General features: G+C 56.2%; 102 protein-coding genes, 5 tRNA genes, 3 rRNA genes and 1 riboswitch (2 of these 111 running past the window's edge). Of the genes, 32 read left to right on the top strand and 78 right to left on the bottom strand.

The window, feature by feature from the left end; all coding sequences use genetic code 11:
- On the top strand, positions 1-362 hold the 3' end of the coding sequence (locus AC2TE5_RS01600) for a quinone oxidoreductase (RefSeq protein WP_121932734.1). The gene continues 622 nt to the left of window position 1, outside the view; only the last 362 of its 984 coding nucleotides appear in the window; its start codon lies off the left edge, out of view; its stop codon occupies positions 360-362.
- Positions 363-546: 184 nt separating this feature from the next.
- Here the strand turns inward: AC2TE5_RS01600 and pspG are convergent, their stop codons facing one another.
- Together pspG and dusA are read right to left on the bottom strand one after the other, a co-directional pair.
- Positions 547-789 carry an envelope stress response protein PspG gene (pspG, locus tag AC2TE5_RS01595; protein WP_023310044.1) on the bottom strand — a complete coding sequence of 81 codons (243 nt, stop codon included), beginning with the start codon at positions 787-789 and terminating at the stop codon, positions 547-549.
- Positions 790-925: 136 nt separating this feature from the next.
- Positions 926-1,921 (bottom strand): tRNA dihydrouridine(20/20a) synthase DusA, encoded by a 996-nt coding sequence (gene dusA, locus AC2TE5_RS01590; RefSeq protein WP_484612541.1) that lies wholly within the window; start codon positions 1,919-1,921, stop codon positions 926-928.
- 146 nt (positions 1,922-2,067) lie between these two features.
- On the opposite strand from dusA, the gene AC2TE5_RS01585 reads away from it, so the two are divergent.
- Entirely contained in the window at positions 2,068-2,331 is a 264-nt protein-coding gene (locus tag AC2TE5_RS01585) for a type II toxin-antitoxin system HicA family toxin (protein ID WP_193941028.1), read from the top strand.
- Complete coding sequence (locus AC2TE5_RS01580; RefSeq protein WP_201268153.1) at positions 2,328-2,663, top strand: type II toxin-antitoxin system HicB family antitoxin; 336 nt, start codon at positions 2,328-2,330, stop codon at positions 2,661-2,663. Before AC2TE5_RS01585 ends, AC2TE5_RS01580 begins: the two co-directional genes overlap by 4 nt.
- A gap of 34 nt (positions 2,664-2,697) precedes the next feature.
- Here the strand turns inward: AC2TE5_RS01580 and AC2TE5_RS01575 are convergent, their stop codons facing one another.
- Both AC2TE5_RS01575 and AC2TE5_RS01570 read right to left on the bottom strand, forming a co-directional pair.
- Positions 2,698-4,008: a conjugal transfer protein TraF gene (locus tag AC2TE5_RS01575; RefSeq protein WP_159515328.1), complete on the bottom strand. Its 1,311-nt coding sequence runs from the start codon at positions 4,006-4,008 to the stop codon at positions 2,698-2,700.
- Between the two features lie 172 nt (positions 4,009-4,180).
- Positions 4,181-4,669 (bottom strand): cupin domain-containing protein, encoded by a 489-nt coding sequence (locus tag AC2TE5_RS01570; RefSeq protein WP_193941032.1) that lies wholly within the window; start codon positions 4,667-4,669, stop codon positions 4,181-4,183.
- 115 nt (positions 4,670-4,784) lie between these two features.
- Here AC2TE5_RS01570 and zur point away from each other — a divergent pair, with 115 nt between their 5' ends.
- A complete protein-coding gene (gene zur / locus AC2TE5_RS01565) occupies positions 4,785-5,297 on the top strand; it encodes a zinc uptake transcriptional repressor Zur (protein ID WP_008503369.1) in 513 nt (170 codons plus the stop codon).
- A gap of 47 nt (positions 5,298-5,344) precedes the next feature.
- On the opposite strand, the gene AC2TE5_RS01560 is transcribed toward zur, so the two are convergent.
- The 4 genes from AC2TE5_RS01560 to AC2TE5_RS01545 all read right to left on the bottom strand — a co-directional run bounded on the left by AC2TE5_RS01560 (position 5,345) and on the right by AC2TE5_RS01545 (position 8,161).
- Positions 5,345-5,554, bottom strand: a complete 210-nt coding sequence (locus AC2TE5_RS01560; RefSeq protein WP_024906712.1) for a CsbD family protein — start codon at positions 5,552-5,554, stop codon at positions 5,345-5,347.
- A gap of 120 nt (positions 5,555-5,674) precedes the next feature.
- On the bottom strand, positions 5,675-7,012 hold the full coding sequence (dinF, locus tag AC2TE5_RS01555; protein ID WP_484612540.1) for an MATE family efflux transporter DinF: 1,338 nt from the start codon (positions 7,010-7,012) through the stop codon (positions 5,675-5,677).
- A 63-nt stretch (positions 7,013-7,075) separates the two neighbouring features.
- Positions 7,076-7,684: a transcriptional repressor LexA gene (lexA, locus tag AC2TE5_RS01550; RefSeq protein ID WP_024906710.1), complete on the bottom strand. Its 609-nt coding sequence runs from the start codon at positions 7,682-7,684 to the stop codon at positions 7,076-7,078.
- Between the two features lie 108 nt (positions 7,685-7,792).
- The gene (locus AC2TE5_RS01545) at positions 7,793-8,161 is read right to left on the bottom strand and encodes a diacylglycerol kinase (RefSeq protein ID WP_023334158.1); all 369 of its coding nucleotides are present in this window, start codon (positions 8,159-8,161) and stop codon (positions 7,793-7,795) included.
- 154 nt (positions 8,162-8,315) lie between these two features.
- Between AC2TE5_RS01545 and plsB the strand changes: the two genes are divergently transcribed.
- A complete protein-coding gene (gene plsB / locus AC2TE5_RS01540) occupies positions 8,316-10,736 on the top strand; it encodes a glycerol-3-phosphate 1-O-acyltransferase PlsB (protein ID WP_213329684.1) in 2,421 nt (806 codons plus the stop codon).
- A gap of 118 nt (positions 10,737-10,854) precedes the next feature.
- On the opposite strand, the gene gntU is transcribed toward plsB, so the two are convergent.
- From gntU to AC2TE5_RS01515, 5 genes are all read right to left on the bottom strand, one after another.
- Entirely contained in the window at positions 10,855-12,195 is a 1,341-nt protein-coding gene (gntU, locus tag AC2TE5_RS01535) for a gluconate transporter (RefSeq protein ID WP_023310036.1), read from the bottom strand.
- Positions 12,196-12,198: 3 nt separating this feature from the next.
- A complete protein-coding gene (gene gntK / locus AC2TE5_RS01530) occupies positions 12,199-12,726 on the bottom strand; it encodes a gluconokinase (protein ID WP_008503362.1) in 528 nt (175 codons plus the stop codon).
- Between the two features lie 126 nt (positions 12,727-12,852).
- Entirely contained in the window at positions 12,853-13,848 is a 996-nt protein-coding gene (gntR, locus tag AC2TE5_RS01525; RefSeq protein WP_021242747.1) for a gluconate operon transcriptional repressor GntR, read from the bottom strand.
- A gap of 91 nt (positions 13,849-13,939) precedes the next feature.
- The gene (locus AC2TE5_RS01520; RefSeq protein ID WP_000639796.1) at positions 13,940-14,635 is read right to left on the bottom strand and encodes a pirin family protein; all 696 of its coding nucleotides are present in this window, start codon (positions 14,633-14,635) and stop codon (positions 13,940-13,942) included.
- Between the two features lie 122 nt (positions 14,636-14,757).
- Positions 14,758-15,795 (bottom strand): oxidoreductase, encoded by a 1,038-nt coding sequence (locus AC2TE5_RS01515; protein ID WP_484612539.1) that lies wholly within the window; start codon positions 15,793-15,795, stop codon positions 14,758-14,760.
- Between the two features lie 256 nt (positions 15,796-16,051).
- On the opposite strand from AC2TE5_RS01515, the gene yhhY reads away from it, so the two are divergent.
- Entirely contained in the window at positions 16,052-16,540 is a 489-nt protein-coding gene (yhhY, locus tag AC2TE5_RS01510) for an N-acetyltransferase (RefSeq protein WP_484612538.1), read from the top strand.
- Between the two features lie 88 nt (positions 16,541-16,628).
- Here yhhY and ggt read toward each other — a convergent pair whose 3' ends face one another.
- The gene (gene ggt, locus AC2TE5_RS01505) at positions 16,629-18,374 is read right to left on the bottom strand and encodes a gamma-glutamyltransferase (protein ID WP_484612537.1); all 1,746 of its coding nucleotides are present in this window, start codon (positions 18,372-18,374) and stop codon (positions 16,629-16,631) included.
- A 123-nt stretch (positions 18,375-18,497) separates the two neighbouring features.
- Between ggt and AC2TE5_RS01500 the strand changes: the two genes are divergently transcribed.
- A complete protein-coding gene (locus tag AC2TE5_RS01500; RefSeq protein WP_126787127.1) occupies positions 18,498-18,875 on the top strand; it encodes a DUF2756 family protein in 378 nt (125 codons plus the stop codon).
- On the opposite strand, the gene ugpQ is transcribed toward AC2TE5_RS01500, so the two are convergent.
- From ugpQ to livK, 10 genes are all read right to left on the bottom strand, one after another.
- Positions 18,859-19,605 carry a glycerophosphodiester phosphodiesterase gene (gene ugpQ, locus AC2TE5_RS01495; RefSeq protein WP_213329694.1) on the bottom strand — a complete coding sequence of 249 codons (747 nt, stop codon included), beginning with the start codon at positions 19,603-19,605 and terminating at the stop codon, positions 18,859-18,861. The two genes, AC2TE5_RS01500 and ugpQ, sit on opposite strands and share 17 nt — an antisense overlap.
- A complete protein-coding gene (locus tag AC2TE5_RS01490; protein ID WP_484612536.1) occupies positions 19,602-20,672 on the bottom strand; it encodes a sn-glycerol-3-phosphate import ATP-binding protein UgpC in 1,071 nt (356 codons plus the stop codon). The genes ugpQ and AC2TE5_RS01490 overlap by 4 nt, the downstream gene beginning before the upstream one ends.
- A 1-nt stretch (position 20,673) precedes the next feature.
- Entirely contained in the window at positions 20,674-21,519 is an 846-nt protein-coding gene (gene ugpE / locus AC2TE5_RS01485) for a sn-glycerol-3-phosphate ABC transporter permease UgpE (protein ID WP_013099125.1), read from the bottom strand.
- The gene (gene ugpA / locus AC2TE5_RS01480) at positions 21,516-22,403 is read right to left on the bottom strand and encodes a sn-glycerol-3-phosphate ABC transporter permease UgpA (RefSeq protein ID WP_023310026.1); all 888 of its coding nucleotides are present in this window, start codon (positions 22,401-22,403) and stop codon (positions 21,516-21,518) included. Before ugpA ends, ugpE begins: the two co-directional genes overlap by 4 nt.
- 102 nt (positions 22,404-22,505) lie before the next feature.
- The gene (gene ugpB / locus AC2TE5_RS01475) at positions 22,506-23,822 is read right to left on the bottom strand and encodes a sn-glycerol-3-phosphate ABC transporter substrate-binding protein UgpB (RefSeq protein WP_484612535.1); all 1,317 of its coding nucleotides are present in this window, start codon (positions 23,820-23,822) and stop codon (positions 22,506-22,508) included.
- Between the two features lie 356 nt (positions 23,823-24,178).
- Entirely contained in the window at positions 24,179-24,892 is a 714-nt protein-coding gene (livF, locus tag AC2TE5_RS01470) for a high-affinity branched-chain amino acid ABC transporter ATP-binding protein LivF (RefSeq protein WP_008500102.1), read from the bottom strand.
- A gap of 1 nt (position 24,893) precedes the next feature.
- Positions 24,894-25,661 carry a high-affinity branched-chain amino acid ABC transporter ATP-binding protein LivG gene (livG, locus tag AC2TE5_RS01465; RefSeq protein ID WP_023310024.1) on the bottom strand — a complete coding sequence of 256 codons (768 nt, stop codon included), beginning with the start codon at positions 25,659-25,661 and terminating at the stop codon, positions 24,894-24,896.
- A complete protein-coding gene (gene livM / locus AC2TE5_RS01460) occupies positions 25,658-26,935 on the bottom strand; it encodes a branched chain amino acid ABC transporter permease LivM (protein WP_047345614.1) in 1,278 nt (425 codons plus the stop codon). The genes livG and livM overlap by 4 nt, the downstream gene beginning before the upstream one ends.
- Positions 26,932-27,858, bottom strand: a complete 927-nt coding sequence (gene livH / locus AC2TE5_RS01455; protein ID WP_047646901.1) for a high-affinity branched-chain amino acid ABC transporter permease LivH — start codon at positions 27,856-27,858, stop codon at positions 26,932-26,934. The genes livM and livH overlap by 4 nt, the downstream gene beginning before the upstream one ends.
- A gap of 46 nt (positions 27,859-27,904) precedes the next feature.
- Positions 27,905-29,014, bottom strand: a complete 1,110-nt coding sequence (gene livK / locus AC2TE5_RS01450) for a high-affinity branched-chain amino acid ABC transporter substrate-binding protein LivK (RefSeq protein WP_484612534.1) — start codon at positions 29,012-29,014, stop codon at positions 27,905-27,907.
- Positions 29,015-29,438: 424 nt separating this feature from the next.
- Between livK and panM the strand changes: the two genes are divergently transcribed.
- The gene (gene panM, locus AC2TE5_RS01445) at positions 29,439-29,828 is read left to right on the top strand and encodes an aspartate 1-decarboxylase autocleavage activator PanM (RefSeq protein ID WP_121426223.1); all 390 of its coding nucleotides are present in this window, start codon (positions 29,439-29,441) and stop codon (positions 29,826-29,828) included.
- Positions 29,829-29,937: 109 nt separating this feature from the next.
- On the opposite strand, the gene livJ is transcribed toward panM, so the two are convergent.
- The 6 genes from livJ to ftsY form a co-directional block, all read right to left on the bottom strand.
- A complete protein-coding gene (gene livJ, locus AC2TE5_RS01440; protein WP_072163886.1) occupies positions 29,938-31,038 on the bottom strand; it encodes a branched chain amino acid ABC transporter substrate-binding protein LivJ in 1,101 nt (366 codons plus the stop codon).
- A gap of 197 nt (positions 31,039-31,235) precedes the next feature.
- Positions 31,236-32,501, bottom strand: coding sequence for a 4-aminobutyrate--2-oxoglutarate transaminase (locus AC2TE5_RS01435; protein WP_023334144.1), 1,266 nt, complete (start codon positions 32,499-32,501; stop codon positions 31,236-31,238).
- A 136-nt stretch (positions 32,502-32,637) separates the two neighbouring features.
- Positions 32,638-33,495: an RNA polymerase sigma factor RpoH gene (gene rpoH / locus AC2TE5_RS01430; RefSeq protein ID WP_024906692.1), complete on the bottom strand. Its 858-nt coding sequence runs from the start codon at positions 33,493-33,495 to the stop codon at positions 32,638-32,640.
- A gap of 251 nt (positions 33,496-33,746) precedes the next feature.
- Positions 33,747-34,802 carry a permease-like cell division protein FtsX gene (gene ftsX, locus AC2TE5_RS01425; protein ID WP_029741817.1) on the bottom strand — a complete coding sequence of 352 codons (1,056 nt, stop codon included), beginning with the start codon at positions 34,800-34,802 and terminating at the stop codon, positions 33,747-33,749.
- A complete protein-coding gene (gene ftsE / locus AC2TE5_RS01420) occupies positions 34,789-35,460 on the bottom strand; it encodes a cell division ATP-binding protein FtsE (protein WP_023310016.1) in 672 nt (223 codons plus the stop codon). The genes ftsX and ftsE overlap by 14 nt, the downstream gene beginning before the upstream one ends.
- Positions 35,461-35,462: 2 nt before the next feature.
- On the bottom strand, positions 35,463-36,923 hold the full coding sequence (gene ftsY / locus AC2TE5_RS01415) for a signal recognition particle-docking protein FtsY (RefSeq protein ID WP_213329702.1): 1,461 nt from the start codon (positions 36,921-36,923) through the stop codon (positions 35,463-35,465).
- A gap of 127 nt (positions 36,924-37,050) precedes the next feature.
- Between ftsY and rsmD the strand changes: the two genes are divergently transcribed.
- Both rsmD and AC2TE5_RS01405 read left to right on the top strand, forming a co-directional pair.
- A complete protein-coding gene (gene rsmD / locus AC2TE5_RS01410) occupies positions 37,051-37,653 on the top strand; it encodes a 16S rRNA (guanine(966)-N(2))-methyltransferase (protein WP_213329704.1) in 603 nt (200 codons plus the stop codon).
- The gene (locus AC2TE5_RS01405; protein ID WP_010436509.1) at positions 37,637-37,918 is read left to right on the top strand and encodes a DUF1145 family protein; all 282 of its coding nucleotides are present in this window, start codon (positions 37,637-37,639) and stop codon (positions 37,916-37,918) included. Before rsmD ends, AC2TE5_RS01405 begins: the two co-directional genes overlap by 17 nt.
- Before the next feature lie 60 nt (positions 37,919-37,978).
- Here the strand turns inward: AC2TE5_RS01405 and AC2TE5_RS01400 are convergent, their stop codons facing one another.
- Positions 37,979-38,335 carry a DUF2500 domain-containing protein gene (locus tag AC2TE5_RS01400; RefSeq protein ID WP_484612533.1) on the bottom strand — a complete coding sequence of 119 codons (357 nt, stop codon included), beginning with the start codon at positions 38,333-38,335 and terminating at the stop codon, positions 37,979-37,981.
- Between the two features lie 129 nt (positions 38,336-38,464).
- Here AC2TE5_RS01400 and AC2TE5_RS01395 point away from each other — a divergent pair, with 129 nt between their 5' ends.
- Entirely contained in the window at positions 38,465-39,091 is a 627-nt protein-coding gene (locus tag AC2TE5_RS01395) for a lysoplasmalogenase (RefSeq protein ID WP_484612532.1), read from the top strand.
- A gap of 76 nt (positions 39,092-39,167) precedes the next feature.
- Entirely contained in the window at positions 39,168-41,339 is a 2,172-nt protein-coding gene (gene zntA, locus AC2TE5_RS01390) for a Zn(II)/Cd(II)/Pb(II) translocating P-type ATPase ZntA (protein WP_484612531.1), read from the top strand.
- 88 nt (positions 41,340-41,427) lie between these two features.
- Here zntA and ubiA read toward each other — a convergent pair whose 3' ends face one another.
- The 5 genes from ubiA to malK all read right to left on the bottom strand — a co-directional run bounded on the left by ubiA (position 41,428) and on the right by malK (position 46,592).
- Complete coding sequence (gene ubiA, locus AC2TE5_RS01385) at positions 41,428-42,297, bottom strand: 4-hydroxybenzoate octaprenyltransferase (RefSeq protein ID WP_063145314.1); 870 nt, start codon at positions 42,295-42,297, stop codon at positions 41,428-41,430.
- A 12-nt stretch (positions 42,298-42,309) separates the two neighbouring features.
- Entirely contained in the window at positions 42,310-42,807 is a 498-nt protein-coding gene (gene ubiC, locus AC2TE5_RS01380; RefSeq protein ID WP_023334136.1) for a chorismate lyase, read from the bottom strand.
- 180 nt (positions 42,808-42,987) lie between these two features.
- A complete protein-coding gene (malM, locus tag AC2TE5_RS01375; RefSeq protein ID WP_213329712.1) occupies positions 42,988-43,941 on the bottom strand; it encodes a maltose operon protein MalM in 954 nt (317 codons plus the stop codon).
- A 114-nt stretch (positions 43,942-44,055) separates the two neighbouring features.
- Positions 44,056-45,411: a maltoporin gene (locus tag AC2TE5_RS01370; protein WP_213329714.1), complete on the bottom strand. Its 1,356-nt coding sequence runs from the start codon at positions 45,409-45,411 to the stop codon at positions 44,056-44,058.
- A gap of 71 nt (positions 45,412-45,482) precedes the next feature.
- Positions 45,483-46,592 carry a maltose/maltodextrin ABC transporter ATP-binding protein MalK gene (malK, locus tag AC2TE5_RS01365; RefSeq protein ID WP_193941048.1) on the bottom strand — a complete coding sequence of 370 codons (1,110 nt, stop codon included), beginning with the start codon at positions 46,590-46,592 and terminating at the stop codon, positions 45,483-45,485.
- Positions 46,593-46,962: 370 nt separating this feature from the next.
- Between malK and malE the strand changes: the two genes are divergently transcribed.
- From malE to malG, 3 genes are all read left to right on the top strand, one after another.
- Positions 46,963-48,153, top strand: a complete 1,191-nt coding sequence (malE, locus tag AC2TE5_RS01360) for a maltose/maltodextrin ABC transporter substrate-binding protein MalE (RefSeq protein ID WP_063145318.1) — start codon at positions 46,963-46,965, stop codon at positions 48,151-48,153.
- A 121-nt stretch (positions 48,154-48,274) separates the two neighbouring features.
- Entirely contained in the window at positions 48,275-49,819 is a 1,545-nt protein-coding gene (gene malF / locus AC2TE5_RS01355; RefSeq protein WP_213329716.1) for a maltose ABC transporter permease MalF, read from the top strand.
- Positions 49,820-49,833: 14 nt separating this feature from the next.
- On the top strand, positions 49,834-50,724 hold the full coding sequence (gene malG / locus AC2TE5_RS01350) for a maltose ABC transporter permease MalG (RefSeq protein WP_213329718.1): 891 nt from the start codon (positions 49,834-49,836) through the stop codon (positions 50,722-50,724).
- A gap of 97 nt (positions 50,725-50,821) precedes the next feature.
- On the opposite strand, the gene psiE is transcribed toward malG, so the two are convergent.
- The 6 genes from psiE to pgi form a co-directional block, all read right to left on the bottom strand.
- The gene (gene psiE / locus AC2TE5_RS01345; RefSeq protein ID WP_000202963.1) at positions 50,822-51,232 is read right to left on the bottom strand and encodes a phosphate-starvation-inducible protein PsiE; all 411 of its coding nucleotides are present in this window, start codon (positions 51,230-51,232) and stop codon (positions 50,822-50,824) included.
- 178 nt (positions 51,233-51,410) lie between these two features.
- Positions 51,411-53,507, bottom strand: coding sequence for a YjbH domain-containing protein (locus tag AC2TE5_RS01340; RefSeq protein ID WP_484612530.1), 2,097 nt, complete (start codon positions 53,505-53,507; stop codon positions 51,411-51,413).
- The gene (locus AC2TE5_RS01335; RefSeq protein WP_484612529.1) at positions 53,507-54,244 is read right to left on the bottom strand and encodes a capsule biosynthesis GfcC family protein; all 738 of its coding nucleotides are present in this window, start codon (positions 54,242-54,244) and stop codon (positions 53,507-53,509) included. The genes AC2TE5_RS01340 and AC2TE5_RS01335 overlap by 1 nt, the downstream gene beginning before the upstream one ends.
- On the bottom strand, positions 54,241-54,879 hold the full coding sequence (locus AC2TE5_RS01330) for a YjbF family lipoprotein (RefSeq protein ID WP_407602339.1): 639 nt from the start codon (positions 54,877-54,879) through the stop codon (positions 54,241-54,243). Before AC2TE5_RS01330 ends, AC2TE5_RS01335 begins: the two co-directional genes overlap by 4 nt.
- Positions 54,880-54,942: 63 nt before the next feature.
- Positions 54,943-55,185: an exopolysaccharide production protein YjbE gene (gene yjbE / locus AC2TE5_RS01325; protein ID WP_008503423.1), complete on the bottom strand. Its 243-nt coding sequence runs from the start codon at positions 55,183-55,185 to the stop codon at positions 54,943-54,945.
- Between the two features lie 367 nt (positions 55,186-55,552).
- Complete coding sequence (gene pgi, locus AC2TE5_RS01320; protein WP_121426211.1) at positions 55,553-57,202, bottom strand: glucose-6-phosphate isomerase; 1,650 nt, start codon at positions 57,200-57,202, stop codon at positions 55,553-55,555.
- Between the two features lie 372 nt (positions 57,203-57,574).
- Between pgi and lysC the strand changes: the two genes are divergently transcribed.
- The 3 genes from lysC (at position 57,575) to AC2TE5_RS01305 (ending at position 60,285) form a co-directional block, all read left to right on the top strand.
- The gene (gene lysC, locus AC2TE5_RS01315) at positions 57,575-58,924 is read left to right on the top strand and encodes a lysine-sensitive aspartokinase 3 (RefSeq protein ID WP_023309996.1); all 1,350 of its coding nucleotides are present in this window, start codon (positions 57,575-57,577) and stop codon (positions 58,922-58,924) included.
- A 93-nt stretch (positions 58,925-59,017) separates the two neighbouring features.
- Positions 59,018-59,962, top strand: coding sequence for a ketopantoate/pantoate/pantothenate transporter PanS (gene panS / locus AC2TE5_RS01310; protein WP_121426209.1), 945 nt, complete (start codon positions 59,018-59,020; stop codon positions 59,960-59,962).
- 50 nt (positions 59,963-60,012) lie between these two features.
- On the top strand, positions 60,013-60,285 hold the full coding sequence (locus AC2TE5_RS01305) for a YjbD family protein (protein WP_213329731.1): 273 nt from the start codon (positions 60,013-60,015) through the stop codon (positions 60,283-60,285).
- Here the strand turns inward: AC2TE5_RS01305 and rluF are convergent, their stop codons facing one another.
- The 5 genes from rluF to metH all read right to left on the bottom strand — a co-directional run bounded on the left by rluF (position 60,286) and on the right by metH (position 67,406).
- Positions 60,286-61,158: a 23S rRNA pseudouridine(2604) synthase RluF gene (gene rluF / locus AC2TE5_RS01300; RefSeq protein ID WP_484612528.1), complete on the bottom strand. Its 873-nt coding sequence runs from the start codon at positions 61,156-61,158 to the stop codon at positions 60,286-60,288. It abuts the gene before it with no gap.
- A gap of 54 nt (positions 61,159-61,212) precedes the next feature.
- Positions 61,213-61,530 (bottom strand): CcdB family protein, encoded by a 318-nt coding sequence (locus AC2TE5_RS01295; RefSeq protein WP_484612527.1) that lies wholly within the window; start codon positions 61,528-61,530, stop codon positions 61,213-61,215.
- Entirely contained in the window at positions 61,530-61,823 is a 294-nt protein-coding gene (locus AC2TE5_RS01290; RefSeq protein ID WP_083022000.1) for a type II toxin-antitoxin system CcdA family antitoxin, read from the bottom strand. Before AC2TE5_RS01290 ends, AC2TE5_RS01295 begins: the two co-directional genes overlap by 1 nt.
- A 95-nt stretch (positions 61,824-61,918) precedes the next feature.
- A complete protein-coding gene (locus AC2TE5_RS01285) occupies positions 61,919-63,550 on the bottom strand; it encodes a Na/Pi cotransporter family protein (RefSeq protein WP_063145329.1) in 1,632 nt (543 codons plus the stop codon).
- Positions 63,551-63,722: 172 nt separating this feature from the next.
- A complete protein-coding gene (gene metH / locus AC2TE5_RS01280; RefSeq protein ID WP_484612526.1) occupies positions 63,723-67,406 on the bottom strand; it encodes a methionine synthase in 3,684 nt (1,227 codons plus the stop codon).
- 193 nt (positions 67,407-67,599) lie between these two features.
- Between metH and iclR the strand changes: the two genes are divergently transcribed.
- Entirely contained in the window at positions 67,600-68,427 is an 828-nt protein-coding gene (iclR, locus tag AC2TE5_RS01275; protein ID WP_213329737.1) for a glyoxylate bypass operon transcriptional repressor IclR, read from the top strand.
- Positions 68,428-68,495: 68 nt separating this feature from the next.
- Here the strand turns inward: iclR and aceK are convergent, their stop codons facing one another.
- From aceK to AC2TE5_RS01235, 8 genes are all read right to left on the bottom strand, one after another.
- A complete protein-coding gene (gene aceK, locus AC2TE5_RS01270) occupies positions 68,496-70,235 on the bottom strand; it encodes a bifunctional isocitrate dehydrogenase kinase/phosphatase (RefSeq protein ID WP_484612525.1) in 1,740 nt (579 codons plus the stop codon).
- A gap of 48 nt (positions 70,236-70,283) precedes the next feature.
- Positions 70,284-71,588: an isocitrate lyase gene (gene aceA / locus AC2TE5_RS01265; RefSeq protein ID WP_059347311.1), complete on the bottom strand. Its 1,305-nt coding sequence runs from the start codon at positions 71,586-71,588 to the stop codon at positions 70,284-70,286.
- 31 nt (positions 71,589-71,619) lie between these two features.
- Complete coding sequence (gene aceB / locus AC2TE5_RS01260) at positions 71,620-73,221, bottom strand: malate synthase A (RefSeq protein ID WP_484612524.1); 1,602 nt, start codon at positions 73,219-73,221, stop codon at positions 71,620-71,622.
- Positions 73,222-73,491: 270 nt separating this feature from the next.
- Positions 73,492-74,421, bottom strand: a complete 930-nt coding sequence (metA, locus tag AC2TE5_RS01255) for a homoserine O-acetyltransferase MetA (protein ID WP_024906663.1) — start codon at positions 74,419-74,421, stop codon at positions 73,492-73,494.
- A gap of 222 nt (positions 74,422-74,643) precedes the next feature.
- Positions 74,644-74,759: ribosomal RNA gene (gene rrf, locus AC2TE5_RS01250) — 5S ribosomal RNA — on the bottom strand.
- A gap of 70 nt (positions 74,760-74,829) precedes the next feature.
- Positions 74,830-77,733: ribosomal RNA gene (locus AC2TE5_RS01245) — 23S ribosomal RNA — on the bottom strand.
- A 193-nt stretch (positions 77,734-77,926) separates the two neighbouring features.
- Positions 77,927-78,002, bottom strand: a tRNA-Glu gene (locus AC2TE5_RS01240).
- A gap of 85 nt (positions 78,003-78,087) precedes the next feature.
- Positions 78,088-79,627, bottom strand: a 16S ribosomal RNA gene (locus tag AC2TE5_RS01235).
- Together the 16S, 23S and 5S rRNA genes with 1 tRNA gene alongside form the textbook arrangement of a ribosomal RNA operon.
- A 561-nt stretch (positions 79,628-80,188) precedes the next feature.
- Between AC2TE5_RS01235 and purH the strand changes: the two genes are divergently transcribed.
- Together purH and purD are read left to right on the top strand one after the other, a co-directional pair.
- The gene (purH, locus tag AC2TE5_RS01230; RefSeq protein WP_484612523.1) at positions 80,189-81,778 is read left to right on the top strand and encodes a bifunctional phosphoribosylaminoimidazolecarboxamide formyltransferase/IMP cyclohydrolase; all 1,590 of its coding nucleotides are present in this window, start codon (positions 80,189-80,191) and stop codon (positions 81,776-81,778) included.
- Between the two features lie 15 nt (positions 81,779-81,793).
- Positions 81,794-83,086: a phosphoribosylamine--glycine ligase gene (gene purD, locus AC2TE5_RS01225; RefSeq protein ID WP_484612522.1), complete on the top strand. Its 1,293-nt coding sequence runs from the start codon at positions 81,794-81,796 to the stop codon at positions 83,084-83,086.
- Between the two features lie 49 nt (positions 83,087-83,135).
- Here purD and AC2TE5_RS01220 read toward each other — a convergent pair whose 3' ends face one another.
- The 6 genes from AC2TE5_RS01220 to nudC all read right to left on the bottom strand — a co-directional run bounded on the left by AC2TE5_RS01220 (position 83,136) and on the right by nudC (position 87,488).
- The gene (locus tag AC2TE5_RS01220) at positions 83,136-83,828 is read right to left on the bottom strand and encodes a DUF1481 domain-containing protein (RefSeq protein ID WP_484613303.1); all 693 of its coding nucleotides are present in this window, start codon (positions 83,826-83,828) and stop codon (positions 83,136-83,138) included.
- Positions 83,829-83,839: 11 nt separating this feature from the next.
- Positions 83,840-84,112 carry a nucleoid-associated protein HU-alpha gene (hupA, locus tag AC2TE5_RS01215; RefSeq protein WP_002445246.1) on the bottom strand — a complete coding sequence of 91 codons (273 nt, stop codon included), beginning with the start codon at positions 84,110-84,112 and terminating at the stop codon, positions 83,840-83,842.
- Between the two features lie 186 nt (positions 84,113-84,298).
- The gene (locus tag AC2TE5_RS01210; protein ID WP_484612521.1) at positions 84,299-84,889 is read right to left on the bottom strand and encodes a YjaG family protein; all 591 of its coding nucleotides are present in this window, start codon (positions 84,887-84,889) and stop codon (positions 84,299-84,301) included.
- Between the two features lie 41 nt (positions 84,890-84,930).
- Entirely contained in the window at positions 84,931-85,602 is a 672-nt protein-coding gene (gene nfi, locus AC2TE5_RS01205) for a deoxyribonuclease V (protein ID WP_059446347.1), read from the bottom strand.
- A 9-nt stretch (positions 85,603-85,611) separates the two neighbouring features.
- On the bottom strand, positions 85,612-86,676 hold the full coding sequence (gene hemE, locus AC2TE5_RS01200) for a uroporphyrinogen decarboxylase (RefSeq protein ID WP_029742041.1): 1,065 nt from the start codon (positions 86,674-86,676) through the stop codon (positions 85,612-85,614).
- A 38-nt stretch (positions 86,677-86,714) separates the two neighbouring features.
- Entirely contained in the window at positions 86,715-87,488 is a 774-nt protein-coding gene (gene nudC, locus AC2TE5_RS01195; RefSeq protein WP_484612520.1) for an NAD(+) diphosphatase, read from the bottom strand.
- A 95-nt stretch (positions 87,489-87,583) separates the two neighbouring features.
- Here nudC and AC2TE5_RS01190 point away from each other — a divergent pair, with 95 nt between their 5' ends.
- From AC2TE5_RS01190 to AC2TE5_RS01145, 10 genes are all read left to right on the top strand, one after another.
- A complete protein-coding gene (locus tag AC2TE5_RS01190; RefSeq protein ID WP_023334107.1) occupies positions 87,584-88,081 on the top strand; it encodes an Rsd/AlgQ family anti-sigma factor in 498 nt (165 codons plus the stop codon).
- 54 nt (positions 88,082-88,135) lie between these two features.
- Positions 88,136-88,247, top strand: a riboswitch (TPP riboswitch).
- Positions 88,248-88,325: 78 nt separating this feature from the next.
- Positions 88,326-90,221, top strand: a complete 1,896-nt coding sequence (thiC, locus tag AC2TE5_RS01185; RefSeq protein ID WP_213330790.1) for a phosphomethylpyrimidine synthase ThiC — start codon at positions 88,326-88,328, stop codon at positions 90,219-90,221.
- Positions 90,221-90,862 (top strand): thiamine phosphate synthase, encoded by a 642-nt coding sequence (thiE, locus tag AC2TE5_RS01180; protein WP_213330788.1) that lies wholly within the window; start codon positions 90,221-90,223, stop codon positions 90,860-90,862. The genes thiC and thiE overlap by 1 nt, the downstream gene beginning before the upstream one ends.
- The gene (locus tag AC2TE5_RS01175; RefSeq protein ID WP_484612519.1) at positions 90,849-91,604 is read left to right on the top strand and encodes a HesA/MoeB/ThiF family protein; all 756 of its coding nucleotides are present in this window, start codon (positions 90,849-90,851) and stop codon (positions 91,602-91,604) included. Before thiE ends, AC2TE5_RS01175 begins: the two co-directional genes overlap by 14 nt.
- A complete protein-coding gene (thiS, locus tag AC2TE5_RS01170; protein WP_484612518.1) occupies positions 91,588-91,788 on the top strand; it encodes a sulfur carrier protein ThiS in 201 nt (66 codons plus the stop codon). Before AC2TE5_RS01175 ends, thiS begins: the two co-directional genes overlap by 17 nt.
- A gap of 1 nt (position 91,789) precedes the next feature.
- On the top strand, positions 91,790-92,560 hold the full coding sequence (gene thiG, locus AC2TE5_RS01165; protein WP_148245043.1) for a thiazole synthase: 771 nt from the start codon (positions 91,790-91,792) through the stop codon (positions 92,558-92,560).
- Positions 92,557-93,684: a 2-iminoacetate synthase ThiH gene (gene thiH / locus AC2TE5_RS01160; protein ID WP_213330782.1), complete on the top strand. Its 1,128-nt coding sequence runs from the start codon at positions 92,557-92,559 to the stop codon at positions 93,682-93,684. The genes thiG and thiH overlap by 4 nt, the downstream gene beginning before the upstream one ends.
- 336 nt (positions 93,685-94,020) lie before the next feature.
- Positions 94,021-95,562 (top strand): sensor domain-containing diguanylate cyclase, encoded by a 1,542-nt coding sequence (locus AC2TE5_RS01155; protein ID WP_484612517.1) that lies wholly within the window; start codon positions 94,021-94,023, stop codon positions 95,560-95,562.
- Between the two features lie 181 nt (positions 95,563-95,743).
- The gene (locus AC2TE5_RS01150; RefSeq protein WP_023334100.1) at positions 95,744-96,052 is read left to right on the top strand and encodes a PTS sugar transporter subunit IIB; all 309 of its coding nucleotides are present in this window, start codon (positions 95,744-95,746) and stop codon (positions 96,050-96,052) included.
- Complete coding sequence (locus tag AC2TE5_RS01145) at positions 96,052-96,369, top strand: PTS lactose/cellobiose transporter subunit IIA (protein ID WP_008503455.1); 318 nt, start codon at positions 96,052-96,054, stop codon at positions 96,367-96,369. Before AC2TE5_RS01150 ends, AC2TE5_RS01145 begins: the two co-directional genes overlap by 1 nt.
- 115 nt (positions 96,370-96,484) lie before the next feature.
- On the opposite strand, the gene rpoC is transcribed toward AC2TE5_RS01145, so the two are convergent.
- From rpoC to AC2TE5_RS01080, 13 genes are all read right to left on the bottom strand, one after another.
- Positions 96,485-100,708, bottom strand: a complete 4,224-nt coding sequence (gene rpoC / locus AC2TE5_RS01140; protein WP_063145614.1) for a DNA-directed RNA polymerase subunit beta' — start codon at positions 100,706-100,708, stop codon at positions 96,485-96,487.
- Positions 100,709-100,784: 76 nt separating this feature from the next.
- A complete protein-coding gene (gene rpoB / locus AC2TE5_RS01135) occupies positions 100,785-104,813 on the bottom strand; it encodes a DNA-directed RNA polymerase subunit beta (protein ID WP_023334099.1) in 4,029 nt (1,342 codons plus the stop codon).
- 319 nt (positions 104,814-105,132) lie between these two features.
- Positions 105,133-105,498, bottom strand: a complete 366-nt coding sequence (rplL, locus tag AC2TE5_RS01130; RefSeq protein WP_006176746.1) for a 50S ribosomal protein L7/L12 — start codon at positions 105,496-105,498, stop codon at positions 105,133-105,135.
- A 66-nt stretch (positions 105,499-105,564) separates the two neighbouring features.
- On the bottom strand, positions 105,565-106,062 hold the full coding sequence (gene rplJ, locus AC2TE5_RS01125; RefSeq protein WP_005132895.1) for a 50S ribosomal protein L10: 498 nt from the start codon (positions 106,060-106,062) through the stop codon (positions 105,565-105,567).
- Between the two features lie 291 nt (positions 106,063-106,353).
- Positions 106,354-107,058 (bottom strand): 50S ribosomal protein L1, encoded by a 705-nt coding sequence (rplA, locus tag AC2TE5_RS01120; RefSeq protein ID WP_006176745.1) that lies wholly within the window; start codon positions 107,056-107,058, stop codon positions 106,354-106,356.
- 3 nt (positions 107,059-107,061) lie between these two features.
- On the bottom strand, positions 107,062-107,490 hold the full coding sequence (gene rplK / locus AC2TE5_RS01115; RefSeq protein WP_008503452.1) for a 50S ribosomal protein L11: 429 nt from the start codon (positions 107,488-107,490) through the stop codon (positions 107,062-107,064).
- Between the two features lie 156 nt (positions 107,491-107,646).
- Positions 107,647-108,192: a transcription termination/antitermination protein NusG gene (nusG, locus tag AC2TE5_RS01110; RefSeq protein ID WP_002438628.1), complete on the bottom strand. Its 546-nt coding sequence runs from the start codon at positions 108,190-108,192 to the stop codon at positions 107,647-107,649.
- Position 108,193: 1 nt separating this feature from the next.
- A complete protein-coding gene (secE, locus tag AC2TE5_RS01105; RefSeq protein ID WP_014068449.1) occupies positions 108,194-108,577 on the bottom strand; it encodes a preprotein translocase subunit SecE in 384 nt (127 codons plus the stop codon).
- A 225-nt stretch (positions 108,578-108,802) separates the two neighbouring features.
- Positions 108,803-109,987, bottom strand: coding sequence for an elongation factor Tu (tuf, locus tag AC2TE5_RS01100; RefSeq protein ID WP_023309456.1), 1,185 nt, complete (start codon positions 109,985-109,987; stop codon positions 108,803-108,805).
- Positions 109,988-110,105: 118 nt separating this feature from the next.
- Positions 110,106-110,181, bottom strand: a tRNA-Thr gene (locus AC2TE5_RS01095).
- A gap of 6 nt (positions 110,182-110,187) precedes the next feature.
- Positions 110,188-110,262: transfer RNA gene (locus tag AC2TE5_RS01090), tRNA-Gly, on the bottom strand.
- Between the two features lie 117 nt (positions 110,263-110,379).
- Positions 110,380-110,464: transfer RNA gene (locus AC2TE5_RS01085), tRNA-Tyr, on the bottom strand.
- Between the two features lie 8 nt (positions 110,465-110,472).
- A tRNA-Thr gene (locus tag AC2TE5_RS01080) sits at positions 110,473-110,548 on the bottom strand.
- A 317-nt stretch (positions 110,549-110,865) separates the two neighbouring features.
- On the opposite strand from AC2TE5_RS01080, the gene coaA reads away from it, so the two are divergent.
- The gene (coaA, locus tag AC2TE5_RS01075) at positions 110,866-111,816 is read left to right on the top strand and encodes a type I pantothenate kinase (RefSeq protein ID WP_213330626.1); all 951 of its coding nucleotides are present in this window, start codon (positions 110,866-110,868) and stop codon (positions 111,814-111,816) included.
- 43 nt (positions 111,817-111,859) lie between these two features.
- On the opposite strand, the gene dppF is transcribed toward coaA, so the two are convergent.
- The 4 genes in view from dppF to dppB are tightly spaced (at most 10 nt apart) and all read right to left on the bottom strand, a layout consistent with a single transcriptional unit that may run on beyond the window.
- Complete coding sequence (dppF, locus tag AC2TE5_RS01070) at positions 111,860-112,873, bottom strand: dipeptide ABC transporter ATP-binding subunit DppF (RefSeq protein ID WP_048980121.1); 1,014 nt, start codon at positions 112,871-112,873, stop codon at positions 111,860-111,862.
- Positions 112,870-113,853: a dipeptide ABC transporter ATP-binding protein gene (gene dppD / locus AC2TE5_RS01065; protein ID WP_008502772.1), complete on the bottom strand. Its 984-nt coding sequence runs from the start codon at positions 113,851-113,853 to the stop codon at positions 112,870-112,872. The genes dppF and dppD overlap by 4 nt, the downstream gene beginning before the upstream one ends.
- A 10-nt stretch (positions 113,854-113,863) precedes the next feature.
- Positions 113,864-114,766, bottom strand: a complete 903-nt coding sequence (gene dppC, locus AC2TE5_RS01060; protein ID WP_213330624.1) for a dipeptide ABC transporter permease DppC — start codon at positions 114,764-114,766, stop codon at positions 113,864-113,866.
- A gap of 9 nt (positions 114,767-114,775) precedes the next feature.
- Positions 114,776-115,076, bottom strand: the final stretch of a protein-coding gene (gene dppB, locus AC2TE5_RS01055; protein WP_213330622.1) for a dipeptide ABC transporter permease DppB. It continues 719 nt past the right edge of the window; 301 of the gene's 1,020 nt are visible here — the last part of the coding sequence; its start codon lies beyond the right edge, outside the window; the stop codon is at positions 114,776-114,778.

The following is a 115,076-nucleotide window of genomic DNA, read 5'->3' as shown; positions in this document are numbered from 1 at the left end:
AAAAAGTGCGCGTGGTGTATGACTCGGTAGGGAAAGACACCTGGGAAGCGTCGCTTGACTGCCTGCAGCGTCGCGGTCTGATGGTAAGCTTCGGGAATGCGTCAGGCGCGGTGACCGGCGTTAACCTGGGCATTCTGAACCAGAAAGGTTCTCTGTACGTGACTCGCCCTTCCCTGCAAGGATACATCACCAACCGGGAAGAACTTGAGGAAGCCAGCAACGAGCTGTTCTCGCTAATCGCCAGCGGCGTCATCAAAGTGGATGTGGCAGAGGCGCAGAAATTCGCGCTGACCGATGCGCAGCGCGCGCATGAGGTGCTGGAGAGTCGGGCGACGCAGGGGTCGAGTTTGTTGATTCCCTGAGTCCCAAAAAGAAATTGGGCTTCCCGTGGGAAGCCCTTTCTTTTTTTAGTTCGGCTGTATGTAGGGTACAGCTCGATGAATTCTTTAGCGGCAGTCATAGTGACAGATTCGATAAGTAAATCCTATTCTGTTCTAAGCCCTGCCGCCGGAAAAGTTACAAGTATGTGACGAACCCCTCAATACCTTAGTAACGGAAGCGGTTATTGCGCTGATAACTGGGCACTTTTGGCGCTTTAATCGCCCGAATCACCCACACGACCGCAATGGCCAGCAGTAGCCACGGCAACAGTTTGATCGTCAGGGCAAACAGTCCACCAATAAACATGACCACCGTCGCCACCACGATAGCCGCCAGAATGCCGAGCAGCGAAACGCCTGTCGCTAACAGCATGACAAAAAATCCAATCACAAAAAGTAGTTCCAGCATGGTGCTCTCCCACGAGTTCCCGAGTAATGCAGTAGGCATTACAAGAATCATGCCAGTATTAACCTGTTGTAATTAAAGAAAAACGCCCCGCGAGCGTTCGCAGGGCGTGGTGAATTTGACGAACTTTTAGCGAAAGTTATCGCTTGTCTGCCACCAGTCGCAGCGCATGTTCCAGCACCTCGATATCTGCACCGGCTTTATGCGCATTCTCGCTCAGGTAGCGACGCCACTGACGCGCGCCCGGAATACCCTGGAACAGGCCAAGCATATGGCGGGTGATATGGCCCAGATAGGTGCCATTGCTCAGTTCGCGCTCAATGTAAGGGTACATCGCACGCACGACGGCAACCGGATCGGTGTCTGCGCCTTCGATGCCAAAGATTTCGCGATCGACCGTCGCCAGAATGCCCGGGTTCTGATACGCCTCGCGGCCGACCATCACGCCATCCATATGTTCCAGATGTGCTTTGGCCTCTTCCAGCGACTTGATGCCGCCGTTAATGGACATCGTCAGGTGCGGGAAGTCACGCTTAAGCTGATACACGCGCGGATAGTCCAGCGGCGGGATCTCACGGTTCTCTTTCGGGCTGAGGCCGGAGAGCCAGGCTTTTCGCGCGTGGATGATGAACATCTCGCACTCGCCTTTCCCGGATACCGTATTGATGAAGTCGCACAGGAATTCGTAGCTGTCCTGGTCGTCAATGCCGATACGGGTTTTGACCGTGACCGGAATGGAGACCACATCGCGCATCGCCTTGATACAGTCCGCCACCAGCTGCGCGTTCCCCATCAAACATGCGCCAAACATGCCGTTTTGCACGCGGTCGGACGGGCAGCCAACGTTAAGGTTGATCTCGTCGTAGCCGCGCGCTTCTGCCAGCTTTGCGCACTGCGCCAGCGCGGCCGGATCGCTGCCGCCCAGCTGCAGGGCAACCGGATGCTCTTCTTCGCTGTAGGCCAGATAGTCGCCCTTCCCGTGAATGATTGCGCCCGTGGTCACCATTTCGGTGTACAGCAGCGTATGGCGGGAGAGCTGCCGCAGGAAATAGCGGCAGTGTCTGTCCGTCCAGTCGAGCATCGGCGCAATGGAGAAACGGTGTGCAGGGAAAGCGGTCTGTAATTCTGACAACATGGCGAAGTTTTAAGCATCTGGTGGAAAAGGGGCGCTACTATAGCACAGGCTCAAAAAGGATACGATCCGGCTTGATATGATATCAAAAAATGATATCATTTATTTCTACTTGGCGGAGAGAAAAATCAAAATGGAATCTATTAAAAATGAAAACATTGAACGCCCGCCACCAAAAAACATTGCAGTTGATTTTCTCTATGCCTACACCCAGTTCTCTGGAATGGCGCAGGATTGAAGCGCTTTTTATCGCATTGGGTGCGAAAGCCTCAGAAGGCAACGGCTCAAGGGTAAGATTCGAAATCAATGGAGTTGTGGCTTCGTTTCATCGTCCTCATCCGGATAAAGAAGCGAAGGTTTATCAGGTTCGCGACGCAATGGCTTTTCTCATCGCAACAGGGGTATCTCCATGATTAACACTATGACTTATAAAGGCTATGCCGCAAAAATAGATTACAGCGACGAAGATCTGTGCTTCGTTGGGCATGTTGCTGGCATAAGAGATGTTATCGGTTTTCATGCTGATAACGTCGCTGCCCTGCGTAAAGCGTTTGAAGAAGCAGTTGATGATTATCTGGCATATTGTGCTGAGCAGGGCCGAGAGCCTCTGCGACCAGCTAGCGGAAAAATCAGTTTGCGCATCTCGCCAGAAGTCCATTCAGCGATCAACATTGCCGCTGAAGTTTCAGGTAAAAGCGTGAATCAATGGATCAACGATACGCTGGCTAAAGCAGCACACGGATAAGTGTAAAGGGCACCAGCAAGGGTGCCCTTTGTATTTAGAACGTCATACTCAACTGGGCCCCTGCGCCCCAGGTTTCGTCTTCACCGTACAGGCCCATCAGGTCTACATGAACGGTACTGAACGGCGCAAAACCGACACCGCCGGTAAAGACATTGCTGTCGTTACCCTTCACGTCCGCGCGATAACCCGCACGCACCGCCAGCCAGCTGAGTGGCGTAACCTCGGCACCGACACCCACGTACTGCGACGTGTCTTCGCTCTTGAAGCCTTTGGTTTCCGTCAAATCGCCATCGGCGGTCAAGGTCACCAGATCGTTGTGCCAGGCGGCACCGGCGGTTACCAGCGGACGGATCTGGTAGGTATCTTTATAGCTCACCACTTCTCCCGTACGGCCGTTGCGGATACGGATATCTTTGGTGTCGATATCGCGCGACATCAGGTTTTGTCCGCTCACGCCGACCGTCCAGTGTTCGCCGAAATCTGCCGCAATACCGGCATCGACGTTAAAGCCCGTGTCGTCCGTACGGTAGCGGCTGTCGTTCCACTTGTTACTGTCGTAATCGTAGATTGAGGTGGTGTAGTTATAGACCCAGGTTTTTTGCAGTTTTGGCGTCACGCCCACGGAAACCGGGACGCCGCCGAGGTCAAACTGACGGGCAACGGCAACACCATAGTCGGACACAATCGCCGCCCGGCCAGACGCCGTTGAGTTGAGGTTTTTAGTGATCTGATCCGTGCCGTTCAGCGCAGCGTCCAGGGCAACACCGGCAGCCACCACATTGCTTCGTTGAATACCGCGCAGATAATCAATATCTTGCTGATCGATAGACGAGCTCACCCGGCCATGAGCATAGCCTTTCGCCATAAAGGCCACGGAAAGCACATCGTTAGGGATACTCACGGCAAGCCCTGCACCTGCCGTCGCGCGTGCGGTTTTGCCCTTGAGATAGTCCAGCTCATCGGCCAGATCTTTGGCCGCGCCCTGGAATTGATTAATGGAACCTAACGGATTGGTAATAATCTCTCTTGGCGTGAGGCCATCAACCACATCCTTGTAGTGATTAATTTTGTCGTTGATGTTATCAATCTCGTCCTGAAGATTGTCTTTATCCGTTACCTGTACGCCAACGGACGGCAAAATGACCGTCACATCATCATCCGGTTTTGCCTTTGCCAGCAACGCGGGGTTGATTAACGCCCCGCTACCATAGCTCCCGGAGGCAACGCCAGTGCCCCCCATTGCGTCACTCCGTGATTCTGTCCAGGTATTGGCTGCTCCCGCCTGATTTGCCATAAACAAGGAAACAGCGATACTAACCACCGAAAATTTAAAATTTTTTTTCACAGTATGCCCGTTATAGTCTGTTATGAAATAACCCCTGTCTGTTATCACCCAAACAGGAACGAACTATTGCTGTGAATAAGTAGTAAAAGACCCGCTATTTCTATCCCTAAGTAAAACTCCCTTACGGCCTGTTATATTTTGTGACGGCCCTCAATATTTATAGAAGAGGAAATTATTTTTTCCCAGGTTTTCCATCATGCGGTCCAAAAAACTGGGGTGGGTGGTCTACCCAGCGATCCTCTCGGGTAGCGGCATATACCGGATTGAGGGGATAGTAGATGCGATTGTGCTTCTTGTTGGCCTCGCCTACGACCAGCAACCGTACCTCTTCCTCCGTGTTGTTAATAAAGGTGTGGCAGATACCGGTTCCGGCAGGAAACCCCACGCTGTCGCCCGGTTCAAGTTTCCATAAATAGCCATTAATCCACGCCTCTGGATAACCTTCGAGCACGTAAATGAACTCTTCTTCATCGCTTTCCGCATGCGGATAGGACGTTCTGCGCCCGGGCGGCAAACGCTCATGATGGATGCCAATGCGCCCAAGCCCAAGCTTGCGAGCCAACGGGGCGCCGATAGAAAAAAGCTCATCGCTATCTGGATAGGTCGAATCATCCGCGCCTTCAACGTCGCGCCAGTGCCGAATACAGTCAGGTTTTTTCATTGTTTATTTCCCGGTTTGTAATGGGTCAGGTATAGCACAGACTGGCGGATCTCGGTGTTTTTACCAGAACATGATAAAGTGGGCGTTTTCCGTCCTATAACATCCGGGGTGCTACATGGATAAGTCCACAAAAGAGCTGTTAGCGCAGGCCGAAAAGCTGTGCGCCCAACGCAATGTGCGCCTCACTCCGCAGCGCCTTGAAGTCTTACGTCTGATGAGCCTGCAGCAGGGTGCTATCAGCGCCTACGATCTGCTCGACCTGCTCCGTGAAAGCGAGCCGCAGGCGAAGCCACCGACGGTGTATCGCGCCCTGGATTTCCTGCTGGAACAAGGATTCGTGCATAAGGTTGAATCCACCAACAGCTATGTGCTGTGCCATCTGTTTGATCAGCCCACCCACACGTCGGCGATGTTTATCTGTGACCGCTGCGGCGTGGTGAAAGAAGAGGCTGCGGAAGGCGTGGAAGATATTATGCATACGCTGGCGGCGAAAATGGGTTTTGCCCTGCGTCATAACGTGATTGAAGCGCACGGGCTGTGCTCTGCCTGCGTGGAAGTGGAAGCCTGTCGCCATCAGGACGCTTGCCAGCACGACCACTCAATTCTTGTGAAGAAAAAGCCGCGTTAACGGCAAAAGAAAAGGCGGCTTAGAGCCGCCCTGTGGGTTATTCAGCGTTACCAGCGGTAGTCGTTACGGGTTTCCCAGTCTTTGACTTCGTTTTCCGCCTGATCTTTCGCATAGCCGTAACGTTCCTGAATTTTACCGACAAGCTGATCGCGTTTACCTTCAATGACGGTCATATCGTCATCAGTCAGCTTACCCCACTTTTCTTTCGCTTTACCTTTGAACTGCTTCCAGTTGCCGCCGATTTCGTCTTTATTCATCATCGTGTCCTCTTAGTTAAGCGTCGGGTCGTAACGTCCGTTACGTTCTTTTCTGCTGGACGTGATAATTATTGTAGTTAAGGATTCGGCAGTTGATTTCATATTCGGAATCTTTAACCGTCACGATATATCGTGGCGCGAGGGAAACCAGGTATTGTTTTGCCAGTGGCGGTGCCAGATAAAAGCCAGCGATATCCCTCGCAGCGAGAGGAAAACGGCCAGGGCCAGCCACAAACCGTGATTACCCAGCCAGGGAAGCGTCAGCAGCGTCAGGCCAAACCCTGCCGCCGCGACCGCCATGCTGTTGCGCATTTCCGCTCCGCGCGTCGCACCAATAAACATGCCGTCCAGCAGATAACACCAGACGCCGACCACCGGTAAGATGACTTGCCAGATGAGATAGTGACTCGCCAGCTCGCGCAGCGCAGGGATAGACGTCAGCAATGCCACGATCTGCTCACCCAGGCAGGCGTAAACCAGGCCGAACGCCAGCGCCACCAGTCCCGACTGACGGCAGGCTGCCCGCCAGACGTCCCGAAGCTGCCCACTTTCGCGCGCACCGTACGCCTGCCCGGAATGCGCTTCTACCGCATAGGCAAAACCGTCCAGCGCGTAGGCGGTAAAGGTCAGTAGCGTCATCAACACCGCGTTGACCGCAACGATTTCTGGCCCCAGTCGAGCCCCGAAAACCGTCAGCGCGCCGAAGCAAAGCTGAAGCAGCAGCGAGCGCAGCATGATGTCACGATTAAGTGCCAGCAGCTTACGGATATTGCCGCGCCATGCGGTTTTGAGCAGCGCCAGGGAGATGCCGCGCATCGCCAGCACGCGCCAGGCCATCCACAGGCCAATAATAAAGGTTCCGTACTCGGCAATCGCCGTCGCCAGCGCCGCGCCCTGCACGTTCATATGTAGGCCCATTACCAGCCAGACATCCAGCACAATGTTGAGAAGGTTGCCTACCACCAGCAAAATGACCGGCGCGCGTGCGTACTGAACGCCCAGTAGCCACCCCAGCAGAACCAGGTTTGCCAGCGATGCGGGCGCGCTGAGCCAGCGGATTTCAAGGAAACGTCGCGCCTGCGCCAGTACCGCCTCGCTGCCGCCAACAACATGGAGCGCAAGGTCGATAAGAGGCGCACGTAATAAAACGATTAACAGCCCCGCGCCAAGCGCAAGGATCAGCGGCTGCACCAGCGCGCGCGCCAGACGCAGCGGATCTTTTGCACCATAAGCCTGTGCCGTGAGTCCGGTGGTGCTCATGCGCAAAAAGAGCAGCAGCATAAACAGGAAGCTGGTTGCCGTCGCGCCAATCGCCACGCCGCCAAGATAAACAGGCGAATCAAGGTGACCAATAACGGCAGTATCGACCAGACCGAGCAAGGGAACGGTAATATTGGAGAAAATCATCGGCAGAGCAAGACGCCACAATGCCTTATCGGATGCCGTCAGCAGTGACATGAAAAATACCGGGAGTGGAGAATGAAGCAGGCTACAGCGGCGCCATAGCCTGTCAGGAAGAGGTTACAGCCATTCGCCGTTGCGAATGACCCCAACCGCCAGTCCTTCGATAGAGAAGTTGTGTTCGCGGAGATCGACCACAATCGGGGAGAACTCGTTGTTTTCAGGCAGTAGCTGAACGGTGTTCCCCTGTTTTTTCAAACGCTTGACGGTGACTTCATCATCAATGCGTGCGACAACCACCTGGCCGTTACGCACATCCTGCGTTTTGTGCACCGCAAGCAGATCGCCGTCAAGAATGCCGATGTCTTTCATCGACATACCGCTGACGCGCAGCAGGAAATCAGCGCTCGGTTTGAACATGGCTGGATCAACCTGGTAATGGCCTTCAATATGCTGCTGTGCCAGTAAAGGCTCACCGGCAGCAACGCGCCCCACCAGCGGAATGCCCGTCTCTTCTTCCACCAGCAGGCGGATACCACGTGACGCGCCTGAAACAATCTCAATCACGCCCTTACGCGCCAGCGCTTTCAGGTGTTCTTCGGCAGCATTCGGAGAACGGAAGCCCAGACGCTGCGCGATTTCCGCACGCGTGGGTGGCATACCCGTCTGGCCGATATGATCCCGGATGAGATCAAACACCTCTTGCTGCCTGGTCGTTAACGCTTTCATTCCGCCCCCTGGGTGTATATACAGTTATGCTGTGAGTATATACAGTCAAAGGCGATTTTGGAACCAAAAACTGCACAAAAAACCAGGGACTTAATTATTCCTCGAGGCTCATCGGAAATGTGACCAAAGCAGCGTGACCCAGGTGATAACGGCAGTGATAATCGCCAGCAACACGGCAGCAGAGCCCATGTCTTTTGCGCGGCCAGAAAGCTCGTGGAAATCTGAACCAATGCGATCAACAACGGCTTCAATAGCGCTATTAAGAATTTCCACTATCATCACCAGAAGCACGGAACCGATAAGAAGTACGCGGGTAATAGCATCAACATCAAGGAAACAGGCGATGATCACCGCGATGATAGCGGCGACGCCCTCCTGGCGAAAGGCGGCTTCGTTGATCCACGCAGCACGGAACCCTTTCCACGAATAGCCGGCGGCTTTGATGATACGCGTTAACCCAGTGGTATTATTGGCCATTAAAAGAACCTTTTATGAAAAAAAGCGTCAGTAACAGGAGCTGTAGCGCGTTTCGCTACAGCCTGAAGTATGACGGGTAACAACAGAAATTTTGCGCGCTTTCTGTTATCCTTGCGCAGCAATTGCATTATTAACCAGAGGCTTTACATCGTTTATGTCCGGCTGGCCACGAATTTACTACAAATTACTTAATTTACCATTAAGCATCCTGGTAAAAAGCAAGTCTATCCCAGCAGAACCCGCGCTGGAATTAGGGCTCGATACGTCGCGTCCTATTATGTACGTTTTGCCTTATAACTCGAAGGCAGACTTACTGACGCTTCGTGCCCAGTGTCTGGCGCATGACTTACCTGACCCGCTTGAACCGCTTGAAGTTGACGGCACTTTACTGCCGCGCTACGTGTTCATTCACGGCGGGCCGCGCGTGTTTACCTACTACACGCCAAAAGAAGAGTCCATCAAGCTGTTCCATGACTATCTCGACCTGCACCGCAGCAACCCCGATCTGGATGTGCAGATGGTGCCGGTATCGGTGATGTTTGGTCGTCGTCCGGGCCGTGAAAAAGGTGAAGAGAACCCGCCGCTGCGCATGCTTAACGGCATCCAGAAGTTCTTTGCGGTCTCCTGGCTGGGACGCGACAGCTTTGTGCGTTTCTCCCCTTCCGTTTCGCTGCGTCGAATGGCGGACGAGCACGGCACCGACAAGATCATCGCGCAGAAACTGGCGCGCGTGGCGCGTATGCACTTCGCCCGCCAGCGCCTGGCTGCCGTAGGGCCGCGTCTCCCGGCGCGTCAGGATCTGTTCAACAAGCTGCTGGCCTCCAAAGCGATTGCCCGCGCCGTCGAAGATGAAGCGCGCAGCAAGAAAATATCGCATGAGAAAGCCCAGCAGAACGCCATTGCGCTGATGGAAGAGATTGCAGCGAACTTCTCTTACGAGATGATTCGCCTGTCCGATCGCATTCTCGGCTTTACCTGGAACCGCCTCTACCAGGGCATCAACGTTCATAACGCCGAGCGTGTACGTCAACTGGCGCATGATGGCCATGAGATCGTCTATGTTCCCTGCCACCGCAGCCACATGGACTACCTGCTTCTTTCCTACGTGCTCTATCACCAGGGGCTGGTACCGCCGCACATTGCTGCCGGTATCAACCTGAATTTCTGGCCAGCAGGCCCGATTTTCCGCCGCCTGGGCGCCTTCTTTATCCGTCGTACCTTCAAGGGCAACAAGCTCTACTCCACCGTGTTCCGCGAGTATCTGGGCGAGCTGTTCAGCCGCGGCTATTCCGTGGAGTACTTCGTCGAGGGCGGTCGTTCCCGTACCGGACGTCTGCTCGATCCGAAGACCGGCACGCTGTCGATGACCATCCAGGCGATGCTGCGCGGAGGAACCCGTCCAATCACGCTGGTGCCAATCTACATTGGCTATGAGCACGTGATGGAAGTGGGCACGTACGCCAAAGAGCTGCGCGGTGCGACCAAAGAGAAAGAGAGCCTGCCGCAGATGCTGCGCGGCTTGAGCAAGCTACGCAATCTCGGTCAGGGCTACGTGAACTTCGGCGAACCGATGCCGCTGATGACGTACCTGAACCATCACGTTCCCGAGTGGCGCGAATCCATCGATCCTATCGAAGCAATTCGTCCGGCCTGGCTGACGCCAACGGTCAACGGCATCGCGTCCGAGCTGATGGTGCGCATTAACAACGCCGGTGCGGCTAACGCCATGAACCTGTGCTGTACGGCGCTTCTGGCTTCGCGTCAGCGCTCGCTGACCCGTGAACAGCTCACGGAGCAGCTGGATTGCTATCTGGACATGATGCGCAACGTACCGTATTCCGTTGATTCAACCGTGCCTTCTGCTACCGCCAGTGAGCTTATCGATCACGCGTTGCAGATGAACAAGTTTGAAGTCGAAAAGGACACGATCGGCGACATCATCATTCTGCCGCGCGAGCAGGCAGTGCTGATGACCTACTACCGCAACAACATCACCCATATGCTGATGCTGCCGTCGCTCATGGCGGCCATCATCACCCAGCATCGCCGTATCTCGCGTCAGGAACTTTTGCGTCACGTTGATACGCTCTACCCGATGCTGAAAGCGGAGCTGTTCCTGCGCTGGAGCAAGGATGAGCTGGCAGCCGAGCTGGATAAACTGACGGAAGAGCTGCGTCGTCAGGGGCTGATTACCGTCTCGAACGACGAGCTACACATCAATCCGTCACGCTCCCGCACCCTGCAACTGCTAGCGGCCGGCGCGCGCGAAACGCTGCAGCGCTACGCCATTACGTTCTGGCTGCTGAGTGCGAACCCGTCTATCAACCGCGGTACGCTGGAGAAAGAGAGCCGGACGCTGGCACAGCGCCTGTCCGTTCTGCACGGCATTAACGCCCCTGAATTCTTCGACAAAGCGGTCTTCAGCTCTCTGGTGCTGACGCTGCGTGACGAAGGCTTCATCAGCGATACGGGCGATGCCGAGCCGGAAGAGACGCTGAAGGTGTACCAGATGCTGGCAGAGCTGATCACCTCGGATGTGCGTTTGACGATTGAGAGCGCGACGCAGGGCGAGTGATGTGAAAAAGCCGGGTGGTGGCTTCACCTGACCCGGCCTGGCGTTCTGCATAATATAAAGGCCCGGTAAGCGCTAACGCTACCGGGCCTTATTTTTGAGCCTTGTTACTTCACCGCATTCAGCTCAGCAGCGTAAAGGCAATCATCCCGACAATCGCACCCGTTGTGCCGAGGATGGTTTCCATCAGCGTCCAGGTTTTCAGGGTTTGCGCTTCGGTGGCACCGGTAAATTTACCGAACAGCCAGAAGCCTGCGTCGTTAACGTGAGAGACCACAATCGAACCGCCCGCGATACAGATAGACAGCGCGGCCATCTGCGCACCGGAGTAGTTCAGCTGTTCAATCACCGGCATCACCAGACCCACGGCGGTTAAACACGCCACGGTTGCGGAACCCTGGATGATACGCACCGCCGCGGCCAGTACGAAGCAGGTTACCGCAATCGGCAGGCCCATCCCGGTCAGCGCTTCGCCCAGAGCCGGACCCACGCCGGAATCCACCAGCACCTGCTTGAACACGCCGCCGGCACCGATCACCAGCAGGATAATACCCGCAGGCTGCAGCGCGGCACCGCAGATCTCCATCACCCGGTCTTTTGGCATTCCCTGACGCATCGCCAGGCCGTAAATCGCCACCAGACAGGCCACCAGGATCGCCGTGAACGGGTGACCGATGAACTCGAACCATTCGTAGGCGCTGGAACCCACCGGCACAAAGCGCGCGGCGATGGTTTTCAGACCCACGAGAACCAGCGGGAGCAGGATCAGCGACAGGCTGAAGCCGAAGGACGGCATTTTGCCCTCGCCCAGGTGCGGCTCGGTGACGTCATCCGGAATGTGCAGCTCAACGTAACGGCTGATGAAGTTGCCCCACAGCGGACCGGCAATAATCATCCCCGGAATTGCCGCGCACAGGCCGATCAGGATCATCCAGCCAAAGTCAGCGTGCATCTGGGACGCCAGCAGCATCGGCGCAGGCCCAGGCAGCAGAAACGCTGCGGCCGCCGCCACGCCCGCAAACAGCGGAATAACCAGCTTCACGAGGTTAGTGCCGGTATGGCGCGCCATGGAGAACGCGACGCTTATCAGCAGCACAACGGCCACTTCGAAGAACAGCGGCAGCGCGCAAATCAGGCCAGCCAGGCCAATCGCGTAGTGCGCACGGCTGTGGCCGAAGGATTTCAGCATTTTGACGGCAATCTGGTCGACCGCGCCCGTCTCGTGCAAAATCTTGCCAAACATCGCGCCAAGGGCCACCACAATCGCCAGGAAGCCCAGCGTACCGCCCATCCCTTTTTCCATCGTCGCGGCGATCTTGTCGAGCGGCATACCGGAAAAGAGACCTGCACCTATAGAAACCACCATCAAAGCAACAAAAGCGTGCATACGCGCCTTCATCACTAAAAACAGCAGCAGCAATACGGAACCCACTGCTGTCAAAACTAGCGTTAATGTACTCAAAACTTACTGCCTTTTATTAATGACCTCGATGGTGCTGGCAACAACACCTTCCAGTGACTGATCGATATCAACCACTAAGACGTCTTTCTCATCTTCACCCGGCTCCTGCAGCGCTTCGAACTGCGTCACCAGCATCTGGGTTTTGAAGAAGTGACCTTTACGCGCCTTCAGACGGCTTTCAATCACCTCGAAATCCCCTTTCAGGTAGATGAAAGAGAGGTTCGGGTTGCCGTCGCGCAGCAGGTCGCGATAGGTTTTTTTCAGCGCAGAGCAGACGATCAGGGAGACTTTGTTAGTGCGCTGCATAGCGAACGCGGCGTCATTCAGCGCCTGCAACCACGGTTTGCGGTCGTCGTCGTTCAGCGGCTCGCCGGAGGCCATTTTCATGATGTTACTGCGCGGATGGAGGAAGTCGCCATCAAGGAACGCAGCCTGGAGTTGATGCGCCACTTCGCTGGCTACGGCTGATTTCCCGCTACCGGAAACGCCCATCAGGACGTAGACGTGGTGATCGTGATTAGTCGTGCTCAAAGGGTGTCCCTCAGTCAATTGTTACGGGTAACAGTTATCGGTAACATTGTCCTGCCGGGGCAAAAGAGAAGCAATATCCAAACGTGCGCGAAGTGAATAAGTGTGAGCTACTTCAAATTTGTCAGTTCAAATAGATCCACCCGGTGACAAGGTGAAACCTAAATCTAACATTTTCGGGGTAACCGTCTCGCCACGAATGCGCGCCAGCAGGCGTTCTGCGCCAATGCGGCCCATACGTTCACGCGGGGTCAGGACGCTCGCCAGACGCGGCTCCATCACCTGGCCGATGTCGTGGCCGTGGAAACCGGCAATCGCCATATCGTCCGGGATCTTAAGCCCCAGACGCTGACACTCAAACGCCGCGCCGACCGCAAGGTCATCGTTGGTGCAGAAAATACCGTCCAGTTGCGGATACTCGCGTCGTGCCTGACGCATCAGCTCAATACCCGACGTATAGGAAGAGGACTGCTCCACCATCACGCTGTACGGGGTTAAGTTCGCGTCGAGCATCGCCTGCTCGTATCCCTTCTGTTTGATGATAGTACGTTCATCCAGACGCGCACCCAGATAGGCGATATGACGATGCCCACGGGCGATGATGGCCGCCGTCATCTGGCGCGCCGCTTCGAAGTTATCGAACCCAACGGCGATGTCGAGGCACGGCGACTGGCTGTCCATCAGCTCCACCACCGGGATACCGGCCACTTCGATCATTTTGAGCGTGCGGGCAGTGTGGGTACGTTCGGTTAAAATCAGGCCGTCGATGTTCCAGGAAAGCATCGATTCAAGACGCTCCTCTTCCAGTTCCGGCTTGTACCCGTAGTGGGCGAGCATGGTCTGATAGCCAAAAGCATCGGTGACGCTTTCGATTCCTCGTAATACTTCGGCGAAAACCTGGTTGGTCAGGGAAGGAAGCAGGACGCCCACCGCACGGCTGGTCGCATTGGAGAGAATATCGGGTGCGCGGTTGGGGATATAACCCAGTTCATCAAGGGCAGCGGCAATCTTGCCACGTAACGCCACGGAAACCTGCTCCGGGTTACGTAAAAAACGGCTGACCGTCATTTTGGTCACACCGACGCGATCGGCGACATCCTGAAGTACGGGGCGTTTCTTTTTCATCGTCCTGAGAAATCTTGAAGTGAGAGATTTGCTCAGTTTATCACGGACAAAGCTCAACCTTCCCCGTTTAAAGGGAAGGTTGAGTAATTATTTATACCGGCGGCAGGTCAAACAGCAGGATTTCACTTTCGCTGTCGGCGTGCACGGAGAGCGCCTGCTCATCCCAGATGGCCAGACCATCGGCGGTGGTTGCTTTGGTGCCGTTGATGGACACTTCACCTTTCACCACCTGGATCCAGACGCGGCGGTTGGCGGCAATCTGATGGACAGACTGTTCGTCTTTCGCCAGCGCCCAGCGGTACAGCTCCATATCCTGATGCACCTTCAGGGAGCCTTCACGCGCATCCGGGGACAGCACCAGCTGTTTGCCCTGTTTCGCGTCGAAGCGGCGCTGCTCGTAGCGCGGCGTGATGCCGGTCTCTTCTGGAATGATCCAGATTTGATACAGGTGCAGTTTTTCCGTTTTGCTCGGGTTGTACTCGGAGTGACGCACCCCGGTACCCGCGCTCATAATCTGGAACTCGCCCGCCGGAACCTGCTCTTTGTTGCCCATGCTGTCCTGGTGCTCAACCGCCCCCTCCAGCACATAGGTCAGGATTTCCATGTCTTTGTGCGGGTGGGTACCGAAGCCCTGGCCTGCATCAATCACGTCGTCGTTAATCACGCGCAGTGCGGAGAAGCCCATGAAGTTCGGGTCGTAGTAGTCGGCAAACGAGAATGAATGCCATGAGTCCAGCCAGCCATGATTCGCGTGACCACGTTCGTTTGCTTTGCGTAAGTAGATCATTGTTTCACCCTCAGTTCGTTTCGATGGAGTAAGTGTGGACGCAAACCGCCTGGGATCATAGAGGGTGAAAATTGACTCCTCTGTTCAAAAATTATGAACAAGCGCAGAGGAGCCGTTTTTGCTTATTTCGCGAGGGTTATCGTGGCAGGAGAAGCTTGCTCGAAGGCCCGTTCAAGGATTTCCAGGTTGGTAAGAACGTCAGATTCCTTGACGTAATTCGGCGCGCCGGCTGTGAGGGTTTCATACAGCGCATCGTAGACGCGGCCATAGTCACCCACTTCCGGTTTGAGTTCTTCTTTTGCGGTTGTGCCATCGGCCTTCACATACTCCAGCACGCCCACGGAATCATCCGCCGCAAAGCCCGGCTCGCCCGGCATGATGTTGGCCTTCAGGCTGGTCTCCTGCTGGTCGATGCCGTACTTAATGAACGATCCTTTGGTGCCGTGAACGATAAATTTTGGATAATCGATTTTCACCAGATGGCTGGTTTTGACGATGGCTTTCAGGTCGCCGTAGAACAGCTGCGCTTCAAAGATGTCGTCCGGGTTGGCTTTATTACGCAGGCTGCGGATGTCATACGCCACGTGGTCCGGTCGGCCAAACAGGGAGATGATCTGGTCCATGGTGTGCACGCCCAGACCATAGAACGAGCCGTCCTGCGGCAGGCCGGGCTGAGTTTCCGCGACCGGACGGTAGTAGTCGAAGTGGCTTTCGATTTCCACGATATCGCCCAGCCTGCCGCTTTCAATCGCCTTTTTCGCCGTCAGGAAGCAGCTGTCAAAGCGACGGTTCTGGTACGGCGTAACGGTCAGGCCTTTACTTTTCGCCAGCGTGAACAACTCTTTTGCTTCGGCGATAGTCGGGGTGAACGGCTTTTCTACCAGCACGTTTTTGCCCGCTTCCAGCGCGCGTTTCGCGTAGGAGAAGTGGCTGTCGGCGTGGGTGCAGACGACAACCAGTTTGACCTGCGGGTCGTTAAGCACGTCATCGAGATCGCTGGTGAAATGGATATGAGAATACTGCGGGGATTGCTCTTCCGGCTTCGCGCGGCGGCGGTATATATGGGCCACGTGCCAGCTGTCTTTACGGTTGAGAACATACGGCAGGTGGTAGCGGGTCGTACTTTTACCAAATCCAATAAATGCGCAATGTAGTGTCATAGCTCAGTCCTTTTGGAAGGTTACTGAGTCTAACCATAACAAAAAAAAAGCCAGCTAGAAGCTGGCTAAAGTAATACTGGAAGCAATGTGAGCAATGTCGTGCTTTCAGGTTCCCGTAGGGGTCTTCCTGAATGCAGAGCAATAATAATCATTCTCATTCGCACTTGTCTACTTTTTTTTGCAAAAAATAGCGGTTGACTCAAATTTTAAAGTCATTGATGTTGAAAGGGACATTTAACTGACTGAGGAACAAGGAATGAGTGAGATAGTGATACGCCACGCTGAATCGAAAGATGCCGAAGCTTTACGCCAGAACTACATGCATCCGGGGGTGTATCACGACACGCTACAGCTACCTCATCCTTCCCTTGAGTACTGGCAAGAACGTCTTATTACAAAACCCGGACAAAAACGGCTGGTCGCCTGCATTGATGAGCAAATCGTTGGCGATCTGATGCTTCAGGTGGAAGCCAGCCCGCGACGCAGCCATGTGGCAACGTTCGGTATCAGCGTTGCGGCGCACGCTCAAGGGCGCGGCGTCGGGAGCGCGCTCATGCGCGAGATGATCAACCTGTGCGACAACTGGATGCGCATCGAACGTATAGAGTTAACGGTTTTTGCCGATAACCCTGCTGCACTGGCGCTGTACCGGAAGTTTGGCTTTGAAATCGAAGGCACCGGCAGGAAATTTGCCCTGCGCAACGGCGAGTATGTGGATGCGTATTATATGGCGCGGATGAAGTAGTTTGTTGCCCTCACCCTAACCCTCTCCCACAGGGAGAGGGAATGAAACACGTAGGCCGGGTAAGGCGAAGCCGCCACCCGGCAACACATCAATACCCCGCCGACAAATCATCCACCGAACGCGGATCCGACGCGCCAAACAGCGCCCCGTCCGGCACCACCATAATGCTCTGGGTGCTGCCCATCGCCTCTTTCACCGCCACCTTTTGACCGCGCTGTTCCAGCAGCTTGATGGTATCCGGGCTAAAGCCCTTCTCGACGCGCAGTTCATCCGGCAGCCACTGGTGATGGAAACGCGGCGCGTTGGTCGCTTCGGCGACGTTCATCCCAAAGTCGATGCTGTTCACCACCATTTGCAGTACGGTGGTGATAATACGGCTGCCGCCAGGGCTGCCGGTCACCAGCCAGGTTTTCCCGTCTTTCACGACAATGGTGGGCGACATGGACGACAGCGGACGCTTCTTCGGCCCGACGGCGTTTGCATCGCCTCCGACCAGCCCGTAGACGTTCGGCACGCCCGGTTTGGCGGAGAAGTCATCCATCTCGTTGTTCAGCAGAATGCCGCTGTTGCCCGCCACAATCCCGGTGCCGAAGGTGGTGTTGAGCGTATAGGTCACCGCCACCGCGTTACCGTCTTTATCCACCACCGAGAAGTGGGTGGTCTGGTTGCTTTCGTACGGCGCCAGCTTGCCGGGGCGGATCTCGCTCGACGGTTTGGCCTTGTTGATGTCGATCTGTTCCGCAATGGATTTGGCATACGCCTTGTTGGTCAGCGCCTGCCACGGCACCTTCACGAAGTCCGGATCGCCGAGATATTCCGAACGGTCGGCGTAGGCGCGTTTTTCCGCTTCCGCCATCACCTGCATGGCGTCCGCGCTGCCGAAGCCGAACTTGTGCATATCGAAGTTTTCAAGAATATTGAGGATCTGCACGATGTGGATCCCGCCGGAGGACGGCGGCGGCATGGAGAAGACCTCGTAGCCGCGATAGGTGCCGCTAATCGGCTCGCGCTCCACCGCCTTGTATTCCGCCAGATCCGCTTTGGTGATGAGCCCGCCGTTTTTCTGCATCTCTTCCGCAATCTGGTCGGCAATCGCCCCTTTGTAGAAGGCGTCCGGACCGTGCTCCGCAATCAGCTCCAGGCTTTTGCCGAGGTTCTTCTGCACCAGCTTGTCGCCCTTCTTCAGCGGCTCACCGTCTTTCCAGAAGATGGCCTTGCTGTTTTCATGATTGGGAATGACTTCGCTGCCGTAGGTCTTGAGATCGTCCGCCAGGGCGTCATTTACCACAAAGCCGTCGCGCGCCAGCTTGATGGCAGGCTGCACCACCTTGTTCAGCGGCATCGTGCCGTATTTTTCCAGCGCCAGCGAGAAGCCCGCGACGGTACCCGGCGTGCCGGAGGCGAGATGCGAGGTCAGGGATTTTTTGCTGTCAGGGTTACCCTGTTCGTCGAGGAACATATCCCGTGACGCCTGGGAAGGCGCCATCTCGCGGAAGTCGATGGCCGTCGTTTTGCCGTCTTTGGTGCGCAGCATCATAAAGCCGCCGCCGCCCAGGTTACCCGCCTGCGGATGCGTTACCGCCAGCGCATAGCCGACGGCGACCGCTGCATCCACCGCGTTTCCGCCCTGCTTGAGAATATCGACGCCCACTTTTGTTGCCAGCGCATCCACTGACGCCACCATGCCATGGGTTGCCCGCACGGGATGAAAAACATCTTCCTCCACGCCGTAAGAGACCGGAGGCGCCGCTGGCGGGTTGGCCGCCACGCTAAATGTACCGCCAGCCATCAGCGCGGCGATGGCAACCCAGCGCAAAAACGTTGGTTTCATCATTATTGTTCTCCAGGTGAAGGGATCCATATTCCCCGCTTAAGCCTGGTTCACAACTCCTAAAAAATCATCGTCATGGTGAAATCAGGGTAAACTTAAGAGAGACCTCAAAAGGAGGAAATGACAATGAAACGCTTGATGATTCTTGCGGCGCTGATCCCGTTTGCCGCGCTCGCACAGCCACTCAACACCATGAACAACCCCAACCAGCAGGGTTATGTTATCCCGAGCCAGCAGCGTATGCAGACCGAGATGATGAGCCAGCAACAGCAGCAGAAAGGGATGCTTAACCAGCAGCTTAAAACGCAGACCCAAATGCAGCAGCAAAGCCTGCAAAATCAGATGAACGCCAACACCCAGCGCGTGCAGCAGGGGCAGGTGCGCGAGCAGCCGCTGCCGAATAAAAACGGCGGGATGTTAGGGGGGATGACGTCGTCAGGCAGCGGACAGCAGCATATGCTGCCGCCGCAGTCGAATGGCAGTATGCTTAATCCGCAGAACTAAAGTTCGGGCCGATCAGGTCAATTGCATCGGTACAGATGCTGTCCACGCCCCAGCGCAGCAGCTCGGCTGCACGCTGGGGTTTGTTAACGGTGTAGACCAGAATATGCAGACCCGCGTCTTTCAGCATCTTCACCCGCGCCTCATCCAGCAGCCTGTGATTGAGATGGATAGAAACGCACGCTAAGCGCGTCGTCAGCTCGCGCCAGTCCTCGCGCCACTCGTCAAGCAGCAGCCCGCGCGGCAGCTCCGGCACGGCCGCCTGTGCCGCTTCCAGCGCGTCAATTTCAAACGAGGAGAGCAGCGGCGCGGTCATCCCGTCCCACAGCTCGCGCGCGGCGAGGGCAATCACTTTGCCCGTCAGCGGCCCGGTGCCGGTGGTCGGTTTGATTTCGATATTGGCCATCATGCCGTGCTGGCGGCAGCGGTCCGCCACGTCCGCCAGCAGCGGCAGCGGTTCGCCTTTGAATTCGCCGCTGTACCAGCTTCCGGCGTCCACTTTCAGCAGATCGCGCCACGGCAGCTCGCCCGCCACGCCCCAGCCGTTGCTGGTGCGCTCGAGGTTATCGTCGTGCAGCAGAAAAATTTCGCCGTCTTTCGACAGCTTGGCGTCGAACTCGATCATCGTGTGACCGTAGCGCGCGCCAACGTCAATCGCCGCCAGGGTGTTCTCCGGCGCCAGCTTACCGCCGCCCCGGTGGGCGACGACGTGGGGATAAGGCCAGTTGCTCATACTCGTTGTCCTGTTTCACCGTCAAACAGGTGCAGATGGTTTTCCGGCAGGTGCAGCCACAGCGTACTGCCTGCCTTAGGGCGCTCCTGATGTGCCAGTCGCACCACCATTTTTTGCTCGCCCCAGCGCCCGTGCGCCAGGTTATCTGCACCCAACATCTCCAGCGTGTCCATCACCAGAGGCACGCCGCCGTCCGCCTGAGAGGTTAAAGCAATATGCTCCGGGCGGATACCGAGCGTCATCTTACGCCCGGCGTAGCCACGATAGTACCAGTTGATCGGCAATGCCATCCCGCTTTCCAGCTCAAAATGCGTGCCTGTGCTGCTGATACGCCCTTCCAGCAGGTTCATTGCGGGGCTGCCGATAAAGCTCGCCACAAAGCGGGTGGCCGGTTTCTCGTACACCTCCACCGGAGTGCCAATCTGCTCGGCGATGCCTTTGTTCATCACCATCACGCGCTGGGCGAGGGTCATGGCTTCGACCTGATCGTGGGTCACGTACAGAGAGGTGGTTTTCAGACGACGGTGCAGCTGCTGCAGCTCAAGACGCATCTGCACCCGCAGCTTGGCGTCGAGGTTAGAGAGCGGCTCGTCGAACAGGAATACCGCCGGATCGCGCACGATGGCGCGCCCCATCGCCACGCGCTGTCGCTGGCCGCCGGAGAGCTCGCGCGGGCGCCGCTTGAGCAGGCCGTCCAGCTCGAGAATGCGCGCCGCCTCTTTCACCCGCTCGTCGATATGGCCTTTGCCCATGCCGCGGATTTTCAGCCCCCAGGCCATGTTCTCTTCCACGCTCATGTGCGGATAGAGGGCGTAGTTCTGGAACACCATCGCGATGCCGCGGTCTTTGGGTTCCATTTCGGTAACGCGCTGGCGGTCAATCCAGATATCTCCGGACGTCACGCGCTCCAGACCCGCCACCATGCGCAGCAGGGTGGATTTGCCGCAGCCGGACGGGCCGACCATCACGATAAATTCCCCGTCCGCCACGTCGAGCGTGAGCGGCTGAATGACCTGGGTTTTGCCATCCCAGCTTTTGGTTACTGCCTGAAGTTTTAAACCTGCCATCTTATTTCTCGCTATCGACCAGGCCACGGACAAACGCACGCTGCATGGCTAAAACAATGACTACGGGTGGGATAAGGGTGAGCAGCATTGCCGCCATCACCTGGTTCCAGAGGGTGGTGCCTTCGCCGGTGGCGATCATGCCTTTGATGCCCGCCACGGCGGTGCCGAGGTTGACGTCCTGAATAATCAGCAGCGGCCACAGGTACTGGTTCCAGCCGTAGATAAAGGTGATCACAAACAGCGCCGCAAGGTTGGTTTTCGACAGCGGCAGCACGATGTCGCGGAAGAAGCGCATCGGCGACGCGCCGTCGATGCGCGCCGCTTCAATCAGCTCGTCCGGCAGAGTCATAAAGAACTGACGGAACAGGAAGGTGGCGGTTGCCGAGGCCATCAGCGGCAGGGTTAAGCCCGCATAGCTGTCGAGCATCTTCAGGTTGGCGATCACCTCCACCGTCGGGAAGATACGCACTTCCACCGGCAGCATCAGGGTAATGAAGATCATCCAGAAGAAGAGGTTACGCAGCGGAAAGCGGAACCAGACGATGGCGAAGGCCGAAAGCATCGACACCGTAATTTTGCCGACCGTAATGCCAAACGCCATAATGAAGCTGTTGAGCATCATCAGCCAGAACGGCGCGCTGTTGGCGCCCACGCCCTGGGTCCAGATGGTCTTCATGTTCTCGAAAAGATGTGTGCCTGGGATCAGCGTCATCGGCGTGTCGAACACCGCTTTGGTGTCCAGCGTGGCGGCGACAAACGCCACGTACAGCGGGAAGAGGATGACGATAATCCCTAAAATCAGCATGGTATGGCTGAAAATCGTCAGCCCGCGACGGTTCTCAATCATTGGTAGCGCACCTTACTTTCGACATAGCGGAACTGCACCACCGTGAGGATGATGACGAGGAACATCAGCACGACGGACTGTGCGGCAGAGGCAGAGAGATCCAGACCGGCGAAGCCTTCGCGGTAGATCTTATAGATAAGCGTCGTTGTCGCCTGCACCGGGCCGCCTGCGGTCGCCGCGTCGATCACCGGGAAGGTATCGAAGAAGGCGTACACGAGGTTAACCACCAGCAGGAAGAAACTCACCGGGGCGATCAGCGGCAGCGACAGCCTGAAGAAACGACGAATGGGCCCTGCGCCGTCAATTGCCGCGGCTTCCACCAGCGAGCGCGGAATGGACTGCAGCGCGGCAAAGAAGAACAGGAAGTTGTAGCTGATCTGCTTCCACACCGAGGCGAACACCACCAGGAACATCGCCTGACCGCTGTTCTGGGCATGGTTCCAGTCGTAGCCCAGTTCGGCCAGGAAATGGGTAATCAATCCGCGCCCCGGGTTAAACAGGAATATCCACAGCACGGCGGCGACGGCGGGAGCCACGGCGTACGGCAGCAGCATCAGGGTCTGATAAATACGGCTGCCGCGCACCACGTAGTCCACCAGCGCGGCGAAAAACAGCGAGGCAACCAGACCGCTGACGGTCACCAGCGCGCTGAACTTCATCGTCGTCCAGAAGGAGTCCAGGTAGTAGCTGTCATGGAACAGCGCGGTGAAGTTGTCCAGGCCAACAAACTGACTGGAAAGCCCGAACGGATCGACGCTTTGCACCGAGTACCACAGCGCTTCGCCCGCAGGCCAGATAAAGAAAATAACGGTGATGACCAGCTGCGGCGCGACAAGCAGATACGGTAGCCAGCGGGAACGGAACACCGGACGGGATGATGACATTGAGATTTGGTTCCTGAACAATGCCGGGTGGCGGCTACGCCTTACCCGGCCTACATGGGGCACGTCGTAGGCCCGGATCGCTACGCGTCACCGGGCATTTTTTTACGATTTGGTCGACTGCTCAAAGCGGCGCAGCAGCTGATTTCCGCGCTCTACCGCAGAGTCCAGCGCCTGCTGTGGCGTTTTCTTCCCGGTCCACACGCTTTCCAGCTCTTCATCTACGATGGTGCGGATCTGCGGCATGTTGCCCAGACGCAGGCCCTTGGTGAACGGCAACGGCGGCTTGTTCAGCATCTGACGCGTCGCAATGTCCGCCCCTGGGTTCTTGCTATAGAAGCCCTGCTCGCGGGTCAGGTCGTACGCGGCTTTAGTGATCGGCAGGTAGCCGGTCTTCTGGTGCCACTCGGCGGCGTTTTCAGGTTTGGCCAGGAAGTCGAGGAACTCGGCTACGCCTTTGTAAGTGCCTTTGTCTTTACCCTGCATGACCCACAGGCTCGCCCCGCCGATAATGGCGTTCTGCGGCGCGCCCTTCACGTCAGCGTCATACGGCATCATGCCCACGCCGTAGTTGAATTTGGCGTAGTGACGGATATCCGCCAGCGAGCCGGACGAGGCGGTGGTAATGGCGCAGTCGCCGTTGTAGAACTTCTCGGTGGATTCGTCTTTACGCCCGAAGTAGCTGAAGTCGCCCTTCTTGTTCAGATCGGCAAGCAGCGCGATGTGCTTCACCTGCTCCGGCTTGTTGAACTCCAGTACCGCATCGGTGCCGTCGAAGCCGTTGTTTTTGGTCGCCACCGGCAGGCCGTGCCAGGCGCTGAAGTTTTCAACCTGGATCCAGCCCTGCCAGCCGCTGGCGTAGCCGCACTTCATCCCAGCCGCCTTCAGCTTCGCGGTGTACTCCGCCAGGTCCTGCCAGGTTTTTGGCGGCTGCTCCGGGTCTAAACCGGCTTTTTTGAAGGCGTCTTTGTTGTAGTACAGCACCGGCGTAGAGCTGTTAAACGGCTGGGACAGCAGATGGCCGGTTTTGGAATCCGTGTAGTAACCCGCTACGGTCGGCACGAACTGCGATTCGTCGAAGTTGATGCCCGCCTCTTTGAACACTTCATAGACCGGCTTGATGGCTTTGGAGGCCATCATGGTGGCGGTGCCCACTTCATAAACCTGTAACAGGGCAGGCGCGTTGCCGGTACGGAAGGCGGCGATCCCCGCGCTCAGGCTCTGCTCGTAGTTGCCTTTGTACACCGGCACAATTTTGTAATCCGGGTGGGTGTCGTTGAAACGCTGCGCCAGGGAGTCAACTTCTTTACCCAACTCCCCTTCCATTGAATGCCAGAACGGAATGGTGGTGACAGCCATTGCGTTCGTCGCAAAAGCCAGACCCAGTGCCAGACCCAAAGCTGTGTGTCGTAACGATGTCATTGTCATCTCTCTTATTGTGCCGGATGCGCGATATCACGCGTTTTATGCTCGCGAGGTAACATGACATGCTCGAATTACAGAAAAATAACTGTTTGTTTACAGATAAGTGACAGCCAGGCGTCAGGGGGATGATGGTTGTGTGAAAGGGTTGGGGATGTGGTTTAGGTGCGGTCTGGTGCCCTCACCCCAGCCCTCTCTCACAGGGAGAGGGAGCAAACACTAAAAAAGGCAACTTGCGTTGCCTTTTGCTTTTACCTCGTGCGGTCTGGTGCCCTCACCCCGCCCCTCTCCCACGGGGAGAGGGAGAAAAGCGTGTAGGCCCGGTAAGCGCAGCGCCACCGGGCGATACGGACGGCTCAGCCGCCCAAATACGCGCTCCGCACCGCTTCGTTCGCCAGCAGCGCGTCGCCGGTATCCTCCAGCACCACGCGGCCGTTCTCCAGCACGTAGCCGCGGTCAGCGAGCTTCAGCGCCTGGTTGGCGTTCTGCTCGACGAGGAAGATGGTCATCCCCTCTTTACGCAGCTGCTCAATCGTGTCGAAGATCTGCTGAATGATGATCGGCGCAAGGCCGAGCGACGGCTCGTCCAGCAGCAGCAGGCGCGGCTGGCTCATCAGCGCGCGGCCAATCGCCAGCATCTGCTGCTCACCGCCGGACATGGTGCCCGCACGCTGGATGCGGCGCTCCCACAGGCGCGGGAAGAGTTCATATACCCACTTAATTCGGGTCTGGTATTCATCGCGGTGGGCGAAGAACCCGCCCATCGCCAGGTTCTCTTCCACCGTCATGCGGGAGAAGACGCGGCGCCCTTCCGGAACAATCGCCACCGCCTCGCGCATGATTCTGGCCGTCTGCCAGTCGGTAATGTCTTTACCATCGAACACAATCCGCCCGCTGGTGGCTCGCGGGTCGCCGCACAGGGTGCCGAGCAGCGTGGTTTTGCCCGCGCCGTTGGCGCCAATCAGGGTCACGATTTCACCCTGATTGATGTGCAGGCTGACGTCGTGCAGCGCCTGGATCTTGCCGTAGTGCGCGTTGACCTTGTCGAACGTTAACATCGCTTTTTCCATCTTATGCCTCACCCAGGTATGCGCGGATCACGTCCGGATTGTTGCGGATCTCTTCCGGCGTGCCGTTTGCCAGCGGCGTGCCCTGGTTTACCACGTAGATACGGTCAGAAATACCCATCACCAGCTTCATGTCGTGCTCAATCAGCAGGATGGTGGTGTCGTGACTATCGCGCAGCTCGGCAATCAGCTCGTCCAGCTCTTTGGTCTCTTTCGGGTTGAGCCCTGCCGCCGGTTCGTCGAGCATCAGGATTTCCGGCTGCGTCACCATGCAGCGCACAATCTCCAGGCGACGCTGGTCGCCGTAGGCCAGGTTGCTCGCCTGACGGTTGGCGTGCTGCAGCAGGCCAATTCGGTCGAGCCAGGTGGCGGCGCGGTCAAGCGCTTCATCCTGCGCGCGGCGGAAGGCCGGGGTTTTCAGCAGGCCGGAGAACAGCCCGGTTTTCAGCTGCTGATGCTGTGCCACCAGCAGGTTCTCAATCACCGTCATTTCGCGGAACAGACGCACGTGCTGGAAGGTACGCACCACGCCCATGCGGGCAATCTGCTGGCCCGGCAGCCCTTCCAGATGCTGGTCGCGCAGCATGATGGTGCCGCCCGTCGGCTTGTAGAAACCGGTCAGACAGTTAAAGACCGTGGTCTTTCCCGCGCCGTTCGGGCCAATCAGGGAGACAATCTCTTTCTTGTGCAGATCCAGATTCACATTGTTGACCGCCAGCAGGCCGCCAAAACGCATCATCAGACCGTTAACGGATAATAATGGCTGACTCATGCCTGCTCTCCTTTCGCTTGCCCGTTCTTCAGCTTCAGCTGTGGACGGGTCATCGGCAGCAGACCCTGCGGACGCCAGATCATCATCAGCACCATCAAACCACCCAGCATCAGCATGCTGTATTCGTTAAAGTCGCGCATCAGCTCGCGCGAGACCACCAGCAGGATGGCCGCGAGGATAACGGCGAACTGCGAGCCCATCCCGCCGAGCACCACAATCGCCAGCACGAAGGCGGATTCGGCAAAGGTGAACGATTCCGGGCTGACGAAGCCCTGACGTGCGGCAAACAGCGTTCCGGCGAAACCGGCAAACGCGGCGCTGATGGTGAACGCGGTCAGCTTGATGCGGGTCGGGTTCAGGCCAAGAGAGCGGCAGGCGATCTCATCTTCACGCAGCGCTTCCCACGCGCGGCCCAGCGGCATGCGCAGCAGGCGGTTAATCACGAACAGGGTAATCACCACCAGCAGCAGCGCCACCAGATAGAGCCAAATCACGCGGTCGGACGGGTCATACTTCACGCCAAAGAAGTTGCTGAAGGTATCCCAGCCGCCTTCGCGGGCGGTACGGCTGAACTCCAGGCCGAAGAAGGTCGGTTTCGGGATCTGGCTGATGCCGTTCGGGCCGCCGGTCACTTCGGTGTTGTTAAGCAGCAGGATACGGACGATTTCGCCGAAGCCTAAGGTCACAATCGCCAGGTAGTCACCGCGCAGGCGCAGCACCGGGAAGCCAAGCAGGAAGCCCGCCGCGGCAGAGACCAGCCCCGCCAGCGGCAGGCAGGTCCAGAAGCCGAGACCGTAATAGTGGTTCAGCAGCGCGAAGGTATAGGCGCCGATGGCGTAGAAGCCGCCGTAGCCCAGCACCAGCAGGCCAGAGAGCCCCACCACCACGTTCAGACCGAGGCCGAGAATCACGTAGATCATGGTCAGAGTGGCGATATCCACGGTGCCGCGAGACACCACAAACGGCCACGCCACGGCGGCCACCAGCAGCGCCACGAGGAACAGCTTCTGCTTAACGGTAGAGCCGTCGATTGCCGGCAGGACGAATTTCGGCCCGGAGACGTTTTTCAGCGTTTTCTGGAACAGCGGACGCAGCAGCTGGAACAGGAACACCACGGCCGTGCCGATAAACACCCACTGCCAGCGGATGTCGGGGGCGGTATCCACCACCAGTTTCGTGCCGTCCAGACCTAACTGGACGCCCATAAAGACGCCCGCCAGCACGAAGAACATGGCGGCAGAGAGCAGCGCCATTGCAAAATGCATCGGTTTCATACTTTCTCTACCTCCGGACGGCCCAGAATACCGGTAGGCATCACCAGCAGAACCAGAATCAGCAGGGCAAACGACACCACGTCTTTATATTCCGTGCTCAGGTACGCCGAGGAGAGCGCTTCCGCCACGCCCAGGATCAGGCCGCCGATCATCGCGCCCGGAATACTGCCGATACCGCCCAGAACCGCCGCGGTGAAGGCTTTCATCCCGGCCATAAAGCCGATGTACGGGTTGATCACGCCGTAGAACTGGCCGAGCAGGACACCCGCCACCGCCGCCATCGCTGCGCCAATCACGAAGGTCAGGGCAATCACGCGGTCGGTGTTGATGCCGAGGAGACTCGCCATCTTCAGGTCTTCTGCGCAGGCGCGGCAGGCGCGTCCCATACGCGAGTAGCGGATGAACAGCGTCAGGGCGAGCATCGCAATAAAGGTCACGACCCAGATAACCAGCTGCATGGTGGTGATAGTGGCCGCGAAGTTTTCGCTGGCCCCCACAATCCACTGGCCGTTAAACAGGCTTGGCAGCGCCACGTCGCGCGAGCCTTCGGTCAGGCTGACGTAGTTTTGCAGGAAGATCGACATCCCGATCGCGGAAATCAGCGCAATCAGACGCTTGGAGCTGCGCACCGGCCGGTAGGCCACGCGCTCGATGCTCCAGCCGTAGGCGCTGGCTATCACAATCGCGCCGACAAACCCGGCGGCGACCAGCAGCCAGCTGCTGTCGATGCCCATCATCATCAGGGCGGCGATAATCATGAAGGAGACGTAGCTACCGATCATGTACACCTCGCCGTGGGCGAAGTTGATCATGCCGATAATGCCGTAAACCATCGTATAGCCGATGGCGATCAGCGCGTAGGTGCTTCCCAGCGTAACGCCGTTAAACATCTGCTGCAGGAAATAGAGAAACTGCTCGGACATATGCAAACCTTTTTATACCCGCCCGTCATGCCGGGCGGTGGGATAATTATTTGGCGGCCGAGGACGAACCGTCGGCGTGCCACTTAAAGACACCAAACTCAAATCCCTTCAGATCGCCTTTCTCATCCCAGTTCAGCGGCCCAATCACGGTGTTCGCCCCGTGTGCTTTTAAATCTTTCACCAGATCCAGCGGTTCTTTGCTGCCGGAGCGATCCAGCGCGGTGGCCAGAGACTGTACGGCCGCATAGGTGATCCAGACGTACGGACCGCTCGAATCTTTCTTCTGCGCCTTGAGCGCATCCACGATAGCCTTGTTGGCCGGATCCTGGTCATAGCGTTTTGGCATCGTCACCAGCATGCCTTCAGCAGAATCCCCCGCGATGTTTGACAGGGAGGCATTGCCCACGCCCTCTGGCCCCATAAACTGGGTTTTCAGGCCGGTGGCGCGCGCCTGACGCAGCATCTGGCCCATCTCCGGGTAGTAGCCGCCGTAGTAAACGAAGTCGATGTTCTCTTTTTGCAGACGGGCGATCAGCGCGGAGAAGTCTTTCTCGCCTGCGGTAATGCCGTCGAAGAAGACGATGTCCGCGCCGCCTTTTTTCAGGCCGTCCTGCACGGAGCGCGCCAGGCCTTCGCCGTACTGCTGTTTGTCGTGAATAATGGCAATGCGCTGTGGCTTAACGGTCTCGAGGATGTATTTGGCGGCGGTGGGGCCCTGCGAGGAGTCCAGACCGGCGGTACGCATGATGTGCTGATAGCCGCGCTGGGTCAGTTCCGGATTCGTTGCGCCTGGGGTGATCATCAGGATGCCTTCGTCTTCGTAGATATCAGACGCGGGCTGGGTGGAGGATGAACACAGGTGGCCGATCACATACTGGATACCGTCGTTGACGATTTTGTTGGCGACCGCAACGGCCTGTTTTGGATCGCAGGCGTCGTCATATTCCACGCCCACCAGCTTGTCGCCCTTGATGCCGCCCTTGGCGTTGATGTCTTTAATGGCCTGGCGCGCGCCGTTGAACTCCATGTCACCCCACTGGGCAACAGGGCCGGACATCGCACCCACGACCGCAACTTTAATGTCCTCCGCCATAGCGGCATGCGAGATCGACAGTGCGACCATCCCCGCGATTAACGTCTTCGCGTTCCTTTTCATCTCTGAATCCCCATTCGTGATGTCGTGTTTATATTTTGTTTTATTATGGTTAAAAAGCATTCTGTACTTTTAATGAACAACGCTATTTTTACCAGTGCCTTTAATGGTTTAGCGCAGGTTTTTGTCAAAAACCAGACTAAAATCTCTATTTTTCAGGCGATTAAGCAAAGATAATATTCTGAAATCAGGCAGAGATAAACAAATAAAAGTGCAGTTTGCAGCATAAAATAACGGTACAAAGCGCCGAATAAATCACTACCCTTCAGGTTAAAATTCTGCTTATTTTTCGATCCATGTGTTTTCAAACTGCCCATCGCGTTGCCAAAAAACTAATCACCTGGTTAATGAGAATAAAAAGAGGAAGCCGCTGAGTGAATAAATTGAGTACACTGCCCCTACTCAATCTGATTTGGACAAGTAGCTAATGAAACTGACTATCGTGCGTCTGGTGACCTTTAGCGACCAGGATCATATCGACCTGGGCAAGATCTGGCCGGAATATTCCCCTTCGTCTCTGCGCGTTGATGAGACCCACCGTATTTATGCCGCGCGTTTTAACGAGCGCCTGCTGGCTGCGGTACGCGTCACCCTGAGCGGTACAGAAGGGGCGCTGGACTCGCTGCGCGTACGTGACGTCACCCGTCGTCGCGGTGTGGGACAGTATTTAATTGAAGAAGTGATCCGTGAAAACCCGAGCGTGACCTCATGGTGGATGGCCGATGTGGGCGTGGAAGACCGCGGCGTGATGGCGGCGTTTATGCAGGCGTTAGGGTTTACGGCACAGGAGAGCGGGTGGGAGAAGCGCCAGGATTGATTTGTGCGGCCTGATGCGTGCGGTGCGGCCTGATGCCCTCACCCCGGCCCTCTCCCACGGGGAGAGGGAGAAAACATTAAAAAAGGCAACTTACGTTGCCTTTTTGCTTTTATTTGGCGTCTGTCGCCGTGCCGTTAGCATGCCAGTCAAACACGCCGAACTCGAAGCCCTTCAGGTCGCCCTTCGCATCCCAGGAAAGTGGCCCCATGACGGTCTCGACGGTATTCGCTTTCAACCAGGTGGCAATCTCAGCCGGGTCGGCTGACTGGTTCAGGCCCGCCTGCAGAGACTGCAGCGCCGCGTAGGTGGTCCAGACGAACGCGCCGCTTGGATCCTGTTTCTTCGCCTTGATGGCATCCACGATAGGTTTGTTCGCAGGGACCTGGTCGTAGTTCTTCGGCTTGGTCACCAGCAGGCCTTCCGCTGATTCACCCGCAATGTTAGACAGGGACACGTTCGCCACGCCTTCCGGGCCCATAAACTGGGTTTTCAGGCCCGCAGCGCGCGCCTGGCGCAGGATCTGGCCCATTTCCGGGTGGTAGCCACCGTAGTAAACGAAATCAATATTCTCTTTCTTCAGACGCGCCACCAGGGTGGAGAAGTCTTTCTCACCGGCGGTGATCCCGTCGAAGAACACCACGTCAGCATTGGCTTTCTTGAGGTTGTCCTGCACTGAACGCGCCAGACCTTCACCGTACTGCTGCTTGTCGTGAACGATAGCGATGCGCTTCGGTTTCACTTTTTCAACGATGTATTTCGCTGCGGTTGGGCCCTGGTCAGAGTCCAGGCCGGTGGTGCGCAGGGTCAGCTTGTAGCCGCGCGCGGTCAGCTCTGGTGCGGTCGCCGCCGGGGTGATCATCAGAATACCTTCGTCTTCGTAAATGTCAGACGCTGGCTGAGTAGAGGAAGAGCACAGGTGACCGATAACGTATTTGATCCCGTCGTTCACCACTTTGTTCGCGACCGCGACCGCTTGTTTCGGGTCACAGGCATCATCATATTTTACGATCTGCAGTTTTTCGCCTTTAATACCGCCCTTAGCATTAATGTCTGCAACCGCCTGCTCAGCGCCGGTAAATTCCTGGTCGCCGTACTGTGCTACCGGACCGGACATTGCGCCAACAACAGCCACCTTGATGTCTGCCTGTGCCATGGTGCTGAATGCCAACGCGATACATCCTGCCAGTAACGCTTTACCCTTCATGTTCATCCTGAGATTCCCCATTATTATGGTTATTACGATTGTTGTGATGTTGTTGTGCAGCGCTTTATGTCATTTATAGGTGTGCTGTCCGCGCTTTTTCAGCATACTCTGCTAAAACATACCCGATTTTTATGATTTTGGAATAGCTAATTTGAAATGAATATATGCCAGGCCCGGCTGGGATTTTCGCCGGGCATGTGGCTTTAACGTGTCAGCGACGCGGAGATAATGTCCAGCGCTTTACGGAACTGCGCTTCAGGGATAGTCAGCGGATAGAGGAAGCGAATGACGTTGCCGTAGACGCCGCAGCTCAGAAGAAGCAGCCCTTCCTGCAACGCGCGATCCTGGACCTGGCGGGTAAATTCCGGCGAAGGCTGACCCGTTTGCGGGTCGTTAAACTCCACGGCCACCATCGAGCCCTGCGCGCGAATGTCAGCGATATACGGGCAGTGTTCCTTCGCCTTGTTCAGCACTTCCACCAGGTGATGGCCAAGATGCGCCGAGCGCGTGCAGAGATCCTCTTCATCAATCACGTCGAGCACGGCATGCGCCGCCGCAATCGCCAGCGGGTTTCCGGCGTAGGTACCGCCCAGCCCGCCCGGCGCGGGTGCGTCCATCACCTCCGCACGGCCCGACACCGCAGAAAGCGGCATTCCGCCCGCCAGGCTTTTCGCCATGGTGATCAGATCGGGCTTCACGCAGTGGTGTTCCATCGAGAACAGCTTGCCGGTACGGGCAAAGCCGCTTTGTACCTCGTCGGCAATCAGCAAAATACCGTGGGTGTCGCACAGGGCGCGCAGCGCCTGCATAAAATCAGCTGGCGCAATGTTGAAACCGCCCTCTCCCTGAACCGGTTCGAGAATAATGGCCGCGACCTGGTCGGGGGCGATGTCCGCTTTAAAGATGCGTTCCAGGCTTTTCAACGCTTCCGCCGTGCTGACGCCGTGCAGTTCATTCGGATACTGCGCGTGATACACCGATCCGGGGAACGGGCCAAAGCCGAGCTTGTACGGCGCAACTTTGCCGGTCAGCGCCATGGTCATAAAGGTGCGCCCGTGGAACGCGCCGCCAAAGGTAATAAGGCCGGGACGTTTGGTGTACGCCCGGGCAATTTTGACCGCGTTTTCGACCGCCTCAGCTCCCGTGGAGAAGAACGCCGTTTTAGCCGGACCGTCAACGGGCACGCGCTGGTTGATGCGCTCTGCAAGCGCGACATAGCTTTCGTACGGCACGATCTGGTACGCCGTATGGGTAAACGCATGGAGTTGCTTTTCAATGGCGGAAATGACCTTTGGATGGCGATGGCCGGTATTCAGCACCGCGATCCCGGCGGCGAAGTCGATGTACTCGTTGCCTTCCACGTCCCACACCGTGGCGTTTTCAGCTTTATCGGCATAGAAGTTACACATCACGCCGATGCCGCGCGGCGTCGCCTGTAAACGCCGGTCGTTCAGTTCGTTATTTTTCACCCTGTCCCCCTGAGAAAGTCGCCTGCTTAGCGCATCAGTAAGTGTTTGCCAGGGGGAGGGAATTCGCCAGAGCGGGCGCTAAAAAAACAAAACCCCCGAATTTGCATTCGAGGGTTCTCGGTGTACTTCGCGGAAATTACGCTTCGATAGCGGCGCGAAGTTTTTTCATGGCGTTCTTTTCAAGCTGACGGACACGTTCCGCAGAAACGCCGTAGCGGTCGGCCAGCTCCTGCAGCGTGGACTTGTTGTCTTCGTCCAGCCAGCGGGCGCGGATAATATCCTGGCTACGTTCGTCGAGGCCTTCCATCGCATGGGTCAGCTTGTTCGCGGCCTGATCTTCCCAGTTATCCTCTTCGATGCCATCAGCAAAGTTAGAGGTTTTATCCTGCAGATACAGAACCGGTGCCATCGGCTGGCTGTCAGATGCGTCGTCGTCGGAGGACATATCAAAGGTCATGTCCTGCGCGGCCATACGGGATTCCATCTCACGCACGTCTTTGCTGGTTACGCCCAGCTCGCGCGCCACCATTTCCACTTCATCCTGGTTGAACCAGCCCAGACGCTGCTTGGTTTTACGCAGGTTAAAGAACAGCTTGCGCTGCGCTTTTGTCGTGGCGACTTTCACGATACGCCAGTTGCGCAGTACGTATTCGTGAATTTCTGCTTTGATCCAGTGCACGGCGAAGGAGACCAGTCGTACACCCACTTCCGGGTTGAAGCGACGTACAGCCTTCATCAGACCGATGTTACCTTCCTGAATCAAGTCCGCCTGCGGCAGGCCGTAGCCCGCATAATTACGAGCAACGTGAACAACAAAGCGCAGGTGAGACAGGATCAGCGTCTTAGCTGCTTCCAGATCGCCCTGGTAATGCAGCTTTTCAGCAAGCTCCTTTTCTTCCTCGGCCGTTAACATCGGCCAGGTGTTCGCAGCCCGGATATAAGATTCCAGGTTACCAACAGGGGCTAAAGCTAAAGTTTGCATTTCTTTGGTCATTCATTCCTCTCAATGTTTCTTCTGGTCCAGGTCGTCCCCGTCAGGCAACAACCATGCCAAAGCGTTTGAGCAACGAGATTAGCATTCACTCTTTTATCAGACAGTGATTTTATCCACAAGTTCCAGGTGCAACGGTGAATAAATTACGCACAAAATGTGACATGGAAATGATAACAGGGGGAGCGACAACAGGGACGCTTTCCCTGCAGAGCGAACATCTCGGTGCAGGGAAAGATTATATCACGCTTTTATTAGTCGGGAGTAAAGTGACGTAAATGTTGAACGGTTGCCAGCCAGGCTGCCACCCACCCAATCATCGAGCAAACCAGCAGCAGTAACAGGCACTCATCGAACCCTAAGCCGCTGATATCAAACTTCGTTCCGAAAACCTGCGCCACTTCAGTCACGGCAGACGAAAGCCGCATCACCAAAATTTCTGACAATATCAGTGAAAGAAATGCGCCGGAAAAACCGAGCAATGCGCCGCCGTAAAGGAACGGTCGGAGGATGAAGCCATCCGTCGCACCAATCAGTTTCTGCACGTTGATGGTATCGCGACGGGCAAAGATGCTCAGGCGCACGCTGTTACCGATGACGAGGAAGACCGCCGCCACCATCAGCACGCCAATCATCGCAGCGACGCGTCCTACCAGCCCGGTAAGGGCAGCAAGGCGCGCGAACCAGCTGTCGTCCATGCGCACTTCATCAATGCCCTTAATGCGCGTGATGCGATCGCGCAGGGTGTTAAGCGAATCGGTCCCCTGGAAATCCAGCTTCGGGATCACCACCGCCACGGCGGGCAGCGGGTTCTCTTCGAGCATATCCAGCGCGCCGCCAAAGCCAGACCAGTTACGGAATTCGCCCAGCGCGTCTTCACGTGAGAGATAGTTGACCTTCTCCACGCCCTGCTCGGCCTGGATTTGCCCAACCACCTGCGCCGCGGCGTTATCGTCGAGCGCTTTATCCATATAGACCGTGATCTGCGGCGACGGATAATACTGCGAAGCCGCCTGGTTGACGTTTTTATAGACCATATAGCAGACGCTTGGCAGCGTCAGGGAGATGGCAATCACCATCACCGTCAGGAACGTCGCCAGCGGTTTGCTTTTCAGGTCCTGCAGCGCGCCGTGGAAGGCGTAGCGTACCTGCTCGTTAAACACGTTGGTTTTACGGGAGGCCGGTTTTGGCGCGGCCTTCTGGCGCTTCGGCGCATTACGATTGCCGTCACCACCGCCCTGCGGCTTACGGAAACGGTCAAACCGGTTCCCGAACTGCCGAATCTGGTTCATTGCATCACGCTTGTTCACCGTGGCCTCCGTGCAAATGCCCGTCGCTCAGGGTCAGCATGCGGTACGAACGACGGGAAATGAGCCCAATGTCGTGCGTCGCCATCAATACCGTGACCCCTACGCGGTTGAATTCCTCAAACAGACGCAAAATCCCTTCGGACAGGGCATCGTCCAGGTTACCGGTTGGTTCATCCGCCAGCAGTACGGCAGGCTTGTTCACCACCGCACGGGCGATGCCCACGCGCTGCTGTTCACCGCCGGAAAGCTGGATCGGGAAGTTCTTCGCTTTGTCCAGCAGCCCGACCTTATCCAGCGCCGCAGAGACGCGACGGCGGATATCGTCATAGCTGGCGCCGGCAATAATCAGCGGAATGGCCACGTTATCGAAAACGGTGCGATCCATCAGCAGGTGGTGATCCTGGAAAATCATGCCGATCTGACGACGCAGGAACGGCACTTCGCGGTTTTTCAGGCGGCTGATCTCATGGCCGCCGAAAAAGATTTTCCCGGCGCTTGGCCTCTCGATCCCACAGATAAGCTTGAGCAGGGTACTTTTCCCCGCGCCGGAATGGCCGGTCAGGAATGCCATCTCGCCCGGCTGCAGGTGGAATGTCACCCCCTGCAGCGCTTGTCTCCCACCGAGATAGGCCTTGCTGACGTGTTCAAAGCGAATCATTGTTAGTCCTCTCGGGCAAATAATGCCTCAATAAAGTCGTCCGCTTTAAACGGACGCAAATCCTCAATACGCTCGCCCACACCGATGTAGCGGATAGGAATGCCGAACTGATCGGCCACGGAGAAGATCACCCCGCCTTTCGCGGTGCCGTCCAGCTTGGTCAGCGCGATCCCCGTCAGTCCTACCGCTTCATTGAACAGCTTCGCCTGACTGATGGCGTTCTGTCCGGTGCTGGCATCAATGGTCAGCATAATTTCATGCGGTGCGTCTTCGTCCAGCTTCTTCATGACGCGAACGATTTTCTTCAACTCTTCCATCAGGTGCGATTTGTTCTGCAAACGCCCTGCGGTATCGGCAATCAGCACGTCCACGTTGCGCGCCTTCGCCGCCTGGATGGCGTCAAAGATCACGGACGCGGAATCCGCGCCGGTATGCTGGGCAATCACCGGAATGTTGTTGCGCTGGCCCCAGACCTGCAGCTGCTCAACCGCTGCCGCACGGAAGGTATCGCCCGCCGCCAGCATCACCGATTTGCCCTGCTGCTCGAACTGACGCGCCAGCTTGCCGATGGTGGTGGTTTTACCCACGCCGTTCACGCCAACCATCAGAATAACAAATGGCGTTTTGCCTTCAATATTAAGCGGTTCGTCAACTTTTGCGAGAATTTCGCCCATCTCGTCTTTCAGCAGACCGTACAGCGCCTCGGCGTCGCGCAGCTGTTTGCGGCTCGCCCCTTCGGTCAGGTTGGCGATGATCTTACGGGTGGTTTCCACGCCGACGTCCGCAATCAGCAGTTGTTCTTCCAGCTCTTCAAACAGATCGTCGTCGATCTTCTTGCCGCGGAAAAGACTGATAAATCCGGAACCTAAGTTTTCTTTGGTTTTGAGCAGGCTGCGCTTCAGGCGCGCGAAGAAACCTTCTTTGGTCGGTTTTTCCTGCTCCTGAACGATCTCTTCTTCCGGTTCTTCTTCCACCGGCACGACGATGACCGCTTCTTCAGCCGCTTCCGCCGCCAGCGCCTGGGCTTCCAGCTCTTCGTCGGTCAGTTCAGGCTCGAGTGCCGCCTCTTCTTCCACCGCCTCAACAATTTCAACGGTTTCCGCTTCGGCCTGCCACTCTTCGGCAGACACCTCTTCGACTTTCACCTCTTCCGGCAGCGGCAGCTCTTCGTGCTCGATTACGGCCTGCGGCGCTTCGGCAACGGTCTCAATGACAACCGGCTCTGGCTTCTCGCTCTCCTGAACCTGTTCAGTGACCTCAACCACCTCTTCTGCAAAGGATTCAATCTCTTCTTTGCTGTGCGCCGTTTCTTCCGCTTCGACTACCGCGGCGGTTTCTACAGGCGTTTCAGGCTGCGACTGCTCTTCAACGGCTTGTTGCTCTTCGGTTTTCTGTTCTGTTTCTTGCTCTTTTTCACCGAAGCCCAGCCAGGAAAAGAAGCCACGTTTTTTTTGTTTTGCCATCTGCGACTACACTCCTCGCGGCGCTATATACATGGAAGCTAAAAAAATGATGAAATAGTCTAACACTTTACTTAATTGACATCACCGCCCGCAATCGCAGGCCAATTGTTAACAGAGCTTTCCTGAGATGAAGAAACCCAACCGCGCCCCGGCCGGTCAAATTCGTATTATCGGCGGTCAGTGGCGAGGCCGGAAATTACCGGTGCCGGACAGCCCCGGTTTACGCCCTACTACCGACCGCGTGCGCGAGACGCTGTTTAACTGGCTGGCCCCGTCAATGGTAGACGCCCACTGCCTGGACTGCTTCGCCGGAAGCGGCGCGCTCGGGCTGGAAGCGCTGTCGCGCTATGCCGCCAGCGCCACGCTGCTGGAGATGGAGCGCGGCGTGGCGCAGACGCTGCAGCAAAATCTGGCGACGCTGAAGGCGGGCAACGCCAAAGTCGTGAACACCAACACGCTGAGTTTTCTTGCGCAGAAAGGCACGCCGCATAACGTGGTATTTGTCGACCCGCCGTTCCGCAAGGGGCTGCTGGAAGAGACGCTATCCCTGCTGGAGCAAAATGGCTGGCTGGCGGATGACGCGCTAATTTACGTTGAAAGCGAAGTGGAAAACGGTTTGCCGCCGGTTCCCACTCACTGGGATCTGCACCGTGAAAAAGTCGCGGGTCAGGTTGCTTATCGTCTGTATCACCGTCAGGCACAAGGAGGATCCAATGCCGGTACTGATTAACCTGGGACGTTTGCTGATGCTGGGCGTCTGGGCGTTCTTGATTCTGAATCTGGTGCACCCGTTCCCGCGCCCGATGAACATTTTCGTTAACGTGGCGCTGATTTTCACGTCGTTTATGCACGCCCTGCAGATGGTGATGCTGAAAAACGGCCTGCCGAAAGACGGCCCGCAGATGACGGGCTGGCAGCAGCTGCGCGTGTTTATTTTCGGCGTGTTTGAGCTGCTGGTGTGGATGAAAAAGTTTAAGGCGCAGGTGAAGAAGTAAGGTGCGGCCTGATGCCCTCACCCTAACCCTCTCCCCGTGGGAGAGGGGACTGTTCGTGCATTATTCCGTCCTGAACCCCTCAAACCGCGACCCTTTGTAGCTCAACGTCCCTTTCTCCCCCACCGTCAGCTGATGATACTGCTGCGCCTCCAGGCGGAAGGTCATCTCCAGGCCGCCCGTTTCCGGCTTAAAGCTCGCTTCATAGCGCATGCTGGTTCCCGCAGGCGTCACCTGCTGCTGGCGCGAGCGGCGGTCGTTGAGGGGTTTCTCACGCTTGTTCGTCACCACCACGCGCTTTTGTATCAGCGGCGCGGCATCGTTATCCGCCTTCTCGCGGCGCTGCTGAACGAAACGGAACGAGGCGGCAATAACGATAATCGCCACCACGATAATGAAAAAAAGCGGCATCTTGCTCATTCTAAAATCCCATAAGATTATGCGGAATTCAGGATACATTGCCTGTACCGCCATTGCCAAACGCCCGCCCGCGTCACTACACTGGATCAGAAACTGATTATTCAGACTTAACAGATACAGGGAGTTAATATGCTTTGGTCATTTATCGCTGTCTGTTTTTCCGCATGGCTTTATGTCGATGCGTCGTACCGCGGTCCCGCCTGGCAGCGCTGGTTGTTTAAACCGGTCACGCTGTTGCTGCTGCTGCTGCTGGCCTGGCAAGCGCCGATGTTTAACGCCGTCAGCTATCTGGTGCTCGCCGGGCTGTGTGCGTCCCTGATAGGCGATGCGCTGACCCTGCTCCCCCGCCAGCGTCTGCTCTATGCCGTGGGCGCGTTCTTCCTGTCGCATCTGCTCTATACCATCTACTTTGCCAGCCAGATGACGCTCTCCTTCTTCTGGCCGCTGCCGCTGGTGCTGCTGGTGATTGGCGCACTGCTGATTGCGGTGATCTGGTCACGTCTGGAAGAGATGTGTTTGCCGGTCTGTACCTTTATCGCCATGACGCTGGTGATGGTGTGGCTGGCGGGCGAGCTGTGGTTCTTCCGCCCGACCGCTCCGGCGATGTCCGCGTTCTTCGGTGCCGCGCTGCTGCTGATCGGGAATGTCGTCTGGCTGGGCAGCCACTATCGCCGCCGCTTCCGGGCGGATAACGCGATTGCCGCCGCCTGCTACTTTGCCGGGCATTTCCTGATTGTGCGTTCGCTGTATATCTAAATAGCGCTTGACTCTGGAGTCGACTCCAGAGTGTATGCTGCGGTTAATGAGAAAATTATCATTGCCGGAGACTGCCATGTCGACTCCAGAAATACCTAAAAAAGTACCTCAATTCTCGGCACTTAAGCTCAGCCCGGCTCCGTCGAAAGACGACTGCTGCTGCGAAGGCGTGTGCGAAACGCCAACTCAACCCCTTCCTGAAAGCGGCAACCGCTTCAGCTGGGTCGTCAACGGCATGGACTGCGCGGCCTGCGCGCGCAAAGTGGAAAACGCGGTGATGCAGGTACCGGGCGTGAGTCACGTTCAGGTGCTGTTCGCCACCGAAAAGCTGCTGGTTAGCGCCGATAACGACATCAGCAAGCAGGTTGAAGCCGCCGTCAGCAAGGCGGGCTATACCCTGCGTAGCGAAACGGCGCCCGTTGAAAAAGCCTCTTCCCTGAAAGAAAACCTGCCGCTCATTACCCTCATCATCATGATGGCCCTGAGCTGGGGGCTGGAACAGATTAACCATCCGTTCGGCAATCTGGCGTTTATCGCCACCACGCTGGTCGGGCTGTTCCCGATTGCCCGTCAGGCGCTGCGCCTGATGAAAAGCGGCAGCTGGTTTGCCATCGAAACGCTGATGAGCGTGGCGGCAATCGGCGCGCTGTTCATTGGCGCGACGGCGGAAGCGGCGATGGTGCTGCTGCTGTTCTTAATCGGCGAACGTCTTGAAGGCTGGGCGGCGAGCCGGGCGCGTAAAGGGGTCAGCGCGCTGATGGCGCTGAAGCCGGAAACCGCCACTCGCGTAATAAACGGCACGCGTGAAACGGTCGCCATCACTACGCTGCGCCCGGGCGACGTGATTGAAGTCGCCGCGGGTGGTCGTTTACCCGCCGATGGTGCGCTTGTTACCGCCACCGCCAGCTTCGACGAGAGCGCCCTGACCGGGGAATCCATTCCGGTAGAGCGTGCCGCGGGTGAAAAAGTGCCTGCTGGCGCCACCAGCGTCGACCGTCTGGTGCAGCTCACCGTGCTTTCCGAGCCGGGCGACAGCGCCATCGACCGTATCCTGAAGCTGATTGAAGAGGCAGAGGAGCGCCGCGCGCCGGTCGAACGCTTTATCGATCGCTTCAGCCGGATTTATACCCCTGCCATCATGCTGGTTGCCCTGCTGGTCACCGTCGTCCCGCCGCTGTTCTTTGGCGCGCCGTGGGAGGGCTGGATTTATAAAGGGCTGACGCTGCTGCTGATTGGCTGCCCGTGCGCGCTGGTGATCTCCACCCCGGCGGCGATTACCTCCGGGCTGGCGGCTGCGGCACGTCGCGGGGCGCTGATTAAGGGCGGCGCGGCGCTGGAGCAGCTGAGCCAGGTCCAGCATATCGCCTTCGATAAAACCGGTACGTTAACCGTCGGCAAGCCGCAGGTGACCGGCGTTTATCCGCAGGAAATCAGTGAAGATGAGCTGCTTACGCTGGCCGCCGCCGTTGAGCAGGGGTCCACTCACCCGCTGGCGCAGGCGATTGTGCGTGAAGCGCAGTCGCGCGGGCTGAACATCCCCCCGGCAACCGCCCAACGGGCGCTGGTCGGGTCAGGGATTGAGGCCACCGTTGACGATAAAAAGGTGCTGATTGTCGCGGCGGGCAAGTCTTCTCATCCAGAGGTTGAGGCGTTAGAACAGACCGGACAAACCGTCGTGGTCGTCCTGCAGGACGGCGTCACGAAAGGGATGCTGGCGCTGCGCGATACCCTGCGCGATGACGCCAAAGAAGCCGTGGCGGCGCTGCATCAGCTAGGCGTGCAGGGCGTTATACTCACCGGTGATAACCCTCGCGCGGCGGCAGCGATTGCGGGTGAGCTGGGGCTGGAGTTTAAAGCTGAATTATTGCCCGCGGATAAGGTCAGCGCGGTAACTGAGCTGAACGCTCACGCGCCGCTGGCGATGGTCGGTGACGGGATTAACGATGCCCCGGCGATGAAAGCGTCCACCATTGGTATTGCGATGGGCAGCGGCACCGACGTGGCGCTGGAAACGGCCGACGCGGCATTGACGCACAACCGCCTGACCGGGCTGGCGCAGATGATTAGCCTGGCGCGGGCGACGCGGGCCAATATCCGTCAAAACATCGGTATCGCGCTCGGGCTGAAAGGGATTTTCCTGGTGACGACTCTGCTCGGCATGACCGGATTGTGGCTGGCGGTGCTGGCGGATACCGGAGCAACGGTGCTGGTGACGGCGAACGCGCTTCGGCTGCTGCGTCGCCGGTAAAAAAGCCGGGTGGCGGCTACGCCTTACCCGGCCTACAATTCGGCACGACACGTAGGCCCGGTAAGCGTCAGCGCCACCGGGCTATTTTTCAGGAGAAATAGCTCATCGCCAGGCCTAAAAACAGCACCAGACCGACGTAGTTGTTGTTCATAAACGCTTTAAAGCAGGCGTCGCGCTCACGCTTAGCAATCAGCTTTTGCTGATAAGCAAACAGCAGCCCCGCCACCAGCACGGACCAGTAAAACTCCCAGTTCAGCCCGTTCAGGCGACCAATCGCGACCATCAGCGCCAGTACCGCGACCTGCAGGATACCGATAATCAGCTTGTCCTGACGACCAAAGAGGATGGCGGTTGATTTGATGCCAATTTTCAGGTCATCGTCGCGGTCTACCATCGCGTATTGCGTGTCATACGCCACCGCCCAGAGAATGTTCGCCAGGAACATCAGCCAGCAGCTGAGCGGTAAGGACTCACTAACCGCCGCAAACGCCATCGGAATCGACCAGCCAAACGCCGCGCCCAGCACCACCTGAGGCAGGTGGGTATAGCGCTTCATAAACGGATACACCCAAGCCAACGCCAGCGCCGCTACGGAAAGCAGAATGGTCATGGTGTTGAGGGTTAACACCAGCAGGAAAGAGAGCAGCACCAGAACAATGAACAGCACGCGGGCTTCTTTCCCGGTGACCTGTCCGCTGGGTAATGGACGACCGGCAGTACGCTTAACATGGCCGTCGAATTTACGATCGGCATAGTCATTCACCACGCAGCCCGCCGCGCGCATCAGCCAGACGCCGGCAACGAATACGCCCAGGATCCACAGCGGCGGCACGCCCGGTGTGGCAAGCCACAGCGCCCACAGGGTCGGCCACAATAGCAGTAACGCGCCAATCGGTTTATCGGTACGCATTAAGCGGTGATACGCCAACAGCTTATTCTGCGTCAGGCTCCACTCCATTTTTTCTTCCTCTTAGTACAACGGTGATGCCGGTAAAAAAAGCTCCGTCAGAATTAACGGCTTACCGCTCAGGCGAAGGCGGGAACGACGCCCCCAGAGTTCGGCATCACGACCAATCTCAATAAAATCTCGGGTAAGCTCAGACGAGGTGAAAAGGTAACGCCCCAGCGGCGTTTTCCCCAGACGCTGCAGCGCCAGTTCTGGCCCGGAAAGGGTGGACTCGGGCACCACCGTCCGCCCGGCAAGCCATGGCTCACCGTCAGCACAGAGTAAAATTTCGCGCAGCCAGTAACGTGGCTCCTGCGGCAGCAGCGGCAGCTCGCTGGCGATCTCATCGCCAGAAACAAACCCTTCCTGAATCAGGGTCACCGTGACCGTTTTACCCTGTTGCTCAAAACGTTTCGTCATGGAATCTTCCAGCAACAGCCAGTCAAGCTGCTGCGGATCAAGCGCAGGTATTTGGTCGAAATAGCGCAGCGCACGCAGTTGCGTTAGCGCAGGGTGTGACATGCCAGACTCTCCGATACATAACGTAATGGCATTGTATCGCAGAAACACGGATTGAGGGGGGCCAAACGTTATTTAACGATCACGATCGCAACATGGGCGCAACAGCCTGGCAGATACGAAAAAAAGTGCGCCCACTCAGGCGCACCAAACTACTAACAAATCAGCACTGTGGGGAAACGGTTACCCCTTGCCTTTTACACTGCTGATAAAGGTGGAACGGGCAGTGGTTGAACCTAAACGTTCGGCTTCATCAAGCAATTTCAGCGCTTTATCGACATCGCCGCGCTTCACCGCCTGCTTAATGGCGTTGTTGAAGTACTCTTCGGTGTCGTTCAGTACCGGTTTGGATGGCTTCGCTGGAGCCGGGGCAGCGGCTGGTGCGGCTACTGGCGCAGCGGCGACAGGCGCGGCATAGGCTGGTGCAGCCGTGTTACCGACGGTTACCGGACCCGGACCAGACGAACCAAACAGTGGGCCAACCAGTACGCTGGAAGCGCTATTGGTGGAGACTTTTAACTTCACCAGACCATCCGTTGCGTGGCGGGCAATAGGATCAGGAATATCCGGTACCGCGTTGCCGGTACCTTTCGCATACGCTTTTGCAGGGTCAACTAAGGTGGTTTTTTGTTGTAAATCTTTCTCAGTAGTAAATACCAGCACGTAGATTTTTTGCTGACCCAGAGCCGGGGTCAGACGCATCACGCCTTGCAGGCGGTCAGCACTCATTACGCCGGGCTCCTGGTAGGTAAAGTACTCGCTCGGGAAGAATGCTGATGGCGTCATGTTTTGATCGAGGATCAGCACATTCGGCGCAAATACGCTGGTCTGTTTATTCACTTCGCTGGTTAGCGTTAACGTAAGCTCACCGATATTGGCCGGGACACTATAAGCCGCAACGGGACCCGTGATACCGGGCACATTCAGCTGCTGCCCACCAGTTGAAAGCTGTGTGGATTGCGTTTTGGATTGATCAACCGGTATCCAGGTCAGTTGCTGCAGCGCCGCCGCCGGAACTGAAGGCGCCGTAGTTGTATTCTGAGGAACAAAATTTACTTCTGCGAATGTCAGAGCCGGCACACTGGCCAGCAGCCCCGCAGAGAGGCACAGCGCGACGAGACTTTTCTTCATTTTCATTGTTATTACCTCTGATAGCGTGAGGACTGCGGTGGCCAGGCAATAGCGCGCAGTACCCTAAGGAGAGAGGGGCTTACGCCCCTCTTTTCAGGTCATTACGTCAGGTATTGCGAATTACCACCAGATTTCCATCTGGGCACCGAAGCTCCACTCATCAGTGTCACCGCGGCCAAGGCCTGCAGTCTGCATACCGAAGTTGGAGTTGTAGTTGGAGCTTGTGGAGATCGGGCTACCGGCGGTGTCGTAACCCCACTTCTCATCCCACTTGGCGTAGGTTGCGAAGACACGGATTGCCGGACGAGACCAGATGCTGTCGCCAGCCTGCCACTGTTGAGCCAGAGTGATTTTGTACTGGTTGTTAGTTTCGTCAGTTTTCTGAGATTTGACGTTGTCGTAGCCCACTTCCAGCAGGGTACTCATGATTGGCGTCCATTTGTACATAGGACGCACGCCGACGGTCCACCATTTGGTGCCGTTGTTGTTATCCCAGTCGATATCCTGGTACATACCGACGTACATCAGATCCCAGTTGTCGGCCAGGGAAATTGCACCGTGGTCGAGGATACGCAGCAGGCTACCGTTGTTGTTGATGCCATAACCGTAGAGTTTGCCGTCGGTATCGTCCTTACCAAGACCAATGCTAGCCCCCTGGTTCAGACCTTTACCCTGAGAGGTCATGGAGTCCGTTGCATACTGAACAACAAATTTGTTATAGCCTTTCAGCATGCTCTGGGTATGTTCTGCGGTGAACATCCAACCATCTTTCGATGCTTTTGGCTGCAGGTAGTAGTTATCGTTAACGTTGGTGTGACCGTAGTCGACACCCAGTTCCAATGTACCGCCTGGGTTGACTTCCATCTGAGCTAAACGCACGTCAAACACGTCGTTGGCAGTGTCGGTGGTGTAGTCACGGACGCTGTTGCTGGCGAAGGTTGAAGAACCGCCAGCTTCAGTGGAGCGGCTGGCTGCCAGAGAGAGCTTACCGAAGCCCAGATCGATGTTTTCGATACCGGCACCAGGACCTGAAATATCCCAGTAGTAGAAGTCGATCATGTGAACGTCATGACGCTGATAGAAGCGCTTACCGGCCCAGATGGTGGAGCCTGGCAGCCATTCAATCAGGTTTTTACCCTGCACGTTAGCTTCACGGAACGCCGGGTCAGTCGCTTCCCAGTCGTTCTGCTGCGCAACGGAATACGCGACGTTGGTGTCGAAATAGAAGCTCTTATCGCCTTCTTTCCACACTTCCTGACCCAGTTTCAATTCCGCATAGGTTTCACATTCGTTACCAAGACGGTATTTACTTTGAGCACCCGTTGCCTGGAAGCACTGCTGAGCACCGCCACTCCCGGTCCAGCCAATGCCGGAACGAGCATAACCTTTAAAGTCCACGGCGCCTGCCTGGGCAGACAGGATGCCTGCCGCAACGGCGATTGCCAGAGGGACTTGTTTGCGCAGAGTAATCATCATTCTATCTCCTGAGATCATTGCTTTTCTTTGAACACTTCACCTGTCGGTTTCGTGTCTTCTTTTGGGATTGCTTAAACGCCTGGCTCTTTGTGCAACCGACGACATGCAGTGCCATCCTCACGGAACAGATGGCAACGCTCTGGCGGCAAGCCGATAGCGAATGTGGCACCCTCTTCTACCAACACCACGTCATTCTGGCGGTAGACCAGGTTCTGACGGATGGCGGGGATCTGGATATGAATCTGTGTTTCGTGACCAAGCTGTTCGACGACCTGAACGTCACCTTCCAGAGTCACATCGGCGATGTGGCTCGGCAGCAGGTGCTCAGGACGAATACCGAGGGACATGTTTGCCCCGACCTGTACGTTGGCGCTGTCGACCGGCAGCCAGATCTGCTGGCGGTTTGGCAGCTCCACCTGTACCTGTTCAATGGCTGTCGCGGTCACTTTGACGGGCAGGAAGTTCATCTTTGGCGAGCCAATAAAGCCCGCAACAAAGCGGTCTGCCGGGTAGTGGTACAGCTCCAGCGGTTTACCCACCTGCGCCACGCGGCCGGCATCCAGCACCACGATTTTGTCGGCGAGGGTCATTGCCTCCACCTGATCGTGGGTGACGTAAATCATCGTGCGCCCAAGACGCTTGTGCAGACGGGAGATTTCAATACGCATCTGGACGCGCAGGGCGGCATCCAGGTTAGAGAGAGGTTCATCAAGCAGGAACACGCGCGGTTCGGCCACCAGCGTACGGCCAATCGCCACACGCTGACGCTGACCACCGGAAAGCGCTTTTGGCTTACGCTCCAGCAGGTGCGCCAGCTGTAACACTTCCGCCACCTGCGTCACGCGCTGGTTAATGACCTCTTTCTTCGCGCCGGCCAGCTTCAGGCCAAAGGACATGTTTTCGGCAACGGAAAGGTGTGGATAGAGTGCATAAGACTGGAACACCATGCCTACGCCACGTTCGGCAGGCGGGATGTCATTCATTCGGGTATCACCAATCAGCAGGTCGCCGCTGGTGATGGTTTCAAGACCGGCAATCATACGCAGCAGAGTAGATTTACCACAGCCTGATGGGCCAACAAACACCACGAATTCGCCTTCGTTGATGTCCAGATTGATGTCTTTCGACACCACAACGTCACCCCAGGCTTTCGTTACATTACGCAGCTGTACGCTCGCCATGCCCTTCTCCCTTCGTTACAACCTGTCACCGACAGAAACATTCAAGATAAGTTCACTATGGGGTATCCATTACTTTCCCGAATCCTCCACCCCCCGCCTTTTTTATGGGGGAGGAGGCGGGAGGATGAGAGAGCAGGCTCTGCGACCGCTGTGGGAGGGCTGAGGCAAAATTCGTGAAGCCGCCTGCAAATTTCGGTGGGTGTTTATGTGCGCCAGCACTCATAACTTAAATTTATGCAACGGAGATCACACAAACGGGGGGTGGGGCGTAGGGGTTGGGAGGATGGAAAGAGGATGTCAAATAAGGAGACTGAGACACGTTGAACCACTGAAGTCATACCATGAGACATCACCAAAAAGGATGGCAGCTATGAATATCAAGACTGGCGCACGCGTTTTCGCATTGTCCGCCCTCGCAGCAATGACGATTTCCGCACCGGCGCTCGCCAAAATTGAAGAAGGCAAACTGGTTATCTGGATTAACGGCGACAAGGGCTATAACGGCCTGGCCGAAGTGGGCAAAAAATTCGAGAAAGACACCGGTATCAAAGTTACCGTAGAACACCCGGACAAGCTGGAAGAGAAATTCCCGCAGGTTGCAGCAACCGGCGACGGCCCGGACATCATCTTCTGGGCGCATGACCGTTTCGGGGGCTACGCGCAGTCTGGCCTGCTGGCAGAAGTAACGCCAGATAAAGCCTTCCAGGACAAGCTGTTCCCGTTCACCTGGGACGCCGTTCGCTATAACGGCAAGCTGATCGCTTACCCTATCGCGGTTGAAGCCCTGTCTCTGATTTACAACAAAGACCTGGTACCAAACCCACCGAAAACCTGGGAAGAGATCCCGAAACTGGATAAAGAGCTGAAGGCGAAAGGTAAATCCGCCCTGATGTTCAACCTGCAAGAGCCGTACTTCACCTGGCCACTGATTGCTGCCGACGGCGGCTACGCGTTCAAGTTTGAAAACGGCAAATATGACGTGAAAGACGTGGGCGTGGACAACGCGGGCGCGAAAGCGGGTCTGACCTTCCTGGTCGATCTGATCAAGAACAAACACATGAACGCGGATACCGACTACTCCATCGCGGAAGCGGCGTTCAACAAAGGCGAAACCGCGATGACCATCAACGGTCCGTGGGCCTGGACCAACATCGACAAGAGCAAAATCAACTACGGCGTGACCCTGCTGCCAACCTTCAAAGGTAAGCCGTCTAAACCGTTCGTTGGCGTGCTGAGCGCGGGCATCAACGCTGCCAGCCCGAACAAAGAGCTGGCGAAAGAGTTCCTGGAAAACTACCTGCTGACCGATCAGGGTCTGGATGAAGTGAACAAGGATAAACCGCTGGGCGCCGTTGCGCTGAAATCCTTCCAGGATCATCTGGCGAAGGACCCACGTATCGCGGCCACCATGGATAACGCCCAGAAAGGCGAAATCATGCCGAACATCCCACAGATGGCAGCGTTCTGGTACGCCACGCGTACCGCGGTCATCAACGCTGCAAGCGGTCGTCAGACTGTCGATGCCGCGCTGAAGGATGCTCAGGGTCGTATTACTAAGTAAGTCTGAAAAACGGCGGGTGGCGCATGCGCTTACCCGCCCTACGGCTACGGCACGATCCGTAGGTCAGGTAAGCGCAGCGCCACCTGACGATAAGTTTCCACCGTTGTAGAGGAAGAACCCCATGGATGTCATTAAAAAGAAGCACTGGTGGCAAAGCGACGCGCTGAAGTGGTCAGCGATCGGTCTGCTGTGTCTGCTGGTGGGTTACCTTGTTGTTTTAATGTACGTACAAGGGGAATATCTGTTTGCCATCATGACGCTGATTTTAAGCTCTGCTGGCCTGTATATTTTCGCTAATCGTAAAGCCTATGCCTGGCGCTATGTCTACCCGGGCGTGGCCGGGATGGGGCTGTTTGTCCTGTTCCCGCTGATTTGTACCATCGCCATTGCGTTCACTAACTACAGCAGCACCAACCAGCTTGCGCAGGAACGCGCGCAGCAGGTCCTGCTGGATCGCTCATATCAGGCAGGCAAGACCTTTAACTTCGGCCTGTATCCTGCCGGTAACGAGTGGAAGTTAGCGCTTACTGACGAATCAAGCAGCAAATACTATGTCTCCGACGCGTTCAAGTTTGGCGGCGAGCAGAAGCTGGCCTTAAAAGAGGCACAGGCCCTGCCTGAAGGTGAACGTGCCAACCTGCGCGTTATTACCCAGAACCGTCAGGCGCTGACCCAGCTCACCGCCGTGCTGCCAGACGAAAGCAAAGTGACCATGAGCTCGCTGCGCCAGTTCTCCGGCACGCAGCCGCTGTACACTCTGGCGAACGACGGCACGCTGACCAACAACCAGAGCGGCGTAAAATATCGTCCGAATAACGACATTGGTTTCTATCAGTCCATTACTGCCGACGGCAAATGGGGTGATGACAAGCTCAGCCCAGGCTATACCGTCACCATTGGCTGGGACAACTTTACCCGCGTGTTTACCGACGAAGGCATTCAGAAACCGTTCTTCGCCATCTTCGTCTGGACGGTGGTCTTCTCGGTGCTGACGGTGATCCTGACCGTCGCCGTGGGCATGGTGCTGGCCTGTCTGGTCCAGTGGGAATCCCTTAAGGGCAAAGCGATTTACCGCGTCCTGCTGATTCTGCCGTACGCCGTACCGTCGTTTATCTCGATTCTGATTTTCAAAGGGCTGTTTAACCAGAGCTTCGGTGAAATCAACATGATGCTGAGCGCCCTGTTCGGCATCAAACCGGCCTGGTTCAGCGACCCGACCACCGCCCGCTCGATGATTATCATCGTGAACACCTGGCTCGGTTATCCGTACATGATGATCCTGTGCATGGGCCTGCTGAAGGCTATCCCGGACGATCTGTATGAAGCCTCGGCGATGGACGGCGCGGGCCCGTTCCAGAACTTCTTCAAGATTACGCTGCCGCTGCTCATTAAGCCGCTGACGCCGCTGATGATTGCCAGCTTCGCCTTTAACTTTAACAACTTCGTGCTGATTCAGCTGTTGACCAACGGCGGCCCGGACCGCCTTGGCACCACGACGCCAGCAGGCTATACCGACCTGCTCGTGAGCTACACCTACCGTATCGCCTTCGAAGGCGGCGGCGGTCAGGACTTCGGTCTGGCGGCGGCGATTGCCACCCTGATCTTCCTGCTGGTAGGCGCCCTGGCGATTGTGAACCTGAAAGCCACACGTATGAAATTCGACTAAGGAGGGCATCGATCATGGCAATGGTACAACCCAAATCTCAGAAACTGCGCCTCCTGGCGACGCACTTAGGCCTGCTGATTTTCATCGCGGCGATCATGTTCCCGCTGCTGATGGTTATCGCCATCTCCCTGCGTTCGGGTAACTTCGCCACCGGGAGCCTGATCCCGGACGAAATCTCCTGGGAGCACTGGAAGCTCGCGCTGGGCTTCAGCGTGGAACATGCCGATGGCCGCATCACGCCGCCGCCGTTCCCGGTGCTGCTGTGGCTGTGGAACTCGGTGAAAATCGCAGGCATTACCGCGATCGGCATCGTGACGCTCTCCACTACCTGCGCCTACGCCTTCGCCCGCATGCGCTTCCCGGGCAAAGCGACGCTGCTGAAAGGGATGCTGATTTTCCAGATGTTCCCGGCCGTGCTGTCGCTGGTGGCGTTGTATGCCTTGTTTGACCGTCTGGGCCAGTACGTACCCTTTATCGGTCTGAACACCCACGGCGGCGTGATCTTCGCCTATCTTGGCGGTATCGCACTGCATGTATGGACCATTAAAGGCTATTTCGAAACCATCGACGGCTCGCTGGAAGAAGCGGCCGCGCTGGATGGCGCAACCCCGTGGCAGGCGTTCCGCCTGGTGCTGCTGCCGCTGTCGGTGCCTATCCTGGCGGTGGTGTTTATTCTGTCGTTTATCGCTGCGATCACCGAAGTACCGGTTGCCTCACTGTTACTGCGTGATGTGAACAGCTACACCCTGGCCGTAGGTATGCAGCAATACCTCAACCCGCAAAACTACCTGTGGGGCGACTTTGCCGCGGCGGCCGTACTTTCTGCCATCCCAATCACCGTGGTGTTCCTGCTGGCGCAGCGCTGGCTGGTCAACGGCCTGACGGCGGGCGGTGTGAAAGGTTAAGTTTCATTTTGTTATGCCACTGCAACCCTCAACTTTAGACGTATTGTATTGACCCAACTTGTGACTGTTGTTAGGCGGCCTCCGGGCCGCCATTTTTTTATTCGCGTTTCAGCCGCTTCGAATTGCACAGCCAGAGCGTAATGACCAGCAGCAGGATCGCCGCCGAGTAGATCAGCACGTCGAGCGGGGATTTATGATCGACGATGATCAGCCGCACAATCGCGGTGATCCCGATGTAGACAAAATAACGCAGCGGGAAGTGAAAGCCGGACTGAAAGTACTTCACAATCAGGGCGATAAATTCAAAGTAGAGAAAGTAGACCACCAGGCCTTCCACCAGCGCATATTTGCTGGTTTGTTCAGGGGCGAACAGTACATCCGCCAGATGCACCGTCTCTTTGCCGAGAAAGACGACCAGTATCAGGCCAAGGCTCAACAGACCGAGGTTCAACACGGTCTGGAGGATAGTTGAGATAAACTCAACGCGCGGGCGAGTCAGGGATGTCATACAGCACCTCATTCTCCAGGGCGAGGTTCCTGTATAACGCAAAAATGTGACGGGGATCTATATTTTTTGTTTATGTTTTGTCCGCATGAGCATTCTTGCCGGGCGGCACTGCGTTTGCCCGGCCTACAAAAAACCTATCGTAGGCCCGGTAAGCGCAGCGCCACCGGGCAAAAAAGCATCAGCGGAAGTTAATGTTCTTATCGCTCGTCATGTCATACAGCTGGAACTTGCGTCCAAGCTGCTGACCCCCGTCACGCGTCAGCGGCGTCCAGCCCACTGCCGCGCGGCTGCGGGTAGGGCCTGACGAGAACAGATCCAGCGGAATGGACACGTAAACTCCTTTGGTGAAGTCCCCTTCCCCATATTCGTCCGGCGAGACGTTGGTGATGGTGGCGTAGCCGCCCACCACGACGCCGCTGTCGAAGTGTTTAGAGATGTCCAGGGTGCCGCCCTTATCGCCCGCCAGGTACTGGCCGACGCTGGCTTTCACCAGCACGTCAGGGGCGAACGACGGCGTCCAGTAGGCGGTCAGATGGCCCGTTTTGACGCTGTAGTCGGTGAATTTCATCATGTCCTGCGCGCTGCGCCAGTCACGCTGTTTCACGTAGTTGGCATCAACCCCGAACGCCCAGTTGCTGTCGACAGGACGATAAAGCACTTCCGCCCCCGCGCCGCCGTACATGGTTTCCAGATATCCGCCGTACACCTGGCCGTAGAAGCCGTTGCCGAAGTACTGGAAGTAGTTGGCCTGCAGGTTATTCACGTAGGCATCGTTCTGCACGTATTCACGCACGCGGGTACGCACGCGCGGCAGCGTCGAGTCTTTTGGCGGGTTGGTGTAGTTGAATTTGTCGTAGTTGTTGGCGATGTTGCCGAACAGGCTGCCGGTGGTCAGCAGATGGTCGGTGACCCACAGATCCGCCGTTGCCATCACGCCCAGCTGATACATGTAGAAGTTTTCAGGCCCGCCGACGGACTGGTTCAGCACCGGATCGATATGGAAATCGAAGCGCGATTTATCGATATACCAGCCCTGCTCGGTGGTGTCCGGCACCACGGGCTCGATGCGTTTTTGTACCAGCTCGGTTTCATGCCCGAGCGGCTCGCCTTCAAGATGGCGCTTGAGGCTGGCAACGTCCGTTTCGGTTGTGACCTGCGGCAGGTTGAGGCGGTTTTCCGTCACGCGGATCGTGCGGATCCCCTCCGGCAGATCGTTCATAACGATCCGGTTGGCGCGTTCGATCCCTTCGCGCGAGTCGCGGTATTTCACCTGCTCGCCGGTGACGTAAAGCGTATCGCCCCTGGTCTGAATCTTCGGATCCGCCAGGCCGGCATTGTATTTCAGCAGCGTCAGCTGGTTTGCCACCACGGAGTGCTGCAGAATCGCATCCTGCGGCTCCGGCTGGTATGCAGGGCGCGCGTTATCATTGTAGTGCGGCCGCATGTCGTTAAAGTTAGTGCGCAGCGTGAAGCCAAACATCACCGTATTGCCGCGCTCGTAGCTGAGGTTAACGTCGGCCCAGTCGGTGACGCGATAAATGGCGCCGACGTTAAACTTGCTCTTCTGCTCAATCTTCCCGGCGAAGTCGTGCGAGTAGTCATTCCCTTCATACTCGAGCTTCAGGCGCAATGGCTGCCAGGGCGTTTGATACTCCACACCGCCGAACAGCGAGGCGGGGCCGTGGAACATCTGGTCACCGTTGATGGAACCGGCTTTTTTGTAGCTGTTATCGCGATAGCAGTATTTGTCGCTGTAGGAGCAGAACGGGTTTTTCACGTTACCGCTGGTGCCCAGATAACCCCACCCCAGGCCGAGCGAGAAGTCGAACGGGCCCCAGGCTTTGCTGGCCACGATGTATTCCGCATCGAACAGACCTGTACCACCGATATCTTTGGCACCCACGGACACCTGCGGCATCCAGTAGCTCTCTTCCCACAGGCGCAGCTTGACGTCGAAGGCTTTATCTTTGTAGGTCTGATCGCCGGAGAACGCCTCAACGCTGCTGTATTGTTTCGTACGCACGTCGGTATAGCGCAGCGTGGTTTCAAGCCACGGGAACAACTGCACCGACGCCGAGTAGTAGCGATACTGGTCGTTATCACGGTAGTTAAGGCTAATTTCCCCTTCGCGCGCCATACGCGCGGTGGGCGTTTGCAGTAAACCGACGCCGCCGAAGTCTGACTGAGACGGGCCAATGGGTGCCGGATACGTTTCTGCATGGCAGGCAGCACTCACGCAGAGCGCCAGCATGCTGTAGAGATAAGTTCTTTTCATTATTCCGGTATCCGCTGAATCAGGGAGTGAAGGATATCGGCGTTAAGCCCGTCATACGCCTTCGTCCAGAAATGGTCGGCAAAACCGACAAAAATGATGCTGCCCGGCATAGGTTCGATATGCCGTTTATTCCAGTAAGCGACGGGGGCTTTTTGTATGTGCCCATCAGGGTAAACCACCCAGGCGTAGCTGTTATCGGCACCGCTCAGCAGGCTCTGCTCGTCGAGGTAGCTCACCACGTCACGACCGGGCGTAAAGGGCTTGTTACCCGGGCTGCTGATAAGCCCCATCACGGTCACCGTCGTCGGCTTCACCGGCAGCCAGAGCGTATACTCCCCTTCAAGCGTGGGGTTGCCCTTTTCCGTGACGCGCACTTTATCTGGATCAAGATTCACTATCTGACGGCCCGTCACCTTCAGCGCCTGCAGCTGCTGGCGAACGCTGTTAATGGCCGCCGCGTCGTCGCCATCTTCCTGCTCCGCTAACCCCGTCAGCCTGGCCAGGAGCGCCTTGTGCTGTTGTTCCGCTTCAGCGGTCTTCTGCCGTTCAGCGATTACTGCCCCCGGCCACCAGCTGTTGGCGAGCCTTGGCTGTCCGACGAGATCGATCAGATGCTCGGCGTGGGTTAAGGTTTTGGGTTTTTCACTGTCAGGCGTGTAGACATTTACCGTCCCTGCGGACCATGCCAGCGGCGCGGCAAGGCTGGCGAGAAGCGCAACGTGGATGAGCGTTTTCATGATTTCGCCGCCTTGATCAGGGTGGTTTTCACCGGGAAGAATCCGGCACCGAGATACTGCAGGGACTGGCGGATCTGCCCTTCCTCGTCGATCCAGAAGCGGTTGTGCCAGGTGGCCTGGTCGGTGGTGACTTCTTCATCCAGCACGCGAACATGAGTTTCATCGCTGCCGACTTTCACGCTGTCCGTGCCGTCCCAGCGGAAGGTCGAGCGTGCCGTGGCGTAGCGCACCTGCTTATGTTCGGTCCAGCCCATCGTGCGCGTCCAGCTTGCGCCGTCGGCGATCTGGTTCGGCTCGATCAGCGGATCGGCAGCGATATTATTCACTTCCAGCAGGTTGTCGCCGCCCAACAGGGTTTTCACGATACGGCCATGCTGCGTCACGATGGTGGCCTGATCCTGCGTCACCCATTTCTGCTGCCCGTTTTCATCGAAAGCGAGCACCACAAACAGCTGCGGGCCATCGTTAAGCTGCATGTACTGACTGGCATAGGGCATGTTTTGAAGTTCGTCATCGGTCAGATGTACGCCCGGTGTGCCGAACATGCTTTCCCACAGTGAGTTTCCCAGCCCTTTAGTGGTGGCCGAGCACGCCTGCAGCAGCAGGCAAATCAGAATGATTGCAGGTCGCTTCACGACTCTTCTCCGAAGGGGCGAAATAACCACACCGAAGTGTGGTTATGATTAAAACACCCGCTATTACTGGGTGCTGGTTGTCGTGGTGGTCGTGGTTCCGGTATTGGAGCCATCACCGCCACCGGTTGCCGCCAGCGCGACACCCACGGCTGAACTTACGGTGCTGGCGCTGGCTGCGGTAGAACTTCCCGCAGACGCAGACGTCGCAGCCGAACCTGCCGCTTCCCCGACCTGAACCGGAGCTGCATAAACAGATGTCGCCGCAAGCGCAGATATGGCAAAAATGCCATACAGTACTTTCTTCATAACAATTTCCCTTCAATGAATGAATGGAGATTTGCCCGAAAAGAATTTCAGGCGGAATCGAGTATACACAACTACTGCCGTGGGTTTGCCGTAAGGGGAAATAGGGAGATGGTTTTCGGACTAATGGATAAAATCGAAATAGAAGGCAAATTACAGAAATATATAATCAATACAAATCAATAAGTTATAATATAGAGATATTAATTGAATTCTACGTATATTCTTAAAATAAACCGCAGCAATTAACGGGTTAAGCGTCTTTTTCGGATTAAACTCAGATGCAGAATTTGAGTTAACTAACAGACATCAGGAATTATCCGATAAAAAAATGCCGGCATTAAGCCGGCACGTTTTCATGACGTTTTAATTACGCGCGCCATGCTTTATAACGGTTGATCAAACCATTTGTCGAGCTGTCATGGCTGGCAATCGCTTTATCATCACCCAGCTCTGGCAGAATACGGTTTGCCAGCTGTTTGCCCAGCTCAACGCCCCACTGGTCAAAGGTGAAGATGTTCAGGATGGCGCCCTGCGTGAAGATCTTGTGCTCATATAGGGCAATCAGCGCGCCCAGGCTGAACGGCGTGATTTCGCGCAGCAGGATGGAGTTGGTTGGACGGTTGCCTTCGAACACTTTGAACGGCACAACGTGATCCAGAGTTGCCGGATCTTTACCCTGGTCACGGTATTCCTGCTCAACCACCTCGCGGGATTTACCGAACGCCAGCGCTTCGGTCTGCGCAAAGAAGTTAGACAGCAGCTTTGGATGGTGGTCGGACAGCGGGTTATGGGTGATAGCCGGGGCGATGAAATCGCACGGTACCATTTTGGTGCCCTGGTGGATCAGCTGGTAGAAGGCATGCTGACCGTTGGTGCCCGGCTCGCCCCAGATGATTGGGCCAGTCTGGTAATCCACCGCGTTGCCGTTACGGTCAACGTATTTACCGTTGGACTCCATGTTGCCCTGCTGGAAGTAGGCCGCAAAGCGGTGCATATACTGGTCGTACGGCAGGATCGCTTCGGTTTCAGCGCCGAAGAAGTTGTTGTACCAGATACCGATCAGCGCCAGCAGCACCGGCAGGTTTTTCTCTGGTGCGGTCGTGGAGAAGTGTTTATCCATCGCGTGCGCGCCGGAGAGCAGCTCAACGAAGTTGTCGAAGCCCACGGACAGGATGATGGACAGACCGATCGCGGACCACAGGGAGTAGCGGCCGCCAACCCAGTCCCAGAACTCGAACATATTCGCGGTATCAATGCCGAACTCGCTGACGGCTTTACCGTTGGTAGACAGCGCCGCGAAGTGTTTCGCCACGTGCTTGTTGTCGCCCGCGGTTTTCAGGAACCAGTCGCGCGCGCTGTGGGCGTTGGTCATGGTTTCCTGAGTGGTGAAGGTTTTGGAGGCAACCAGGAACAGGGTGGTTTCCGGGTTCACGTTCTTCAGCACTTCGGCGATGTGGGTACCATCGACGTTAGACACAAAGTGCATATTGAGGTGGTTTTTGTACGGGCGCAGCGCTTCGGTCACCATGAACGGACCGAGGTCAGAACCGCCGATACCGATGTTAACCACGTCGGTGATCGCTTTGCCGGTGTAGCCTTTCCAGCTACCGGAGATGATCGCTTCGGAGAAGGCTTTCATCTTCTCCAGCACCGCGTTCACTTCCGGCATGACGTCTTTGCCGTCAACGATGATTGGCGTATTGCTACGGTTACGCAGGGCCACGTGAAGCACGGCACGGTCTTCGGTGCGGTTGATCTTCTCACCGGAGAACATGGATTTGATGGCGTCGGCAAGCTCAGTTTCTTTCGCCAGATCCTGCAGTTTTGCCAGCGTCTCTTCGGTAATGCGGTTTTTGGAGAAATCCACCAGCATCAGGTCGTCGAAGGTCGCGGAGAACTTAGCGAAACGATCGGCATCTTTCGCGAACAGATCTGCGATGGTGACGTCTTTCATTTCATCAAAATGTTTCTGGAGTGCCTGCCAGGCAGCGGTCTGCGTTGGGTTGATGTTTTTCATTAGCAATACTCTTCTGTTGAGAATTGTGACTGCGGTCGATTGTAGCGCCTGCAAATAAAAATTGTGATGGTTTTTATGCCATTGCCCTGGCCTGCATCAAACACAGGTGAAAAGACCCGAAAAGTATAGCTGCTGACGGAGCCTCCTGGGGCGGCGAAATGTCGCCCAAAACAGGCTAAAATGGAGCATAAAATATGGCCCTGTTATAAGTCCTGTTTCTCAGGGGTACCCCCCCATAAAAAATCCGCATAATCCCAGCATTGACAGGACCTCCCCCGCATTTTATTTATAGGGCCGTATTTTGCGCCTGCACCTGTTTTCGTTTCACTCTTGTGCCAAGGTCGCTTATTCATTCCCTGACACGAGGTTGTTATGACGAGTTTTGTGGTCGCCAAATTTGGCGGCACCAGTGTGGCCGATTACGATGCCATGAACCGCAGCGCCGATGTGGTGCTGGCCGATCCGAATACCCGCCTGGTGGTGCTGTCTGCCTCCGCCGGCGTGACGAACCTGCTGGTTTCTCTGTCTGAAGGACTGGAAGCGACAGAACGTTTCGTGAAGCTGGATGCACTGCGCAAAATTCAGTTCGACATTCTTGAGCGTCTGCAGAACCCGAACGTCATCCGCGAGGAAGTGGAACGTCTGCTGGAAAATATCACCACCCTGGCAGAAGCGGCCTCTCTGGCCACCTCCACCGCACTGACCGACGAGCTGGTCAGCCACGGCGAGCTGATGTCCACCCTGCTGTTTGTAGAAATCATGCGCGAGCGTAACGTTCAGGCGCAGTGGTTTGACGTGCGTAAAGTGATGCGTACCAGCGATCGCTTTGGTCGTGCCGAGCCGGACGTTGAGGCGCTGGCAGAGCTGACCAATCAGCAGCTGGCACCACGCCTGGCAGACGGTATCGTGATCACCCAGGGCTTTATCGGCAGTGAAGCGAAAGGCCGCACCACCACGCTTGGCCGCGGCGGCAGCGACTACACCGCCGCGCTGCTTGGCGAAGCCCTGCATGCAACGCGCGTGGATATCTGGACGGACGTTCCGGGCATTTATACCACCGACCCGCGCGTCGTTTCCGCGGCTAAACGTATTGATGTGATCGCTTTTGAAGAAGCGGCTGAAATGGCCACCTTCGGCGCGAAAGTGCTGCACCCGGCAACGCTGCTGCCAGCCGTACGCAGCGATATTCCCGTCTTCGTCGGCTCCAGTAAAGATCCGAAAGCGGGCGGGACGCTGGTCTGCAAGAAAACGGAAAACCCACCGCTGTTCCGCGCCCTGGCCCTGCGTCGTCGCCAGACGCTGGTGACGCTCCACAGCCACAATATGCTGCATTCCCGCGGATTCCTGGCGGAAGTGTTTGGCATTCTGGCGCGCCACAATATCTCGGTGGATCTGATCACCACCTCTGAAGTGAGCATTGCGCTGACGTTGGACACCACCGGCTCGACCTCCACCGGCGACACGCTGCTGACGCAGTCTCTGCTGATTGAGCTGTCTGAGCTGTGCCGCGTGGAAGTGGAAGAAGATCTGGCGCTGGTTGCCATCATTGGCAACAAGCTGTCGCGCGCCTGCGGCGTGGGTAAAGAGGTGTTCGGCGTACTCGACCCGTTCAGCATCCGCATGATCTGCTATGGCGCGTCCAGCTACAACCTCTGCTTCCTGGTGCCTGCCGATCAGGCCGAGCAGGTGGTGCAGAAACTTCATCAGAATTTGTTTGAATAAAATTCGTTAGCACGATAAACAATACCTATAAGCCGGGCACAGACCCGGCTTTTTCATAACTAAACAACACGACAATACTGCAAGGAATCCACTATGTTATCCGTCATCACACGGCTGTTCCCGTTATGGGCGCTGCTGCTCTCCGTACTCGCGTATTACACCCCCGCCACCTTCACGGGCATTGGTCCGTGGGTCGCCACGCTGCTGATGCTGATCATGTTCGGTATGGGCGTGCATCTGAAAATCGACGACTTCAAACGCGTGCTGTCTCGCCCTGCGCCCGTCGCAGCAGGGATCTTCCTGCACTACCTGGTGATGCCGCTTGCGGCGTGGCTGCTGGCGATGGCCTTTAAGATGCCGCCCGATCTCTCCGCCGGGATGGTGCTGGTGGGCAGCGTGGCCAGCGGCACGGCGTCCAACGTCATGATCTACCTGGCGAAAGGGGACGTGGCGCTCTCCGTCACGATCTCGTCCGTTTCAACGCTGGTTGGCGTCGTTGCCACGCCGCTGTTAACTCGCCTGTACGTGGACGCGCATATTCAGGTGGACGTGATGGGCATGCTGCTCAGCATTCTGCAGATTGTTGTGATCCCGATTGCGCTGGGGCTGGTCATTCACCATCTTTTCCCGCGCGTGGTTAAGGCCGTTGAGCCGTACCTGCCCGCGTTTTCGATGGTCTGCATTCTGGCGATCATCAGCGCCGTGGTGGCGGGTTCCGCATCGCACATTGCCTCCGTGGGCTTTGTGGTCATCATCGCGGTGGTGCTGCATAACACAATTGGCCTGCTGGGCGGCTACTGGGGCGGGAAGCTGTTTGGTTTTGACGAATCTACCTGCCGCACGCTGGCAATCGAGGTAGGCATGCAGAACTCCGGCCTGGCGGCGGCGCTCGGTAAAATTTACTTCTCCCCGCTGGCGGCCCTGCCCGGCGCGCTGTTCTCCGTCTGGCATAACCTCTCCGGCTCGCTGCTGGCGGGCTACTGGTCCGGCAAACCGATTGATGAGCAAACGAAAAAAGATGCGGTGAAGCAGGGTTAATTTACGCGGCTTGCTTTACACTGAAGCCTCCCCATCAGGAGGCTTCAGCAATGGCTACACCACGTTTGACCCAGAAAGACATGACGGAAGCCGAGCAGCGCGAACTGAAAACGCTTCTCGACCGCGCCCGTATCGCACATGGCCGCACGCTGACGAACGCCGAAACCAATCAGGTGAAAAAAGAGTACATCGATAAGCTGATGGCGCAGCGTGACGCCGCGGCGAAAAAAGCCCGCAAGCTGAAAAAAGAGCAGGCTTATAAACCCGATGCAGAGGCGACCTTTTCCTGGTCGGCCACAACGTCTACCCGTGGAAAGCGCTAATCAGCGCCCTTTCTTTTTGCGCCCCGGCTGGGTAAAGCGTTTTCCGTTGCCCGGCTTGCCTCGCCCTTTCTCTTCCGCCTGCGGCGCCTTCACCACCGGGCGCTTAATCGACTGGGTTTTCGGTTTGGATTTGGCCTTCGGCTTCGCTTCGGACGAGGAGTTCTCGATAAGCTTGAACAGCTCAATCAGCTCGTCATCGGTTAAATCGCGCCACTCGCCCAGCGGAATACCGGACAGGCTGACGTTCATGATGCGCGTGCGTTCCAGCTTCGTCACTTCATAACCGAAGTGTTCGCACATGCGGCGGATTTGGCGGTTCAGGCCCTGCACCAGGGTAATGCGGAACGCGAACGGTGCTTCTTTCTTGACCTTACACTTCTTCGTGACGGTGCCGAGGATCGGCACACCGGCGCCCATGCCGCGAATAAATTCGTCCGTGACCGGCTTGTTCACCGTAACGATGTACTCTTTCTCGTGGTCGTTACCGGCACGCAGAATTTTGTTGACCAGATCGCCGTGGTTGGTGAGGAAAATCAGCCCCTGAGAGTCTTTATCCAGACGGCCAATCGGGAAAATGCGGCTGCTGTGGTTCACGAAATCAACAATGTTGTCCCGCTCACCGTCTTCCGTGGTGCTGACAACCCCAACCGGTTTGTTCAACGCGATAAACACCAGGTCTTCAGCATCGCGCGGTTCGATGACCTGACCATTCACTTTAACCACATCGCCAGGGGCCACCTGATCGCCGATGGTGGCGCGTTTGCCGTTAAGAAACACGTTACCTTGTTCAATGTAACGGTCAGCCTCGCGACGTGAGCAGATCCCGCTCTCGCTAATGTATTTGTTTAATCGGGTTGATTGAGTTGGCAGCATAGTTTCTCCTGTGAAGGGCGAAATATACCTTACCTTGCGGCTGACAAAAAAGTGTTAGTAACCGTTGATCAAAAAATCGAGTGCATCCCGCAATGAAGCCCGGTTTTGCGTAAGATCGGCGACACGCTCGCCTAACTCTTTTGGCGATATGCCTGCCATCATGTGCATCATGACCACGCAAGGCTTACCCGCTATCTCAACGACAGGGCACACTTTCGCAGGCGGTTGAATGCCTCCCAGGTGTCTAAGCTCAACTGCGGGAGCAACCAGGACATGTTTCATCACATTGGCCACCGGATGCTGCATATTGATTAGCCAGGGATAGGCATTTTTCCCCTTACCTTCATTCTCATAAGCAAAATATTGCTCCATCAAAACGACCTCTGAAAGTCACTAAAGGAGCCGTTTTCATCAACCCATTGGTTAATGGCCTCGATAGAAGCTTTATTTTCTGCTAACCACTCTGCGCGCTGATGCGCGCGAAACTGCTCCTGCAGTGCAGCCGTGAGCACGGCAGAGAGATTAAGGTTAAGCCGTCTCGCCTCTTCCAGGATTTCTGGCGCTAACGACACATTGACTGATTTTTTGATGCCATGCGTAGTGCGCATGAGGACCCCCATAGGAATGCGCATGAATTGGCGAAGTGTAGCGTAATAAACGAGCATTTTCTATTCCCTTAAAAATGTAAGGTCTAAAGAGTAAATGGCGCGTTATAAGGTGTCACGCCTCGCGAAACGGTTTTGCGAGGCGCTTTCAGAGATTAATATTCGTCCCGCTCGTCGTCTTCATCCGGCTGTTCCATCACGCTGTACGCCACCGCGCAGAACAACGAGTTGAGACGCTTCATATCCCCCAGCAGCCCCAGGTGCAGCGAACTGGTTTCGATACTCTGCACGTTCTGCTGGTGCAGACGCTCAACGTGGGCGTGCGAGTAGCGGCGGTTCAGAATACGGAAACGATGCTTGTTGCGGCGAAGGCGGCGCGCGCTCGGTACGTCGCTGGAGAAGAACACCGACATCGCCAGCTTGAGGTTGCTGACCAGCTGTTCGTGCAGCGCTTCCAGCTCCTTCAGGCCCTCACCTGAAAACGCACGACGCGCGGCAAGGGATTTATCGGCAATCTCGCTGCCCATGCGCTCAACGATATCAGAGGCCTGTTCAAGGTTAAGCGACATCTCGATAATTTCGGCCCAGCGGCGAGACTCCTCTTCAGCCAGCTCGTCCTGCGGCATACGCGCCAGGTAAAGCTTGATGGCGGTATAAAGCACGTTGATGTCGTCCGCTAATCTGCGCAGCTCTTTCTCTTCACGCGGCTCGCCGTGCATCACCTTTTGCAGGCCTTCGAGCATGGTTTCCATTGCGTCGCCCATGCGCAGCGTCTCGCGCGCGGCATTCGCCAGCGCCAGCGCCGGGGTATCCAGCGCGGAGGTATCCAGGTGCTTCGGTTTCAGGCGCGCATCCAGCTCCGGTTCGTCCTGAATGAGTCGTTCGCAGAAGCGGGCCATCGGCCCAGCGAACGGCACCATCGCCAGGCAGCGCACCAGGTTATAGAAGACGTGGAAATAGATCACCAGCTCCGCCTTCGGCAGCGGAAGGTTGTCCATCAGGTTCGCCAGCGGGTGGATAAAGGGCAGGATAATCAGACTGCCCACCAGCTTAAACAGCAGGCTGCCGAGGGCCACGCGGCGGGCGGCGGCGTTGGCCGCGCTGTTATTGAGCATCGCCAGCAGGCCGGAGCCGAGGTTGGCCCCGATCACCAGACACAGCGCCACCGGGAAGGAGATCGCCCCTGCGGCGGTGAGCGTGGCCGTCAGCAGAACCGCCGCCAGGCTGGAGTAGCTAACGATGGCAAACACCGCGCCAATCAGAGCATCCAGCATGATGTCCCCGGTCAGGGAGGCGAAGATGACCTGAACGCCGTTGGCCTCGGTGATAGGCGTGACCGCCTGCACAATCAGCTCCAGCGCCAGCAGGATCAGCCCCAGGCCAATCCCTACGCGCCCGAGCTGTCCGGCGCGCGTCTGTTTGCGGCCGAGGAAGAAGATCACGCCGAGAAAAATCAGCAGCGGCGACAGCCAGGAGAGATCGAACGTAAGAACTCGCGCCATCAGCGCGGTACCTACATCCGCCCCCAGCACAATCACCAGCGCCGGGGCCAGCGCAACCAGATCCTGCGCCACAAAGGAGGTGACAAGCAGGGTCGTGGCGTTACTGCTCTGAACCAGCGCCGTTACGCCAATGCCCGCGCAGAAGGCGAGCGGCTTCTTCTCAACGCTGCTGCTGAGAACGGTACGTAAGCGCGCGCCAAAGACGCGCATCACGCCGGTACGGACGATATGGGTGCCCCATACGAGCAGTGCGACTGCAGAGAGCAGGTGTAACAACGTCAACACGGAAGGTGTTCCTCCTTATCGTTATCTGTTTTCCTGAGGTTTAGCGCGTAGGCCCGGTAAGCGCAGCGCCACCGGGCAAAAGATAAGAACCTTCTTCCAGTATAAGGGTTTAAACGTAAGAAAGAGACAGGGCGCCTAATGAGCGCCCTGTTTGTTGTAAGGAAAAGTGATTTTAGTCGGCGTCGTAGCCCAGATTCGGTGCCAGCCAGCGTTCGACTTCTGACACGCTCATGCCTTTGCGCAGGGCATAATCTTCGATCTGATCCCGCTGCAGCTGCGCCACGGCGAAGTACTTGCTGTCCGGATGGCTGAAGTACCAGCCTGAAACTGACGCGCCCGGCCACATGGCGAACGACTCGGTGAGCTTCATGCCGGTATGGGCTTCCACGTCCAGCAGTTTCCAGATGGTGCCTTTTTCGGTGTGCTCCGGACAGGCCGGATAGCCCGGCGCCGGGCGAATCCCCTGGTAGTTTTCGCGGATCAGCTCCTCGTTGCTGAGGTTCTCATTCGCCGCGTAACCCCAGTGCACCTTGCGCACCCGCTCGTGGAGGTACTCGGCGAAGGCTTCCGCCAGGCGGTCAGCAATCGCTTTCACCATGATTTTATTGTAATCATCGTGCTGCGCTTCGAACGCGTCCGCCAGCGCATCTTCTTCCAGACCGCCGGTTACCGCAAAGGCGCCGATATAGTCGGCTTTACCACTCAGCTTCGGCGCGACGAAATCGGCCAGGCAGTAGTTGGCAAAGCCCACTTTCTCCGTTTGCTGGCGCAGGTGGCGGCTGACCGCCAGCACGTGGGTGCGGGTTTCATCACGGTAGATTTCGATGTCGTCGCCCACGCGGTTCGCCGGGAACAGCCCCACCACGCCGCGCGGGTTGAGGGTTTTCTCTGCGCTCAGCGCGTCGAGCATGTCGTTGGCATCTTTGAACAGGCGCTTCGCCTCCTCGCCTACCACCTCATCCTCCAGGATGCGCGGATATTTGCCCGCCAGCGACCAGGTCATAAAGAACGGCGTCCAGTCAATATAGTTGCGCAGCGTCTCGATGCTGGCCGTTACGTCCTGCACGCCCAGACGGTGTGCGACCGGCGGCGTGTAGCTGGACCAGTCAAAGGCCAGATCGTTGTCGCGCGCCGCCTGAAGCGAAACTGGCGGGGTGCGCGGCTTCTTACGGCCGTGCTGGATGCGAACGGTTTCGTACTCTTTACGGGTGCGCGCCACAAAATCGTCGCGCTGGGTGTCGGAGAGCAGCGCAGAGACCACGCCCACCGTGCGCGAGGCGTTCTGCACGTACACCGTCGGGCCGCTGTAGTTCTGCTCGATTTTCACCGCCGTGTGCGCTTTCGAGGTGGTCGCCCCGCCAATCAATAACGGAATGGTGAAGCCCTGTCGCTCCATCTCTTTTGCCACGTTGACCATTTCGTCGAGCGACGGCGTAATCAGGCCGGAGAGACCAATCAGGTCGGCGTTCACTTCGCGCGCGGTCTTGAGGATTTTGTCCGCCGGGACCATCACGCCAAGGTCGATAATTTCGTAGTTATTACATTGCAGCACTACGCCGACGATATTCTTGCCGATGTCGTGCACGTCGCCCTTCACGGTGGCGATAACCATCTTGCCGTTGCTGGAGCCTTTCTCTTTGCTGGCTTCGATGTAGGGCTCAAGATACGCCACCGCCTGCTTCATCACGCGGGCGGATTTCACCACCTGCGGCAGGAACATCTTGCCTTCGCCGAACAGATCGCCGACCACGTTCATGCCGTCCATCAGCGGGCCTTCAATCACCTCAATCGGGCGGGCTGCCTGCTGGCGCGCCTCTTCGGTATCAAGCTCGATAAATTCGGTAATGCCTTTGACCAGCGAGTATTCCAGACGCTTTTTCACATCCCAGGAACGCCACTCGGCCTGCTGAACGTTTGCCGCCTCATCCGATTTGCTGCCCCGGTATTTCTCCGCCAGGTCCAGCATGCGCTCGGTAGCGTCGTCGCGGCGGTTAAGGATCACGTCCTCGACGGCATCGCGCAGCTCGGCAGGGAGATCGTCGTAAATCGCCAGCTGGCCGGCGTTAACGATCCCCATGTCCATGCCGTTGCGGATGGCGTAGTAGAGGAACACGGCGTGGATCGCTTCACGCACCGGGTCGTTACCGCGGAACGAGAACGACACGTTCGACACGCCGCCGGAGATCAGCGCATGCGGCAGCTCGCGCTTGATGTCTTCACACGCCCCGATAAAGTCCTGGGCATAGTTGTTGTGCTCTTCAATCCCGGTCGCGACGGCGAAAATGTTCGGGTCAAAGATAATGTCTTCCGGCGGGAAGCCCACCTCTTCGGTCAGAATTTTGTACGCGCGGCGGCAAATCTCAATTTTACGCTCGCGGGTATCCGCCTGTCCCACTTCATCGAAGGCCATGACCACCACGGCGGCACCGTAGCGACGCACCAGCTTCGCGTGGTGGATAAAGATATCAACGCCCTCTTTCATCGAGATAGAGTTGACGATGCCTTTACCCTGGATGCACTTCAGCCCTTTTTCGATGACTTCCCATTTGGAGGAGTCGATCATGATCGGCACGCGGGCGATGTCCGGCTCACCGGCAATCAGGTTGAGGAAACGCACCATCGCCGCTTCGGCGTCGAGCATCCCCTCATCCATGTTGATATCAATAATTTGCGCGCCGCTTTCCACCTGCTGGCGGGCGACGTCCAGCGCTTCGTTGTACTTCTCTTCTTTGATCAGGCGCTTGAACTTCGCGGAACCGGTGACGTTAGTACGCTCCCCCACGTTCACAAACAGGCTGTCGTCGCCGATGGTCAACGGCTCGAGGCCGGCAAGACGGCAGGCGACGGGAAGCTCGGGCAGCCTGCGCGGCGGCAGACCGGCCACCGCACGACTCATGGCCGCGATGTGCTCCGGCGTGGTGCCGCAGCAGCCGCCGACGATGTTCAGGAAGCCAGACTCGGCCCACTCGCGGATTTGCGCCGCCATGGTGTCGGCATCGAGATCGTATTCACCGAACGCGTTCGGCAGACCGGCGTTCGGGTGGGCGGTGACGTAGCATTCCGCGATGCGGGAAAGCTCCTGCACGTACTGGCGCAGCTCGTCCGGCCCCAGCGCGCAGTTCAGACCGAAGGAGAGCGCTTCGGCGTGGCGCAGGGAGTTATAAAACGCTTCGGTTGTCTGGCCGGACAGGGTACGGCCGGAGGCGTCGGTGATGGTACCGGAAATCATGATCGGCAGGTCAACGCCCAGCGCCTCAAACTCCTCTTTCACCGCGTAAATCGCGGCTTTGGCGTTGAGGGTGTCGAATACGGTTTCAATCAGGATCAGGTCGGAACCGCCTTCCACCAGCGCTTTAGTGGACTCGCGGTACGCGGCCACCAGCTGGTCAAAGGTGATATTACGAAACGCCGGGTCGTTGACGTCCGGTGAAATCGACGCGGTGCGGTTGGTCGGGCCAAGCACCCCGGCAACGTAGCGCGGCTTGTCCGGCGTGCGTGCCGTCCACTCGTCGGCGCAGGCGCGCGCCAGCTTCGCGGCTTCAAAGTTGATTTCCGCCGACAGGGATTCCATCTGGTAATCCGCCATGGCGATGGTTGTCGAGTTGAAGGTATTGGTTTCAACGATATCCGCACCCGCTTCGAAGTAGGCGTTGTGGATATCCTTAATAACGGACGGCTTGCTGAGCACCAGCAGGTCGTTGTTCCCTTTCAGGTCGCAGGGCCAGTCGGCAAAGCGCTCGCCGCGGAAATCGTCTTCACTCAGACGATAGCCCTGGATCATGGTGCCCATGCCGCCGTCCAGCACCAGAATTCGTTCATTTAACTGCGCACGCAGTTGCTCTACTTTGCTGCTCACACTTGCTCCCGACAACGCTCAACAAGGCCAAAAGGCTGGGTTCCATACTGGCACAATCTCGCAGGGTGGAAAAGGCGCACAGCGGTAACATGAGACATGTTCACCATCACTCCTCCGATCAGTCAGGATAACGGTTGCAAAATCACCAAATAAAACGAAAATGATTTCCACGATACAGAAAAAGGAGATCGTCATGGTCGCGACCGTTCCCGCCAAACGCGGCAGAAAGCCTGCTGCCACCACCGCCGCACAACAGGGCGGACAGGTTCAATCGCTCACGCGCGGTCTGAAGCTGCTGGAGTGGATAGCCGAGTCGCACGGCAGCGTGGCCCTGACGGAGCTGGCCCAGCAGGCTGGCCTGCCAAACTCCACGACGCACCGCCTGCTGACCACCATGCAGCAGCTGGGCTTTGTCCGCCAGGTCGGCGAGCTGGGGCACTGGGCGGTGGGCGCGCATGCGTTTATCGTTGGCAGTAGCTTCCTGCAGAGCCGCAACCTGCTGGCGATTGTGCACCCGATTCTGCGCAAGCTGATGGAAGATTCCGGCGAGACCGTAAACCTGGCGGTGCTTGACCAGAGCGACCACCAGGCGATTATCATCGACCAGGTGCAGTGCACGCAGCTGATGCGCATGTCCGCACCGATTGGCGGCAAGCTGCCGATGCACGCGTCCGGGGCGGGGAAAGCGTTTCTCTCGCAGCTGAGCGAGGAGCAGGTGACGGGGCTGCTGCACCGTAAAGGTTTGCATGCTTATACCCACGCCACGCTGGTGTCGCCCGTGCATCTGAAAGAAGATCTGGCCCAGACCCGCAAGCGCGGCTATTCGTTTGATGATGAAGAACATGCCCTGGGCCTGCGCTGCCTCGCGGCCTGCATTTTTGACGAGCACCGCGAGCCGTTTGCGGCGATCTCGATCTCCGGTCCGATTTCACGCATGACCGATGACCGCGTGACCGAACTGGGTGCGCTGGTGATTAAGGCGGCGAAGGAGGTGACGCTGGCGTACGGTGGGATTCGTTGAGATTGAGTGCGGCCTGATGCCCTCACCCCGGCCCTCTCCCACAGGGAGAGGGAGAAAACATGATGCCCTTACCCTGCGGGAGAGGGAGAAAACCGGATGCAAAACCGCTGCTTGCGGCGGTAGGCGTACACATCTTCGACATGCCCATTTTTGATCCGCGTTTGCAGTCCGCGCCAGTAGCTGGCACGGAACAGATCTTCATGCATCTCTTCGAATAGCGGCCCGATGCGCGGGTCGGCGCACAGCCAGTGGCGAAACTCCTCCGGAAACACATCGCCCGGCGAGACGCTGTACCACGGCTCACCGGAGAGCTCATCTTCCGGGTAGCGGGGCTGTGGGATATCGCGGAAGTTCACTTCGGTCATGTAGCAAATTTCGTCGTAATCGTAGAACACTACCCGCCCGTGACGGGTGACGCCGAAGTTCTTAAACAGCATGTCGCCCGGGAAAATATTGGCGGCAGCAAGCTGGCGAATCGCGTTGCCGTATTCTTCAATGGCATCCCGCAGCGCCTGGCCTTCGGACTGCTCAAGCCAGATATTCAGCGGCACCATGCGGCGCTCGATGTAAAGATGGCTAATCACGATTTTGTCACCCAGATCGGTGATTTTCGCAGGCGCTTCCTGCATCAACAGCGTCATGAGCGCCGGGTCGATCTGCTGTTTATCCAGCACAAAATTTTCGAATTCCTGGGTATCAGCCATGCGCCCGACGCGATCGTGCTCTTTGACCAGCTGATAGCAGGCGCGAACGTGCGCGGCGGTCATCTCTTTCTGTGGCGCGAATCTGTCTTTAATCACCTTAAAGACCCGGTCAAAGCCCGGCAGCGTAAAGACCAGCATCACCATACCGCGAATGCCTGGCGCTTCGATAAACTGCTCGTCGGCCGTGGTGACATAGCGCAGGTACTCCCGGTAGCTTTCCGTCTTGGCGTGCTTCTGGCAGCCAATCGCCATATACAGCTCGGCGGTGGTTTTACCCGGCAGGATCTCGCGCAGCCACTCCACCAGCGCGGCAGGCAGCGGGGCGTAAACCATGAAATAAGAGCGGGCGAAGCCAAACACGATGCTGGCCTCGGCGCTGGTGGTCAGGCAGGTATCGACAAACAGTTCCCCGTCGTCGGTGCGGTGAATGGGCAGCAGAAACGGCACAATGGCGGTTGGCGTAACCAGTTTGCCCACCAGCCAGGCGGCTTTATTGCGGTAGAAAAGCTCGTTGGCAACCTGCAAATGGCTGTGGCCGAGCACCTCCGCGCCGAAGGTTTCGTTGAGATGGGTGTGAATATAGCCGATATCCCGGGTTTTATTCTCCCAGGGCAGGCGCAGCGGCAGATCCGTTAGCACGCGGTGCAGGAGCTTTTCCCATCCGCGATCGGGAAAGAAATCTTTCGCCAGCGGACGTGGAATGGTTCGAAAGCGTCGCTCGGGCTGGGAGCTGAAGATAAATAACCGCTCAGGAGATAATGAGCGGTGGTCAAATAACCGGCAATAGACGGAGTTGAAAAAGCTCTCCGCAATCTCGAAGCGCGGGTAGTCGGGTAACAAATGGGTGTAGTGCTCCTTCACGCGCAGTAAAAATTCCGCATCCGGGCTTTTACCGTCGGTGATACAGCGCAGCTGCTCCACCACCAGACCCACGTGGTGGTCGTAGAGATGGATACGCTGCTTCATGGCCTGCTGAACCGCATGCCAGTCTGCATGTTCAAAGCGCTGCTGCGCGCCGGATGTCACTTCAAGAAAACGACCATACTGGGCATCGAAGCCCTGCAAAATAGTTTGGGCAATCAGTAATTCCAGGCCACGCGACATATATTCCCCTTACCCAACCCCCTCCCCAGAGGGGAGAGGGGGAAAAGATTAGAACTGTGCTTCTTCCGTTGAACCCGTTAAGGCGGTGACGGAGGAGGTGCCGCCCTGAATAATGGTCGTCACGTTATCGAAATAGCCGGTTCCCACCTCCTGCTGGTGAGACACGAAGGTGTAGCCGTCTTTGCCCGCGGCAAACTCCGGCTGCTGTACCTTCTCAACGTAGTGCTTCATGCCCTCACCCTGCGCGTAGGCGTGCGCCAGGTCGAACATGTTGAACCACATGCTGTGGATGCCTGCCAGGGTAATGAACTGGTATTTGTAGCCCATGTCGGACAGCTGCTGCTGGAAGCTGGCGATGGTTTTGTCGTCCAGCTTTTTCTGCCAGTTGAAGGACGGCGAGCAGTTGTAGGCCAGCAGCTTGCCCGGGTATTTCGCGTGGATGGCATCGGCAAAGCGTTTTGCCAGCGCCAGATCCGGCGTGGAGGTTTCACACCAGACCAGGTCCGCGTAAGGCGCGTACGCCAGGCCGCGGCTGATCGCCTGTTCAATGCCGGCATGGGTGCGGTAGAAGCCTTCGCTGGTACGTTCGCCGGTGATGAACTCGCTGTCGTACGGGTCGCAGTCAGAGGTGATCAGGTCCGCCGCGTCCGCATCGGTACGGGCAATCACCAGCGTTGGCACGCCGAGCACGTCAGCAGCCAGACGCGCGGCAACCAGCTTCTGAATCGCTTCCTGAGTCGGAACGAGCACCTTACCGCCCATATGTCCGCATTTCTTCACTGACGCCAGCTGGTCTTCGAAGTGAACGGCCGCTGCACCGGCCTCAATCATCGATTTCATCAGCTCGAAGGCGTTCAGCACGCCGCCGAAGCCTGCTTCCGCATCCGCGACGATCGGCAGGAAGTAGTCAGTAAAGCGCGGATCGTTGGGTTCGATACCTGCGGCCCACTGGATCTGATCCGCACGGCGGAAGGTGTTGTTGATCCGATCCACCACCGACGGCACGGAGTTAGCCGGATAGAGCGACTGATCCGGATACATGCTGGAGGCCAGGTTGGCGTCCGCCGCGACCTGCCAGCCGGAGAGGTAAATCGCCTCAATACCGGCCTTCGCCTGCTGCAGCGCCTGACCGCCGGTCAGCGCGCCGAGGCTGTTGATATAGCCCTTTTTAGAGCCACCGTGCAGCAGCTTCCACATTTTCGCCGCGCCGTTTTGCGCCAGCGTGCATTCCGGGTTGACCGAGCCGCGTAATTTCACCACTTCCTCCGCGCTGTAAGGACGGCGGATGCCTTCCCAGCGAGGTTGTGTCCACTCTTTCTTTAACTCTTCGATTTGTTGGGTACGGGTTTTCATGTGCAGATGCTCCATATTGTTATGTGGTGTGTTACGCCAGGAAGCGGTAGCCCGGCAGGGTCAGGAAGTCGATTAAGTCATCTGATGTGGTGATTTGCTCCATCAGGCGCGCAGCGTCGTCAAAACGTCCGCTGCTGAAGCGGTGTTCGCCCAGCTCGTCCTGGATCACCCGCATCTCTTCGGCCAGCATCTGGCGGAACAGAGATTTGGTCACCGGCTTGCCGTTGCTGAGCGTTTTTTGATGGTGGATCCACTGCCAGATGGAGGTACGTGAGATCTCCGCCGTCGCGGCATCTTCCATCAGGCCGTAGATCGGCACGCAGCCGTTGCCGGAGATCCACGCTTCGATGTATTGCACGGCGACGCGGATATTGGCACGCATGCCCTCTTCCGTCCGCTCGCCCGCACACGGAGCCAGCAGCTGTTCTTCAGCGGTTGGGGCATCGTCTTCGCGCGTGACAAACAGCTGGTTTTTATTGTCACCGAGTACGCGGTTGAAGACCTCCATCGCCGTATCGGCCAGGCCGGGATGGGCAATCCACGTGCCGTCGTGACCGTTACAGGCTTCAAGCTCTTTGTCGGCCTTCACCTTGTTGAGCACCTGATTGTTGCGCTCTGCGTCTTTGCTCGGGATAAATGCCGCCATGCCGCCCATCGCAAAGGCGCCGCGCTTGTGGCAGGTTTTGATCAGCAGACGCGAGTAGGCGCTCAGGAACGGTTTATCCATGGTCACGACCTGACGATCCGGCAGCACGCGATCGGGATAGTTTTTCAGGGTTTTGATGTAGCTGAAAATATAGTCCCAGCGTCCGCAGTTCAGGCCGACAATGTGGTCGCGCAGGGCGTGCAGAATTTCATTCATCTGGAACACGGCTGGCAGCGTTTCAATCAGCAGCGTGGCCTTGATGGTGCCGCGCGGCAGGTTGAAACGATCTTCCGCATAGCTGAACACCTCGCTCCACCAGGCCGCTTCCTGCCAGGCCTGCGTTTTTGGCAGATAGAAATAGGGACCGCTGCCTTTTGCCAGCAGGTTCTTGTAGTTGTGGAAGAAATAGAGTGCGAAATCAAACAGGCTGCCCGGAATGGCTTCTCCACGCCAGGTGACATGTTTTTCAGGCAGGTGCAGGCCGCGTACGCGACAGATCAGCACCGCCGGGTTCGGTTTAAGCTGGTAAATTTTGCCGGCTTCGTTGGTGTAGCTGATGGTGCCGTTCACGGCGTCGCGCAGGTTGATCTGCCCGTCGATAACTTTGTTCCAGTCTGGCGCCAGTGAGTCTTCAAAATCGGCCATAAAGACTTTAACGTTGGCGTTCATGGCGTTAATCACCATTTTGCGCTCTACCGGACCGGTGATCTCAACGCGTCGATCCTGTAAATCTTCAGGGATACCGCGGATTTTCCACTCGCCACGACGAATGGAAGCGGTTTCCGAAATGAAGCCAGGCAACTTGCCATCGTCAATTTCCTGCTGCTGATGAATGCGTGCCGCGAGCAGCTTATTGCGCTGCGGCGTAAAGCGTGTCACCAGTTCAGTCAGAAACTCTACCGCTTCCGCCGTCAAAACCTGTTGTTCTTGCTCGCCGTACGGCTTGGTAAAGGCCAGTTCATCGACCGTCGTTGCCTGTTGAGTCATTACTCTGCTCCTCATCAAAGATCCAAAATCACGCCCCCGATGCGAACGAAAGATCGTTGGGTAGTTTTCGCTCAGCAGAATTAAGACTATCTATATTTTTTCTAAAATCAAAAACAATTTCCATTTTAATTATTAATTGTGATTAATTGATTGATTTCATTGAGATTAAAGTTGAATCGAACGATGAGTGACATTTCGGAAATAAAAAAGGCACCCGAAGGTGCCTGATTTGAATAGCTGAAACGCTTTAGGATCGTTTAGTGCAGAAGATTACTCCAGCGTCGGATTCATGTGACGCAGATCGTATGGCGTTATCTGATAGACGTAATAGTTGAGCCAGTTGGTAAAAAGCAAATTCCCGTGACTTCGCCAGGTTGCTCTCGGTTTGTTTTGCGGGTCGTCTTTTGGGAAATAGTTGTACGGTACATCCGGATTAAGACCCGCTTCAACATCGCGGAAATACTCTGACGCAAGGGTATGCGGATCGTACTCAGGATGCCCGGTCACGAATGCAATCCGCTTATCCTTGCTGGCAAACAGATAAGCATCTCCATCTTCCGTTTCGGCCAGGATCTCCAGATCGGTGTAGTCACGAATCAGCTGGGCCGGGAAATCGGCGTAGCGAGAATGCGGGGCCAGGAAAGAGTCATCGAAACCACGCGTCAGCAACGCATGTGGATGAAGAATGTGGTGTTCGTATACGCCGGAGAGCTTTTCAGTGCGGGTTTGCTTGGGGATGCCATAAAGAATATTCAGTGCGGCTTGTACCGCCCAACAGACAAACAATGTCGACGTGACGTGATCTTTTGCCCACTCCAACACCTGTTTGATCTGCGGCCAGTAGGCGACATCGTTAAATTCAACCAGACCGAGCGGCGCGCCGGTCACAATCAGTCCGTCGAAGTTTTCACCCTGGATGTCATCGAAGTTACAGTAGAAGTTGTTCAGATGCTCAGAAGGCGTGTTACGTGACTCACGGGCATCGATTCGCAGCAGCTGAATATCGACCTGCAGCGGGGAGTTAGACAGAAGACGCAGGAACTGGTTTTCTGTTTCGATCTTTTTTGGCATCAGATTGAGAATAAGCACCTTCAGCGGGCGAATTTCCTGACCTGTCGCACGCGAAGCCGTCATCACAAAGACGTTCTCTTCACGCAAGAAATTGACGGCTGGTAGCTCGTCCTGCACCCGAATCGGCATAGCTTAATATCCTCACAGCATACGTATAAACGTTTAGACATCCAGATAGCTAACGATACCCAGAAATGGTTTGAATGTCGAGTCTGCAAGCAGAAGGTGAGAAAGTTTCAAGGAGAGGATGGTGCGGTTTGATGCCCTCACCCCGCCCCTCTCCCACAGGGAGAGGGAGAAAACAAAAGCAAAAAACCCCGCACCTTACGGTACGGGGTTCTTCTAATTGATGCCTGGCAGTTCCCTACTCTCACATGGGGAGACCCCACACTACCATCGGCGCTACGGCGTTTCACTTCTGAGTTCGGCATGGGGTCAGGTGGGACCACCGCGCTAAAGCCGCCAGGCAAATTCTGTTAATCTGTATCAAGCTGAGTTGAATGTGTCGTCTCTTCGCCGAAACAGCTTCGGCGTTGTAAGGTTAAGCCTCACGGTTCATTAGTATCGGTTAGCTCAACGCATCGCTGCGCTTACACACCCGACCTATCAACGTCGTAGTCTTCAACGTTCCTTCAGGACCCTTAAAGGGTCAGGGAGAACTCATCTCGGGGCAAGTTTCGTGCTTAGATGCTTTCAGCACTTATCTTTTCCGCATTTAGCTACCGGGCAATGCCATTGGCATGACAACCCGAACACCAGTGATGCGTCCACTCCGGTCCTCTCGTACTAGGAGCAGCCCCCCTCAATTCTCCAGCGCCCACGGCAGATAGGGACCGAACTGTCTCACGACGTTCTAAACCCAGCTCGCGTACCACTTTAAATGGCGAACAGCCATACCCTTGGGACCTACTTCAGCCCCAGGATGTGATGAGCCGACATCGAGGTGCCAAACACCGCCGTCGATATGAACTCTTGGGCGGTATCAGCCTGTTATCCCCGGAGTACCTTTTATCCGTTGAGCGATGGCCCTTCCATTCAGAACCACCGGATCACTATGACCTGCTTTCGCACCTGCTCGAGCCGTCACTCTCGCAGTCAAGCTAGCTTATGCCATTGCACTAACCTCCTGATGTCCGACCAGGATTAGCTAACCTTCGTGCTCCTCCGTTACTCTTTGGGAGGAGACCGCCCCAGTCAAACTACCCACCAGACACTGTCCGCAACCCGGATTACGGGTCTACGTTAGAACACCAGCCATTAAAGGGTGGTATTTCAAGGTCGGCTCCACGCAGACTGGCGTCCACGCTTCAAAGCCTCCCACCTATCCTACACATCAAGGACCAGTGTTCAGTGTCAAGCTATAGTAAAGGTTCACGGGGTCTTTCCGTCTTGCCGCGGGTACACTGCATCTTCACAGCGAGTTCAATTTCACTGAGTCTCGGGTGGAGACAGCCTGGCCATCATTACGCCATTCGTGCAGGTCGGAACTTACCCGACAAGGAATTTCGCTACCTTAGGACCGTTATAGTTACGGCCGCCGTTTACCGGGGCTTCGATCAAGAGCTTCGCGTTGCCGCTAACCCCATCAATTAACCTTCCGGCACCGGGCAGGCGTCACACCGTATACGTCCACTTTCGTGTTTGCACAGTGCTGTGTTTTTAATAAACAGTTGCAGCCAGCTGGTATCTTCGACTGATTTCAGCTCCACCCGCAGGGGCTTCACCTACACATCAGCGTGCCTTCTCCCGAAGTTACGGCACCATTTTGCCTAGTTCCTTCACCCGAGTTCTCTCAAGCGCCTTGGTATTCTCTACCTGACCACCTGTGTCGGTTTGGGGTACGATTTGATGTTACCTGATGCTTAGAGGCTTTTCCTGGAAGCAGGGCATTTGTTACTTCAGCACCGTAGTGCCTCGTCATCACACCTCAGCGTTAATAAGGTACCGGATTTACCTGGAACCTCCGCCTACATGCTTAAACCGGGACAACCGTCGCCCGGCTAACATAGCCTTCTCCGTCCCCCCTTCGCAGTAACACCAAGTACAGGAATATTAACCTGTTTCCCATCGACTACGCCTTTCGGCCTCGCCTTAGGGGTCGACTCACCCTGCCCCGATTAACGTTGGACAGGAACCCTTGGTCTTCCGGCGTGCGGGCTTTTCACCCGCATTATCGTTACTTATGTGCATTCGCACTTCTGATACCTCCAGCACCCCTCACAGGACACCTTCAACGGCTTACAGAACGCTCCCCTACCCAACAACACCTAAGTGTCGCTGCCGCAGCTTCGGTGCATGGTTTAGCCCCGTTACATCTTCCGCGCAGGCCGACTCGACCAGTGAGCTATTACGCTTTCTTTAAATGATGGCTGCTTCTAAGCCAACATCCTGGCTGTCTGTGCCTTCCCACATCGTTTCCCACTTAACCATGACTTTGGGACCTTAGCTGGCGGTCTGGGTTGTTTCCCTCTTCACGACGGACGTTAGCACCCGCCGTGTGTCTCCCGTGATAACATTCTTCGGTATTCGTAGTTTGCATCGGGTTGGTAAGCCGGGATGGCCCCCTAGCCGAAACAGTGCTCTACCCCCGAAGATGAGTTCACGAGGCGCTACCTAAATAGCTTTCGGGGAGAACCAGCTATCTCCCGGTTTGATTGGCCTTTCACCCCCAGCCACAAGTCATCCGCTAATTTTTCAACATTAGTCGGTTCGGTCCTCCAGTTAGTGTTACCCAACCTTCAACCTGCCCATGGCTAGATCACCGGGTTTCGGGTCTATACCCTGCAACTTAACGCCCAGTTAAGACTCGGTTTCCCTTCGGCTCCCCTATACGGTTAACCTTGCTACAGAATATAAGTCGCTGACCCATTATACAAAAGGTACGCAGTCACACCACGAAGGTGCTCCCACTGCTTGTACGTACACGGTTTCAGGTTCTTTTTCACTCCCCTCGCCGGGGTTCTTTTCGCCTTTCCCTCACGGTACTGGTTCACTATCGGTCAGTCAGGAGTATTTAGCCTTGGAGGATGGTCCCCCCATATTCAGACAGGATACCACGTGTCCCGCCCTACTCTTCGAGTTCACAGCCTGTGTGCTTTCGTGTACGGGGCTATCACCCTGTATCGCCGGACTTTCCAGACCGTTCCACTAACACACAAGCTGATTCAGACTCTGGGCTGCTCCCCGTTCGCTCGCCGCTACTGGGGGAATCTCGGTTGATTTCTTTTCCTCGGGGTACTTAGATGTTTCAGTTCCCCCGGTTCGCCTCGTTAACCTATGTATTCAGTTAACGATAGTGTGTCGGAACACACTGGGTTTCCCCATTCGGACATCGCCGGGTCAAAGGTTCATATCACCTCGCCGGCGCTTTTCGCAGATTAGCACGTCCTTCATCGCCTCTGACTGCCAGGGCATCCACCGTGTACGCTTAGTCGCTTAACCTCACAACCCGAAGATGTTTCTTTCGATTCATCATCGACTTGCGAAAATTTGAGAGACTCGAACACACCAATTAAGATGTGTCGTTTCAATTTTCAGCTTGATCCAGATTTTTAAAGAGCAAATATCTCAAACGTCACCCGAAGATGAGTTTTGAGATACGGGGGTCGGCGACTTTCACTCACGAACCAGCAAGTGGCGTCCCCTAGGGGATTCGAACCCCTGTTACCGCCGTGAAAGGGCGGTGTCCTGGGCCTCTAGACGAAGGGGACACTGAAGTCTCAATCGCAAGACGCCTTGCTATTTACTTTTCATCAGACAATCTGTGTGAGCACTACAAAGGCAGGTTCTTTAAGGTAAGGAGGTGATCCAACCGCAGGTTCCCCTACGGTTACCTTGTTACGACTTCACCCCAGTCATGAATCACAAAGTGGTAAGCGCCCTCCCGAAGGTTAAGCTACCTACTTCTTTTGCAACCCACTCCCATGGTGTGACGGGCGGTGTGTACAAGGCCCGGGAACGTATTCACCGTAGCATTCTGATCTACGATTACTAGCGATTCCGACTTCATGGAGTCGAGTTGCAGACTCCAATCCGGACTACGACGCACTTTATGAGGTCCGCTTGCTCTCGCGAGGTCGCTTCTCTTTGTATGCGCCATTGTAGCACGTGTGTAGCCCTACTCGTAAGGGCCATGATGACTTGACGTCATCCCCACCTTCCTCCAGTTTATCACTGGCAGTCTCCTTTGAGTTCCCGGCCGAACCGCTGGCAACAAAGGATAAGGGTTGCGCTCGTTGCGGGACTTAACCCAACATTTCACAACACGAGCTGACGACAGCCATGCAGCACCTGTCTCAGAGTTCCCGAAGGCACCAAAGCATCTCTGCTAAGTTCTCTGGATGTCAAGAGTAGGTAAGGTTCTTCGCGTTGCATCGAATTAAACCACATGCTCCACCGCTTGTGCGGGCCCCCGTCAATTCATTTGAGTTTTAACCTTGCGGCCGTACTCCCCAGGCGGTCGACTTAACGCGTTAGCTCCGGAAGCCACTCCTCAAGGGAACAACCTCCAAGTCGACATCGTTTACGGCGTGGACTACCAGGGTATCTAATCCTGTTTGCTCCCCACGCTTTCGCACCTGAGCGTCAGTCTTTGTCCAGGGGGCCGCCTTCGCCACCGGTATTCCTCCAGATCTCTACGCATTTCACCGCTACACCTGGAATTCTACCCCCCTCTACAAGACTCTAGCCTGCCAGTTTCGAATGCAGTTCCCAGGTTGAGCCCGGGGATTTCACATCCGACTTGACAGACCGCCTGCGTGCGCTTTACGCCCAGTAATTCCGATTAACGCTTGCACCCTCCGTATTACCGCGGCTGCTGGCACGGAGTTAGCCGGTGCTTCTTCTGCGGGTAACGTCAATCGACAAGGTTATTAACCTTATCGCCTTCCTCCCCGCTGAAAGTACTTTACAACCCGAAGGCCTTCTTCATACACGCGGCATGGCTGCATCAGGCTTGCGCCCATTGTGCAATATTCCCCACTGCTGCCTCCCGTAGGAGTCTGGACCGTGTCTCAGTTCCAGTGTGGCTGGTCATCCTCTCAGACCAGCTAGGGATCGTCGCCTAGGTGAGCCGTTACCCCACCTACTAGCTAATCCCATCTGGGCACATCTGATGGCAAGAGGCCCGAAGGTCCCCCTCTTTGGTCTTGCGACGTTATGCGGTATTAGCTACCGTTTCCAGTAGTTATCCCCCTCCATCAGGCAGTTTCCCAGACATTACTCACCCGTCCGCCGCTCGTCACCCAGGAGCAAGCTCCCTGTGTTACCGCTCGACTTGCATGTGTTAGGCCTGCCGCCAGCGTTCAATCTGAGCCATGATCAAACTCTTCAATTTAAGTTTGATGCTCGTGAATTAAACTTCGTAATGAATTACGTATGTTCACTCAGAGACTTGGTATTCATTTATTGTCCGAAGACATTAAGAATCCATGTCACTTTGAGTGCCCACACAGATTGTCTGATAAATTGTTAAAGAGCAGTGCAACGCGGCTTTCGCTCACCGTTGCGAGGTGGCGTATATTACGCTTTCCTCTTTCAGAGTCAACCCGTTATTTCAGGATTTTTTCTCTTCAACCGAACCGCTTGTTGTGTGAAGTGATTCACATCCGCCGTGTCGATGGAGGCGCATTATAGGGAGTTCTCAGCAGGCCGCAACCGCTAAATGACAGAAAAATGACTGACTGCTGCATTCCACAGCAAAACCCCGCCTTATACCTTTTTACACACAGACTTATCCACAATGATACGAAAAAGTGAAAATGTGCGAGCGTTGCGCAAACGTTTTCGTTAAAATGCTCGCGCTTAACAAGGATGCCCCGTCAGGTGTGTTAGATGAGTTTTTCGCAGGAAAATTCATCTAACGCTCTCTGTAATCGTGAAATCCAGGGGATTTACCATGCAACAACGTCGTCCAGTCCGCCGCGCTCTGCTCAGTGTTTCTGATAAAGCCGGTATCGTCGAATTCGCTCAGGCACTTTCCGCACGCGGTGTGGAGCTGCTTTCTACAGGCGGTACCGCTCGCCTGTTAGCAGATAAAGGTCTGCCGGTAACCGAAGTGTCCGATTACACCGGTTTCCCGGAAATGATGGATGGACGCGTCAAAACTCTGCACCCGAAAGTACACGGCGGTATTCTTGGCCGTCGCGGTCAGGACGACGCCATTATGGAAAAGCATGACATCGCGCCAATCGACATGGTGGTTGTTAACCTCTACCCGTTTGCCCAGACCGTAGCGCGCGAAGGCTGCTCTCTGGAAGATGCCGTAGAGAATATTGATATCGGCGGCCCGACCATGGTGCGCTCCGCGGCCAAGAACCATAAAGATGTGGCCATCGTCGTAAAGAGCAGCGATTACGAAACCATTATTAATGAGATGGATGCCAACGAAGGGTCACTGACGCTTGAAACGCGTTTCGACCTCGCCATCAAAGCCTTCGAACACACCGCCGCGTACGACAGCATGATCGCCAACTACTTCGGTAGCCTGGTGCCAGCCTACCACGGTGAAAGCAAAGATCCTTCCGGCCGCTTCCCGCGCACCCTGAACCTGAACTTCATTAAGAAGCAGGATATGCGCTACGGCGAGAACAGCCACCAGCAGGCTGCCTTCTATATAGAAGAAGAGGTAAAAGAAGCCTCTGTCGCGACAGCCCAGCAGGTTCAGGGCAAAGCACTCTCCTATAACAACATTGCCGACACCGACGCCGCGCTGGAATGCGTGAAAGAGTTCAGCGAGCCGGCCTGCGTTATCGTCAAGCATGCGAACCCATGCGGCGTTGCCGTGAGCACCTCTATTCTGGATGCCTACGATCGCGCCTACAAAACCGACCCGACCTCTGCTTTCGGCGGCATTATCGCCTTCAACCGCGAGCTGGATGCTGAAACGGCTCAGGCCATCATCTCCCGCCAGTTCGTTGAAGTGATCATCGCGCCATCCGCATCCGAAGAAGCGCTGAAAATCACTGCGGCAAAACAGAACGTGCGCGTACTGGTTTGCGGCCAGTGGGCAGAACGCGTGCCGAGCCTGGACTTCAAGCGCGTGAACGGCGGCCTGCTGGTTCAGGACCGCGATCTGGGTATGGTGACAGAAGCCGACCTGCGCGTGGTGACCAAGCGTCAGCCGAGCGAACAGGAACTGCGTGACGCGCTGTTCTGCTGGAAGGTCGCGAAGTTCGTCAAATCCAACGCCATCGTCTATGCGAAAGAGAACATGACCATCGGGATAGGTGCAGGCCAGATGAGCCGCGTCTACTCCGCGAAAATCGCGGGTATTAAAGCAGGCGATGAAGGTCTGGAAGTCAAAGGCTCCGCCATGGCTTCTGACGCCTTCTTCCCGTTCCGTGACGGTATCGACGCGGCAGCCGCTGTAGGGATCACCTGCGTGATCCAGCCTGGCGGCTCAATCCGCGACGACGAAGTGATTGCCGCCGCCGACGAACACGGCATTGCGATGATCTTCACCGACATGCGCCACTTCCGCCATTAATTCCCGGAGCTGAAAATGAAAGTATTAGTAATTGGTAACGGCGGACGCGAGCACGCTCTGGCGTGGAAAGCGGCGCAGTCTCCGCTGGTGAAAACGGTCTTCGTGGCACCGGGCAACGCCGGTACCGCCCTGGAGCCGACGCTACAGAACGTCGCCATTGGCGTAACCGACATTCCGGCGCTGCTGAGCTTTGCCCAGAGCGAGAAAATCGACCTGACCATCGTCGGCCCGGAAGCGCCGCTGGTGATTGGCGTCGTCGATGCCTTCCGCGCGGCGGGCCTGACAATCTTCGGCCCAACGCAAGGTGCCGCGCAGCTGGAAGGCTCCAAAGCCTTCACCAAAGATTTCCTCGCGCGTCATAACATCCCGACGGCGGAATATCAGAACTTCACCGAAGTGGAGCCAGCCCTGGCCTATTTACGTGAAAAAGGCGCGCCGATTGTTATCAAGGCCGACGGTCTGGCAGCCGGTAAAGGCGTGATCGTGGCGATGACCCTCGAAGAAGCAGAAGCCGCGGTTCAGGACATGCTAGCGGGCAACGCCTTTGGTGATGCGGGCCACCGCATCGTGATCGAAGAGTTCCTCGACGGTGAAGAGGCCAGCTTTATCGTGATGGTCGACGGCGAGCACGTTCTGCCGATGGCCACCAGCCAGGACCACAAGCGCGTGGGTAATGGTGATTCCGGCCCGAATACCGGCGGGATGGGCGCTTACTCCCCTGCTCCGGTAGTGACTGACGAAGTACATCAGCGCACCATGGATCGCGTCATCTGGCCTACCGTGAAAGGGATGGCGGCAGAAGGCAACACCTACACCGGTTTCCTTTACGCAGGTCTGATGATCGACAAGCAGGGTAACCCTAAGGTTATCGAATTCAACTGCCGCTTTGGCGATCCGGAAACGCAGCCCATCATGCTGCGCATGAAATCTGACCTGGTGGATCTGTGCCTGGCGGCCTGCGAAGGCAAGCTCGACGAGAAAACCTCAGAGTGGGACGAGCGCGCGTCTCTGGGCGTGGTGATTGCTGCGGGTGGTTATCCGGGCAACTACAACACCGGGGATGAGATCCACGGCCTGCCGCTGGAAGAGATTGACGGTGCGAAGGTGTTCCATGCCGGTACGAAGCTGGCTGAAGACGATCGCATCCTCACCAACGGCGGACGCGTGCTGTGTGCAACCGCACTGGGTCATACCGTGGCAGAAGCGCAGAGGCGCGCCTATGCGCTGATGGCGGATATTCACTGGAACGGCAGCTTTAGCCGTCAGGATATCGGTTATCGCGCAATTGCGCGCGAGCAGGGCGAGTAATTTCACACCCTCACCCTAACCCTCTCCCTCAAGGGAGAGGGAACTTAAATCAAAAACTCTTTTCCGTCGGCTGCCAGGTGCAGAAGTCTTCATTCGCCACCAGCAGCAGCTGAGAGCCTTCCGGCGCTTCCAGCCACGCCACACTCACCTCCATTGATGAATGACGCTGACGGCGTTGAATGTGTTCTGTTGCCCAGGATTCGAGCTCGGGCTTGACCGTCTGCCCTTCGCAGGTTGTCACCGTCCCATCGGCATGCCAGCGCCCCTGGCGCAGCACAACGCGGCCCAGACGAAGCGCATCGCTGGTCTGACGGATTTGTTCGGCACGATAACGGTAGAGGGCGATTTGATCGCTGGAAAGCTGCTGTTTTTGACCGTTGACCTCGCGCTGCATAAAGCTCAGCTCGCCATGGTCGTCAAAACGCACCTTCACGTGTTCGGGGGTCTTGCTGTAGACATTCAGTTCAATCAGCGACAGGTCATCTCCCTGCCAGCGATATTCCGCAGTCGACGTATTGCCGTTATGCCACGGGCTGAAGGCAGAAAGCAGATGCACTTCGCCGCCGGAATCTTTGCGCCAGATCCTGACCGCGCCCTGGTTGTCCGCGTAACCGCTGGCGGTAAACGGCGGCAGGGAGGTGTCGTGGCTGCAGGCGGACAGCAGCAGCATGCCTGCCAGCGCGAGCGTTCCACGCCAGAAAGACAAAAGGGGCGTTGCCGCCCCTTCGCTAAAACTGTTCACTGCCACGCGTCTTACTTAACAGCGTCTTTCAGTGCTTTACCAGAAACAAATGCCGGCACGTTAGCTGCGGCGATTTTGATTTCTTTACCGGTCTGCGGGTTGCGGCCAGTACGCTCAGCGCGGTGGTTCACTTTGAAGGTACCGAAACCAACCAGTTGTACAGCATCGCCTTCTTTCAGAGACTCAGTAATAGCAGCCAGGGTAGATTCCAGAGCAGCTTTAGCCTGCACTTTAGACAGATCAGCCTTGTCCGCAATTACATCAATCAGTTGAGTCTTGTTCATAAGTTATCCTTTCAATGTGTTTATCGCTTGCTAAGCATCGAGTGCGACGAAAATGCCAAAAAAGCACTCTCCTGCATACACGCACCGATAGCCACTTTTTTTCGCCCCCCAAATGTAGACCAGACAAGGGGCGAAAGGGAAGAGTCGAGGAGCGACAAAACGGGCGTTATCTCAAGTTTTCTTATCTCATTGGTTAAAAATTATACCAATATTGCTCTCAGCAGCCTCTCGCAAGTCCGCGCGCAGCCCTTTTATCAGCTCGATATCGCGTTCTTCACAGTCTGCCAGCAGGCGGAAAATTTCCCACTGAATGTCCCATTCTTGCTCAACCGCCGGGTTCGCACGCAGCTCTTCGTCGGTCATCTCGCGACCTTCCTGGGTCATTTCCAGCATCGCGACGGTCGTAATAGATGCCTTACTGACTTCAATAGCATGCTCCAGCGTTTCACCGCTCAGACGGGAGTGAAGCAGTTCGCTTAACGCCACGCAGGCATCAATGGCCGGGTAGACGCCGTACAGGTCAAAATCATCCGCAGCCGGAATCGCCTCTTCCAGCTTTTCCAGCTGGGAGTCGAAGTTCACCTTCGCGTCTTTCACCGTCAGCGTTTCCCAGATCAGATCCAGAATGCGGCGGTAGATATGGCCATCACCAAAGCCCGTCTCCTTACAGAACGCGGCATAGTTGGGATACATGCGCTCGCACAGGCAAGCCATAAACGTCACGTGCTGCCAGCTTTCTACTTTCTCAAGGCGCAGGTGAATCGGGTTTTGTAGCATGATGATCTCTCGAATCGAAAATTAGGCGCAGTTTACCTGAATCATCGCTGAATTTCCTGCCAACGAACAAAAGCCGGACGCGAAGATGCCACGGCGTCTGCCCAGCGCGTCGGCTCCGGCAAGCGGTAGCCCTTCATGCAGCGCTGCACCCATGTCAGGGCGCTGTCCATGCTCACCCGGTGCCCGGTGGCGATAAAGAGCGGATTACAGCGCGCCTTGCTGCGCCAGACCCACGCTAGCTGCTCGCCTTTATGGATAAGCGGCGCCAGCGCGCCCGGCTCGGCAGAAAGAGGTTCAAACGCGCCGCACAGGCGTTTCTTGGCGACGCCAATGGTCGGCACATCCACCAGCAGCCCAAAGTGGCTGGCAACGCCTAAACGTCGCGGGTGTGAAATACCGTGTCCATCGACAAACAGCAGGTCAGGTTTTTGCGAGAGTTGCTCCCACGCTGCCAGCAGCGCGGGATATTCGCGGAAGGAGAGAAAGCCCGGAATGTACGGCATGGTGGTCGCGATACGCGCGACCTTGTACTCCACCAGCTCAAGCGACGGGTATTTCAGTACCACCATCGCCGCTCGCGTCACTTCCCCACCCTGCTCGAATCCGACGTCTGCTCCGCCAATGTACTGCGGAGGATCTTTATCCAGACGATCCTCGCGGATCACCGATGAGGCCAGTTCGATTTGTTGAGCGCGCAGCGACGCGAGATCCATAACCACTCCTTACTTGTGATACTGGGCAGAAAGCCGATGCACCGCCTCCACAAATACGCCTGCGTGTTCTGGCGGTACATCCTGATGGATGCCGTGGCCGAGGTTAAAGACGTGGCCTTCCCCCTGGCCGAAACCAGACAGTATAGTCGACACTTCTTCTTCAATGCGGGCAGGTGGCGCATAGAGCATGGACGGGTCCATGTTGCCCTGCAGCGCCACTTTGTCGCCCACACGACGGCGCGCATCGGCAATATCGGTGGTCCAGTCGAGGCCCAGCGCGTCGCAGCCGGTTGCCGCCATCGCTTCCAGCCACTGACCGCCACCTTTGGTGAACAGCGTCACCGGCACGCGGCGACCTTCGTTTTCACGCAGCAGGCCGTCAACGATTTTATGCATGTAGTACAGGGAGAACTGCTGATAATCGCGCCCGGTCAGCACGCCGCCCCAGGTATCGAAAATCATCACCGACTGCGCACCCGCTTTAATCTGCGCGTTCAGATAGAGGGTGACGCTCTTCGCCAGCTTGTCGAGCAGCGCATGCAGGGCCAGCGGCTCGGCGTACATCATCTTTTTAATCATGGTAAAGGCTTTGCTGCTGCCCCCTTCCACCATATAGGTCGCCAGCGTCCACGGGCTGCCGGAGAAGCCAATCAGCGGCACTTCACCTTTCAGCTCGCGGCGAATGGTGCGCACGGCGTTCATCACGTAGCCCAGCTCGCCTTCCGGATCGGGGATCGGCAGCTTATCCACGTCGGCTTTGCTTTTGATTGGGGAGGTGAAACGCGGACCTTCACCGGTTTCGAAGTACAGGCCAAGGCCCATTGCATCCGGAATGGTCAGAATATCCGAGAAGAGGATCGCAGCATCCAGCGGGAAGCGGCGCAGCGGCTGGAGCGTCACTTCACAGGCCAGCTCGGCGTTTTTGCACAGCGACATAAAATCGCCCGCCTGCGCGCGCGTGGCTTTGTACTCTGGCAGATAGCGTCCCGCCTGGCGCATCATCCACACCGGGGTGACATCAACGGGCTGGCGCAGCAGCGCACGCAGATAACGATCGTTCTTCAGTTCGGTCATTTTTGCAGTTCCTTAAGCGTCATGGCCTCAGTGTAACACTACTCATACTCGGCCCGACACATTGCCACGGTATCTTCTATCAGCCGACGCGCCACGGTACCCGGCGGAGGCAACAGCGGTAAATCGTCGTAGCGATACCAGTTCGCGTCCAGCAGCTCTTTCTGGTCAATAACGATCTCGCCGCTGTCGTATTCGGCCATAAATGCCGTCATCAGCGACTGCGGGAACGGCCACGGCTGGGAGGTGACGTAGCGCAGGTTCTTCACTTTGATCCCGCTCTCCTCCATCACCTCGCGCGCCACCGCCTGCTCCAGCGTTTCGCCCACTTCGACGAAGCCGGCCAGCACGGTGTGGATGCCGTTGCGATGGCGGGTATGCTGCGCCAGCAGGATGGAATCCTCCCGGCGGATAGCGACGATAATGCACGGCGCAATCTGCGGATAGTAGCGCTCGCGGCAGTGGCTGCAGAGCATCGCCCACTCGGTTTTGCTCGGACGCATGGTATGACCGCAGTAGCCGCAGTATTTATGCGAGCGGTAAAACTCTGCCAGCTGCACGCCCCGCCCCGCCAGCTGGAACAGCCCCACGTCCAGATCCAGCACCTGGCGCACGGATCCCATGTCCTGGCGGCGGGGCTGTTGGATCAACCACACGGGCTCACCCTGCCACTCGCCGATCTTTAGCGCTGGCTGGCCAACAAGTTCGAACGCCTCAGCTGCGCCATAGGGGATTTCCCCGGCAGGCAGCCATAACTTTTGTTCGTGACTGACGATCCACCAACCAAGATCTGATTTTTCAATAATACGATCCATATCTATTGCACTACCTTCGCTTCACTGACATGTTGTTAGCATTGTGGTTACATTCTGGATAAGCAGATTCAATCCTACATTTTGCGGAGTCGACCATGTTAAACCAGCTGGAAAGCCTGACTGAGCGCGTTAGAGGAAGTAACAAACTGGTGGATCGCTGGCTACATGTACGCAAGCATCTACTCGTGGCTTATTACAATCTGGTCGGTATTAAGCCTGGCAAAGAATCGTTTATGCGACTGAATGAAAAAGCGCTGGATGATTTTTGTCAGGGCCTGGTCGACTATCTGTCCGACGGCCATTTCAATATTTATGAACGCATTATCCGCGAAATGGAAGGGACAACACCGTATTTAGCGGCCAGCAAGCTCTATCCGCTGCTGGAAGCCAACACCCAGCAGATCATGGATTACTATGATTCCGCGCTTGAGAACGCCATCGATCACGATAACTATCTTGAGTTCCAGCGGGCGCTATCCGACCTCGGTGAAGCGCTGGAAGAGCGATTCACGCTGGAAGATAAGCTGATCGCCCTCGTGCTGGACAATGATTTGAACATCAGTAACGAAGAGAACGTCGCGCGCCCTGCTTGAGTTCTTCATCGTTAACGAGTAATTTACAACCATTCGCCCCTCTCACGAGGGGGATTTTTCTTGTCGGAGTGCCCAGCGCCTGAAAGCGCGGGCTGAGACCGTTAATTCGGGATCCGCGGAACCTGATCAGGCTAATACCTGCGAAGGGAACAAGAGTCACACTGCTGTTGTATCGCCTGAGGGCGATCCTCTCTTGCTTCATCCGTCGTCTGACAAGCCATGTCCTTCACTTTTGGAATGAGCTATGTCTACTGCAAAACTGACCCGCCGCGAACAGCGCGCACAGGCCCAACACTTCATCGACACGCTGGAAGGCACCGCTTTCCCGAACTCGAAACGCATCTACATTTCCGGCTCGCAGGCCGATATCCGCGTCCCAATGCGCGAAATTCAGCTCAGCCCGACGCTTATCGGCGGCAGCAAAGATAACCCGCAGTATGAAGACAACGAAGCCGTGCCGGTATACGACACCTCCGGCCCTTACGGCGACCCTGATGTTGCCATCAACGTCCAGCAGGGTCTGGCGAAGCTGCGCCAGCCGTGGATTGAGGCGCGTGATGATAGCGAAGCGCTAAACGAGCAAAGCTCTGCCTACACCAAAGAGCGCCTGGCCGACGACGGTCTGGACGGGCTGCGCTTTACCGGCCTGCTGACGCCAAAACGCGCCAAAGCGGGCAAATGCGTGACCCAGCTGCACTACGCGCGCCAGGGCATCGTCACGCCGGAGATGGAGTTCATCGCCATCCGCGAAAACATGGGCCGCGAACGCATCCGTAGCGAAGTGCTGCGCTATCAGCATCCGGGTGAAGGCTTTGGCGCTCGCCTGCCGGAGAACATCACGCCGGAGTTTGTGCGCGACGAAGTGGCCGCAGGCCGCGCGATTATCCCCGCCAACATCAACCATCCGGAGTCCGAGCCGATGATTATTGGCCGCAACTTCCTGGTGAAGGTCAACGCGAACATCGGTAACTCGGCCGTGACCTCCTCCATCGAAGAAGAGGTGGAAAAGCTGGTCTGGTCCACGCGCTGGGGTGCGGACACGGTAATGGACCTCTCCACTGGCCGCTATATTCACGAAACCCGCGAGTGGATCCTGCGTAACAGCCCGGTACCGATTGGTACCGTCCCGATTTATCAGGCGCTGGAGAAGGTCAACGGCATTGCCGAAGACCTCACCTGGGAAGCGTTCCGCGACACGCTGCTGGAGCAGGCTGAACAGGGCGTGGACTACTTCACCATTCACGCGGGCGTGCTGCTGCGCTACGTGCCGATGACGGCTAAGCGCCTGACCGGCATCGTCTCGCGCGGCGGTTCCATCATGGCGAAGTGGTGCCTCTCCCATCATCAGGAAAACTTCCTCTACGAGCACTTCCGCGAGATCTGCGAAATCTGTGCCGCGTACGATGTCTCTCTGTCGTTGGGCGACGGCCTGCGTCCTGGCTCTATTCGCGACGCGAATGACGAAGCGCAGTTTGCCGAGCTGCACACGCTGGGCGAACTGACCAAAATCGCCTGGGAGTATGACGTGCAGGTGATGATTGAAGGTCCGGGACACGTGCCGATGCAGATGATCCGCCGCAACATGACCGAGGAGCTGGAGCACTGCCACGAAGCGCCGTTCTACACCCTGGGGCCGTTGACCACCGATATTGCGCCGGGCTATGACCACTTCACGTCAGGCATTGGGGCGGCGATGATCGGCTGGTTCGGCTGCGCCATGCTCTGCTACGTGACGCCGAAAGAGCACCTCGGCCTGCCAAACAAAGAGGACGTGAAGCAGGGGCTGATCACCTACAAAATTGCCGCCCACGCGGCGGATCTGGCCAAAGGCCACCCGGGCGCGCAAATCCGCGATAACGCCATGTCGAAGGCGCGCTTCGAATTCCGCTGGGAAGACCAGTTCAACCTGGCGCTGGACCCGTTCACCGCCCGCGCCTATCACGACGAAACCCTCCCGCAGGAATCAGGCAAAGTCGCACACTTCTGCTCTATGTGCGGGCCGAAGTTCTGCTCGATGAAAATCAGCCAGGAGGTGCGCGACTACGCCGCCGCGCAGACCATTGAAGTGGGTATGGCGGACATGTCAGAAACCTTCCGCGCCAGAGGCGGCGAAATCTACCTCAAAAAAGAGGAGGCGTAATGTACCAGCCCGATTTCCCGCCCGTCCCCTACCGTTTAGGGCTCTATCCGGTGGTGGACAGCGTGGAGTGGATAGAGCGCCTGCTGAAGGCTGGCGTTCGCACCCTCCAGCTGCGCATCAAGGATAAACGCGACGAAGAGGTGGAAGCGGATGTGGTTGCCGCCATCGCGCTTGGGCGTCGGCATAACGCCCGCCTGTTTATCAACGACTACTGGCGGCTGGCCGTTAAGCACCAGGCTTACGGCGTGCATCTGGGTCAGGAGGATCTGGAAACAACGGATCTGAGCGCTATCCGCGAAGCCGGGTTGCGCCTTGGCGTTTCAACACACGATGACATGGAGATCGACGTGGCGCTGGCGGCCCGTCCCTCTTACATCGCGCTGGGTCACGTCTTCCCGACGCAAACCAAGCAGATGCCCTCCGCACCGCAGGGTCTGACGCAGCTGGCGAACCACGTTAAACGCCTTGCCGATTACCCTACCGTCGCCATCGGCGGGATCAGCCTTGAACGCGCCCCGGCGGTGCTGGAGACCGGCGTCGGCAGTATCGCCGTCGTCAGCGCCATCACCCAGGCCGCAGACTGGCAATTCGCCACCGAACAGCTGTTACAGCTGGCAGGAGCGGGTGATGAACGATCGTGATTTTATGCGCTACAGCCGTCAGATCCTGCTGGAAGATATCGCCATCGACGGGCAGCAAAAACTGCTCGCCAGCCGGGTGCTGATTGTCGGTCTGGGCGGGTTAGGCGCGCCCGCCGCGATTTATCTGGCAGGTGCAGGTATCGGTACACTGGTGCTGGCCGATGACGACGAGGTTCACCTCAGCAACCTGCAGCGACAAATCCTCTTTACCACCGAGGATATCAACCAGCCGAAAGCGCAAATCACCCGACAGCGCCTGAACCAGCTCAACCCGGATATCGAGCTGATTGCCCTGCAGGATCGGCTCAGCGGTGAAAGCCTGAGCCGTGAGGTCGCCCTTGCCGACGCGGTGCTGGACTGCACGGACAACATGGCGACGCGCCAGGCGATTAACGCCGCCTGCGTGGCAAGTAATACGCCGCTTATCACCGCCAGCGCGGTGGGTTTCGGCGGGCAGATGATGGTCCTGACCCCGCCGTGGTCGCAGGGCTGCTATCGCTGCCTGTGGCCGGATGATGCAGAGCCCGCACGCAACTGCCGTACGGCGGGCATTCTTGGTCCGGTGGTCGGCGTAATGGGCACAATGCAGGCGCTGGAAGCCATCAAGCTGCTCAGCGGCATGGAGACGGAACGCAATACGCTGCGGCTGTTTGATGCCCGCTCCAGCGGCTGGCGCCATCTGGCCTTACACCGCGCAAGCCGCTGCCCGGTATGCGGAGGTCGCGATGCGCATTCTGTTTAACGATGAGCCGATGAGATGCGACGACGGGCTCACCGTTGCGGTACTGCTCGACAAGCTGCGTCAGCTCAGGCCGGGAAGGGCGCTGGCGCTCAATCAACAGATCCTGCCGCGCGAGCAGTGGGAACATCAGCAGGTCAATGACGGCGACCAGATCCTGCTGTTTCAGGTTATCGCAGGGGGCTGAGATGTTACGTATTGCCGATAAAGTCTTTGATTCACATCTGTTTACCGGAACCGGAAAATTCGCCTCGCCGCAGCTGATGGTGGATGCCATTCGCGAAAGCGGCAGCCAGCTGGTGACGCTGGCGCTCAAGCGCGTGGATCTGCGTCATCACAGCGATGCCATTCTGGCTCCTTTACTGGCGGCTGGCGTCACGCTGCTGCCCAACACCTCCGGTGCCAAAACGGCCGAAGAGGCGATTTTCGCCGCGCAGCTGGCCCGCGAGGCGCTCGGCACCCGCTGGCTGAAGCTGGAAATTCATCCTGACGCCCGCTGGCTGCTGCCTGACCCTATCGAAACGCTGAAAGCGGCTGAAAAGCTGGTGCAGCAAGGGTTTACCGTCCTGCCTTACTGCGGCGCCGACCCTGTTCTGTGCAAACGGCTGGAAGAGGTCGGCTGCGCCGCCGTCATGCCGCTGGGCGCCCCCATTGGCTCCAACCAGGGGCTGGAAACCCGCGCGATGCTGGAAATCATCATCGAGCAGGCTACCGTACCGGTGGTGGTGGATGCGGGCATTGGCGTGCCAAGCCATGCCGCGCAGGCGCTGGAGATGGGTGCCGACGCGGTGCTGGTGAACACGGCCATCGCGGTTGCCGACGATCCGGTCATGATGGCGCGTGCGTTCCGCATGGCCGTTGAGGCTGGCCTGCTGGCAAGGGAGTCCGGCCCCGGCTCGCGCAGCTTCCAGGCGCAGGCCACCAGCCCGCTGACCGGTTTTCTGGAGGCGATCTCATGAGCACGTTTACCGAGCGCTGGCGGCAGCTTAGCTGGGACGACATTGCCCTGCGCATCAACAGCAAAACGACGGCTGACGTGGAGCGCGCGCTGAACGCCCGCCATCTGACCCGCGAGGATCTAATGGCCCTGCTCTCCCCGGCGGCCAGCGCGTACCTCGAACCAATGGCCCAGCGAGCGCAGCGGCTCACCCGCCAGCGTTTTGGCAACACGGTGAGCTTCTACGTGCCGCTCTATCTCTCTAACCTGTGCGCCAATGACTGCACCTACTGCGGTTTTTCCATGAGCAACCGCATCAAGCGTAAAACGCTCGATGAAGGTGAGATTGCCCGCGAGTGTGCGGCCATTCGTGAAATGGGCTTTGAACATCTTCTGCTGGTCACGGGCGAACATCAGGGAAAAGTGGGAATGGACTATTTCCGTCACCACCTTCCCGCCATTCGTCGTCAGTTTGCGTCGTTGCAGATGGAAGTGCAGCCCCTGGCGCAGGAGGAGTACGCGGAGCTCAAAACCCTCGGGCTGGACGGGGTCATGGTCTACCAGGAAACCTACCACGAGGCGACGTACGCCCGGCACCACCTGAAGGGCAAGAAACAGGATTTCTTTTTCCGCCTGGAAACACCGGACAGGCTGGGTCGCGCGGGCATCGACAAAATCGGTCTGGGCGCGCTGATCGGGCTCTCTGACAGCTGGCGGGTGGATTGTTATATGGTGGCGGAACATTTGCTGTGGCTCCAGCAGCACTACTGGCAGAGCCGTTATTCCATCTCCTTCCCGCGCCTGAGACCTTGCGCGGGCGGGATTGAGCCGGCTTCGCTAATGGATGAACGCCAGCTGGTGCAGACCATCTGCGCGTTTCGCCTGCTCGCCCCGGAAGTGGAATTATCGCTCTCAACGCGTGAGTCCCCGGCGTTTCGCGATCGCGTTATCCCGCTGGCGATTAACAACGTCAGCGCGTTTTCCAAAACGCAGCCTGGCGGCTACGCCGACGATCGTCTGGAGCTGGAGCAGTTTGTGCCGCATGACGGACGACGTCCGGAAGCGGTCGCCGCAGCCCTGACGGCGCAGGGTCTTCAGCCTGTCTGGAAAGACTGGGACAGCTGGCTGGGAAGAACCTCGCAATGACGTTGAAACGCACTGCAACATCATAAAAAATTGTCGAGGCGCTACGAAAAGGCAAAACCGGATGATTGTCATCGCTCGTCCGGTTTTTTATTGTCACACGGTCAGCAACGGATGCTGACCAGGGCGAAAAGCTTCTTCCTCGTTTCGCCCTGCCTCTGGTTCATTGCACAAACGGCCCCAGCCAGTTGAATAAGCATTTTCTTAATGGTTCTTAAGATAAATCATCCCGTCAGAAATCGTGTGCCGTATAATTCACCGCTAACCGCAGGACAGCGACTATGCTGAGAGGATATCGGCAGACGAAAAGTATTCACCATCAGGAACGATGTACAGCTCATGGCACTTCACAGCAAAAAGCTCTCTTTTACCCGACCAATCATGCTCAGCTTCGCGGGGATCATCTGCAGTTTTGTGGTGATCGCGGTCGCGGTGACGCTTTCGCAGCGAAAGGATTTTCTTGAGGATTATCACAAGATTAACAGCAATTTCACGCACAACCTGGCGGTGAACTACACCGAGTCGATCCTGCGTGAAAACGACTATATCCTTGGCCGTGCCGCGATGTACTTTTCGCGTAACGACAGGCTAAACGAGACGCTCAACGTCAACCCGACGCAAGGGCTGCAGATGGTGATGCATCTGCAGAACCTGATGCCGACCGTATCCTCCATCTCTCTGGCTGACACGCAGGGGCATTATCTTCGCGCACCGGAAGTACTCCCCACGGAGAAGAGTAAAACCTTCGATCCCCGAACGCGGCCGTGGTTTGTCGCTCAGGCCGAAGCCAGTATCTTCAGCCACTATACTCGCCCCTACATGGACTACTTCACCGGCCATCCGACGGTCACGCTCTATAAGCCATTGATTTCACCGGAAGGCAGACTAAAAGGAACGATCGCGTTTCATCTTGATTTGACGTCAATGGGCTACACCCTGCGTCAAATGGTGGCACCCGTTCAGGGGGAATTCTTCGTCGTCGAACGCGACGGCGCCGTTGTGCTTCACCCGGATACAGGCGCGCTCTTCAAACAGTACGTGAGCGAAGCGCTGATGGACAAAATGACCAGCGGCGAAGGGCACCTTTACGACAAGAAAAGCAACGCCTGGTATTACTACTACTCGTTTACCAATCCGGACTGGTTTGTTATCTACAGGGTCTCTGGCGAGACGCTCACCGATATCACCCGCCACGAAACGACGATTGTCGGCTGGGGGTTTGCGCTGGCGGCCATCATCATCATCCTCTTCGGCTTATACCTCCGCCACGCCTCGCGTAGCGTGCTGATGCACATTATCAATGCCATCAAAACCGGCGACGTCAGCGAGGCGCCGCGGCTGGAAGCGATGCTGAGCCACACTATCCAGTCCAATAAAGAGCGTGAGATGGCCTACGTGCGCCAGGCCACTCACGATGCGCTGACGGGCTGTAAAAACCGCCGCGCATTCGATAGCGATATCGCAGAGCTGCTGAATACCCAGCAGCCTTTCGCGCTGGCGCTGGTGGACATTGATAACTTCAAGTCGATTAACGACACGCTGGGCCACCTGACCGGTGATATCGTTCTTCGCAACGTGGCCCGCGAAGGGATCCAGATCATGCAGCCACATCACGTCTCGCTTTACCGTTACGGTGGAGAAGAGTTTGCGGTAATTTTCCAGGCTGAGCAGATGACGTCTGCGCTCTCATTGCTGGAAGCGTGGCGTATCGCTGTTGAAAAACGTGTCTGGCGAGAAGAAAACCTGCGGGTTACGTTCAGCGGCGGTCTTGGGGAGTGGCACTTTGAACCGCTGGATCAATTTGTCGGAAGCGTTGATAACGCCCTCTACAGCGCCAAACAGCAGGGCAAAAACCGCATTAACCGAACGTCCATCAGCTAATCCCCCCTCTTTCACCCCTGCCCATTTCGACGGGCCGGGTACCCGACAACGCAAAATTGTAACCGGTTTCAGAAAATCGCCGGTTTCTTTGTGATGCCTGACACACAATCGCGGTAAACCGGTTGTTGAAGCGGTCTGCACGGGATAATTATCAATAAACACATGTAGATCGAGGCTGATTATGAAGAACATCGTTTTATGCTGTGCAGCGGGGATGTCAACCAGCATGCTGGTTCAACGTATGAAAGACGCCGCGCAGAAAAAAGGGGTTGAAGTCACCATTAAAGCCGTTCCGGTTGCGGAGTTTAAAGACAACATCGCGACGGCCGACATCGTATTGCTGGGGCCACAGGTTAAATACGAGCAGGCTAAACTTCAGGCGCAGGCCGAGCCGCTGGGTAAAAAGGTCGCGGTGATCGACATGATGGATTACGGCATGATGAAAGGCGATGCCGTACTGGAAAAAGCGCTCAAGCTTCTGGAGTCATAATGGAAGACTTAGAAACCACGATTATGGAACTGCTGGTCAATGCAGGCGCAGCGCGCAGCGCGGCCCTGACGGCGTTACAGATGGCGCGTAAAGGTGAGTTTGACGAAGCAGAAAAAGCGATGGAAGAGTCGCGCGAATATGTGAAGCATGCGCACACGATCCAGACGCAGCTTATCGGTCTTGACGAAGGGACCGGGAAGCTTCCGGTTAACCTGATCACCGTCCACTCTCAGGATCACCTGATGAACGCGATGGTCATTCAGGATCTGGCGGGCGATATGATTGAGCTTTATCGTCGGATCCCGTTGGTAAACTGATAACATACAGATGTAAAAAAACCCGCCGAGGCGGGTTTTTTATTGTCGGGTGGCACTGAGCTTACCCGACCTACGAGGCACATGCCCGGTAATGTTCATCACCGGGCATCAACGATTACTCGTTGTCGGAACCGCCCAGACCTGCGTTCAGCAGTTCTGCCAGGCTCGCGGATGCATCTTCAGCAGTCACCTGCGGTGCAGCTGGCAGTTCGCCCGCAGCACGACGACGCATACGATCCTGATGGTACGCATAACCGGTACCAGCCGGGATCAGACGACCCACGATAACGTTCTCTTTCAGACCGCGCAGTTCATCACGCTTACCAGCAACAGCGGCTTCGGTCAGGACACGAGTCGTTTCCTGGAACGATGCAGCAGAGATGAAGGACTCGGTTGCCAGAGACGCTTTGGTGATACCCAGCAGATCGCGCGCGAAGGTCGCACCGATTTTGCCGTTCGCTTCCAGATCGCGGTTAGCAATCTTGACGCGTGAGTATTCAACCTGCTCGCCTTCCAGGAACTCGGAGCTGCCTGCGTTTTCGATGGTTGCTTTACGCAGCATCTGACGAACGATAACTTCGATGTGCTTATCGTTAATCTTAACGCCCTGCAGACGGTAAACGTCCTGCACTTCGTTGGTGATGTAACGCGTTACCGCGTGGACGCCACGGAGACGCAGAATGTCGTGCGGAGCTTCTGGACCATCGGAAACCACGTCACCACGTTCTACACGTTCACCTTCGAACACGTTGAGCTGACGCCACTTAGGAATCATCTCTTCGTACGGTTCGCTGCCATCTACTGGAGTGATAACCAGACGGCGCTTCCCTTTGGTCTCTTTACCGAAGGAGATGATACCGCTGATTTCAGCCAGGATTGCAGGCTCTTTCGGACGACGTGCTTCGAACAGATCCGCAACGCGTGGCAGACCACCGGTGATGTCCTTGGTACCGCTGGATTCCTGTGGAATACGCGCCAGAGCATCACCCGCACCGATCTGAATGCCATCTTCCAGCTGAACGATCGCTTTACCCGGCAGGAAGTACTGCGCAGGCATGTCGGTACCCGGGATCAGAACGTCGTTACCCTGAGCATCAACGATTTTCAGTGCAGGACGCAGATCTTTACCACCGGCAGTACGTTCAGCAGAATCCAGAACCACCAGAGAAGACAGACCGGTCAGCTCGTCGGTCTGACGAGTAATGGTCTGGCCGTCGATCATGTCAGTGAAGCGGATGAAACCACTTACTTCGGTGATAACCGGCATGGTGTGTGGATCCCAGTTTGCAACGGTTTCACCGCCGGCAACCTGCTCGCCATCACCTTTCGCCATAACCGCACCGTAAGGCACTTTATAGCTCTCTTTGGTACGACCGAATTCGTCGATCAGCTTCAGCTCGGTGTTACGAGAGGTCACAACCAGCTTGCCTGCGGAGTTAACAACAGACTTCGCGTTGCTGAGCTTGATGCTACCTTTGTTTTTCACCTGGATGCTGGATTCAGCAGCCGCACGAGATGCCGCACCACCGATGTGGAACGTACGCATCGTCAGCTGTGTACCCGGCTCACCGATGGACTGTGCCGCGATAACGCCGATTGCTTCACCTTTGTTGATGATGTGGCCACGCGCCAGGTCACGACCATAGCAGTGCGCACATACACCAAAGTCGGTGTCACAGGATACAACGGAACGTACTTTCACGGAGTCAACAGAGTTCGCTTCCAGCAGGTCACACCAGTGCTCGTGCAGCAGCGTGTTGCGTGGAACCAGAATGTCTGCAGTGCCCGGCTTCAGAATATCTTCCGCGGTCACACGACCCAGAACGCGATCGCGCAGTGGCTCTTTAACATCACCACCCTCGATAACCGGGGTCATGGTGATACCTTCGAGGGTGCCACAATCGTCTTCGGTCACAACCAGATCCTGCGCAACGTCAACCAGACGACGCGTCAGATAACCGGAGTTCGCTGTTTTCAGTGCGGTATCAGCCAGACCTTTACGAGCACCGTGCGTGGAGATGAAGTACTGGAGTACGTTCAGACCTTCACGGAAGTTCGCGGTAATTGGCGTTTCGATGATGGAGCCATCTGGCTTCGCCATCAGACCACGCATACCTGCCAGCTGACGAATCTGTGCTGCGGAACCACGCGCACCGGAGTCGGCCATCATGTAGATGCTGTTGAAGGAAACCTGCTGCTCTTCTACGCCGTCACGGTTAATCACGGTTTCGGTCTGCAGGTTATCCATCATCGCTTTGGATACACGATCGTTCGCCGCTGCCCAGATATCGATAACTTTGTTATAGCGTTCGCCCGCGGTAACCAGACCAGACTGGAACTGCTCCTGGATCTCAGCAACTTCGGCTTCCGCTTCAGAGATGATCTCGTGTTTCTTCTCTGGGATGACCATGTCATCGATACCAACAGATGCACCTGAACGCGCTGCATAAGCAAAGCCGGTATACATTGTCTGGTCAGCGAAGATAACGGTCGGCTTCAGACCCAGAATGCGGTAACAGGTGTTCAGCATTTTGGAGATCGCTTTCTTGCCCAGCGCCTGGTTGACGATGGAGAAAGGCAGACCTTTCGGTACGATCATCCACAGAATGGCACGGCCAACGGTCGTGTCTTTCAGGCTGGTTTTCGCAACGAATTCGCCGTTTTCATCTTTTTCGTATTCGGTGATACGCACTTTAACGCGCGCATGCAGAGAGGCCAGGCCAGCGCGATAAATACGCTCAGCTTCTTTCGGGCCAGTCAGCACCATGCCTTCGCCTTTGGCGTTAACACAGTCACGGGTCATGTAGTACAGACCCAGTACAACGTCCTGAGAAGGAACGATAATTGGTTCACCGTTCGCTGGGGACAGGATGTTGTTGGTAGACATCATCAGCGCACGCGCTTCGAGCTGGGCTTCCAGCGTCAGCGGTACGTGAACAGCCATCTGGTCACCATCGAAGTCGGCGTTATATGCCGCACAAACCAGCGGGTGCAGCTGGATAGCTTTACCTTCGATCAGGACTGGCTCAAATGCCTGGATACCCAAACGGTGCAGGGTTGGTGCACGGTTCAGCAGTACCGGGTGTTCGCGGATAACTTCGTCCAGGATATCCCAAACGACAGCTTCTTCACGCTCAACCATTTTCTTAGCGGCTTTGATGGTGGTGGCCAGGCCACGCAGTTCCAGCTTGCCGTAGATGAACGGTTTGAACAGCTCCAGTGCCATTTTCTTCGGCAGACCGCACTGATGCAGACGCAGGTATGGACCTACGGTGATTACAGAACGACCGGAGTAGTCAACACGCTTACCGAGCAGGTTCTGACGGAAACGACCCTGTTTACCTTTGATCATGTCGGCCAAAGATTTCAGAGGACGCTTGTTAGAACCGGTGATCGCACGACCGCGACGACCGTTATCCAGCAGGGCATCTACCGCTTCCTGCAGCATACGTTTTTCGTTGCGTACGATGATGTCCGGCGCAGCCAGATCCAGCAGACGTTTCAGACGGTTGTTACGGTTGATAACGCGACGATACAGATCGTTCAGATCGGACGTCGCGAAACGACCACCATCCAGCGGAACCAGTGGACGCAGATCTGGCGGCAGAACCGGCAGAACGGTCAGGATCATCCACTCTGGTTTGTTACCAGACTGAACGAACGCTTCCAGCAGTTTGATACGCTTGGTCAGCTTTTTACGTTTGGTTTCGGAGTTGGTTTCGTTCAGCTCTTCACGCAGCTGCTCGCACTCTTGCTCCAGATCCATGCTCTTCAGCAGGGCCTGAATAGCTTCCGCACCCATCTTCGCGTCGAATTCGTCACCGAACTCTTCCAGCGCGTCCAGATACTGCTCTTCAGTCAGGATCTGATGACGTTCCAGGTTCGTCATCCCGCCTTCGATAACCACATAAGATTCGAAGTACAGAACGCGTTCGATATCGCGCAGCGGCATATCCAGCAGCAGACCGATACGGGACGGCAGAGATTTCAGGAACCAGATATGAGCGGTCGGAGACGCCAGCTCGATGTGGCCCATGCGCTCACGACGCACTTTGGTCTGGGTCACTTCAACGCCGCACTTCTCACAGATCACACCACGGTGTTTCAGGCGCTTGTACTTACCGCACAGGCACTCGTAATCTTTTACTGGCCCGAAAATACGCGCACAGAAAAGGCCGTCACGCTCAGGTTTGAACGTACGGTAGTTGATGGTTTCCGGCTTTTTGACTTCACCGAAAGACCATGAACGGATCATGTCTGGCGAAGCCAGAGCAATTTTGATCGCATCAAACTCTTCGGTTTTAGTCTGCGCTTTCAGAAACTTTAATAAATCTTTCACGGATTTGCTCCCGTCGGAGTTAGCACAATCTGGTGCCGGGGGTTAACCCGGCACCAGTGACCTGTTTGAGCGAGAATTACTCGTCTTCCAGTTCGATGTTGATACCCAGCGAACGAATCTCTTTCAACAGTACGTTGAAGGATTCTGGCATGCCCGGTTCCATCTGATGGTTGCCGTCCACGATGTTTTTATACATCTTGGTACGACCGTTCACGTCATCAGACTTAACGGTGAGCATTTCCTGCAGGGTGTATGCCGCGCCGTATGCTTCCAGCGCCCACACTTCCATCTCCCCGAAGCGCTGACCACCGAACTGTGCCTTACCACCCAGCGGCTGCTGAGTAACCAGGCTGTAAGAACCGGTAGAACGAGCGTGCATCTTGTCGTCGACCAGGTGGTTCAGTTTCAGCATGTACATGTAACCTACGGTTACCGGACGCTCGAACTGTTCACCGGTACGGCCGTCAAACAGCGTAATCTGACCAGACGTTGGCAGACCACCCAGTTGCAGCAGCTCTTTAATTTCAGCTTCTTTCGCACCATCGAAGACCGGCGTTGCGATTGGCATACCTTTTTTCAGGTTCTCAGCCAGGCGCAGCACTTCTTCATCGCTGAAGGTATTCAGGTCGACTTTCTGACGCACGTCGGTACCCAGATCGTAGGCACGCTGGATGAATTCGCGCAGTTTCGCGACTTCTTCCTGCTGCTTCAGCATGGCGTTAATCTTGTCGCCGATACCTTTCGCAGCCATACCCAGGTGGGTTTCCAGGATCTGACCGATGTTCATACGAGACGGTACGCCCAGCGGGTTCAGTACGATATCTACCGGCGTACCGTTAGCATCGTGCGGCATATCTTCGATCGGGTTGATCTTAGAGATAACACCCTTGTTACCGTGACGACCTGCCATCTTATCACCAGGCTGGATCTGACGTTTAACGGCCAGATACACCTTAACAATCTTCAGCACGCCTGGTGCCAGATCGTCGCCCTGAGTAATTTTGCGGCGTTTCGCTTCGAGTTTTTTCTCGAACTCGTGTTTCAGTTCGTCATACTGCTCAGCCAGCTGTTCCAGCTGATTTTGTTTCTCTTCGTCGGTCAGGCCCAGTTCCAGCCAGCGATCGCGTGGCAATTTGTCGAGCTTCTCAGCTTCAACGCCACCGGCAACCAGCACCGCATAAATACGGCTGAACAGACCCGCTTCGAGGATCTGCAGTTCTTCAGACAGGTCTTTCTTAGCCTGTTTGAGCTGCATCTCTTCGATTTCCAGCGCACGCTTATCTTTCTCAACGCCGTCACGGGTGAAGACCTGAACATCGATAACCGTACCGGAAACACCGTTTGGTACGCGCAGAGAAGAGTCTTTAACGTCAGACGCTTTCTCACCGAAGATTGCACGCAGCAGTTTCTCTTCTGGCGTCAGCTGGGTTTCACCTTTAGGCGTAACCTTACCAACCAGAATGTCGCCGCCGGTCACTTCCGCACCGATGTAAACGATACCGGATTCATCCAGTTTGGAGAGCGCAGCTTCACCCACGTTAGGGATGTCAGCGGTGATCTCTTCTGGCCCCAGCTTGGTGTCACGGGACACACATGCCAGTTCCTGAATGTGGATGGTGGTGAAACGATCTTCCTGAACCACACGCTCGGAGACGAGGATGGAGTCTTCGAAGTTGTAACCATTCCACGGCATGAACGCTACGCGCATGTTCTGACCGAGCGCCAGTTCACCGAGGTCGGTGGACGGACCGTCTGCCAGCACGTCGCCGCGCTCAACTGGCTCACCCAGAGATACGCAAGGCATCTGGTTGATACAGGTGTTCTGGTTAGAACGGGTGTATTTGGTCAGGTTATAAATGTCGATACCTGCTTCGCCCGGATACATCTCGTCTTCGTTAACTTTGATAACGATACGGGATGCGTCGACGTACTGAACGGTACCGCCACGTTTAGCAACCGCAGTAACACCGGAGTCAACGGCAACAGCACGTTCCATACCGGTACCAACCAGCGGCTTATCAGCGCGCAGAGTTGGAACGGCCTGACGTTGCATGTTCGCACCCATCAATGCACGGTTGGCGTCATCGTGTTCCAGGAACGGGATCAGGGACGCACCGACGGATACCACCTGCTGGGTGGATACGTCCATGTAGTCAACCTGGTCGCGGCTGAACAGACTTGATTCGCCTTTGCTACGGCAGGTAACCAGATCTTCTACAAAGTGGCCTTCGTCATCCAGGTTGGAGTTCGCCTGAGCGATAACGTAGTTGCCTTCTTCAATAGCAGACAGGTAGTGAATTTCGTCGGTTACAACACCGTCAGTCACTTTACGGTACGGGGTCTCGAGGAAACCGTATTCGTTAGTCTGTGCGTACACGGACAGGGAGTTGATCAGACCGATGTTTGGACCTTCAGGCGTTTCGATTGGACATACGCGACCGTAGTGCGTCGGGTGTACGTCTCGAACTTCAAAGCCTGCACGTTCACGGGTCAGACCGCCTGGGCCGAGTGCAGAGATACGACGTTTGTGCGTAATCTCAGACAGCGGGTTGTTCTGGTCCATGAACTGAGACAGCTGGCTTGAACCGAAGAACTCTTTCACTGCTGCAGAAATCGGCTTGGCGTTGATCATATCCTGAGGCATCAGGGTATCCAGATCGCCCAGAGACAGACGCTCTTTCACCGCACGCTCTACACGTACCAGGCCAACGCGGAACTGGTTTTCCGCCATTTCGCCTACGGAACGGATACGACGGTTGCCGAGGTGGTCGATATCGTCCACTTCGCCTTTACCGTTACGGATATCGATGAGCTTCTTCATCACTTCGATGATGTCGTCTTTGCTCAGGATACCGGAACCTTCGATTTCGTCGCGCAGCAGAGAACGGTTGAACTTCATACGACCAACCGCGGACAGATCGTAGCGGTCTTCGGAGAAGAACAGGTTCTCGAACAGGCTTTCCGCCGCTTCGCGAGTTGGTGGCTCACCAGGACGCATCATGCGGTAGATTTCTACCAGCGCGCTCAGACGATCGGTAGTTGGGTCGACGCGAATAGTCTCAGAGATATACGCGCCGTGGTCCAGATCGTTGGTGAACAGCGTTTCGATACGTTTGTGGCCAGACTGGCTCAGCTTAGCCAGCAGATCCAGGCTCAGCTCCATGTTCGCTGGGCAGATCAGCTCACCCGTTGACTCGTCAACGTAATCTTTCGCGGCTACTTTTCCTGCAATGTACTCAACCGGAACTTCGATGAGTTTGATATCATCTTTTTCCAGCTGGCGGATGTGGCGCGCGGTGATACGGCGACCTTTTTCCACATACACTTTGCCGTCGGCTTCGATGTCGAACGACGCGGTCTCACCACGCAGACGTTCCGGCACCAGCTCCATCTGCAGCTTGTTGTCGCGGATTTCAAAGATCACTTTCTCAAAGAACAGGTCCAGGATCTGTTCAGTGGTGTATTGCAGCGCACGCAGAATGATGGTTGCAGGCAGCTTACGACGACGGTCGATACGGACAAACAGGTTGTCTTTCGGATCGAACTCGAAGTCCAGCCATGAACCACGGTAAGGAATGATGCGTGCGTTATACAGTACTTTACCGGAAGAGTGTGTTTTACCTTTATCGCTGTCGAAGAAGACGCCCGGGCTACGATGCAGCTGGGAAACGATAACACGCTCAGTACCGTTGATAACGAAAGTACCGTTGTCCGTCATGAGTGGAATTTCACCCATGTAGACTTCTTGTTCTTTAATGTCTTTAACGGTGCCTTCCGGCGCTTCGCGCTCGTAGATCACCAGACGCAGTTTTACGCGCAGCGGTGCGGAATAGGTCACGCCACGGATCTGACATTCCTGAACGTCAAACACCGGTTCGCCAAGGCGGTAGCTGACGTACTGCAGCTCGGAGTTACCGCTGTAGCTCTGAATCGGGAACACGGAGCGGAAGGCTGCTTCCAGACCGTACTGCCCTTCAGGATCTTGCTCGATAAACTTCTGGAACGAGTCAAGCTGGATAGAAAGGAGATATGGAATGTCCAGAACTTGTGGACGTTTACCAAAATCCTTACGAATACGTTTTTTCTCGGTATAGGAGTAAACCATAGGGTTCCTCAGCTCGCTGACAAGTCGACCCATCTGTCCGACGAAGGGACAGTTTGTGCAACACCATTTTGTGGACCGGAAAATTGAATACTTTCCGCAATACCTGTTGCTATCACGCTTAAATCATTTCGTCGCGATTTACACAGAGCGAGCACCCTGTCGCAATATATTAAGTCGTCGATAGAAACATGCATTGTCAGGACAATCAGCAGTCAAACAGTGTGAAATGCTACTGATGCCTTACAGCGCAAAAAGGCTGGTGACTAAAAAGTCACCAGCCATCAGCCTAATGACTTAGGCTGCAACCAGAAAAGTTGGCTTATTTAACTTCAACTTCAGCGCCAGCTTCTTCCAGAGATTTTTTCAGTGCTTCTGCGTCGTCTTTGCTCACGCCTTCTTTCAGCGCAGCTGGAGCAGATTCTACCAGGTCTTTAGCTTCTTTCAGACCCAGGCCAGTTGCGCCACGTACTGCTTTGATAACAGCAACTTTGTTAGCGCCAGCAGCTTTCAGAATTACGTCGAATTCAGTTTTTTCTTCAGCAGCTTCAGCCGGGCCCGCAGCTACAGCTACAGCAGCAGCAGCAGAAACACCGAATTTTTCTTCCATTGCAGAAATCAGTTCTACAACGTCCATTACGGACATAGCTGCAACTGCTTCAATGATTTGATCTTTAGTGATAGACATTTAAATTGTTCCTGAAAATCAGAATAAGTTTATACGTAAGCAAATGCTTTATAAAGATAACTGCGATTAAGCAGCTTCTTTCGCATCGCGAACAGCAGCCAGAGTGCGAACCAGTTTGCCAGCCGAAGCTTCTTTCATGGTTGCCATCAGGCGTGCAATTGCTTCTTCGTAGGTCGGCAGGGTTGCCAGGCGATCGATGTTCGATGCCGTGATCAACTCACCTTCAAAGGCTGCAGCTTTGACCTCAAATTTTGCATTCGCTTTCGCGAACTCTTTGAACAGACGAGCAGCAGCGCCCGGGTGTTCCATAGAGTATGCAATCAGGGTCGGACCAACAAACGTGTCTTTCAGGCACTCGAACTGAGTACCTTCAACTACGCGACGCAGCAGGGTGTTACGAACAACACGCATGTATACGCCAGCTTCACGACCTGCTTTACGCAGTTCAGTCATTTTGTCTACAGTAACGCCACGGGAATCCGCAACTACTGCAGACAGCGCGCCTTTGGCTACTTCGCTGACTTCAGCAACAATCGCTTGTTTGTCTTGAAGATTTAAAGCCATTAGCTTTGCTCCTGGATGTTTGCCGGAACTCATGTTCCGGAACTCACTTCACTCTTCCCAACGGGAAGAGCGTCTTAATACGGTGAGCAGAAACAAGCCAGAGTATCCAAAAATAATCTTAGCGTTCTGTCACCGTCTACGCAGGGGATTAAGTCTCTTGCGAAACACCTGCGGTCTTCGACGGAGGCCTGGATTAGGCCAGGCTCCAACGAACAAATCTTTTAGCCGCTAACTTTCGTTAGCAAACGTGGGGGTAAGATTGTAGACAAAATCACCGCCCACGTAAAGGCATTAGTTTGCAGCAGCGCTCAGGCCAGCCTGGTCAACTGCAACACCTGCACCCATGGTGGTGGAGATGCTAACTTTCTTGATGTACACGCCTTTCGCCTGAGTTGGTTTTGCTTTTTTCAGCGCAACCAGCAGAGATTCCAGGTTTTCTTTCAGTTTGTCAGCGTCAAAGTCCACTTTACCGATGGTGGTGTGGATGATGCCGTTTTTGTCGTTACGATAACGAACCTGACCTGCTTTAGCGTTCTTAACCGCTTCAGCAACGTTAGGGGTTACAGTACCAACTTTCGGGTTTGGCATCAGGCCGCGTGGACCCAGAACCTGGCCCAGCTGGCCAACAACGCGCATTGCATCTGGAGAAGCAATAACAACGTCAAAGTTCATTTCGCCTTTCTTGATCTGATCAGCCAGATCTTCCATACCTACCAGTTCAGCGCCGGCAGCTTTAGCAGCTTCAGCGTTTGCACCCTGAGCAAATACAGCTACGCGAACGGAACGGCCAGTACCGTGTGGCAGTACAGTTGCGCCACGAACGTTCTGATCGGATTTACGAGCGTCGATGCCGAGGTTAACGGCAACGTCAACGCTTTCAACGAACTTAGCAGTTGCCAGTTCTTTCAGCAGAGCGATAGCTTCGTTGATGTCGTACTGTTTGGTCGCATCAACTTTGTCACGGATCACGGACATGCGCTTGGTCAGTTTAGCCATTTCTTAGTCCTCCACTACCAGGCCCATGGAACGTGCAGTACCTTCGATTGAGCGAGTCATCGCTTCAATGTCGGCACCAGTCATGTCGGCAGCTTTGGTCTGCGCGATTTCCTGCAGCTGAGCGCGGGAAATTTTACCCACTTTGTCTTTGTTCGGTTTACCGGAACCAGACTTGATACCAGCCGCTTTCTTCAGCAGAACTGCTGCTGGAGGGGTTTTGGTAACGAAAGTGAAAGAACGGTCAGCGTAAACAGTGATTACGACTGGGATTGGCAGACCTTTTTCCAGGGATTCGGTTTTGGCGTTGAACGCTTTACAGAATTCCATGATGTTCACACCCTGCTGACCCAGAGCTGGACCAACTGGTGGACTTGGGTTCGCCATACCAGCTGCAACCTGCAGCTTGACGTAGGCTTGTACTTTCTTAGCCATTCTAAAATCCTCTGATTGGGTAATAGCGCCTCAGGAAGGCTCCCCGTGAATAAAATTCGTTTTACGGGCCGGGGCCCATAAAAACAAAAGGCGCGAAATTGTATTCCAATCTCGCGCCCTGTGCAACGATTAAATCGCCGCTTTTTTGATCGCTGCTTAGGCTTTTTCGACCTGCGCAAAGTCCAGTTCTACCGGGGTCGCACGACCGAAGATAGAAACAGAAACTTTCAGGCGGGACTTCTCGTAGTCCACTTCTTCAACGACGCCGTTAAAGTCAGCAAACGGACCGTCGCTAACACGAACCATTTCACCCGGTTCAAACAGCGTTTTAGGACGCGGCTTATCACCCACCTGCTGCAGGCGGTTCATAATCGCATCAACTTCTTTGTCGCTGATTGGCGCCGGACGGTCAGACGTGCCGCCGATAAAGCCCATCACGCGCGGTACGCTGCGCACCAGGTGCCAGCTCGCGTCGTTCATCACCATCTGAACCAGCACGTAACCCGGGAAGAATTTACGCTCGCTTTTGCGACGTTGGCCGCCACGGATCTCAACCACTTCTTCGGTCGGAACCATAACTTCGCCAAATAACTCTTCCATGTTGTGTAATTTGATATGCTCACGCAGCGACGTTGCTACGCGGCCTTCAAAACCGGAAAACGCCTGAACGACGTACCAACGCTTTTTAGGGGCTTCAGACATCTTAGAACCTCAGGCCAGTAATAAAGGAAACCAGGCGAACCAGAATACCATCCAGTCCCCACAGGATCAGTGACATTACAGCGGTAACCGCCGCTACGATCAGCGTGGTGTGCAATGTTTCCTGGCGAGTCGGCCAAATGACCTTGCGGACTTCGGTACGCGCTTCACGTGCAAAAGCAACGGTTGCTTTACCTTTAGTCGTCAACAGCGCGACACCGCCCGCTGCAGCAATCAGAATCACCACTGCCAGCGCGCGGAGCGGCAGCATCATGTCACGATAAAGATAGTTGCCAACGATTGCCACAATCAGCAGCACGGCAACAGCGACCCACTTCATCGCTTCCAGGCCGCGCCCGCTCCCTTGAGCTTCGGTATTCGCACTCATAAACCAACCTGTCAGAAGAATTCTACAAATAATTTCACCCCGCGATTGCGAGGCGAGCCAAATCGAAATAATCCCTTTATGGATTATACGCTCTCTGCAGAGCCTGTCTCAGCAATGATTATGACAAAAATAATCACTGATGAGCCAGGTTCTGATGTGAAAGCGTGCAAAAAGGGCATCAAATGATGCCCTTTTCATGCGCATTGCGTCAAATGTTATCAGCGATTAGCCGAGAACTTTAGCAACCACGCCCGCGCCAACGGTACGGCCACCTTCACGGATTGCGAAACGCAGACCGTCGTCCATCGCGATTGGGTGGATCAGAGTCACAACCATCTTGATGTTGTCGCCTGGCATTACCATCTCAACGCCTTCTGGCAGTTCGATGGTACCGGTCACGTCAGTTGTACGGAAGTAGAACTGTGGACGGTAGCCTTTGAAGAACGGAGTATGACGGCCGCCTTCGTCTTTGGACAGGATGTACACTTCAGATTCGAACTTGGTGTGTGGCTTGATTGAGCCTGGCTTCGCCAGAACCTGACCACGTTCGATTTCTTCACGTTTGATACCACGCAGCAGAACACCAACGTTCTCACCAGCACGGCCTTCGTCCAGCAGTTTGCGGAACATTTCAACGCCAGTACAGGTAGACTTCGCAGTCTCTTTGATACCAACGATTTCAACTTCTTCGCCAACTTTGATGATACCGCGCTCTACACGACCGGTAACAACGGTACCACGACCGGAGATGGAGAATACGTCTTCGATTGGCAGCAGGAATGGCTTGTCAATCGCACGCTCTGGTTCTGGGATGTAAGAATCCAGGAAGCCAGCCAGTTCGATGATTTTCGCTTCCCACTCTGCGTCGCCTTCCAGCGCTTTCAGAGCAGAACCACGAACGATTGGAGTATCGTCGCCTGGGAAATCGTACTGAGACAGCAGTTCACGAACTTCCATCTCTACCAGTTCCAGCAGCTCTTCGTCATCAACCATGTCGCATTTGTTCAGGAACACGATGATGAAAGGAACGCCTACCTGACGACCCAGCAGGATGTGCTCACGAGTCTGAGGCATTGGGCCGTCAGTCGCAGCAACAACCAGGATCGCGCCGTCCATCTGCGCAGCACCGGTGATCATGTTTTTAACATAGTCGGCGTGGCCTGGGCAGTCTACGTGTGCGTAGTGGCGAGTCGGGGTGTCGTACTCAACGTGAGAGGTGTTGATGGTGATACCACGAGCTTTTTCTTCTGGCGCGTTATCGATCTGGTCGAATGCGCGAGCAGAACCACCGTAGGTTTTTGCCAGAACGGTAGTGATTGCAGCGGTCAGCGTTGTTTTACCATGGTCAACGTGGCCGATAGTACCGACGTTAACGTGCGGTTTTGTACGTTCAAACTTTTCTTTAGACATCGATTGTCCCTCTAAGACACGGATAAATCGGTGATATCACCACATCAACCAGGCGAAATGCCTGAATTGTTGAATACAGTAAAATTGAAACAGAGAGAAACGGGAAGGAGAAGTGAAGTGGTGCTGATACCCAGAGTCGAACTGGGGACCTCACCCTTACCAAGGGTGCGCTCTACCAACTGAGCCATATCAGCACGTATTGGAGCGGGCAGCGGGAATCGAACCCGCATCATCAGCTTGGAAGGCTGAGGTAATAGCCATTATACGATGCCCGCATCCTGAAACTCGGCTACCCAGTTCTTTCTGTAACAAAAAAAGAGATTTCTCTCTTTTTCAGTTTGAGCTGGCTAATTTTTCCAACCAGCTCCGGCGGCATTTACGCTGCCAGAAAGTGGTGGTGGGGGAAGGATTCGAACCTTCGAAGTCTGTGACGGCAGATTTACAGTCTGCTCCCTTTGGCCGCTCGGGAACCCCACCGGACTTGATGGTGCCGACTACCGGAATCGAACTGGTGACCTACTGATTACAAGTCAGTTGCTCTACCTACTGAGCTAAGTCGGCATCAAGTAGCGCGCATTCTATGGATACCTGCGCGGTCATGCAACTAAAAATTTGCATAAAACGTTCTTTCGCTCACATTTTATGCGAAGAGCGTATCGGACGCTGTAAAAGTAGTCATTTAAGGTCAAATATTCAACATATCAGCGTGATTTGCACCGTATTCACCGTAGCGTGACGGCTTCCGCGTTACGCAGCGCTTTCCATCTTTTTTCTTATTATTCCTGTCATCTGGTGTTAACCTCCTGCCCATTGTCCAAAATTAACTGTGTGATGAGCCATGATCCGGCAGTGTGATGCTGGCTCACTGAAGCATGCTTATGAGCAAAAAAGAGCAAACGTTAATGACGCCTTATCTTCACTTTAACCGCAGCCAGTGGGCTGCCCTGCGTGATTCCGTCCCTATGACGCTGACGGAAGGTGAAATCGCACGGTTAAAAGGGATAAACGAAGATCTGTCCCTGGAAGAGGTGGCAGAAATTTATCTCCCCCTCTCTCGCTTGCTTAACTTCTATATCAGCTCGAACCTGCGCCGTCAGGCCGTGCTGGAGCAGTTTCTCGGGACGAACGGTCAACGCATTCCTTATATCATTAGTATTGCAGGCAGCGTGGCCGTGGGTAAAAGTACCACCGCGCGTGTCCTGCAGGCGCTGTTGAGCCGCTGGCCGGAACACCGCAGCGTGGAGCTGATCACCACCGACGGCTTCCTGCACCCGAACGAGGTGTTAAAAGAACGCGGGCTGATGAAGAAGAAGGGCTTCCCGCTTTCTTATGATATGCACCGTCTGGTGAAATTCGTTTCCGACCTTAAATCTGGTGCCCCAAACGTCACCGCGCCAGTCTATTCACACCTGATCTACGATCGCATCCCGGGTGGGGATAAAACGGTGGTCCAGCCGGACATTCTGATTCTGGAAGGTCTGAACGTGCTGCAAAGCGGGATGGACTATCCTCACGACCCGCATCACGTATTCGTCTCGGATTTCGTCGATTTCTCTATTTATGTCGATGCGCCGGAAGACCTGCTGCAAAACTGGTACATCAACCGCTTCCTGAAGTTCCGCGAAGGGGCGTTCACTGACCCGGATTCCTATTTCCACCACTATGCTCAGCTTTCTGAAGAAGAAGCAGTCAACGTGGCCACGGGGCTGTGGAATGAGATCAACTACGTGAACCTCAAAGAAAACATCCTGCCGACGCGCGAGCGCGCGAGCCTGATCCTCACCAAAAGCGAGAAGCACGCCGTCGACCAGATTCGCCTGCGGAAATAATCGAGCAGACATAAAAAAACCGGCCTAGCGCCGGTTTTTTTCGTTATGCCTGTGGCTTCTCGCCATTTTCATCCTGATCGACCGCGAAGCAGGCAACCAGCTGGCCGCCATAATCCTTCAGCTGCGGCTGGAGCTGGGTGCACGGGCCAAAGCGGCGACTGCAGCGGGCGTTGAATGCGCATCCCGGAGGTGGATTCAGCGGACTTGGCAGTTCACCCGTCAGCTTAATACGCTCACGACGATCGTCCGGATTCAGACGCGGCGTCGCGGACAGCAGCGCCTGGGTATACGGGTGACGAGGGTTATTAAAGATCTGGTCTTTGGTCCCCTTCTCCACGCAGCGCCCCAGGTACATCACCATCACTTCATCAGCAATGTGCTCCACCACCGACAGGTCGTGGGAGATGAACACGTAAGACAGCCCCAGCTCCTGCTGGAGATCCATCATCAGGTTCAGCACCTGCGCACGCACGGATACGTCGAGCGCGGAGACCGGCTCATCGGCAATCACCACGTCCGGATCGAGCATCAGCCCGCGCGCAATAGCGATACGCTGACGCTGGCCGCCGGAGAACATGTGCGGATAACGGTCGTAATGCTCGGTTTTTAGGCCGACCTTCGCCATCATCGCCAGCGCTTTTTCGCGGCGCTGCTCCTTGCTCAGATTACTGTTGATCAGCAGCGGCTCTTCCAGAATCTGCCCGACTTTTTTACGCGGGTTCAAAGAACCATACGGGTTCTGGAACACAATCTGGATTTTCTGGCGACGCAGCTTCTGCGCCTGCGGATCGTGCTTGAGCAGATCCTGCCCCTGATAATAGAGCTCTCCGCCGGTCGGCACTTCAATCATCGTCAGCAGACGGCCCAGCGTGGATTTACCGCAGCCTGACTCCCCTACCACCGCCAGTGTTTTACCGCGTTCGAGGTTAAAAGAGACGCCGTCCAGCGCTTTCACCAGGCGCTCAGGGGCAAATAGTCCCTTCTTCACCGGGTAGTATTTTTTCAGATCGATGGCCTGCAGCAGCGGTTGTTGCTTGGTGGCCTGTTGCGTACTCATAGTGTTGGCCTCCCGGCATCATCGAGTGGGTAGTGGCATTTCGACTGACGACCGTCAGCAAGCTGGTTCAGCTCTGGCTCTTCTGCCCGGCATTTGTCCGTCGCATACGGGCAGCGCGGATTGAGCAGACAGCCCTGCGGACGGTCATATTTACCCGGTACCACACCCGGCAGCGACGCCAGACGCGCTTTGTCCTGGGCAAACTCCGGCAGCGCGCGTAAAAGCGCCTGGGTATACGGGTGACGCGGCGCGCGGAAAATATCGTGTGAATTTCCGGTTTCGACCACCTGACCGGCATACATCACGATAATTTTGTGCGCGGCTTCGGCCACCAGCGCCAGATCGTGCGTAATCAGCACCAGCGCCATATTCTCTTTCTGCTGCAGCTCCAGCAGCAGCTCGATGATTTGCGCCTGAATGGTCACATCCAGCGCCGTCGTCGGTTCATCCGCAATCAGCAGTTTTGGTCGACAGGCAATCGCCATCGCGATCATCACGCGCTGGCTCATCCCACCGGAGAGCTGATGCGGGTAAACGTCCAGGCGCGATGCCGGGTCCGGAATCCCCACCTGGTTCAGCAGATCGATTGCGCGCTGACGACGGGTTTTCTTATTCCCGCCCTGGTGCACCTTAATCGCTTCCATAATCTGGAAACCGACGGTGTAGCAGGGGTTCAGGCTGGTCATGGGATCCTGGAAAATCATCGCAACTTCGGCGCCCACCAGCTGGCGGCGCTGTTTCTCAGAAATGCGCTTCAGGTCCTGACCGTTGAACTGCAGGTTTTCCGCCATCACGCGGCCCGGGTAATCAATCAGCCCCATGATCGCCAGTGAGCTCACTGACTTACCGGAACCGGACTCCCCAACAATGCCAACCACTTCGCCCTGATTTACGCTGTAGCTGATGCGGTCCACGGCGCGAAACGGGGTGCCTTCGTCGCCGAAGTGCACCGATAATTTATCTACATTTAATAACGCCATCTCGTGCCTCTTACTGCTTCAGTTTGGGATCAAGCGCATCACGCAGGCCATCACCCATCAGGTTAAATGCCAGCACCGTCAGCAGGATTGCCAGACCCGGGAAGGTGACAACCCACCAGGCGCTTTGTGCGAACTGCAACACGTCGGAGAGCATGGTGCCCCACTCCGGTGTTGGCGGCTGCGCACCCATGCCCAGGAAGCCAAGAGCGGCCATATCAAGAATGGCGTTAGAGAAACCGAGCGACGCCTGAACAATCAGCGGCGCAAGGCAGTTAGGGAAGATATTAACGAACATCTGGCGCATCGCACCGGCACCCGCCACGCGAGACGCGGTGACGTAATCGCGGTTCACTTCCACCAGCACCGCCGCACGGGTTAAACGCACGTAGTGAGGGAGCGCCACGAAGGTCAACGCCAGCGCGGCGTTACCAATCGACGGGCCGAAGATCGCCACCAGCACCAGCGCCAGCAGCAGGCTTGGCAGCGCCAACATAATATCGACGACACGCATGATGATGTTATCAACGATGCCGCCGAAGTAACCGGCAACCAGGCCGAGGACGACGCCCATGATCAGCGACAGCACAACAACGAGACAGCCGACCAGCAGCGACAGGCGCGCGCCGTACATCAGACGCGACAGCACGTCGCGGCCCACGTCATCGGTACCCAGCAGGTGCGTCAGGCTACCGCCGTCCTGCCACGCAGGCGGCGCGAGCAGCGCATCGCGGAACTGGTCCGCCGGGTTATACGGTGCGAGGAAGTTCGCAAACACCGCAATCAGGATCATGATTACGACATACACCAGCCCTACCACCGCGCCTTTATTGCGCTTGAAGTAGTGCCAGAATTCCTGCAGCGGCGTCATCGGAACCGGTGCAGCGACCACTTTATTTTGAGTGACTTGTGACATGATGGTCCCTTACTTCTTATGACGAATACGCGGGTTCACCACGCCGTACAGCAAATCGACCAGCAGGTTGACGAGGATAATCATCGTCGCGACCAGCAGTACACCGCCCTGCACAACCGGATAGTCACGGCGTTGCAGCGCATCAATCAGCCAGCGTCCAAGGCCCGGCCAGGAGAAGATGGTTTCGGTCAGGATCGCCCCCGCCAGCAACGTCCCCACCTGGAGACCGATAACGGTCACCACCGGCAGCATGGCATTACGCAGCGCGTGAACGATGATGACGCGCATACGCGTCAGGCCCTTGGCGCGT

The organism is Enterobacter sp. N5-15, assembly GCF_057221635.1.
Note: the sequence above shows the minus strand (reverse complement) of the source record. Positions and strands in the feature narration are given on the sequence as shown.

What these genes read in the sequence shown, in the direction of transcription:
- pspG (WP_023310044.1), bottom strand. Translation starts at nt 789, where the DNA reads ATGCTGGAACTACTTTTTGTGATTGGATTTTTTGTCATGCTGTTAGCG.
- dusA (WP_484612541.1), bottom strand. Translation starts at nt 1,921, where the DNA reads ATGTTGTCAGAATTACAGACCGCTTTCCCTGCACACCGTTTCTCCATT.
- AC2TE5_RS01585 (WP_193941028.1), top strand. Translation starts at nt 2,068, where the DNA reads ATGAAAACATTGAACGCCCGCCACCAAAAAACATTGCAGTTGATTTTC.
- AC2TE5_RS01580 (WP_201268153.1), top strand. Translation starts at nt 2,328, where the DNA reads ATGATTAACACTATGACTTATAAAGGCTATGCCGCAAAAATAGATTAC.
- AC2TE5_RS01570 (WP_193941032.1), bottom strand. Translation starts at nt 4,669, where the DNA reads ATGAAAAAACCTGACTGTATTCGGCACTGGCGCGACGTTGAAGGCGCG.
- zur (WP_008503369.1), top strand. Translation starts at nt 4,785, where the DNA reads ATGGATAAGTCCACAAAAGAGCTGTTAGCGCAGGCCGAAAAGCTGTGC.
- AC2TE5_RS01560 (WP_024906712.1), bottom strand. Translation starts at nt 5,554, where the DNA reads ATGAATAAAGACGAAATCGGCGGCAACTGGAAGCAGTTCAAAGGTAAA.
- dinF (WP_484612540.1), bottom strand. Translation starts at nt 7,012, where the DNA reads ATGTCACTGCTGACGGCATCCGATAAGGCATTGTGGCGTCTTGCTCTG.
- lexA (WP_024906710.1), bottom strand. Translation starts at nt 7,684, where the DNA reads ATGAAAGCGTTAACGACCAGGCAGCAAGAGGTGTTTGATCTCATCCGG.
- AC2TE5_RS01545 (WP_023334158.1), bottom strand. Translation starts at nt 8,161, where the DNA reads ATGGCCAATAATACCACTGGGTTAACGCGTATCATCAAAGCCGCCGGC.
- plsB (WP_213329684.1), top strand. Translation starts at nt 8,316, where the DNA reads ATGTCCGGCTGGCCACGAATTTACTACAAATTACTTAATTTACCATTA.
- gntR (WP_021242747.1), bottom strand. Translation starts at nt 13,848, where the DNA reads ATGAAAAAGAAACGCCCCGTACTTCAGGATGTCGCCGATCGCGTCGGT.
- AC2TE5_RS01520 (WP_000639796.1), bottom strand. Translation starts at nt 14,635, where the DNA reads ATGATCTACTTACGCAAAGCAAACGAACGTGGTCACGCGAATCATGGC.
- AC2TE5_RS01515 (WP_484612539.1), bottom strand. Translation starts at nt 15,795, where the DNA reads ATGACACTACATTGCGCATTTATTGGATTTGGTAAAAGTACGACCCGC.
- yhhY (WP_484612538.1), top strand. Translation starts at nt 16,052, where the DNA reads ATGAGTGAGATAGTGATACGCCACGCTGAATCGAAAGATGCCGAAGCT.
- ggt (WP_484612537.1), bottom strand. Translation starts at nt 18,374, where the DNA reads ATGATGAAACCAACGTTTTTGCGCTGGGTTGCCATCGCCGCGCTGATG.
- AC2TE5_RS01500 (WP_126787127.1), top strand. Translation starts at nt 18,498, where the DNA reads ATGAAACGCTTGATGATTCTTGCGGCGCTGATCCCGTTTGCCGCGCTC.
- ugpQ (WP_213329694.1), bottom strand. Translation starts at nt 19,605, where the DNA reads ATGAGCAACTGGCCTTATCCCCACGTCGTCGCCCACCGGGGCGGCGGT.
- AC2TE5_RS01490 (WP_484612536.1), bottom strand. Translation starts at nt 20,672, where the DNA reads ATGGCAGGTTTAAAACTTCAGGCAGTAACCAAAAGCTGGGATGGCAAA.
- ugpE (WP_013099125.1), bottom strand. Translation starts at nt 21,519, where the DNA reads ATGATTGAGAACCGTCGCGGGCTGACGATTTTCAGCCATACCATGCTG.
- ugpA (WP_023310026.1), bottom strand. Translation starts at nt 22,403, where the DNA reads ATGTCATCATCCCGTCCGGTGTTCCGTTCCCGCTGGCTACCGTATCTG.
- ugpB (WP_484612535.1), bottom strand. Translation starts at nt 23,822, where the DNA reads ATGACATCGTTACGACACACAGCTTTGGGTCTGGCACTGGGTCTGGCT.
- livF (WP_008500102.1), bottom strand. Translation starts at nt 24,892, where the DNA reads ATGGAAAAAGCGATGTTAACGTTCGACAAGGTCAACGCGCACTACGGC.
- livG (WP_023310024.1), bottom strand. Translation starts at nt 25,661, where the DNA reads ATGAGTCAGCCATTATTATCCGTTAACGGTCTGATGATGCGTTTTGGC.
- livM (WP_047345614.1), bottom strand. Translation starts at nt 26,935, where the DNA reads ATGAAACCGATGCATTTTGCAATGGCGCTGCTCTCTGCCGCCATGTTC.
- livH (WP_047646901.1), bottom strand. Translation starts at nt 27,858, where the DNA reads ATGTCCGAGCAGTTTCTCTATTTCCTGCAGCAGATGTTTAACGGCGTT.
- livK (WP_484612534.1), bottom strand. Translation starts at nt 29,014, where the DNA reads ATGAAAAGGAACGCGAAGACGTTAATCGCGGGGATGGTCGCACTGTCG.
- panM (WP_121426223.1), top strand. Translation starts at nt 29,439, where the DNA reads ATGAAACTGACTATCGTGCGTCTGGTGACCTTTAGCGACCAGGATCAT.
- livJ (WP_072163886.1), bottom strand. Translation starts at nt 31,038, where the DNA reads ATGAACATGAAGGGTAAAGCGTTACTGGCAGGATGTATCGCGTTGGCA.
- rpoH (WP_024906692.1), bottom strand. Translation starts at nt 33,495, where the DNA reads ATGACCAAAGAAATGCAAACTTTAGCTTTAGCCCCTGTTGGTAACCTG.
- ftsE (WP_023310016.1), bottom strand. Translation starts at nt 35,460, where the DNA reads ATGATTCGCTTTGAACACGTCAGCAAGGCCTATCTCGGTGGGAGACAA.
- ftsY (WP_213329702.1), bottom strand. Translation starts at nt 36,923, where the DNA reads ATGGCAAAACAAAAAAAACGTGGCTTCTTTTCCTGGCTGGGCTTCGGT.
- rsmD (WP_213329704.1), top strand. Translation starts at nt 37,051, where the DNA reads ATGAAGAAACCCAACCGCGCCCCGGCCGGTCAAATTCGTATTATCGGC.
- AC2TE5_RS01405 (WP_010436509.1), top strand. Translation starts at nt 37,637, where the DNA reads ATGCCGGTACTGATTAACCTGGGACGTTTGCTGATGCTGGGCGTCTGG.
- AC2TE5_RS01400 (WP_484612533.1), bottom strand. Translation starts at nt 38,335, where the DNA reads ATGAGCAAGATGCCGCTTTTTTTCATTATCGTGGTGGCGATTATCGTT.
- AC2TE5_RS01395 (WP_484612532.1), top strand. Translation starts at nt 38,465, where the DNA reads ATGCTTTGGTCATTTATCGCTGTCTGTTTTTCCGCATGGCTTTATGTC.
- zntA (WP_484612531.1), top strand. Translation starts at nt 39,168, where the DNA reads ATGTCGACTCCAGAAATACCTAAAAAAGTACCTCAATTCTCGGCACTT.
- ubiA (WP_063145314.1), bottom strand. Translation starts at nt 42,297, where the DNA reads ATGGAGTGGAGCCTGACGCAGAATAAGCTGTTGGCGTATCACCGCTTA.
- ubiC (WP_023334136.1), bottom strand. Translation starts at nt 42,807, where the DNA reads ATGTCACACCCTGCGCTAACGCAACTGCGTGCGCTGCGCTATTTCGAC.
- malM (WP_213329712.1), bottom strand. Translation starts at nt 43,941, where the DNA reads ATGAAAATGAAGAAAAGTCTCGTCGCGCTGTGCCTCTCTGCGGGGCTG.
- AC2TE5_RS01370 (WP_213329714.1), bottom strand. Translation starts at nt 45,411, where the DNA reads ATGATGATTACTCTGCGCAAACAAGTCCCTCTGGCAATCGCCGTTGCG.
- malK (WP_193941048.1), bottom strand. Translation starts at nt 46,592, where the DNA reads ATGGCGAGCGTACAGCTGCGTAATGTAACGAAAGCCTGGGGTGACGTT.
- malE (WP_063145318.1), top strand. Translation starts at nt 46,963, where the DNA reads ATGAATATCAAGACTGGCGCACGCGTTTTCGCATTGTCCGCCCTCGCA.
- malF (WP_213329716.1), top strand. Translation starts at nt 48,275, where the DNA reads ATGGATGTCATTAAAAAGAAGCACTGGTGGCAAAGCGACGCGCTGAAG.
- malG (WP_213329718.1), top strand. Translation starts at nt 49,834, where the DNA reads ATGGCAATGGTACAACCCAAATCTCAGAAACTGCGCCTCCTGGCGACG.
- psiE (WP_000202963.1), bottom strand. Translation starts at nt 51,232, where the DNA reads ATGACATCCCTGACTCGCCCGCGCGTTGAGTTTATCTCAACTATCCTC.
- AC2TE5_RS01340 (WP_484612530.1), bottom strand. Translation starts at nt 53,507, where the DNA reads ATGAAAAGAACTTATCTCTACAGCATGCTGGCGCTCTGCGTGAGTGCT.
- AC2TE5_RS01335 (WP_484612529.1), bottom strand. Translation starts at nt 54,244, where the DNA reads ATGAAAACGCTCATCCACGTTGCGCTTCTCGCCAGCCTTGCCGCGCCG.
- yjbE (WP_008503423.1), bottom strand. Translation starts at nt 55,185, where the DNA reads ATGAAGAAAGTACTGTATGGCATTTTTGCCATATCTGCGCTTGCGGCG.
- pgi (WP_121426211.1), bottom strand. Translation starts at nt 57,202, where the DNA reads ATGAAAAACATCAACCCAACGCAGACCGCTGCCTGGCAGGCACTCCAG.
- lysC (WP_023309996.1), top strand. Translation starts at nt 57,575, where the DNA reads ATGACGAGTTTTGTGGTCGCCAAATTTGGCGGCACCAGTGTGGCCGAT.
- panS (WP_121426209.1), top strand. Translation starts at nt 59,018, where the DNA reads ATGTTATCCGTCATCACACGGCTGTTCCCGTTATGGGCGCTGCTGCTC.
- AC2TE5_RS01305 (WP_213329731.1), top strand. Translation starts at nt 60,013, where the DNA reads ATGGCTACACCACGTTTGACCCAGAAAGACATGACGGAAGCCGAGCAG.
- rluF (WP_484612528.1), bottom strand. Translation starts at nt 61,158, where the DNA reads ATGCTGCCAACTCAATCAACCCGATTAAACAAATACATTAGCGAGAGC.
- AC2TE5_RS01295 (WP_484612527.1), bottom strand. Translation starts at nt 61,530, where the DNA reads ATGGAGCAATATTTTGCTTATGAGAATGAAGGTAAGGGGAAAAATGCC.
- AC2TE5_RS01290 (WP_083022000.1), bottom strand. Translation starts at nt 61,823, where the DNA reads ATGCTCGTTTATTACGCTACACTTCGCCAATTCATGCGCATTCCTATG.
- iclR (WP_213329737.1), top strand. Translation starts at nt 67,600, where the DNA reads ATGGTCGCGACCGTTCCCGCCAAACGCGGCAGAAAGCCTGCTGCCACC.
- aceK (WP_484612525.1), bottom strand. Translation starts at nt 70,235, where the DNA reads ATGTCGCGTGGCCTGGAATTACTGATTGCCCAAACTATTTTGCAGGGC.
- aceA (WP_059347311.1), bottom strand. Translation starts at nt 71,588, where the DNA reads ATGAAAACCCGTACCCAACAAATCGAAGAGTTAAAGAAAGAGTGGACA.
- aceB (WP_484612524.1), bottom strand. Translation starts at nt 73,221, where the DNA reads ATGACTCAACAGGCAACGACGGTCGATGAACTGGCCTTTACCAAGCCG.
- metA (WP_024906663.1), bottom strand. Translation starts at nt 74,421, where the DNA reads ATGCCGATTCGGGTGCAGGACGAGCTACCAGCCGTCAATTTCTTGCGT.
- purH (WP_484612523.1), top strand. Translation starts at nt 80,189, where the DNA reads ATGCAACAACGTCGTCCAGTCCGCCGCGCTCTGCTCAGTGTTTCTGAT.
- purD (WP_484612522.1), top strand. Translation starts at nt 81,794, where the DNA reads ATGAAAGTATTAGTAATTGGTAACGGCGGACGCGAGCACGCTCTGGCG.
- hupA (WP_002445246.1), bottom strand. Translation starts at nt 84,112, where the DNA reads ATGAACAAGACTCAACTGATTGATGTAATTGCGGACAAGGCTGATCTG.
- AC2TE5_RS01210 (WP_484612521.1), bottom strand. Translation starts at nt 84,889, where the DNA reads ATGCTACAAAACCCGATTCACCTGCGCCTTGAGAAAGTAGAAAGCTGG.
- nfi (WP_059446347.1), bottom strand. Translation starts at nt 85,602, where the DNA reads ATGGATCTCGCGTCGCTGCGCGCTCAACAAATCGAACTGGCCTCATCG.
- hemE (WP_029742041.1), bottom strand. Translation starts at nt 86,676, where the DNA reads ATGACCGAACTGAAGAACGATCGTTATCTGCGTGCGCTGCTGCGCCAG.
- nudC (WP_484612520.1), bottom strand. Translation starts at nt 87,488, where the DNA reads ATGGATCGTATTATTGAAAAATCAGATCTTGGTTGGTGGATCGTCAGT.
- AC2TE5_RS01190 (WP_023334107.1), top strand. Translation starts at nt 87,584, where the DNA reads ATGTTAAACCAGCTGGAAAGCCTGACTGAGCGCGTTAGAGGAAGTAAC.
- thiC (WP_213330790.1), top strand. Translation starts at nt 88,326, where the DNA reads ATGTCTACTGCAAAACTGACCCGCCGCGAACAGCGCGCACAGGCCCAA.
- thiE (WP_213330788.1), top strand. Translation starts at nt 90,221, where the DNA reads ATGTACCAGCCCGATTTCCCGCCCGTCCCCTACCGTTTAGGGCTCTAT.
- AC2TE5_RS01175 (WP_484612519.1), top strand. Translation starts at nt 90,849, where the DNA reads ATGAACGATCGTGATTTTATGCGCTACAGCCGTCAGATCCTGCTGGAA.
- thiS (WP_484612518.1), top strand. Translation starts at nt 91,588, where the DNA reads ATGCGCATTCTGTTTAACGATGAGCCGATGAGATGCGACGACGGGCTC.
- thiG (WP_148245043.1), top strand. Translation starts at nt 91,790, where the DNA reads ATGTTACGTATTGCCGATAAAGTCTTTGATTCACATCTGTTTACCGGA.
- thiH (WP_213330782.1), top strand. Translation starts at nt 92,557, where the DNA reads ATGAGCACGTTTACCGAGCGCTGGCGGCAGCTTAGCTGGGACGACATT.
- AC2TE5_RS01155 (WP_484612517.1), top strand. Translation starts at nt 94,021, where the DNA reads ATGGCACTTCACAGCAAAAAGCTCTCTTTTACCCGACCAATCATGCTC.
- AC2TE5_RS01150 (WP_023334100.1), top strand. Translation starts at nt 95,744, where the DNA reads ATGAAGAACATCGTTTTATGCTGTGCAGCGGGGATGTCAACCAGCATG.
- AC2TE5_RS01145 (WP_008503455.1), top strand. Translation starts at nt 96,052, where the DNA reads ATGGAAGACTTAGAAACCACGATTATGGAACTGCTGGTCAATGCAGGC.
- rpoB (WP_023334099.1), bottom strand. Translation starts at nt 104,813, where the DNA reads ATGGTTTACTCCTATACCGAGAAAAAACGTATTCGTAAGGATTTTGGT.
- rplL (WP_006176746.1), bottom strand. Translation starts at nt 105,498, where the DNA reads ATGTCTATCACTAAAGATCAAATCATTGAAGCAGTTGCAGCTATGTCC.
- rplJ (WP_005132895.1), bottom strand. Translation starts at nt 106,062, where the DNA reads ATGGCTTTAAATCTTCAAGACAAACAAGCGATTGTTGCTGAAGTCAGC.
- rplA (WP_006176745.1), bottom strand. Translation starts at nt 107,058, where the DNA reads ATGGCTAAACTGACCAAGCGCATGTCCGTGATCCGTGACAAAGTTGAT.
- rplK (WP_008503452.1), bottom strand. Translation starts at nt 107,490, where the DNA reads ATGGCTAAGAAAGTACAAGCCTACGTCAAGCTGCAGGTTGCAGCTGGT.
- nusG (WP_002438628.1), bottom strand. Translation starts at nt 108,192, where the DNA reads ATGTCTGAAGCCCCTAAAAAGCGTTGGTACGTCGTTCAGGCGTTTTCC.
- secE (WP_014068449.1), bottom strand. Translation starts at nt 108,577, where the DNA reads ATGAGTGCGAATACCGAAGCTCAAGGGAGCGGGCGCGGCCTGGAAGCG.
- tuf (WP_023309456.1), bottom strand. Translation starts at nt 109,987, where the DNA reads ATGTCTAAAGAAAAGTTTGAACGTACAAAACCGCACGTTAACGTCGGT.
- coaA (WP_213330626.1), top strand. Translation starts at nt 110,866, where the DNA reads ATGAGCAAAAAAGAGCAAACGTTAATGACGCCTTATCTTCACTTTAAC.
- dppF (WP_048980121.1), bottom strand. Translation starts at nt 112,873, where the DNA reads ATGAGTACGCAACAGGCCACCAAGCAACAACCGCTGCTGCAGGCCATC.
- dppD (WP_008502772.1), bottom strand. Translation starts at nt 113,853, where the DNA reads ATGGCGTTATTAAATGTAGATAAATTATCGGTGCACTTCGGCGACGAA.
- dppC (WP_213330624.1), bottom strand. Translation starts at nt 114,766, where the DNA reads ATGTCACAAGTCACTCAAAATAAAGTGGTCGCTGCACCGGTTCCGATG.